The organism is Streptomyces sp. NPDC088915 (assembly GCF_044749825.1).
In the GTDB taxonomy this organism is placed as follows: Bacteria; Actinomycetota; Actinomycetes; order Streptomycetales; family Streptomycetaceae; genus Streptomyces.
Map to the genome: position 1 here is coordinate 1 of NZ_JBIVIR010000017.1, position 113982 is coordinate 113982.

The window sequence follows — 113982 nt, forward strand, 5'->3', positions numbered from 1 at the left end:
CTGCGCACGCGCCTGCCGGCGAAGAAGGGCCGCCCTCCCGGCCGCCCCTCGCACGCCGACGGACTGTCCCCCCGGGAGGCGGAGGTGGCCCAGCTTGCGGCCTCCGGCCTGACCAACCGGGAGATCGCCGCGACCCTGCACCTCTCTCCCCGGACGGTGGAGCAGCACATCGCCCGCGCCATGCGCAAGACGGGGGCGCTCTCCCGCCGCGACCTCGCCCACCGGCTGGGGGACACCGCTTAGAAGGCGCCCCAGCGGGACGCGACGACCCCGTCGGTCCGGAACGTCCCGTCGTGCCCCCAGGCGTCCACGGTCGCGGCCGTCCAGTCGAACACCCAGCCGGGGCGCAGCCCGCGCGCTCCCCAGCCGTCCGGGCGCCGACGGGGTATCGGGAAGCCCGCCCTCTGCGCGGCGGCCGCCGTGTCACAGGTCTCGCGCGCGATGCGCAGGGCGTCCGACCAGGTGTCCGCCGGCCCGGTGAGGACGTGGAGCCCGCACTGCTCGGGCCGCACGGAGTTCTTTATGGGGACATTGACCTGGAAGTAGACCTTGGCCATGGCGCCGTCTCCTCGGTTCTGCGCTTTCCCGCTCAGCGGGCTGCGACTCTTCGGGACCGCTCGACTGCCGATCGGATCCAGCCAGCCTACGAACCGGCCTCGGCCCCGAATATCCGGAAACGGTCAATCACCTATACGTATCCCGGTCGCCGCACGAAGCGCGGGCGATCATTTCCGTTGATCTGTCCGGTACCGCCCGAAGATCGGTGACAACACGCGGATCGACGTCCGGCAGGACGCTTTCCCATTCAACCGGGCAGCCGTGAATTCTGTTAAAAACTCCCCACCGCACGCGTCTTGAAGTTCTTTCGATCGCTACGCAATAGTTCGGACCACGGCGAGTCGGTGACTCTCCGTCAGCCTGGAACCGCCTTTCGTCGATGCGTTGTTGGCGCATTTCGGCGATAAACCCCCCATCGGGTTCCCGGCTGTCGTCCGGAAGGAATCAACGTGCGTAACTCTCGTAAGTACCGCCTGGCCGCGGTGGGCATCGCGCTCTCGGCCTCGGCGGTCCTGGGGACCCAGTTCACGGCCCAGGCGCAGGACACGGCGTCCACCCCCCGCTACCAGCCCGAGATGGTCCGGGCGCTGGCCGCTTCGCTCGGCGTGAGCGAGGAGGCCGCGGTCGACCGCCTGGACCGGCAGGACGCCCAGCAGGCCGTGCTCGCCCGGCTGGAGAAGAGCGGCATAGCCGACGACGGCGCCTTCTTCGACGCCTCCGGCAAGCTCACCGTCAACGCCGGCGACGAGGCCGAGGCGACCAGGATCGAGAAGGCCGGCCTCGCCGCCCGGGTGCCCGCCCGTGGCCGGGCCGCGCTCGACGAGGTCAAGGCCGAGCTGGACGCCCTCGCGGCCAAGAAGGTCCCTTCCGGGGTCGTCGCCTGGTCGGTGGACCTGGCCGCCGACAAGGTGACCGTCAAGGTCAACAACGACCGGGGCGCCGCCGCCAAGGCGTTCCTGGCCAAGGCCGCCAAGCACGGCGCCGCCGTCCGGATCGTGCGGGACCAGGAGAAGCTCGAGGCCAAGGCCGCGATCTACCCCGGCAGCAAGATGACGTTCAACAACACCAGCCAGTGGTGTTCCGTCGGCTACGGCGCCCGCGACAGCTCCGGCAGGCAGTACCTGGTGACCGCCGGGCACTGCGTCACCAACACCCTGCGCTACGACGGAACGGCCTTCGCCCAGGGCTACAAGACCCGCTACGCGCTCGGCACCAACAGCGTCGACATGGGCCTCCTGACCATCAACTCCGGCAACTCGATCCTCACCGCGGTCGGCACCTGGGGCCAGGGCACCACCAGCACGGTCGCCGTCAAGGGCAGCAGCCGCGCCGCGTCCGGCGCCGCGGTCTGCAAGTCCGGCGCCACCACCGGCTGGACCTGCGGCACGGTCGGTTCGTACAACAACACCGTCACCTACATCGACCTCAACGGCGGCCCGGACACGGTCATCAGCGGTCTGGCCACCTCCACCGTCTGTGTCGAGGGCGGCGACAGCGGCGGCGCGTACATCTCCGGCAACCAGGCCCAGGGCATGACCTCCGGCGGCCCGGTCAAGCAGCAGTGCACCGGCGGCGTCAACTCCCGCGGCACCTCGTACTTCCAGCCGCTCGACGACGCCCTGCGCTACTACGGGCTGACGCTCAACACCAACTGAGCACGTCCACAGCAGGACCGGCCGGGGGGCGCTCGCGGACAAGGCGAGCGGCCCCCGGCTGCCTTTTCCCCACAGCCCTGCCCGCAGCTCCCGCCCGCTGGAAGACGCCATGCCGAACACCCCCCACCCCGACGACCCGGACAGGATGTTCGCGGCCGTGTTCAAAGAGGCCCTGCGGCGGCGGGGCCTGCCGCTGGACCGTGTGCGCGACCACCTGGAGTCGTACGGGATCACCCTCAGCCTCGCCACCCTCAGCTACTGGCAGAGCGGGCGCAGCCTGCCGGAGAAGCCCCAGTCCCTGCGGGCCGTCGACGTCCTGGAGCCCTTCCTCGACCTCCCGAGCGGCACCCTGCGCTCGCTGCTGAGACGCCGGCCGCGCGGCTGGGTCCCGCAGCACGACCCGGCCGCCGTCCGCGGCGTCTACGGCGAGGACTCCGTCCTGGAGAAGGTCCTCGGCGACGCCTTCCCGTACTTCAACGCCGGCCTGCGGCGACTGGTCGTCCACGAGACGGTGAGCGTGAACCGGCACCGCCTCATCGACGCGATGCGCGTCACCGTCGCGGTCAGGGCCGTCCGCGACGGCGTGCGGCACCTGACGGTCGTCCACACCCTGGACTCGGCGAAGACCGACGCGGACGCGGTCGACCTCACCGTCCCGCACGGCCCGCCCCCGAGCGTCCGCTCACGGCCGGAGCTCAACTGTGTGATCGCCGAGCTCCCCCTCGGCCGCCGGCTGGCCAGGAACGAGACGGCGGTCGTCGAGTACACGCTCCGCTCCCCCTCCGCCGCGGGAGTCTCCCACCACCACGAACGCCGCGTCACCACGCCCCTGCAGGCCTATCTGCTCCAGGTGCGCTTCCACCCCTCGGCGGTTCCGTCGAAGTGCTGGCACTCCTACCGCAGACAGCTCGGGGCCGAGCCCCGGAGCCGGCAGCTCGCCCCCCTCGACGACTTCCACACGACGCACCTGCTGCCCGTGAAGTGCGCACCGGGCGTGTACGGCGTCGAATGGCGGTGGACGGACTGAGGCCCGGCGGGTCTCCGCGCGGCGCCCGCCGAAGCCGAAGCGGCGCCCGCCGAAGCCGAAGCCGTGCCCGCGACCGTCACCGCAGCGCCCCCGGCGCGATCCCCAGGCAGGCCCGCAGCGCGTCCTCGCCCACCGGGGTCACCTTCACGGCCCGCCCGGACCCGACCCGCACGCACCACCCGGCGTCGAGCGCGTGGCGGCAGAGCGCGGCGCCCGCGGCCCCCGCGAGGTGCGGCCGGCGCTCGGTCCAGTCGAGGCAGCCGCGCGCGACGGGCCGCCGCCCCTTCCGTACGAGGGCGATGCCCTGCTCGCCGAACCACGCCAGGCCCCGGTCCGTGAGCGCGAACCCGGCGTCCTGCCGCAGCAGTCCCCGCGCCGTCAGCGCCTCGGTGAGCGCGGTGCCGAGCCGCCCGGCGAGGTGGTCGTAGCAGGTCCGGCCGCGGGCCATCGCCGCCCCGGCGCTCGCCTCCCGCAGCGAGCGGGGCCGCGCGGGCGCCGGGGGACCCGACCGGGCGGCCAGGTCCTCGACGAGGTGCGCGGTCCCGGCGTCGGCGAGCCGTACGTACCGGTGCCTGCCCTGCCGTTCCTCCGCGAGCAGTCCGCCGCCGACCAGCCTCCCGAGGTGCTCGCTCGCGGTGGACGGCGCCACCCCGGCGTGCCGGGCGAGCTCCCCGGCGGTCCAGGCCCGCCCGTCGAGCAGGGCGAGCAGGAACGCGGCGCGGGTCTCGTCCGCGAAGAGCGCCGCGAGCGCGGCGAGGTCCTTGGCAGTCATGCCCCCAGGCTGCCGCACTCACCCTTCGGCGGCGGCCGAAGCGTCGCGGGGTCCCGAAGCGTCGCGGGGTCCCGAAGCGTCGCGGGGCCCCGAAGCCTCCCGGGACCCCGCCACCCGGGACGCGTACTGCGCGGCGAGGCCGTCGAGGAGCGCCCGCAGACCCGTCTCGAAGGCGCCCTCGTCGACCTGCCGGCGGCGTTCCGCGAGCAGGTGGGCCTGGCCCAGGTGGGGGTACTCGGCGGGGTCGTACGCCGTCTCGTCGTCGACGAAGCCGCGGGCGAAGGAGCCGAGGGCGGAGCCGGTGACGAAGTACCGCATCAGGGCGCCGATGTACGTGGCCTGGGCCGGGGGCCAGCCCGCGCGGACCATCGCGCCGAAGACGGCGTCGGCGACCCGCAGCCCGGCCGGGCGGCGGCCGGGCCCCTGGGCGAGGACCGGGACGATGTGCGGGTGGTCGGCGAGGGCGGCGCGGTAGGAGACCGCCCAGTCGTGCAGCGCCGTCCGCCAGTCGCGGGGGTCGTCCGCCGCGAACATCGACAGGTCGATCTTCGCGCTCACCGCGTCCGCGACGGCGTCGAGGATCTCGTCCTTGGTGCGGAAGTGGTTGTAGAGCGAGGGCCCGCTCACCCCGAGCTCGGCCGCGAGCCGGCGGGTGGAGAGCGCGGCGAGGCCCTCCGCGTCGACCAGTGCGCCCGCCGTCTCGACGATGCGGTCTCGGCTGAGCAGGGGCTTGCGCGGTCGGGCCATGGCGCACATAGTAGGCCTGCGCTTCGAAAACTAGCAGTGGTAATTAAAGTGACGGCCGACGGCCGGGTGAGGTGGCACGGTGGATCTGGCGCTGAGCGAGGAGCAGGAGGCCGTACGGCGGCTCGCCGAGGACTTCGTCGCCCGGGAGGTGACCCCGCACGCCACCGCGTGGGACCGCGCGGAGGAGGTGGACCGGGGGATCGTGAAGAAGCTCGGCGCCGTCGGCTTCCTCGGCCTCACGCTCCCGGAGGAGTACGGCGGCTCGGGCGGCGACCACCTCGCGTACTGCCTCGTGACCGAGGAGCTGGGCCGCGGCGACTCCTCCGTGCGCGGCATCGTCTCCGTCTCCCTCGGCCTGGTCGCCAAGACGATCGCCTCCTGGGGGAACGAGGAGCAGAAGCGGGCGTGGCTGCCCCGGCTCGCCTCCGGCGAGGCGCTCGGCTGCTTCGGCCTCACCGAGCCGGGCACCGGCTCCGACGCCGGGAACCTGGCGACCCGGGCCGTGCGGGACGGCGACGACTACGTCGTCAACGGCGCCAAGATGTTCATCACCAACGGCACCTGGGCCGACGTCGTGCTGCTCTTCGCCCGGACGAACGACGCCCCCGGCCACAAGGGCGTCTCCGCCTTCCTCGTCCCCGCCGACGCCCCCGGCCTCACCCGCCGCCCCGTCCACGGCAAGCTCGGACTGCGCGGCCAGGCCACCGCCGAACTGGTCCTGGAGGACGTCCGCGTCCCGGCCTCCGCGATGCTCGGCCCCGAGGGCAGGGGCTTCGCCGTCGCCATGTCCGCCCTCGCCAAGGGCCGCATGTCGGTCGCCGCCGGCTGCGTCGGCATCGCCCGGGCCGCCCTCGACGCGGCCCTGCGGTACGCGGGGGAGCGCGAGCAGTTCGGCAAGCCGATCGCCTCGTACCAGCTGGTGCAGGAGCTGATCAGCGACATCTCCGTCGACGTGGAGGCCGCCCGGCTGCTCACCTGGCGGGTCGCCGACCTGATCGACCGCGGCCTGGACTTCGCCACCGCCGCCTCCCAGGCGAAGCTGTACGCCTCCGAGGCCGCCGTCCGCGCCGCCAACAACGCCCTCCAGGTCTTCGGCGGCTACGGCTACATCGACGAGTACCCGGTCGGCAAGCTGGTCCGCGACGCGCGCGTCATGACCCTGTACGAGGGCACCAGCCAGATCCAGAAGCTCGTCATCGGCCGGGCGCTGACGGGGATCTCGGCCTTCTGAGTACCCGGCCGCGCGCCCCTGAGTACACGGACGGATGTGGCGGGGACCACATCCGTCCGACGCTGTTCCGCATGAGCGACACACCGGTCAAGCAGCAGAACACCGCCGCCTACTACACGCAGGCCGTCCTCTCCTTCGGGATCGCGCTCACGGCCGTGGCCGTCGGCGTCTACCAGCTCGACGCCAGCGCCTGGGTGCGGGCCTTCCTCGCCGTCTCGGTCCTCTACCTCACGACCTCGGCCTTCACCCTGGCCAAGGTCGTCCGCGACCGCCAGGAGGCCGGCCAGATCGTCAGCCGGGTCGACCAGGCCCGCCTGGAGAAGCTCCTCGCCGAGCACGACCCCTTCCAGAAGCTCTGATCCCGCACCCGGCCCCACCCGTCCCCGCCGACGGATCTAAGCGCTTGCTCACCCTCGTTGGTATGGTGTCCGTGCTGACGGGGACCGAAGAGGAGTGTGGGATGAGCGCGGCGGAGGAGACGCCCGGGGGCGAGGACGTGCCCTGGGGCGAGGTCACGCCCGAGGCGGCACGGCGGCTGCTGGTGGCCGCCGTCGAGGCGTTCGCCGAGCGCGGCTACCACGCCACCACCACCCGGGACATCGCCGGCCGCGCCGGGATGAGCCCGGCCGCGCTCTACATCCACTACAAGACCAAGGAAGAGCTGCTCCACCGGATCAGCCGCATCGGTCACGACAAGGCCCTGGAGATCCTCCGGGCCGCCGCCGACGGCGGGGGCACGGCGGCCGAGCGCCTCGCCGACGCCGTCCGCTCCTTCGTCCGCTGGCACGCCGAGCGCCACACGACCGCCCGCGTCGTCCAGTACGAGCTCGACGCCCTCGGCCCCGAGCACCGCGCCGAGATCGTCGAGCTGCGCCGCGAGTCCGACGCGGCCGTGCGCCGGATCATCAACGAGGGCGTGGCGGCCGGGGAGTTCGACGTCCCCGACGTGGCCGGCACCACGGTCGCCGTGTTGTCCCTCTGCATCGACGTCTCGCGCTGGTTCACCACCCAGGGCCGCCGGACGCCCGACGAGGTCGGCGCGCTCTACGCCGGCCTCGTCCTCAGGATGGTCGGCGCTCAGAAGTAGTAGCGGGAGACCGACTCGGCGACGCAGACCGGCTTCTCGGAGCCCTCGCGCTCCACGGTCACCGCCGCCGTCACCTGCACGCCGCCCGCGACCTCCTCGACCCTCGCCAGGACGGCCGTGGCGCGCAGCCGCGAGCCGACCGGCACGGGGGCCGGGAAACGCACCTTCTCCGTGCCGTAGTTGATGCCCATCCGCACGCCCTCGACCGCCAGGACCTGCGGGACGAACACCGGCAGCAGCGACAGCGTCAGATAGCCGTGCGCGATGGTGGTGCCGAACGGCCCGGCGGCGGCGCGCTCCGGGTCGACGTGGATCCACTGGTGGTCGCCGGTGGCCTCCGCGAAGAGGTCGATCCGCTTCTGGTCGACCTCCAGCCAGTCGCTGTGCCCCAGCTGCTCGCCGACCCCCGCGCGCAGCTCCTCGGCGGAGGTGAAGATCCTCGGCTCGGCCATGTCCCTGCTCCCTCTCGTCACGTTCCCTCCGGGCGCCCCGCACGCTCCGGTCGCACTGTCCAAGCGCTTGCTCAGCTTGTGGTGCGGACGGTCCGCTGTCAACGCCCGGCCGGACGGCGGGGCGGTTCCCGTAGGGTCGCGGAGTGCCGCAGATTCCAGAGAAGATCCACGAGCTCACCGTCGGCCAGCTCTCCGCCCGCAGCGGGGCCGCCGTCTCCGCCCTGCACTTCTACGAGGCCAAGGGGCTCATCAAGAGCCGCCGCACCGGCGGGAACCAGCGCCGCTACGGCCGCGACACCCTCCGCCGGGTCGCCTTCGTCCGTGCCGCGCAGCGGGTCGGGATCCCCCTGGCCACCATCCGCGAGGCGCTCGCCCGGCTCCCCGAGGAGCGCACGCCCACCAACGAGGACTGGGCCCGCCTCTCGGCGGCCTGGCGCGCCGAACTCGACGCGCGCATCCAGCAGCTCGGCCGCCTCCGCGACCACCTGACGGACTGCATCGGCTGCGGCTGTCTCTCCCTGGAGACCTGCGTCCTGTCCAACCCCGACGACGTCTTCGGCGAGCGGATGGCGGGCTCCCGCCTCCTCCCGGTGCGCCGCCCGGCGCCGGAGGAGAACGAGAAGGCCTAGTCTCCCGACCCGGGAGACCGGGACGGGGCCGGAACCCGCGCCCGTCGCGCCCGCGTGGAGCGCGTCAGGGGTTTCCGGCCCCGCCTCCGGCCCCGTCCCCGGCCCCGTCCCCGGCGGCCCGGAGGGTCACGCCGCCGACGCCAGTCGTCGGCCCCGGTCGGCCCGGGCCCTGGCCAGGGCGTTCGAGGTGAGCACCGCCCGGGGGACGCCCACGCCGCAGTCGGCGCACACCGGGCCGTGCCACGGCTCGTACCGGTCGCCGGGCCCCGACCACTCGATCCGGGGCCCCGCGCACACCGGGCACGCCTCGCCCGGGCCGCGCTCCAGGGCCGTGATCAGCCGCCGCAGCACCTCCGGCAGTGGGTCCGACGGGTGCGTCCCGGGATCGCCGCACCGGACCACGCCGTTGCCGCCCCAGACCCGCCGGTGCCAGTCGTCGAGCGCGCCGAGCCGGCGCAGCCCCTCGTGCTTCTCGCGCCGCCGCCGGGCGGCGAACTCCTCCTCGTACGCGAGCCACACGGCCCGCGCCTCCTCCAACTCGTCGAGCGCCGCCACGAGCCGCCCCGGGTCGAGCTCCCGGTCCTCGGGTCCGAACCTGTGCCTGCGGCACAGGTGGTCCCAGGTCGCGCGGTGCCCGTACGGGGCGAACCGCTCCAGACACTTGCGCAGGGAGTACCTGCGCAGTGCCGTGTCGCACCCCGGATCGCGCACCTGTCTCGCGAGACTCCGGAAACCGGCCATCTCCCGCCACCTCCGTCGCTGGTCCTTCCGCGGTATCAGAGGGACGAACGGGAAGCCGCCTGTGTTCCATCGAAATGCGGATGGCAGCCATCAGTGGGGCGGGAGGGGCCCGTGGGGCGGGGCGGAACCACCGCGTCCGGCAGGCCGCCCCGGCTCAGCGGCCCGTCCCCGACGCCGACACCACCACCCGGGCCAGCTCCGGGCGGCAGAGGTCGTCGTGCGAGCGGACCACCTCGGCCGTGTCCACGTTCACGCACCCCGCCCCCGGCACCCCCGCGCGCAGGACCGCCGCCAGGCTCCGCGCCACCGTCCCCGGCACCGCCCGCACCCCGTCGTGCCCGATCGCCCCCCAGCGCGGATCGTCCGCACCGGCGGGGCCCGAGCCGTCCGCGAGCCGGGCCGCCAGCGGGTACAGCGCCCCGAGCGCCGTGTCGTGCCGCGAGTGGCAGACCACCAGCGGCCCCCGGATCCGGTGCTGGAGGTCCCGCAGCGCCCCGGACCGCTCGGGCGCGTGCGGCAGCCGCGCGGCGAACGCGTAGTGCGAGAAGGTGCCCTGAAGGAGCGTCACGGAGGCGACCGGCCGGGCCCCGGCGGGCAGCCCCCGCAGCGCGTGCGCGACGAGCCGGGCGCCCGTGCCGTGCCCGACGAGGTGGATCCGGAGTCCGGGGGCGGTGCGGGCGACCTCGCCGAGCAGCGGCCCGAGCCCGTGCTCCCCAACGTGTCCGGCCCGCCGCCCGAGGACGTGGTACGCGGCCTGCCGCAGCGCCTCCCGGGCCCCCCGCCAACAGCGCTCCGGGCCCTCCGGGAGCTGCGGGCCCAGGGCGTCGGCGAACCGGCCGCACACCTCCACCGGATCCGCCACCAGGAACGCCGGCACCGGCCCCCCGGCGTCCGGCACGTCCGCCAACTCCCGCAGCAGTGCCCCGAAATCCGCGAAGGCCGCCTCCTCCGCCGGTGCCGAGGCGAGGAGGTCGGTGAGCCGCTCCAGGACCGGCTCCTTCCCCGGGAGGACCGTCGCGAGGGCCCGGTAGTCGGGGCCCGGCTCGCCCGTGCACACCGCCGAGGGCCAGACCACCCCCGCGTACCCGGCCTCGGCCCCCGGGGCGAGCAGCCCGGGGAAGGGGGCGAAGAAGTCCGAGCAGAGCCGGGTCGCGCCGGACGGCGAACCGTTTCGCCCGTGCGCGAGGAGGAACAGGTCCGAGACCCCCTGCCGGGCCGGCGCGGCGAGCGCCGACGCCTGCCCCGGGGGACCGTCGCCGTCCTGGTCGAAGGAGATCTCCCGGTACGGCTCCACACTCATCCCGGCCACGGCACGACCGTCCCTCCGCTTCGAGGGGGCCGCGGCACCGAGTGCGCCCCGTGCGCGGGCGGCGGCTCCACGGCCAGCATGCCCGCGCACGGGCCCTTCCAGACCCGTGACGGGGATCCGGCGCGGGGCGTCGGGACGCCCCGGGGACATCCCCGCCCGCCCCTTCCGCGGCCTCCCGCCCGCCCCTTCCGCGGCCTCCCGCCAGCCTCCTCGGGAGCCGGGGGCCACCCCGCTTTCCCGGGGCGGCCCTCAGCGGTAGAGCAGGTACTCCCTCCGCACCGCCCGGAAGGCCGCCAGGTCCTTCTGCCACGCCCCGACGACCTCGTCCGTGTCCGCGCCCGCGTCGATCAGGGTCCGCACCCGGGTCGAACCGGTCAGCTTGTCGATCCAGTCGTCCGGCCGCCAGGCGAAGCCGGACCACGAGCGGCGGGCGGTGACCAGGAGCCCGATCCCCGTCCGTACCGGGTCGAAGGCCTCCCGGTCGTGGACGTGCAGCTGCACCCCGCCCACGGTCTTCCCCTGGAACTTGGAGAAGGTCGGCGCGAACCAGGCCTCGCGGAGGCGGACCCCGGGCAGGCCGAGCGCGTTCGCCGCCTCCGCCCACCGGCGGTCGATCCCCTCGGCGCCGAGGAGTTCGAAGGGGCGGGTGGTGCCCCGGCCCTCGGAGAGGTTCGTGCCCTCGAAGAGGCAGGTGCCGGAGTAGACGAGCGCGGTCTCCGGCGTCGGCATGTTCGGGCTCGGCGGCACCCAGGGCAGCCCCGTGGAGTCGAAGAAGTCCGCCCGCCGCCACCCCGTCATCCGCACGGTCTCCAGGGCGACGGGCGCGGCCAGGAACTCGCCGTTGAAGAGCAGCGCCAGCTCGGCCACCGTCATGCCGTGCGCCTGCGCGATCGGCTCGCGCCCGACGAAGGTGGCGAACGCCCGGTCCAGGACGGGCCCGAGCGCCGCGCGCCCGGTCACCGGGTTCGGCCGGTCCAGGACCACGAACCGCTTCCCGGCGAGGGCGGCGGCCTCCATGCAGTCGTACAGCGTCCAGATGTAGGTGTAGAAGCGCGCGCCGGCGTCCTGGATGTCGAAGACGACCGTGTCCACCCCGGAGGCGGTGAAGACGTCCGCGAGCGGCCGCCCGCTCTTCAGGTACGTGTCGTAGACGGGCAGCCCGGTCGCCGGGTCGTCGTACCGGCCCTCCGAACCGCCCGCCTGGGCGGTGCCCCGGAAGCCGTGCTCGGGGCCGAAGACGGCGATCAGGTCCACCCGCTCGTCGGCGTGCATCACGTCCACGAGGTGGCGGGCGTCGGGGGTCACGCCGGTCGGGTTGGTGACGACGCCGACCCGCTGCCCGTCGAGCAGCGCGTACCCGTCCGCCGCGAGCCGCTCGAAGCCGGTCCGCACCCGGTGCCGCCCGGCCTCCCGGCCCGCAGTCCCGGTCTCCCGGCCCGGAGCCCCCGTCTCTCGGCCCGGCGTCCCGGCGGTGGCGGGGTGCGCGGTCGCCACCGCCGCCCCCAGGGCGCCTCCGGCGGCCAGCAGACCCCGTCGCGACAGACCCATGCGCGAACCTCCTCGATCGCGGCCCCGGCCGGGGCACATGACATGGGCACGCACGCTAGCGCTCCCGGCCGCCCGGGGGAACGAGGCGTGCGGGGAGGCTCCTTCCTTCCGCCGCCCCTTCCTTCCGACGACCCTTCCCTCTCCGCATACCGACCGGTTAGTCTGCCGGGGTCGTCGTCCCGGAGGGCCGGAGGGGGCGGACGGGCCGAACGGGCCGGAGAAGCCGGAGAGTCGCGGAGAGGCGGGTCCAGACATGGGCGCGGATACGGACGCAAGCACCACGAGCACCGGTACGGCCGCCCTCCGGGGCGCCGGAGTCGTCGTCACCGGCGCGGGCGGCGGCATCGGAGCCGCCCTCGCCCGCCGCTTCGCCGCCGAGGGCGCCCGCGTCGTCGTCAACGACCTGGACGCCGGCCGCGCCGAGGCGGTCGCCGCCGAGATCGGCGCCGTCGCCGTCCCCGGCGACGCCTCCGCCGTCGTCGACGAGGCCCGCGAGGCCCTCGGCGGCACCGTCGACGTCTGGTGCGCCAACGCCGGCCTCTCCTCGCCCGGCGACGCCTTCGCCGACGAGGACGTCTGGGCCGCCGCCTGGGACGTCAACGTCATGGCCCACGTCCGCGCGGCCCGCGCCCTCCTCCCGGAGTGGCTGGAGCGCGGCAGCGGCCGCTTCGTCTCCACCGTCTCCGCCGCCGGGCTCCTCACCATGATCGGCGCCGCGCCGTACAGCGTCTCCAAGCACGGCGCGTACGCCTTCGCCGAGTGGCTCTCCCTCACCTACCGGCACCGCGGCCTCTCCGTGCACGCCATCTGCCCGCAGGGCGTCCGCACGGACATGCTCACCGCCGCCGGGAGCGCGGGCGAGCTGGTCCTCGCCCCCACCGCCATCGAGCCCGAGGACGTCGCCGACGCCCTGATCGACGCCGTCGGAGCCGACCGCTTCCTCGTCCTGCCCCACCCCGAGGTCGCCGGCTACTACCGCAACCGGGCCACCGACCCCGAGCGCTGGCTCGGCACCATGAACCACGTCCAGCGGACCTGGGAGACGGGCGCCGGTCGGCCGTAGTCCCCGGCGGATGGGAAGATCTCCTGGCGGGAACACGTTTCCCTGACCGAAAACGATCACCGAGAACGACGACCGAAGAAGTACGAAGGAAGGCGGCGGAGCATGGCCAGGACGACGGAAGGGAGCGGCGCCCCCGTCCCCCAGAGGCTCCTCGCCGCCGCCACCCGGCTCTTCGCGGAGCAGGGCTACGACCGCACCTCCGTCCAGGAGATCGTCGAGGCCGCCGGGGTCACCAAGGGCGCCCTCTACCACTACTTCGGCTCCAAGGAGGACCTCCTCCAGGAGGTCTACTCCCGGGTCCTGCGCCTCCAGCAGGAGCGGCTCGACGCCTTCGCCGACGCCGACGCGCCCGTGGAGGAGCGGCTGCGCGGCGCCGCCGCCGACGTCGTCGTCACCACCATCGAGAACCTCGACGACGCCTCGATCTTCTTCCGCTCCATGCACCACCTGAGCCCGGAGAAGAACAAGCGGGTGCGGGCCGAGCGCCGCCGCTACCACGAGCGGTTCCGGGCCCTGATCGAGGAGGGCCAGAAGACCGGGGTGTTCTCCTCCGCGACCCCCGCCGACCTCGTGGTCGACTACCACTTCGGCTCCGTGCACCACCTGTCCACCTGGTACCGCCCGGACGGCCCCCTCAGCCCCGAGCAGGTCGCCGGCCACCTCGCCGACCTCCTGCTCCGGGCCCTGCGCCCCTGACCGCACCCCGTCCCGGGGTGCGGTCCGCGGGCGTCCCTACAGGTACTTCTTCAGCTCCCGGCGCGCGAGCGACCGCTGGTGCACCTCGTCCGGCCCGTCCGCCAGCTTCAGCGTCCGCGCCGCCGCCCACAGCTCGGCCAGCGGGAAGTCCTGCGACACCCCGCCCGCGCCGTGCGCCTGCACGGCCTTGTCGATGATGTCGACGACCGCGCGCGGGGTCGCGATCTTGATGGCCTGGATCTCGGTGTGCGCGCCCCGGTTGCCGACGGTGTCCATGAGCCACGCCGTCTTGAGGACCAGCAGCCGCAGCTGCTCGATGGTCACCCGGGCGTCCGCGATCCAGTTCTGCACGACGCCCTGCTGGGCGAGCGCCTTGCCGAAGGCGGTACGGGAGACCGCGCGCCGGCACATCAGCTCCACGGCCCGCTCCGCCATGCCGATCAGCCGCATGCAGTGGTGGATGCGGCCGGGGCCGAGCCGGGCCTGCGCGATGGCGAAGCCGCCGCCCTCCTCGCCGACGAGGTTCGCGGCCGGGACGCGCACGCCGTCGAAGAGCACCTCGGCGTGGCCGCCGTGGTAGTGGTCCTCGTACCCGTACACCCGCATCGCGCGCCGCACCTCGACGCCCGGGGTGTCGCGCGGCACCAGGACCATCGACTGCTGGCGGCGGAGGTCGGTGCCGTCGGGGTCGGTCTTGCCCATGACGATGAAGACCTTGCAGTCGGGGTTCATCGCCCCGGAGATGTACCACTTGCGCCCGTCGACCACGTACGCGTCGCCGTCCCGCCGGATCCGGGTCTCGATGTTGGTGGCGTCGGAGGAGGCGACCTCGGGCTCGGTCATCGCGAACGCCGAGCGGATCTCGCCCGTCAGGAGCGGCTCCAGCCACTGCTTCTTCTGCGCCTCGTCGCCGAACTGGGCGAGCAGCTCCATGTTCCCGGTGTCCGGGGCGGCGCAGTTGAGGGCGGTCGGGGCCAGCTGCGGGCTGCGACCGGTGATCTCGGCGAGCGGAGCGTACTGGAGGTTCGTCAGCCCCGCCCCGTACTCCGCGTCGGGCAAGAAGAGGTTCCACAGGCCCTGCCGCTTGGCCTCGGCCTTCAGCTCCTCGACCACCGCCGGGGTGTCCCACGGGGAGGCGAGCAGGGCGCGCTGCTCCTCGGCGACGGCCTCGGCCGGGTAGACGTGCTCGTCCATGAAGGCGAGCAGCTTCGCGCGGAGCTCCTCGGTGCGCGCGTCGTAGGCGAAGTCCATGGGGGTCAGCCCTCCTGAAGGGTGGTCAGGCCGTGTGCGATGAAGACGGGGACGAGTTCGCCGATGCGGTCGAAGCCGGCGCCGACCGTCTGGCCGAGGGTGTAGCGGTAGTGGATGCCCTCCAGGATCACGGCGAGCTTGAACCAGGCGAAGGCCGTGTACCAGGAGAGGGCGGAGGTGTCCCGGCCCGAGCGGGCCGCGTAGCGCTCGACCAGCTCGGCGGCGCTCGGGTGCCCGGGGGCCGTGGCGGTCGTGGAGATCGGGGAGTTCGGCAGGTCCAGCGGGGTGCTGTACATGACGAGGAGGCCGAGGTCGGTGAGCGGGTCGCCGAGGGTGGACATCTCCCAGTCCAGGACGGCCCGGATCCGGTCGTCGGGGCCGACGAGGACGTTGTCGAGCCGGTAGTCGCCGTGGATCACGGTGGGCGGGGGAGAGGCGGGCAGCGCCCGGCCGAGGGCGGCGTGCAGCTCGTCGATCCCGGCCAGCTCCCGGCCCCGCGAGGCGTCGAGCTGCTTGCCCCAGCGCCGGAGCTGCCGGTCGAGGAAGCCGTCGGGGCGCCCGAAGTCGCCGAGCCCGACGGCGGCCGGATCCACGGCGTGCAGGTCGACGAGGGTGTCGACCAGGCCGAGGACGGCGGCGCGGGTGCGCTCGGGGCCCAGCGGGGCGAGCTCGCGGGCCGAGCGGTACGGCGTCCCCTCGACGAACTCCATGACGTAGAACGGCGCGCCGAGCACCGACTCGTCCTCGCAGAGCAGGACCGTCCCGGGGACGGGCACGTCCGTCGCGTGCAGGGCGCTGATCACCCGGTGCTCGCGCCGCATGTCGTGGGCGGTGGCCAGGACGTGGCCGAGCGGGGGCCTGCGGACGACCCAGCGGCCGGCGTCGGTGCCGTCGGTCACCGCGTACGTCAGGTTCGACCGCCCGCCCTCGATCAGCCGGGCTTCGAGGGGGCCGGCCACCAGGCCGGGCCGCTCGCGGTCGAGGAAGCGGCGCAACCGCTCGGGGTCGAGGCCTGGCGGCGGGGCGGAACTCATCGGGCGTACCTCCGGATCGGCTTCGGATCGGCTTCGGACGGCATCGGCTGCGGTCGGCCCTCATGATGACCGACCAGTCGGTATGTCGTCCAGGGGGGTGTCCGCCACACTCCGGCCGGAGGGCCGGACGCGGAGGGCGTGCGCCGGAGGGGGCCGAACGCGAAGGGCGTGTGCCGGAGGGCCGGACGTGAAAGGGCGTGTGCCGGGGGACCAGCCCCCGGCACACGCCCCGGAACCCCTCCGTACGGCTCAGGCGTGGCAGGCCACCGGCACCCCGCCGTTCATCGCCGCCATGTCGCCGAACACCGCCGCCGGGTCCAGTGGGTGCCCCTCGGGCAGGCCCTCCAGCTCCGCGTAGGCACGGTGCAGGTTGGCCACCAGGCGCTCGCTCTCCCGCCACGCGGCGAACTCGCCGAGCTCCGCCCGCCGCGCCGTCTCCAGGGGCGCGTCCCCCCTCGCGTACCCCTCGGCGGCCAGCTCCCGCACCCACAGCAGGTACCGCTCCGTCGCGTCGTACGCGGAGGGGTCGGTCACCCGCCCGTGCCCCGGCACCACCGTCGGCGCGTCGAGCGCGCGCAGCAGGGCGAGCGCGCGCAGCGAACCGGCGAGCGACCCCATCGGCAGGAACGGCGTCCCGCCGTGGAAGACCAGGTCGCCCGTGAAGACCACCCCCTGCTCCGGCAGGTGCACGATCGAGTCGCCCGTGGTGTGCGCGGCGCCCGGGTGGATCACCCGCACCTCGATCCCGCCGACGTGCAGCGTCAGCCGGTCGGTGTACGTGACGGACGGCGGCAGGATCTCGATCCGGCCGAAGTCGGTCCGCGGCCACAGCAGGTGGAGCTGGTGCCCGGCCGCGAGCTGCTCGGCCCGGCAGTTCTCGTGCCCCACGATCCGCGCTTCGGGGACGAACACCCCGTTCCCGTAGGTGTGGTCCCCGTGGTGGTGGGTGGAGACGACGGTCCGGGGCAGCGGGAGCCCGGCGGCGAGGACCGCCCCGCGCAGCAGCAGGGCCCGCCGTTCGGTGGCGGCGGTGTCGACGAGCAGGGACTCGTCCGTGTCGCCGAGGAAACCGGCGTTGTTCAGGCACCAGCCCCCGTCGGGCTGGACGAAGGCGTGGACGCGCGGAGCGAGGGTGACCACGTAGGGGTCGGTGGAAGACAAGGGGTTCCCCCGGATGAGAGCCGGACCTGACAGGGGGGAAGCGTGCCAGTCGGCCCCGGCCCGGGGGAAGGAGGGACCGGGCGGTTCACCGGATCAGTGGTCGTCCCAGTGTCCGTCGTGCGCCGCGTGCCGGTGTCCGTCGTGCACGTAGTCGACGTGGTCGCCGTGCGTCACCGCCTGGTGGCCGCAGTCGGGTCCGTGCTCGTGCGCGTGCGCCTCGTGGGAGACGTGTCCGGCCGGCTCGCACTCGTCCCAGTGGCCCGCGTGCTCGCGGTGCAGGTGCCCGTCGTGCGCGTAGTCGACGTGGTCCCCGTGGTCCACCGCCCGGTGGCCGCAGTCCGGACCGTGGGCGTGGGCGTGCGTGGGGTGTTCGTGGTGGAGAACGGTCATCACATGGCCTCTGTGAGGGAGCTGCTGACCTTTCCAGGCTAGTCCGATGTGTCCGTCTCATCCTGATTTCGGACGTGCGCCGCGTCCGTGTCCCGCGTCCTTCCCGTCCCCGCGTCCTTCCCGTCCCCGCGCCCTTCCCGTTCCCGCGCCACAGGCCCGCCGGGCTCACCAGATCAGTGCCGCCCCGAAGAAGGCCAGCCCGACCGTGCACGCGGCGGCGAGCAGCGCGCCCCGGTGGGTGAGCGGGCGCGGCCGGACCGCGTCCAGGGAGCGGATCCGGCGGTGGGCCACCGCCAGGAAGAGGACCCACGCGAGGGCGGAGAGGGCGAGCGCGGCCTGCCCCCGGGGAGTGGCGTCGTCCTGGACGGCCAGTTTCACGGCGAGCACCGCCACGACCGTGCAGGAGAGCGTGGTGCGCCGCCAGGCGAGCCGGGTCCGCTCCGGCTGGAGCCCGGGGTCCCGGGTCACCACCGCCCCGGTGTCGCCCGCTTCCGGGGATCCCGCCACTACCCGGCCCAGCCGAAGAGCACGACCACCACCATCGCGAGCGCCACCACGGCCACCGCGAGGCTGAGGACCGCCGGGAACCGGGACGCCGGAAGGTCCGCGCCGCGCCGCATCGCCCGCTCGCAGCGCACCCAGTGGTTCACCGCGCGCAGGGCGCACAGGACCCCGGCCGCGAGCAGCGCGAGCGCGAGTCCGACCCGCACCCCCCACCGCAGGTCCGGCAGGAACTGGTCGACGGCGAAGCCGCCGCCGACCAGGGCGAGCGCGGTCCGGATCCAGGCGAGGAAGGTCCGTTCGTTGGCGAGGGAGAAGCGGTAGTCGGGGGTGTCCCCCTCGTCCCGGATCCGCTGCGGCGCGAACCAGAGCCGCAGACTCTGCACGAAATCGCTCACACGTGCACCCTAACGGCCTGATCATCGGTCCGCCCGGCGCACGGAGGCCCCTGTGACCAGGCCCTCAGCCCCGTCCCGCCCCGTGCGCCCGCAGCCGCTCGTACGCGGCGAGCCCGTCCGGCACCCACTCCCACTCGCCGAGCCGCGCGGCCAGCTCGTCCTCCGTCAGGAAGGCGTGCCAGGCGACCTCCTCGGCCTGCGGGTCCACCGGCAGCTCGCAGCGGACCTCGTACACGGCCGACCACCACTTCCCGGCCACGCCCCCGGAGTCGTACAGGAAGCGCAGCACCGGCTCGGGGCGGGGGAGCCCCCGCACCCCCAGCTCCTCCTCGGCCTCGCGCAGCGCGGCCTCGTCGTAGGACTCGCCCGCGCCGACGACACCGCCGACGAACATGTCGTACATCGAGGGGAAGACCAGTTTCGTCGGCGTCCTGCGGTGGACGAAGACCCTGCCGTCGGCGTCCCGGACCCGGATGAAGACGCAGCGGTGGATCAGGCCCCGCGCGTACACCTCACCGCGCGGGGCCCGCCCGATCACCCGGTCCTGCTCGTCGACGACGTCGAGAATCTCTTCGGCGGAACTCATGCCGCCATCCAAGCAAAGCCATCCAAGCAAAGCCGTCCGAGCAAAGCCGTCCGAGCGAAGCAGTCCGGGCGAAGCAGTCCGGTCAAAGCCGCGCGGCCCGGCCTCACTGCCCCATGACGTACTTGACCGTCGGACCGGTCGTCCAGCCGCCGTCCACCGCCAGCTCGGCGCCCGTCACGTACGAGGCGGCGTCCGAGAGCAGGAAGACGACCGCGCCCGCGATCTCACCGGCCTCGCCGACCCGGCCCATCGGGGTGTTCGGGTACTTGCCCTCGCCGCGCTCGATGCCGACGGAGGCGGTCATCGGGGTGTACGTCATGCCGGGGTGGACGGAGTTGACGCGGATCCGCGCCGTGCCGAGCTCCACCGCGCCGATCTTCGTCAGGCCGCGCACGCCCCACTTGGAGGCGCCGTAACCGGCCGTCAGCGCCAGGCCCATCAGACCGGCGGCGGAGGAGATGTTGACGATCGAGCCGCCGCCCGCCTCCCGCATCGCGGGGACCACGGCCTTCATGCCGATGAAGACGCCGGTCAGGTTGATGTCGAGGACCTTGCGGAAGTGCTCGACGGACTCGGTCTCCAGGAGGGTGCCGGTGGATATGCCGGCGTTGTTCACCAGGCCGTGCAGCCCGCCGAACTCCGCCACCGCGTACGCGACGGCCGCCGCCCACTCCTCCTCGGAGGTCACGTCGTGGTGGAGGAACCGGGCCCGCTCGCCGAGCTCCCCGGCGGTCGCCCTCCCCTCCTCGTCCAGGACGTCGGTGATCACGACGTTCGCCCCGGCGGCCACGGCCTGCCGGGCGGCCTCGGCGCCCAGGCCCCGGGCGCCGCCGGTGACGAGGACGGTCCTGCCGGTGAGGTCGTTCATGAGGGGTCCTTCCGGTCGTCCGCCGGCTCCGGCCGGGGGGCGCGCAGCAGGGCGGTGGTGGTCTCGGCGAGGTCCGCGAGGAAGAGCGCCTCGCCGGTGAGGGGTTCGGTGCCGTCGAGGTACTGCCGGGCCCGGTCCGCCAGGGCCGCGCCGACCACGGTCAGCGCCAGGTCGAGGCGTTCCAGGAGCAGCGGCTCGGGCAGCCCGGTGGCGGCGAGGCGGTCCCCGATCCGCTCGATCAGGCGCCAGTAGCCGGTGCCGGCGAGCGTGGGGTGGGGCGTGCGGGCGCGGACCCCGCTCTCGTGGCTGAGCTGCGCGGAGATCCGCAGGCAGCGCCGGCCCCGCTCGGTGCGCAGCTCACCGGCCTCGGCCGTGATCAGGGCCGCGACCAGCCCCTTCAGGTCGCCGTCCGCGCCCTCCAGGAGCGGCGCGAGGACCGCTTCCGTACGGGCCTGGCGCCCGGCCATCACGGCGTCGAGCAGCCCGGCGCGCGAGCCGAAGTGGTACTGCACGGCGGAGGGGTTCGCCTGTCCGGCACGGGCCACGACGTCCCGCAACTGCGCCCCGTGGACGCCTTGGGCGGCGAAGAGCTCCTCCGCCGCGCGGATCAGTTTCTCCCGGGTCTCGGGTCCCGATGTCCTGGCCATGTGACCATATTAATGCCAGGCATTAAAAAAGCGAGAAGGGCCCCCAGCCCGGGGAAAGAGCCCGAACGGTTGACTGGATACACCGGTGTATCCAAGATGCGGTCCATGTCCTACGACGCTGACGTGATCGTCATCGGGGCCGGCCTCGCCGGACTCGTCGCCACCGCCGAGCTGGTCGACGCCGGCCGCACCGTGATCCTCCTCGACCAGGAACCCGAACAGTCCCTCGGCGGCCAGGCCCACTGGTCCTTCGGCGGCCTCTTCCTGGTCGACTCGCCCGAACAGCGCCGGATGCGCGTCAAGGACAGCCACGCCCTGGCCCTCCAGGACTGGTACGGCACCGCCGGCTTCGACCGCACCGAGGACCACTGGCCGAGGAAGTGGGCCGAGGCGTACGTCGACTTCGCGGCCGGCGAGAAGCGCGCCTGGCTCCACGCGCGCGGGGTGCGGTTCTTCCCCGTCGTCGGCTGGGCCGAGCGCGGCGGCTACGACGCCACCGGGCACGGCAACTCCGTCCCCCGCTTCCACATCACCTGGGGCACGGGCCCCGGCCTCGTCGCCCCCTTCGAGCGGAAGGTCCGCGAGGGCGTCGCCCGGGGCCTCGTCCGGTTCCGCTTCCGCCACCGCGTCACCGGCCTCGGCCGCACCGCCGGAGCCGTCGACACCGTCACCGGCGAGGTCCTGGAACCCTCCGCCGCCCCGCGCGGCACCGCCAGCGGCCGCGAGGCCACCGGCTCCTTCGAGCTGCGCGCCCAGGCCGTGATCGTCACCTCCGGCGGCATCGGCGGCAACCACGACCTCGTGCGCGCCCAGTGGCCCGCCCGCCTGGGCACCCCGCCCGCCAAGCTGCTCTCCGGCGTCCCCGCGCACGTCGACGGCCTCATGCTCGGCATCGCCGAGAAGGCCGGCGCCAGCCACATCAACCGCGACCGGATGTGGCACTACACCGAGGGCATCGAGAACTGGAACCCCGTCTGGGCCCGCCACGGCATCCGCATCCTGCCCGGCCCGTCCTCCCTCTGGCTCGACGCCACCGGCAAGCGCCTGCCCGTGCCGCTCTTCCCCGGCTTCGACACCCTCGGCACCCTCGAACACATCGTGCGGACCGGGTACGACCACACCTGGTTCGTCCTCGACAAGAAGATCATCGGCAAGGAGTTCGCCCTCTCGGGCTCCGAGCAGAACCCCGACCTGACCGGCAAGTCGGTCCGCGACGTCATCGGCCGCGCGCGGGCGGACGTCCCCGGCCCCGTCCGGGCCTTCATGGACAAGGGTGTCGACTTCGTCGTGGAGGAGGACCTCTCCGCCCTCGTCCGGGGCATGAACGCGCTCACCGACGAGCCGCTGATCGACGAGGCCGCCCTGCGCCGCGAGATCACCGCCCGCGACCGCGCGATCGCCAACCCCTTCACCAAGGACCTCCAGGTCACGGCGATCCGGGGCGCCCGCAAGTACCTGGGCGACAGGCTCATCCGCACGGCGGCCCCGCACCGCATCCTGGACCCCGGCGCGGGCCCGCTGATCGCCGTGCGCCTCAACATCCTCACCCGCAAGTCCCTCGGCGGCCTGGAGACCGACCTCGACTCCCGCGTCCTGACGGAGGGCGGCGAGCCCCTGGAGGGCGTCTACGCGGCGGGCGAGGCGGCCGGCTTCGGCGGCGGAGGCGTCCACGGCTACCGCTCCCTCGAAGGCACCTTCCTCGGCGGCTGCGTCTTCTCGGGCCGCGCGGCGGGGCGGGCGGCGGCGAGGGCGGTGGGCTGAGGACCGGGGCCGACTCCCTCGACCCTCAACCGTCGAGCCGGAGCACCTCCACCACCCGGAACCACTCCACGACCAGCATCGTGTCCCCGTCCACCACGAACTCCGGGTCCCCCAGCGCCTCCCGCATCTCCTCGCCGTGCCAGAAGTCCTCGTGGCCCGCGCGCCACTCCGCGACCGACCGGTGGCCCTCGCCCTCGGCGAGCGCGAGGCGGAGGTCCGCGTCGCGCAGGGGCAGGACCTGGACCTGCGTGATCTCCACGACCGCCACCTCGCGGCCGTCCGAGTCGACGACCGCCGAGCGTTCGCCGACCTCGGGCAGCTCCTCCTTCTCGGCCTCGTACTCCAGGAGGAGCCCCGTCGTGGCGGTCTTCTCGCCGGAGAGGACCGCCGCGACGAGCCGGTCCCGCAGGGGGCCGGGGAAGGCGAGCAGGAAGGGCTTGAGCGCGTGGGGGCCGGTCATGGCCGACAGTCTGTCAGCCGTGACCGGCCCTCACCCTTCGTTTCCGGCGGCGCTACAGCACCAACGACAGCAGCAGCACGAACACGATGCCCACGACCGAGATGATCGTCTCCATCACCGACCAGGTCTTGATCGTCTGGCCGACGTTCATGCCGAAGTACTCCTTCACCAGCCAGAACCCGGCGTCGTTGACGTGGCTGAAGAAGAGCGAACCGGCGCCGATCGCGAGCACGAGCAGCGCCGTCTCGCCCGTCGACATGCCCTCCGCCAGCGGAGCCACGAGCCCCGCCGCCGAGATCGTCGCCACCGTCGCCGAGCCCGTCGCGAGCCGGATCGCGACCGCGATCAGCCAGGCGAGCAGCAGGGCCGGGATGGACCAGCTCTTGGAGAAGTCCAGGATCATCTGCCCGACGCCGATGTCGATCAGGGTCTGCTTGAAGCCGCCGCCCGCGCCGACGATCATCAGGACGCCCGCGATCGGGGCGAGGGACTTCTCGACGGTCGAGGACAGCCGCTCCTTGGTGAAGCCGGCCGCCCGGCCCAGGGTGAAGAGCGCGACTATGACGGCGGCGAGCAGCGCGATCAGCGGCGAGCCGATGACGTCGGTGACCTTCTGGACGCCGTTCTCGGGGTCGTCCACGACGATGTCGACGAGCGCCTTCACCAGCATCAGGACGACCGGGAGCAGCACGGTCGCGACGGTGACGCCGAAGCCGGGACGCTTCTCCAGGTCCTCGGAGGGGCGCGTCGCCCCGTCAAGAGAACCCAGCATGTTCTCGGGGGCCTTGATGTCCACCCAGCGGGCCGCGTACCGGGAGAAGACCGGGCCGGCGATGATCACGGTCGGGATCGCGACGACGAGGCCCAGGGCGAGGGTGACGCCCAGGTTGGCGCCGACGGCGTCGATCGCGACGAGCGGGCCGGGGTGCGGCGGGATGAGCCCGTGCATCACGGAGAGGCCGGCGAGGGCCGGGATGCCGATCCGCATCAGGGAGTAGTTGCCGCGCTTGGCGACGAGCAGCACGACCGGGATCAGCAGCACGATGCCGACCTCGAAGAAGAGCGGCAGGCCGATCACGGAGGCGATGAGCACCATCGCCCAGGGCATGGCCCGGCCGCTCGCCTTCGCCAGGATCGTGTCGACGATCTGGTCGGCGCCGCCGGAGTCCGCGAGCAGCTTGCCGAGGATGGCGCCGAGGGCGATCAGCACGCCCACGCCGGCGACGGTGGCGCCGAGGCCGGTGGTGAAGGACTTGATGGTGTCCGCGAGCGGCGCGCCCGCGAACGCGCCGAGCGCCAGCGACCCGATGGTCAGCGCCAGGAACGCGTGCAGCTTGAACGTGGTGATGAGCAGGACGATGACGGCGATGCCGGCGAGCACGGCGATTCCGAGCTGGGCGTTGCCTGCCGAGGTGATCGGTTCGGCGGCGTCCGCTGCCAGGATCTCGACGCTGAGACTGGTCACGGTGGTGTCCTTCGTACGGGCAGGAGGAAGAGGGGGCGGAGGGGGTCAGGCGGTCCGGCCGCGCAGGGCGGCGACGGCGCGGGCGGTGATCTCCTCGGGGGTGCCGGACACGTCGACGGCGACGCCGGCCTCGTCGTCCTGGAGCGGCTCCAGGGTGGCGAGCTGGGAGTCGAGCAGCGCCGTCGGCATGAAGTGCCCCTTGCGCGCGGCCATCCGGCCCTCGATGAGCTCCCGGTCACCGGTCAGATGCAGGAAGACGACGCCGGGCGCGGCCGCACGCAGCCGGTCCCGGTACGCCCGCTTCAGTGCGGAACTGCTCACCACGCCGCCGAGCCCGGCACGGCCGTGCGCCCACTCCCCGATGGCGTCGAGCCAGGGGCCCCGGTCCTCGTCGTCCAGCGGAACGCCGGCCGACATCTTGGCGACGTTCGCCGCCGGGTGGAAGTCGTCGCCCTCGGCGTAGGGGAGGCCGAGGGCCTCGGCGACCAGCGGACCGATGGTGGTCTTGCCGGTCCCCGAGACGCCCATCACGACGACGACGGGAGGGGCCTGGGGGGTGCTGCTCATGGGGTGCCTCGCTGTCTTCTTCGACATCGATTCCGTTGTCCGTCGCGTTCATGAAACCCATGAGGTACGACGTATTCAAGGGACTGTGACATAAAAGTAGTACTTTTAGTTCCGGATCTTGCTCCGGATCCTGCTCCGGGAGCCGCTCCGGCCCCCGGTCCCGCTGTGTCCACCCCCGCGTACCCGCATAGGCTGGCCCCCATGACGACACAGGCCCAGGGGCTCCACTCCCACGTCCTGGCCACCCTGGGCCTCGCGATCACCGCGGGGGAGTACCCGCCCGGCACCGTGCTGCGCACCGACGAGCTCGCCCGGCGCTTCGACGTCTCCCGGACCGTGGTCCGCGAGGTCGTCCGGGTCCTGGAGTCCATGTACCTCGTCGAGTCCCGCCGCCGCGTCGGCGTGACCGTGCTCCCCGCCGCGAGCTGGAACGTGTACGACCCCCAGGTCATCCGCTGGCGCCTGGCCGGCGCCGACCGCCCCCGCCAGCTCCGCTCGCTCACCGTGCTGCGCTCCGCCGTCGAGCCCGTCGCCGCCGGCCTGGCGGCCCTGAACGCCACCCCCGAGCAGTGCCGCGAGCTCACCGAGCAGGCCCTCGGCATGGTCGCCACCTCGCGCGGCCGGCGCCTGGAGGAGTACCTCGTCCACGACATCGCCTTCCACCGGGTCGTCCTCGACGCCTCCGGCAACGAGATGTTCGCCCGCCTCGGCGACGTCGTCGCGGAGGTCCTCACCGGCCGCACCCACCATCACGTGATGTTCGAGGACCCCGACCCGGCCGCCGTCACCCTCCACGTCCGGGTCGCCGAGGCCGTACGGGAGCGGGACGCGGCCCGCGCCGAGGAGCTGACCCGGCAGATCGCGGTCGGCGCCCTCCAGGAGCTGGACGTCCTCGCGCCGTGAGAACCGGACGCAAGCTCTGAACTAGCTCAAATATGGGCGTTCAGTGACATGCGCCACAGTCAGTTACCGCCCCGTGCCGTGAGGATGTGCGCTGGTCGTACCGGGGAGACCCCCCACCAGGGACGACCGGGTACCGCACAGCCCCCTCACGAAGGCGAACAACTCCATGAGTGACCGCGTCACCGCGGCCGACCCGCTGTCCGCCGCACCGGCGGCGTCCGGCGGGCCCACGGCCGCCACCCCCCACGTCGACGCCGGCGACGCCGGATACCGCAAGGACCTCAAGCCCCGGCACATCAACATGATCGCCATCGGCGGCGCCATCGGCACCGGGCTCTTCCTGGGCGCCGGCGGCCGCATGTCGCAGGCCGGCCCCTCCCTCTTCATCGCCTACGCCGTCTGCGGCGTCTTCGCCTTCTTCGTGGTCCGGGCCCTCGGCGAGCTGGTGCTCTACCGCCCCTCCTCCGGCGCCTTCGTCTCCTACGCGCGCGAGTTCATGGGCGAGAAGGGCGCCTACACGGCCGGCTGGCTCTACTTCCTCAACTGGTCGACCACCGCCGTCGCCGACATCACCGCGGCCGCCACCTACGCCCACTTCTGGTCGATGTTCAGCGACGTCCCGCAGTGGATCCTCGCCCTGATCGCCCTCGCGGTCGTCCTCGCCGCCAACCTCATCTCCGTGAAGTACTTCGGCGAGATGGAGTTCTGGTTCGCGATCGTCAAGGTCGCCGCCCTCGTCGCCTTCATGCTGGTCGGCATCTTCCTCGTCGTGACCTCCCACGAGGTCGGCGGCCACACCCCGGGCCTCGGCAACGTCACCGACAACGGCGGCGTCTTCCCCGAGGGCACGATGCCGATGCTGCTGCTCATCCAGGGCGTCGTCTTCGCCTACGCCTCCGTCGAGCTGTGTGGCGTCGCCGCCGGCGAGACCGAGAGCCCCGAGAAGATCATGCCGAAGGCGATCAACTCGATCATGTGGCGCGTGGGCCTCTTCTACGTCGGCTCCGTCGTCCTGCTCGCCCTCCTCCTGCCGTACACGGCCTACTCCGGCGACCAGAGCCCCTTCGTCACCGTCTTCGACAAGCTGGGCATCCCCGGCGCCGCCGGCGTGATGAACCTCGTCGTCCTCACCGCCGCCCTCTCCAGCCTCAACTCCGGCCTGTACTCCACCGGCCGCATCCTGCGCTCCATGTCGCTCGCCGGCTCCGCGCCCCGCTTCACCGGCGTCATGAACAAGGGCGGCGTCCCCTACGGCGGCATCCTGCTCACCGCGGGCTTCGGCGTCCTCGGCGTCGCCCTCAACTACGTCATGCCCGGCGAGGCCTTCGAACTGGTCCTCAACTTCGCCTCGATCGGCATCATCGGCACCTGGGCCATGATCATGGTCTGCTCGCTGCTGTTCTGGCGCCGGGCGAAGGAGGGCCGGGTCGTCCGCCCCGGCTACAACCTGCCCTGGGCCCCGTACACCCAGATCGTCACCCTCGGCTTCCTCGCCTCCGTCCTCGTCCTCATGTGGATGGACGGCGGCGTCGGCCGCACCACCGTCGCCTGCCTGCCGCTCATCGCGGCCGCGCTCGTCGGCGGCTGGTTCCTGGTCCGCCGCCGGGTCCGCGCGACCGCCGCGGCCCCGCGCGACTGACGGATCCCCACGGACCGACGTACCGTCGAGGGACCCCCGCGGGTACGGCCTGCGGGGGTCTCGCCTTTTGTCGGGAGATAGTGGTACGCAGGAGCCTTGCAAGATCCGTTCGCAGAGAAGGAAGTTCGCGATGCCGCAGCACGTCCAGGGGGTCATCGCCCCCGGCAGGAACGAACCGGTACGGGTCGAGACGATCGTGATCCCCGATCCCGGCCCCGGCGAGGCCGTCGTGAAGATCCAGGCGTGCGGCGTCTGCCACACCGACCTCCACTACAAGCAGGGCGGCATCAACGACGAGTTCCCCTTCCTCCTCGGCCACGAGGCCGCCGGAACCGTCGAGTCGGTCGGCGAGGGCGTCACCGACGTCGCCCCCGGCGACTTCGTGATCCTCAACTGGCGGGCCGTGTGCGGCACCTGTCGCGCCTGTCTGCGCGGCCGCCCCTGGTACTGCTTCGACACCCACAACGCGAAGCAGAGGATGACCCTGCTCGACGGCACGGAGCTCTCCCCGGCCCTCGGCATCGGTGCCTTCGCCGAGAAGACCCTCGTCGCCTCCGGCCAGTGCACCAAGGTCGACCCCGCCGTCGCCCCCGAGGTCGCGGGTCTCCTCGGCTGCGGCGTCATGGCCGGCATCGGCGCCGCGATCAACACCGGCAACGTCGGCCGCGGCGACACCGTCGCCGTCATCGGCTGCGGCGGCGTCGGCGACGCGGCGGTCGTCGGCTCCCGCCTCGCCGGAGCCGCGAAGATCATCGCCGTCGACATCGACGACCGGAAGCTGGAGACGGCGAGGGCGATGGGCGCCACCCACACCGTCAACTCCCGCTCCACCGACCCCGTCGAGGCGATCCGCGAACTCACCGGCGGCTTCGGCGCCGACGTCGTCATCGAGGCCGTCGGCCGCCCGGAGACGTACCAGCAGGCCTTCTACGCCCGCGACCTCGCCGGCACCGTCGTCCTCGTCGGCGTCCCCACCCCCGAGATGAAGCTCGAACTGCCCCTCCTCGACGTCTTCGGCCGCGGCGGCGCGCTCAAGTCCTCCTGGTACGGCGACTGCCTGCCCTCCCGGGACTTCCCGATGCTCGTCGACCTGCACCAGCAGGGCCGCATCGACCTCGCCGCCTTCGTCACCGAGACCATCGGCCTCGGCGAGGTCGAGAAGGCCTTCGCCCGCATGCACGAGGGCGACGTCCTGCGCTCGGTGGTGGTGCTGTGATGACCGCCCGGATCGACCACCTCGTCACCTCCGGCACCTTCAGCCTCGACGGCGGCACCTGGGACGTCGACAACAACGTCTGGATCGTCGGCGACGACACCGAGGCGATCGTCATCGACGCCGCCCACGACGCCGGAGCCGTCCTCGCCGCGCTCGACGGACGCACCCTGCGCGCCATCGTCTGCACCCACGCCCACGACGACCACGTGAACGTGGCCCCGGCGCTCGCGGCCGCCACCGGCGCCCGCATCCTGCTCCACCCCGCCGACCTGCCGCTGTGGAAGCAGACCCACCCCGACCACAGCCCGGACGGCGACCTCGCCGACGGCCAGGTCCTCACCATCGCCGGCACCGACCTCACGGTCCTGCACACCCCGGGCCACGCCCCCGGGGCGGTCAGCCTGTACGCGCCGGAGCTCGGCACGGTCTTCACCGGCGACACCCTCTTCCAGGGCGGTCCCGGCGCCACCGGCCGGTCCTTCTCGGACTTCCCCACGATCGTCGACTCGATCCGGGACAAGCTCCTCACCCTGCCGCCGGAGACGGTGGTGCGCACCGGCCACGGCGACACCACCACCGTCGGCGCCGAGGCCCCCCACCTCCAGGAGTGGATCAGCCGGGGCCACTGAGCCGCAGCCGGCTCTCGAAACGCACCGCACGGCCCGTGAACGGGTCGGTGAACTCCAGCGTCCGCGCCAGCAGCCCCAGCGGACGCCCGAAGTCCTCCGGCCCGTCCGCACGGACCACCGGATAGACCGGATCGTTCAGGATCGGCAGCCCCAGGGCGTTCATGTGCACCCGCAGCTGGTGCGTCCGCCCGGTCACCGGCTCCAGCCGGTACCGGCCGAGCCCGCCCCCGTGCGCCACAAGGCCGATCCGGCTCTCGGCGTTCGGCTCGCCCGGCACCTCCCGGGCGGCCATCACCCCGCGCTCCTTCTCGATCCGGCTCCGCACCGTCACCGGCAGCCCCACCGCCGGGTCGTACGGCGCCACCGCCTCGTACTCCTTGCGCACGGCCCGGTCCCGGAACAGCGTCTGGTACGCCCCCCGGTCCTCCTCCCGCACGACGAACAGCACGAGCCCCGCCGTCAGCCGGTCGAGCCGGTGCGCGGGCTGCAGCCGGGGCAGCCCCAGGTCCCGCCGCAGCCGCGCCGTCGCGGTCTCCACGACGTGCCGCCCCCGGGGCATCGTCGCCAGGAAGTGCGGCTTGTCGGCCACCACGATCCGCTCGTCCCGGTACACGACCCCGACCCCGAACGGCACCGGCGTCTCCGGCGGGAAGTCCCGGTGGAACCAGATCCACCGCCCCACGGCGTACGGCTCGTCCCCGCCGACCGGCCCGTCGGTCCCGACGAACCGCCCCTCCCGCAGCATCTCCTCGACCCGCCCGGCCCCGACGGCCGCCCCGTACCGGTCCACCAAGTGGTCCCGCACGGTCGTCCAGGCACCGTCCGGGTCCTCCGGCAGCCGCACCCGCACGGGATCGATCCCGTCCCGCTGGGGCAGCGGCGAAGCGGGGGCCCTGGTCCTGCGTCTCACCACTCCGCCTCGTGGCCGTCCGTACTCGTGCGCTCATGCGAAAGTCCCGGTCGAGAAGATCTCGACCGGGACTCCGTGTGGTGTCCGAGGGGGGACTTGAACCCCCACGCCCGATAAAGGGCACTAGCACCTCAAGCTAGCGCGTCTGCCATTCCGCCACCCGGACAAGGTGTCTGTCTTCCTGGCCGCTGGGCCCTTCCGACGAGGAAAACCATAGCAAACATTCGAGGTGGTCGATCACCACCCCCGGCGGCCCGGGACGGCCCCCGGCGTGTGACGGCCGCATGACGGTCGGCGGGCGGCCTTGGGTCGCGAGGGGGCCACGCGGGAGGATGGGGGTGACCACCAGCAATCACGTGGGGCACGTAGTGGGAGGAAGCAGAGTGAGCGAGTCGAACACGGCCGGGAGCGTCCGCGGCGAGGACGAGGTAGTCGACCTCTGTCGCGACCTCATCCGCATCGACACCAGCAACTACGGCGACCACTCGGGCCCGGGGGAGCGGGCGGCGGCGGAGTACGTCGCCGAGAAGCTCGCCGAGGTCGGTCTGGACCCGCAGATCATCGAGTCGCACCGGGGGCGGGCCTCCACGGTCGCCCGGATCGAGGGCGAGGACCCGTCGCGGCCCGCCCTGCTGATCCACGGCCACACCGACGTCGTCCCGGCCAACGCCGAGGACTGGACCCACCACCCCTTCTCCGGGGAGATCGCCGACGGCTGCGTCTGGGGCCGCGGCGCCGTCGACATGAAGGACATGGACGCGATGACCCTCGCGGTCGTGCGGGACCGGCTGCGCAGCGGCCGCAAGCCCCCGCGCGACGTCGTCCTCGCCTTCCTCGCCGACGAGGAGGCCGGCGGCACCTACGGCGCCCGGTACCTGGTCGACAAGCACCGGGACCTCTTCGAGGGGGTCACCGAGGCCATCGGCGAGGTCGGCGGCTTCTCCTTCACCGTCAACGAGAACCTGCGGCTCTATCTGGTCGAGACGGCCCAGAAGGGCATGCACTGGATGCGGCTGACCGTCGAGGGCACCGCGGGCCACGGCTCGATGACCAACGACGACAACGCCATCACGGAACTCTGCGAGGCCGTGGGCCGCCTCGGCCGCCACCAGTGGCCGGTGAGGGTCACCAAGACCGTCCGGTCCTTCCTGGACGAGCTCTCGGACGCCCTGGGCACCCCGCTCGACCCCGAGGACATGGACGCCACCCTCGCCAAGCTCGGCGGCATCGCCAAGATGATCGGCGCCACCCTGCGGAACTCGGCGGCCCCGACCATGCTCGGCGCCGGCTACAAGGTGAACGTGATCCCCGGCCAGGCCACGGCGCACGTCGACGGCCGCTTCCTGCCCGGGTACGAGCAGGAGTTCCTGGCCGACCTCGACCGGATCCTCGGACCCCGCGTGCGGCGCGAGGACGTGCACGGCGACAAAGCCCTGGAGACCAGCTTCGACGGCGCCCTGGTGGACGCCATGCAGCTCGCCCTGCGCGCCGAGGACCCGATCGCCCGCGCCGTGCCGTACATGCTCTCCGGCGGCACCGACGCCAAGTCCTTCGACGACCTCGGCATCCGCTGCTTCGGCTTCGCCCCGCTCCGGCTGCCGCCGGAGCTCGACTTCGCCGGCATGTTCCACGGCGTGGACGAGCGGGTCCCGGTCGACGGTCTCAAGTTCGGCGCCCGCGTCCTGGACCGCTTCCTCGACGCCTGCTGAGCGGGGGCGCCCGTCGAGCGGTCCGCCGGGCGGATCCGCCCGGCGCCCGCCCCGGATTCGCCCGTGCGTTTGCGTGTGCCCGAAAAGAGTGAATGACCCCGGAGGCTCGTAGCCCCCACCCCTCCCCCTCGTTACAGATGTGCGGTCCGCGGCTGGGACCGCATTGCCAACTAGGAGGAATAATGATCAAGAAGGTCGTCGCTGCTGCGGCTGCCACCGGCGGTCTGGTTCTCGCGGGCGCCGGCATGGCGGTCGCCGACGCGGGTGCCCAGGGTGCGGCCATCGGTTCCCCCGGTGTCCTCTCGGGCAACGTCGTCCAGGTGCCGGTTCACGTTCCCGTGAACGTGTGCGGCAACACGGTCTCCGTGATCGGCCTGCTGAACCCCGCCTTCGGCAACGCCTGCGTCAACGACTGACGTCGTCCCTCGCCCCATGAGGGTGTGAGCCGGTCCGGCCCCGGAGTGCGTGCCATGCACTCCGGGGCCGGTGGCCATTTCCGCCCCGGGCTCTTTGCCCGGTGGCACTCTTTCGAAGCCGAGCAGGCAGGGAACAAGCTATGCGACAGGTCACGCGCAAGGGCCTCATCACCGTTGCGGCCGCCGGCGGCGTCTTCGCCGCGATCGGCGGCGGCTATGCGCACGCCGACTCCGGCGCGAACGGTGCGGCCACGAACTCCCCGGGCGTCGCGTCCGGGAACTCCGTCCAGGTCCCGGTGCACGTGCCGGTGAACGCCTGCGGGAACACCGTCAACGTCGTCGGGCTGCTGAACCCGGCGATGGGCAACAAGTGCGCCAACACCTCCCACTCGGGGAAGCCGGGCAAACCCGGCGGCGGCTCCTCCGCCGACGGCCACACGGGCGGCTCGCCCGGCGTGGGCTCCGGCAACAACGTCCAGGTGCCGGTCGACGTGCCGGTGAACGTGTGCGGCAACAGCGTCTCGGTCATCGGGCTCCTCAACCCGGCCGCCGGCAACGACTGCGCCAACGAAGCCGAGCCCACGCGGCCGGGCAACCCGGAGAACCCCGGCAACCCGGGCAACCCCGGGAATCCGGGCACTCCCGAGAACCCCGGCACCCCGGGCACCCCCCAGACCGACGACGGGTCGAACACCCCCGGGGCGCAGACCGTGACGCCGCCGCGGGCCGTCGAGGAGCTCGCCGAGACCGGCGCCGCGCCGCTCGGCGTGATCGTCCCCGCCGGAGCCGGACTGCTGCTCGCCGGTTCGCTGATCTACCGCCGGTCCCGCCGCGCCGCCTGAGACGGCCGCACGGCCCGGCCCGTGTGACGCGCACCACGCACGGGGGCCCCGCACACCGCGGGGCCCCTTCTCGTGGTCCTTCCGACTACCAGGTCGCCCTGACCTGGCGGATGATCCGTCGCTTCAGCCGCACTCTGCGGCTCCCGTCCCGGTGCAGACTCAGACGGTCCAACTCCCAGTGTCCGTACTCGGCATGGTCGGTCAGCAGCCGCGTCGCCTCCTTGCGGGAGACACCGCGCGGCACGTACACGTCGACAAATTCGTATTCCGGCATCGCATCTATTGTGCGGGCACGGCCCCGGTACGGATAGCGTCTGTCCCATGTCTGATGCTGCGCAGCCCACCGCTGCCGAGGTACGTGCCGCCGCCGAGGCGGTCAAAGCCGCACTGGACCGTCACCTCGCGGCGGTCGAACGCCGCACGGGGGACGACGACCCGGCCGTCTACGAGGCCTTCAACGCCCTGGCCTCGGCGGCCGAGACCTACGACGAACTCCTCTACGACCACTACGACGAGGTCACCCCCTTCGAGATCCCCGGCGCGGACGGCTCCCTGCCGCCGTACACCGGACCCGACGAACCCCACGCCCTCAGCCTCCTGATCCGCCGCGACTACGCCGTGGCGGAGCCCCGGCGCCTGCTCGCCCAGGCCCGCCGCGTCGCCGAGACCGGCGGCGAGGACGTCACCGGGGCGGCCGCCAAGGCCGGCGTCTCGCCCCTCGCCGCGCTCGGCGTGCTCTTCGGCGAGTACGAGCCGGACGAGATCGCCTCCCGGCACAAGGACTTCGGCCTGGAGGAGGGCGACTCCACGCTCTGGGTCGTCGCGGCCGACGAACTCCCGGAACCGGGGGAGTGGCTCAACGCCCCCTTCGACCACGCCGATCCCGAGCGGATCGTCTGCCGCTTCGACGTCAGCTCCGTCTTCGACGAGGAGGACGAAGCCGACGCCGACGACGACGGTGAGGGCGACGGCACCGGCGGCGGTGCGGCCTGGAGGGCCCGCGCCTGACCCCGCGCCCGGACACCGGGCCGGCGCGGAGACGCGGGAGGGCCGGGACACCGTACGAGGTGTCCCGGCCCTCCCGTCGTTCCCGCGCGGCCCTACTCCCCGGGAGCGGCGAGCAGCGCCTCCAGGAGCGGCCGCAGCCGCGTCGTGCGCTCCGGGGCCACTCCCTCGGCCACCGCGCGGGCCAGCGCCTGGTCCACGCCGTGCACGACCGACAGATGGCGCTCCGCCCGGCCGAAGGCCGTGTAGACCCACGCCCGGCTCAGGCCCCCCGCCGCGTCCCCGGGCAGCACCGCGACCACCGCGGGCCACCGCGTCCCGGCCGCCTGGTGCGCGGTGAGCGCCCAGCCGTGCCGCAGCGCCGACTCCACCCGCTCCTTCGGTACGAGGACCTCGTCGTCCCCGCACCGCAGCCGCAGGCCCTCGGCGTCGGCCGACAGGACCGTGCCGGTGACCGTCCGCCCCAGGACCGGCGCGTACGCCACCCGGTCGCCGGGGTCGTAGCCGCCGAACCGGCCGGGGCCGGGGTTGAGCCGCTGCTTGAGGGCGGCGTTCAGCGCGCGCGTGCCGGCCGAACCGCCGTGGCCGACCGTGACGACCTGCGTCCGCTCCGGCGGCACCCCGATCGCCCGGGGCACCGAGTCGGCCACCAGCTGGACGGTGCGGTGCACGGCCTCGCCCGCGTCCCGCACCGGGACGATCACGACCTCCTTGCCGGGGGCCTCGACCTGGTTCAGTTCGCCGACGCCGATGCCCGACACCAGCTCGCCGAGCGGCCCCGGGTCGGGGACGCGCGAGGCGATCCGGGGACACACCCGGGCCGCGAGTACGTCGGCGAAGACCCGGCCCGCGCCCGGCGCCCCGAGGACCTCCGGGTCGCCGCTCAGGACCAGGCGGCAGCCGTCCGGCAGCGACTCCACGAGCGTCGCGGCCGTCTCCACGTCCAGCTGCGGCGCGTCGAGCACCACCAGGAGGTCCAGGGCGAGGGCCCCGTCCTCGTCCCGGCCCGGTCCGGCCGCCCCGGACAGCAGGGCGGCGACCGTCACGGCCTCCGTCCCCGCAGCGCCGAGCGCGCGCCGCCCGCCGTCGGAGTGGACCGCGACCAAGGCGCGAAGGTCCCGCTCGCGCGCCGCCGCCGCGAGCGCCACCGGCTCGGCGCGGGCGGCCTCGCCGCCGGTGTGCAGGACGAGACCGTGCGCACCGGCGGCGCGCTCCAGCTCGGAGCCCTCCCAGGCGTCGGCCGTCGCCGTCCTGACCAGACGGGCGAGGCCCTCCGCGAGGCTCTCCTCCGCGAGCGCGTAGCGGTCGAGGCCGAGCAGCGCGGGCGGCTCCTCGCCGCTCTCCCCGCTCTCGTCCGCGCCCCCGCCGGGCTCCTCCGCCTCCCCTTCCGTCTCCTCCGGGGCCTCCCGCTCCTCCTGGAAGAGGTGGACCGCCCCCTCGGAGACCGCCGTGTCGACCGCCTCCTCGGGGTCGGGCACGGAGTGCGCGGCGAGCCCGGCGCGCACGGTCCCGGCCTCCTGGGCGGTGTGCCCCTGGAGCGCGGCCCGCTCCAGGAGCCACACGGTGAGGGCGGTCGTCCGGCGCGGGTCGCCGGGGCCGCAGTCGGGCCCGAGCAGCGCCCGCGCGAAGCCGTCGGCCTGCTCCGGGCGCACCCCCGCCACCGCGAGGAGCTGCCAGGGGTCGTCGAGCAGCACCCCGGCCGCGCCCTCGCCGAGCGCGGCGGCCACCGGCCCGGCCAGCGCCTCCGGGGCACCGCCCCGGGCCAGGACCTCGCGGACGGCGGCCGTGGTGGCGGGTGCCGGGCCGGTCGTCCGCTCCGGTGCGGGGGGCCGGGGGGCCGCCGCCGGGGCCGGCTCGGGGGCGGAGGGCCGGGGCGCCGGCTCGGCCGCCTCGTAGAAGGAAGTGCCCTTGGCCGCGCCGCCCTCCACGGCCCGGACCGCCGCCAGGAGGTCCGCCGCGGTCCCGCTCAGCTTGGTGCCGGCCGCGACCGGGCCGCCCTTCTCGGCCTTCCGCGCCTCGATCCTCGCCCGCAGCTCCCGCTGCGCTGCCAGCTCGGCCTGCGCCTCGCTCAACCCGGGCGCGTCGGAGCCCCCGGCGTCGCCGGCGCCCTCGGCCGGCTTCTCGGAGGCCTCTCCAGCCCCCTCGGCGGCATCGGACTCCCCGGCGGCGTCGGGCTGCTCCCCGGTGGCGTCGGGCTCCCCGGCGGCGTCGGGCTGCTCCCCGGTGGCGTCGGGCTCCCCGGTGGCGTCGGGCTGCTCCCCGGCGGCCGTCCCGGCCCCCTCCCGTACGTCCTCGGCGGGCTCCACGTCCTCGGGTGCCTCGGGCGCGGTCTCCCCGGAAGGCTCGGTCACAAGGTGCTCCAGTCGTGATCCGGATAGCGGTGCACGGGCGCCGACACGTCGTCCAGCGCCCGGCAGATCTCGTCAGGAAGACTAAGGGTCTCCACCGACAACGCGGCCGTGAGCTGGCGCGTCGTGCGCGCGCCGACGATCGGGGCGGTCACCCCGGGCCGGTCGCGGACCCAGGCGAGCGCCACGTGGAGCGGGGTCGTCGCGAGGCCGTCGGCCGCCGTCGTCACCGCGTCCACGATCCGGCTCGCGGCGTCGTCCAGGTACGGCTCCACGAAGGGCGCCATCCTCTCCGAGGCGCCCCGCGAGTCCGCCGGCGTCCCGCTCCGGTACTTCCCGGTCAGGACGCCGCGCCCCAGCGGCGAGGAGGGCAGCAGGCCTATCCCGAGGTCCATGGCGGCCGGCAGCACCTCGCGCTCCACGCCCCGCTGGAGCAGCGAGTACTCCAGCTGCGCGCCCGCCAGCCGGGTCCGGTCCCCGCCGAGCTGCCAGGTGCCCGCCTTGGCGAGCTGCCAGCCGCAGAAGTTCGCCACGCCCGCGTACCGGGCCCGCCCGCTGCGCACGGCGATGTCGAGCGCTTGGAGGGACTCCTCCAGGGGCGTGTGCGGGTCGAAGGCGTGCAGCTGCCACAGGTCCACGTGGTCCGTGCCGAGCCGGGCGAGGGAGGCGTCGAGCGCGGCGAGCAGGTGTCCGCGCGAGCCGTCCGTGCGCCGGTCGGGGTCGGGGACGCTGCCCGCCTTGGTCGACAGGACGAGGTCCTGCCGGGGCACGAGCCGCTCCATGAGGCGCCCGAGCAGGTACTCCGCCTCGCCCCCGCCGTACACGTCGGCGGTGTCCACGAGCGTGCCGCCGGCGTCCCAGAACGCCTTCAGCTGCTCGGCGGCGTCGTGCTCGTCGGTGTCCCGGCCCCAGGTGAGGGTGCCGAGTCCGATGCGCGACACACGCAGGCCCGTACGTCCGAGATGCCTCTGCTCCATGGCCGCGAGATTACTGGCCGGGGCACCACGCGGAGAGAGCCTGTGGACGACCACGTCCTGTCGGCGGCGCCGACCGCGCGCTAGAGTCCGGCCCACAGAGACGTTACCGATGGGTAAGGGGTGCGTGGAATGCGGCTCGGCATCAACCTCGGCTACTGGGGCGCCGGTATGGACGGCGACAACCTCGCCGTCGCGCAGGAGGCGGACCGCCTCGGGTACGACGTCTGCTGGGCCGCCGAGGCCTACGGCTCGGACGCGCCCACCGTCCTCGCCTGGGTCGCGGCGAAGACCGAGCGGATCGACGTCGGCTCCGCGATCATGCAGATCCCGGCCCGGCAGCCCGCCATGACGGCGATGACCGCCGCCACCCTCGACTCGCTCAGCGGCGGCCGCTTCCGCCTCGGCCTCGGCGTCTCCGGACCCCAGGTCTCCGAGGGCTGGTACGGCGTGAAGTTCGACAAGCCGCTGGCCCGGACCCGCGAGTACGTCGAGATCGTCCGCAGGGCCATGACCCGCGAGCGGCTGAGCTACGACGGCGAGCACTGGACCCTGCCGCTCCCGGACGGCCCCGGCAAGCCCCTCAAGCTCACCGTGCACCCGCAGCGCGAGCACATCCCGCTCTACATCGCCGCGATCGGCCCCAAGAACCTGGAGCAGACCGGCGAGATCGCCGACGGCGCCCTGCTGATCTTCCCCTCCGCCGACCACCTGGAGGACACGGCCCTGCGGCACATCCGCGCGGGCCGCGAGAAGGCCGGCCTGACCATGGACGGCTTCGACGTCTGCCCCACCGTGCCGCTCGCCCTCGGCGACGACGTCGACGCGCTCGCCGACGTGTTCCGGCCGTACACCGCCCTCTACGTCGGCGGCATGGGCAGCCGCAAGCAGAACTTCTACAACCAGCTCGCGCGGCGCATGGGGTACGAGAAGGAGGCCGCCGAGGTCCAGGACAAGTACCTGGCCGGCGACAAGACGGGGGCCGCGGCCGCCGTGCCGCACTCGCTGATCGACCGCACCACCCTGCTCGGCTCCGTCGAGCGGATCGCCGACCGGATGGCGGCCTACGCCGCCGCCGGGGTCACCACCCTCACCGTCGCCCCGGCCGGCTTCACCCTCGACGAGCGGGTGGCGGCCCTGCGGGCGGGCGTCGAGGCGCTGGAGCGGGCCGGCCTCGCGTGACGCACCGCCGGATCCGCGCGTGACGCGCCGACGCCCCTGTGCGTGACGCGCCGACGGCTCCGTACGCATGTCCCGTACGGAGCCGTCGGCGAGGCCTGCGGCCGTGGTGGGGGCTCGGGGGTCTTCCCCGCCACGGCCGTCACGCAGCACAACGGCTCCGGCGGGCCCCTGGTTACGCCCTCGGGGCTCACTCTTTCGGCCGAGCCCTTCCCGCCCCCGTGTTGCCCGCCTTTCCGGACCGGACTTGACTCGTTCTTCCCGGACGCGGTGCTCCCCGGACGTACCGGAGTGCGAACGTCCGCACGGAGGTGGCGGCGATGCTCACGGCCAAGGGCCTGTTCCAGGAAATCATCGACGACGACGAGTCCTTCCGGCTCTTCTGCTCCATCGCGGCGAGCGGCGAGGCCCAGGGCGGCTGGGAGAACGCCCGGATCGCGGCCCTCGTCGCCCCCGGGATGCGCGACCTCGCACCCAAGATCACCCGGCACGGCGCCGACGAGGACAAGCACGGCCGGATCTTCAACGCGTTGATGAAGAAGCGCGGTCTCGAACCCGTCCCGGTGCCCCCCGACACCGATTACACGATGCTGCTCGAACAGCGCGGCATCGGCCTCGCGCACGACAAGCTCCGCCGCGACGAGCCGCTGACCGAGCGGGACATCATCGTCTACCTCGCCCACAGCCGGGTCACCGAGCAGCGGGCCGCCGACCAGATGGACATGCTCGTCACGTACTTCGGGGACCACCCCGAGCTCGGCAGGGCCATCCACATGATCGACAACGACGAGGCCAACCACCTCGCCTACTGCCACGAGGAGCTGCTCCGGCTCGCCCGCCAGGGCCACGGCCGGCTGATCCAGCGGACCCTGCGCGAGTCCGCCCTGGTCGAGATCCAGGTCTACCGCGACGTCAGCCTCGCCGTGATGCGCCACATGGGCCGCATCCTGAAGTGGCCCGGGCCCAAGGCACTCGCCCTCGCCGCCGGCATCCACGGCATGTACGCGTACGAGCGCGCCGCCGGATGGCACAAGATGATCGACCTCAGGATGCCCGAACGGCGCGACGCCCTCGGCGGCCCGGCGACCCCCGCCCCCGCCTTCTGAGCCCGCCGGGGCGGGCCCGGCGCGGCGGGAGCGGTCCTACATCCAGCCGCGCCGCTTGAACATCCGGTACAGGACGACGACGATCCCCGTCATCACGAGGATCACCGCCGGGTACCCCATCCCCCAGCTCAGCTCCGGCATGTGCTCGAAGTTCATGCCGTAGATCCCCGCGACCATGGTGGGGACCGCCGCCATGGCCGCCCACGCCGAGATCTTCCGCATGTCGTCGTTCTGCCGCACCCCCATCTGCGCCAGATGGGCCGAGAGCACGTCGGACAGGAGCCGGTCCAGGCCCTCCACCTGGTCGTTGGAGCGCAGCAGGTGGTCGTTGACGTCCCGGAAGAACGGCTGGGAGTGCTCCTCCACGAACGGCACCGAGCCGGTCGTCAGACGGGCCATCGGACCGGCCAGCGGACCGCTGGCGCGCCGGAACTCCAGGACCTGCCGCTTCGCCGTGTAGATCCGCGCCGCCGTGTTGGAGGCCGCCTCCCCGCTGGGCGCGAAGACGTCCGCCTCCAGCTCCTCCAGGTCCACCTGGAGCTCGCCCGCGACCTCCAGGTAGTGGTCCACGATCGCGTCGCTCACCGCGTACAGGACCGCCGTCGGGCCGTGCTTCAGCACCTCCGGATCGGCCTCCAGGCGCCGGCGCACCTGCGCCAGCGGGGCCCCCTCGCCGTGCCGGACCGTGACCACGAACGAGTCGCCCACGAACACCATCAGCTCGCCCGAGGAGACCCGGTCGCTCTCCGGCTCGTACACGACCGGCTTGAGCACCACGAAGAGCGAGTCGTCGTAGACCTCCAGCTTGGGCCGCTGGTGGGCCTTCAGGGCGTCCTCGACGGCCAGGGGGTGCAGCGCGAACTCCGAGGCGACGTGGTCGAACTCCGCCTCGGTGGGTTCGTGCAGGCCCACCCACAGGAACGCGTCGCCCTTCGACCGCGCCGCCTCCAGGGCGTCCGAGAGGTCGGCGGGGCCGTCCGTACGGCGCCCGTCCCGGTAGATGGCAGAGTCCACGATCACGGGGCGCATTCTCCCCCGAACGGCTCCCGCCATGCACGCGTGCGACGCGTGGACCTCCGGCGTTCCCCACGCGTGCGCGTACGGCGGCCGACGGGGACGGGCCCGCTCCGGGCACCGCCTAGGCTGGCCGCCATGGCCACGCTGATCCTCGTCCGGCACGGACGCTCCACCGCCAACACCTCCGGGGTCCTCGCCGGGCGCACGCCCGGGATCGCGCTCGACGAGCGCGGGGCCGCGCAGGCCGCCGCCCTGCCCGGGCGCCTCGCGGACGTCCCGCTCGCCGCCGCCGTCTCCAGCCCCCTCCAGCGCTGCCGGGAGACCCTGCGGCCCCTCCTCGACGCCCGCCCGGACCTCCCGTTCCACGTCGAGGAGCGGATCAACGAGTGCGACTACGGCGACTGGTCGGGCCGCAAGCTCGCCGAGCTCAACGACGAGCCCCTGATGGAGGTCGTCCAGGCGCACGCCTCCGCCGCCGCCTTCCCCGGCGGCGAGTCCATGCGCGCGATGCAGAACCGGGCCGTCGAGGCCGTACGGGACTGGAACGCGCGGATCGAGGCCGAGCACGGCGAGGACGCCTGCTACGTCATGTGCTCGCACGGCGACATCGTCAAGTCGCTCGTGGCGGACGCCCTCGGCCTCCACCTGGACCTCTTCCAGCGCGTCCACGTCGATCCCTGCTCGGTCACCGTCATCCGCTACACGCGCCTGCGTCCCTTCCTCCTCCGGCTCGGCGACACGGGGGACTTCGCCGGATTCGCCCCCCGCGAGCGCCCCGGGGACGGCGGGGCGGCCGAGGTCGGTGGCGGCGCGGGCGCACCGTGATCCCTTCGCGCAGTAGGGTGGACGCGCCGCTGTAGTACGACCGTCGAGACGCAAGGAGCCGGGAACGTGTCCCGTCAGGTGTTCCTCTACGACCCACCGGAGCGTTTCGTGGCCGGTACGGTCGGGCTGCCTGGCCGCCGTACGTTCTTCCTCCAGGCGTCCGCCGGCGGCCGGGTCACCAGCGTCGCCCTGGAGAAGATGCAGGTCGCCGCCCTCGCCGAGCGCATCGACGAACTCCTCGACGAGGTCGTGCGGCGCACCGGCGGCAACGCGCCCGTGCCCGCCGTCGCCCCCGTCGAGATCGCGGACACCGCCCCCCTCGACGCGCCCGTCGAGGAGGAGTTCCGGGTCGGCACCATGGCGCTCGCCTGGGACGGCGAGGAACAGCGCATGATCGTCGAGGCGCAGGCCCTCGTGGAGCTCGACGCGGACTCCGAGGAGGACCTCGCCGAGGCCGAGGAGCGGCTGCTCCAGGACGAGGAGAACGGCCCGCCGATGCTCCGGGTCCGCCTCACCGGCGTCCAGGCCCGGGCCTTCGCCAAGCGGGCCCTGGACGTCGTCAACGCCGGCCGCCCGCCGTGCCCGCTGTGCAGCCTGCCGCTCGACCCCGAGGGGCACGTCTGCCCCCGCCAGAACGGATACCGCCGCGGAGCATGAGCAGCCCCCAGACCCTGCCGGGCGCGGACCTGCTCGCCCGCGGTGAGCTGACCGTGCGCGGCCGGATCCGCGAGGCCTCCAACGCCGTCCTGTACTGCTCCGTCGCGTACGAGGGCCGGGAGGCGGCCTGCGTCTACAAGCCGGTCGCGGGGGAGCGGCCCCTGTGGGACTTCCCCGACGGAAACCTCGCCCGGCGCGAGGTCGCCGCGTACGAGGTCTCCGAGGCCACCGGCTGGAGTCTGGTCCCGCCGACGGTGCTCCGCGACGGCCCGTACGGCGAGGGCATGGTCCAGCTGTGGATCGAGGCCGACCCCGGGGCGCGGCTCCTGGCCCTCACCGAGGACGAGGAGCCGGGGGAGGGCTGGAAGGCCGTCGGGGAGGCCGAGGTCGGCGAGGGCCGCACCGCCCTCCTCGTCCACGCCGACACCCCCGAACTGCGGCGGCTCGCCGTCCTGGACGCCGTGATCAACAACGGCGACCGCAAGGGCGGGCACCTGCTGCCGGCCCCCGGCGGACACCTGTACGGCATCGACCACGGGGTCACCTTCCACGTCGAGGACAAGCTGCGCACCCTGCTGTGGGGATGGGCGGGCGAGGAACTGCCCGCCGAGGCGGTCGAGGTCCTCGACCGTCTCGGCCCGGCCCTGGCGCCCGGAGCGCCGCTCGCCACCCGACTGGCCGAACTGCTCACCGGCGCCGAAGTGGCGGCGATACGCGCCCGCGTGGCGGCCCTGCGGGCGGGCGGACGGCACCCGGAGCCCTCGGGACAGTGGCCCGCCCTCCCCTGGCCGCCCGTCTGAGAACCGCCGTCCCGAGCTGCGTTCCGGGGCCCGTGCGGCTCACCCGCCCCAGGGGTCCGAGCGAAAGGTTTCGGCCAAGCCGGGCCGACCGGAGAAGCGCCCTCCGGGGGGAGGCACGCGCGCATTCGCCCCGCAAGACCGCCTAATCGGTCAAGATCCCGGATCCGGTTCGTATCCGGAACACCTGTCCGGTTACGCTCGGGTCATGCATGCCTGGCCCGCTTCTGAGGTCCCCGCCCTTCCCGGCAAGGGCCGCGACCTCCGGATCCACGACACCGCGACCGGCGGACGAGTCACCCTCGTCCCCGGTCCCGTCGCCCGCATCTACGTCTGCGGCATCACCCCGTACGACGCGACCCACATGGGTCACGCGGCGACCTACAACGCGTTCGACCTCGTGCAGCGCGTGTGGCTCGACACCAAGCGGCAGGTGCACTACGTCCAGAACGTGACGGACGTGGACGACCCCCTCCTGGAGCGCGCCATCCGCGACGGCGTCGACTGGGTCGGCCTCGCCGAGCGCGAGACCGCCCTCTTCCGCGAGGACATGACCGCCCTGCGGATGCTGCCCCCGCGGCACTACATCGGCGCGGTCGAGGCCATACCGGGCATCGTCCCGCTCGTCGAGCGCCTGCGGGACGCCGGCGCCGCCTACGAGCTCGACGGCGACGTCTACTTCTCCGTCGACGCCGAGCCGCACTTCGGCCAGGTCTCGCACTACGACACCGAGCTGATGCGCCACCTCTCCGCCGAGCGCGGCGGCGACCCCGAGCGCCCCGGCAAGAAGAACCCGCTCGACCCGATGCTCTGGATGGCCGCCCGCGAGGGCGAGCCGAGCTGGGACGGCGGCAGCCTCGGCGCGGGCCGCCCCGGCTGGCACATCGAGTGCGTCGCCATCGCCCTCGACCACCTCGGCATGGGCTTCGACGTGCAGGGCGGCGGCTCCGACCTGATCTTCCCGCACCACGAGATGGGCGCCTCGCACGCCCAGGCCCTCACCGGCGAGTTCCCGATGGCCAAGGCGTACGTCCACGCCGGCATGGTCGCCCTCGACGGCGAGAAGATGTCCAAGTCCAAGGGCAACCTGGTCTTCGTCTCGAAGCTGCGCCGCGACGGCGTCGACCCGGCCGCGATCCGGCTCGCGCTCCTCTCCCACCACTACCGCGCCGACTGGGAGTGGACCGACGGGATCCTCCAGGACGCGGTGGAGCGGCTCGGACGCTGGCGCGCCGCGGTCTCCCGCCCCGACGGGCTGCCCGCCGACGCCCTCGTCGAGGAGATCCGCGAGGCCCTCGCCGACGACCTCGACACGCCGGCCGCGCTCGCCGCGGTCGACCGCTGGGCCGAGCGCCAGACGGCCGGGGGCGGCACCGACGAATCCGCTCCCGGACTCGTCTCCCGCGCCGTCGACGCGCTCCTGGGCGTCGCCCTGTAGGGACGCCACCGCACAACTCCCTTCCGGCCAACCGCCCCCGGACTTCCGCGCGAAGTCCGGGGGCGGTTCCCTTTTGCCCTGTCGCGATGCTCGATTCTGCGCTAAAGAAGCTCCATGCAATCATCAATGCGCATGAGAGCTACGGTCGCCGGTGCACTGCTCGGGCTGCTCGCCGCCTTCGCGGGCCCCGGCTCCACCGCCACGGCCGCCCCCACGGAGAAGGCCGCCCCCACCGAGAAGACGGACAGCGCCGAGAAGGCCGACAGCGCCGACACCACCGTCGGCGACGTGACCGGGTTCGCCGCCGACGGAGCCGTCTACCGGCTGACCGCCGGTCAGGCCCGGGCCCGCGTCAGCTTCGTCACCGCCGACACCTTCCGCATCGAACTCGCCCCCGACGGCACGTTCACCGACCCCACCGGCACCGACATCACCCTGCCCCAGGGCCCGCCCCCGGCCACCCGCTGGCGCGACCGCGGCGACCGGTACGAACTGAGCAGCGACCGGGTCACCCTGCGCGCCTACAAGTCCCCGCTCCGCTTCGCCGCCGTGCGCGCCGACGGCACCCCGCTCTGGTCCGAGACCCGCGGCCTCACCTGGAACCAGGACCGCACCGTCCAGACCCTCGCCCGCGGCGCCACGGAGCAGTTCTACGGCGCCGGCATGCAGAACGGCCGCGGCAACACCTCCCACCGCGACAAGACCGTGGAGGTGGGCGTCGACTACAACTGGAACGACGGCGGCCACCCCAACTCCGTCCCGTTCTACCTCTCCTCCACCGGCTACGGCGTCTACCGCAACACCTACGCCCCCAACACCTACGCCTTCACCGCGCCCGTCACCACGAGCGCGAAGGAACGGCGCTTCGACGCCTACTACTTCGCCGGCACCGGCCGCGACGCCGCCAAGGACGTCATCGGCCAGTACACCCGGCTCACCGGAAAACCGTTCCTGCCGCCCGTCTACGGCCTGGAGATCGGCGACGCCGACTGCTACCTGCACAACGCCAACCGCGGCGAGCGCCACACCCTCGACGCCCTGAAGGTCGCCGACGGCTACGTCGAGAACGACATGCCCAACGGCTGGATGCTCGTCAACGACGGCTACGGCTGCGGCTACGAGAACCTCGCGGAGACCGCCACCGGGCTCCAGGAGCGCGACATGCAGCTCGGCCTGTGGACCGAGGACGGCATCGACCGGCTCGGCGAGCAGGTCAGGGCCGGCCAGCGGGTCGCCAAGCTCGACGTCGCCTGGGTCGGCGAGGGCTACAAGTTCGCCCTCGACGGCTGCAAGGACGCCCACGCCGGCATCGAGGCCCACAGCGACGCCCGCGGCTTCACCTGGGCCCCCGAGAGCTGGGCCGGCGCCCAGCGCTGCGGCGTGCAGTGGTCCGGCGACCAGTCCGGCAGCTGGGAGTACGTCCGCTGGCAGATCCCGACCTACGCGGGCGCGTCCATGTCCGGACTCGCCTACACCACCGGCGACGTCGACGGCATCTTCGGCGGCAGCGCCAAGACGTACACCCGCGACCTCCAGTGGAAGACCTTCCTGCCCGTCACCATGACCATGGACGGCTGGGCCGCCAGCGACAAGCAGCCCTTCCGCCACGGCGAGCCCTACACCTCGGTCAACCGCGCCTCCCTCAAGCTCCACGAGGCCCTGCTCCCGTACGTCTACAGCCACGCCCACCGGGCCACGAAGACCGGCGTCGGCCTCGCCCGGCCGCTCGCCCTGGAGTACCCGGACGACCCGAAGGCCGCCACGGAGGCCGCGAAGTACGAGTTCCTCAGCGGCGAGGACTTCCTCGTCGCCCCCGTGTACCAGGACGCGGTGGAACGCGACGGCATCTACCTGCCGAAGGGCACCTGGATCGACTACTGGAGCGGACGCACCTACGAGGGCCCCGTCACCGTCGACGACTACAGCGCCCCGCTCGACACCCTGCCCCTCTTCGTCCGGGCCGGGGCGACCGTCCCCCTGTGGCCCGGCGGCATCCGCTCGTACAAGGACCGCGCCCCCGGCGACCCGATCGCCTGGGACGTCTACCCCAAGGGCAGCTCCTCCTTCGAGCTGTACGAGGACGACGGCGTCACCCGCGAGCACCGCACCGGCCGGTACGCCACCCAGCTCGCCGAGGTCCGCGCCCCGGACGCCGGCCCCGGCGACGTCTCCGTGCGCATCGGCCCCAGCAGGGGCACGTACACCGGCAAGCCGGCCGCCCGGCCGTACGCCTTCACCGTCCACACCGGCGACGCGCCCGGCGCCGTGCGGCTCGACGGGCGCGACCTGCCCGCCCTCGCCTCCCGCGCCGCCTTCGACGCCGCCGCGCAGGGCTGGTGGTACGACCGCGACGAGCGCGGGGGAGTGGTCCGGGTCAAGACGACCGCCCGGCGCACCGACCGCGGCTTCGAGGTGCTCCTGAAGGACACCAGCGCGGTCGGCGGCGCGGTCCGCGGCGCCTCCGCCACCGTCGCCGCGCCCACCGGGCAGGAGCTCGGCGCCGGCGCGCCCGGCACCGTCGCCGTGGACGTCACCGCGGGCAGCGGGGACGCCACCGACGTACGGGTCTCCGTGACCGCCCCGGACGGGTGGCGGGTCGCCCCGGCCGCCCCGATCGCCCGCGTCCCGGCCGGAACCACCCGCCGGGTCGAGGTCGCCGTCACCCCGGCGGCGGACGCGAAGCCCGGCGAGGCCACCCTCACGGCGACGGTCCGCCACCGCGCGGCCGGCACCGACCGCACCGCGCTCCAGCGGTTCGCGGTCGGCGTGATGCCCCCGCCGCCGGCCGGCGACGCCTGGGCGAGCGACCTGGTGTGGCTGCGCTCCACCAACGGCTGGGGGCCGCCCGAGCGCGACCGCTCCAACGGCGAGTCCGGCGCCGCCGACGGCCGGCCGCCGACCCTGGCCGGAAAGACCTACGAGAAGGGGATCGGCGCCCACGCCGACTCCGACGTCGAGGTCTACCTCGGCGGCCGCTGCACCGCCCTCACGGCCGACGTCGGCATCGACGACGAGATCGACGGCTACGGCGAGGTGGCCTTCTCCGTCGAGGCGGACGGCAGGGTCCTGTGGACCTCGCCCCCGCTGACCGGCGCCTCCGCGACCCTGCCCGTGGACGTCGACGTGACCGGGGCCCGGCACGTACGGCTGAGGATCACGGACACCAACGGGTCGAAGAGCGGCGACCACGGGGACTGGGCGGCGGCCCGTTTCACCTGCGCCTGACCCACGACGTGCGGGAGGGGCGCCCGTCCCCGGACGCCCCTCCCGCACCGTCTCTCCACCGCCCGCTACTTCCCGGGGCCGCGCTCCGGGTCCTCGGGCTCCTCACCGGGCGGGTTCCCGTCGGCGGGGCCCTCACCGGTCGGCCCCCCACCGGCGGAGTCCTCCTCCGGAGCCTCCCCGGAAGTCTCCTCGGCGCCCGACTCCGGGACCGGCTCCGACTCCGGGACCGGCTCCGATCCCGGGACCGATTCCGACCCCGGTACCGACTCCGGCCCCGGCTGTTCCGGCTTCGGCGGGCGGGTGCGGCCGCTGCCGGGGTCCAGCAGGAACGGGGAGTCCCCGCCCTCCGTCGCCACCCCGGGGCCGGGCCCCGTGCCCGGCTCGCGCCGCCGCAGGTACCGCTCGAACTCGCGGGCGATCGCCTCGCCGGACGCCTCCGGGAGCTCCGCGGTGTCCCGCGCCTCCTCCAGGGTCTGCACGTACTCGGCGACCTCGCTGTCCTCGGCGGCCAGCTGGTCCACGCCGAGCTGCCAGGCCCGCGCGTCCTCGGGCAGCTCGCCCAGCGGGATGCGCAGCCCGATCAGGTCCTCCAGGCGGTTGAGCAGCGCCAGCGTCGCCTTCGGGTTCGGCGGCTGCGACACGTAGTGCGGCACCGCCGCCCACAGGCTCACCGCCGGCACGCCCGCGTGCGTGCACGCCTCCTGGAGGATGCCCACGATGCCCGTCGGGCCCTCGTACCGGGTCTCCTCCAGGTCCATCGTGCGCGCCAGGTCCGGATCGGAGGTCACCCCGCTGACCGGGACCGGCCGGGTGTGCGGGGTGTCGCCGAGCAGCGCTCCCAGGATCACCACCATCTCCACGCCCAGCTCGTGCGCGAAGCCGAGCAGCTCGTTGCAGAAGGAGCGCCAGCGCATCGAGGGTTCGATCCCGCGCACGAGCACCAGGTCGCGGGGCTTGTCACCGCCCACCCGGACCACGGAGAGCCTGGTCGTCGGCCAGGTGATCTTCCGTACGCCGTTGTCCAGGAAGACCGTGGGCCGGTTCACCTGGAAGTCGTAGTAGTCCTCGGCGTCGAGCGCCGCGAAGACCTCGCCCTTCCACTCCCGGTCCAGATGGCCGACCGCGGTGGAGGCGGCGTCCCCGGCGTCGTTCCAGCCCTCGAACGCGGCCACCATGACCGGGTCGATCAGCTCGGGCACCCCCTCGAGCTCGATCACCCAGCGCCTCCTTCTCGAAGTTCCTGTCGTACGGACCAACCTTACGGCTTTCCGGCGGTCCGTCCGCAGCCCCCGGACATCCCCGAAAACCCGTGCGGCCTTGATCGACTACCCAGGAACTCGCCCCCGCACACGACGGCGTCACTCCTCCCAGAGGGTGCTGGGCGCCTCCCTCCGGACCACCGGCGCGATCTCCTCGGCGAAGCGCTGGAGCGTCTCGGTCTGCTCGGCCGTCGACTGCCCGAAGGCGTCGACCGTGACGGACTGGAGGTCGTGCCCGTAGTGCTCGTGGTGGCCGAGGATCTTGTCGATGATCTGCTGCGGCGAGCCGATCAACTGGGGGCCGTCCGCGACGGCGTCCTCGATCGTGCGGAACGGGGTGTTGTAGCCGGCCTTCCCCGCCAGGTGCGGCCGGAAGCTCTGCCGGACCTTCGCCTCGTACAGGTCCTTGTAGCGGGCGACCGCCTGCTCGGGGGTGTCGGCGATGAGCAGGCCGCCGGAACCGGCCGCCACGCGCGCGTGGGCCGGGTCGTGCCCGTACTCCTCGAACTTCTCGCGGTAGTGGGCGATGAGCCGCGCGTACGCCTCGCGGGGCTGGATCGCGTTGGCGGTGAAGAGCGGATCGCCGTGCTTCGCCGCCAGTTCGGGGGAGTTGAGGCTGGTGGCCGAGCCGTGCCAGACCCGGGGCGGACCGGCGTACGGGCGCGGCACCGTGGTCACGTTCTTCAGGGCGGGCCGGAACTCGCCCTCCCAGTCGACGCCCTCCTCCGTCCAGAGCCGGCGGAGCAGCTCGTACTTCTCCTTCTGGAGGTCCCACTGCCGCTCCTCGTCCAGGCCGAAGAGGTCGAAGTGGCCGGCCTCCGCGCCCTTGCCGACGACGAGTTCGATCCGGCCCCGGGAGAGCTGGTCGAGCGTGGCGTAGTCCTCGGCGACCCGGACCGGGTCGAGGATCGCGACCACGGTCACGCCGGTGAGGAGCCGGATCCGGGTGGTGCGGGCGGCGAGCGCGGCGAGCAGCACGGTCGGGGCCGAGGAGAGGAACGGGCCCGCGTGCCGCTCGCCGACCGCGTACGCGTCGAAGCCCAGCCGCTCGGCGGTCTCGCCGAGCGTGACGACCTGCTCCAACCGGTCCGCGGCGGACAGGAGTTCGCCGGTGAGCGGGTGCGGGGAGTGGTGGACGATCGTGAGCACTTGAAACTTCATGCTTCAACTCTGCGCGCGGAGTGTTGCGGGCGTGTGGACGGGGTGTGGCACGCCGAAGGGGCGGTCCCTCGGAGAGGAACCGCCCCTGGAAGCAGGAGAGTTACTTGCCCAGCATCGACTCGACCCCGGCGCGGACCTCGTCCGTCGCCAGGCCGCGGATGGTCAGCGTCGTGCGCCGGCGCAGCACGTCGTCGGCGGTCTCGGCCCACTCGTGGTCACGGGCGTAGGCGACCTGCGCCCAGATCTCCGGCGCGTCCGGGTGGACGCGCCGGGCCAGTTCCGGGTTCTCGTTCGCCATGCGGGCGATCTCGAAGGAGAGCGAGCCGTAGTGCGTCGCCAGGTGCTTGGCGGTGTCGGCGGCCATGCGCGGGCCGGGCGCCGGACCGTCGACGAGCAGCCGGTGGGCGATCGCGTTCGGATTGGCTATGCCGGGCAGCGGCAGCCGCTTCGGCAGCGCGGACACCGGCTCGTAATCCTCACCGAGCGGGTGACCGGGCAGCTGCTCCAGCTTCTTCATGACCGTGCGGCCGATGTGGCGGAAGGTCGTCCACTTGCCGCCGGCCACCGACAGCATCCCGCCGCGGCCCTCGGTCACGACCGTCTCGCGCTTGGCCTTGGAGGTGTCGCCGGGGCCGCCGGGGAGCACCCGCAGACCGGCGAAGGCGTACGTGATCAGGTCGCGCGACAGCTGCTGGTCGCGGATGGAGAAGGCGGCCTCGTCCAGGATCTGGGCGGTGTCCTTCTCGGTGACCCCGACCTGGCCGGGGTCGCCCTCGTACTCCTCGTCGGTGGTGCCGAGCAGCAGCATGTCCTCCCAGGGGAGGGCGAAGGTGATGCGGTACTTGTCGATCGGGGTGGCGAGCGCGGCCTTCCACGGCGAGGTCCGCTTGAGGACCAGGTGCGCGCCCTTGGAGAGGCGGATGGAGGGGGCCGCGTTCGGGTCCTCCATCTTCCGCAGGTGGTCGACCCACGGGCCGGTCGCGTTGAGGACCAGGCGGGCGTCCACGCCGAACTCGTCGCCGCTGGTGCGGTCCTTCAGCTCGGCGCCGGTGACCCGGCCGCGGGTGAAGCGCAGACCGGTGACCTCGGCGTGGTTGAGGACGGTGGCACCGGCGTCGACCGCGGCGCGGACCGTCATCAGGGCCATCCGGGCGTCGTTCATCTGGTCGTCGCCGTAGACGGCCACGGCCTTCAGGTTGTCCGTCCGCAGCTCCGGCACGTCCTGCGCGGCCTTGGCGGGGGAGAGCAGGTGGCCGACGCCGTCGCCGAACGCCGAGAGGGCGGAGTACGCGAAGACGCCGGCGCCCAGCTTGGCCGCGCCGTGCGGGCCGCCCTTGTAGACGGGCAGGTAGAAGGTGAGCGGGTTGGCGAGGTGCGGGGCCACCTGGCGGGAGACCGCGCGCCGCTCGAAGTGGTTCTCCGCCACCAGCTTCACCGCGCCGGTCTGCAGGTAGCGCAGGCCCCCGTGGAGCAGCTTCGAGGAGGCGGAGGAGGTGGCGCCGGCGAAGTCGCCGGCGTCCACCAGGGCCACCCGCAGGCCCGACTGCGCGGCGTGCCAGGCGGTGGAGATGCCCAGGATGCCGCCGCCGATCACCAGGAGGTCGTACGTCGCCTTGGAGAGCTGCTCCCGGGTCTCGGCGCGGCTCGGCAGGGAACCGGCGGCCGGGCGCGTCCCCAGGGCGGGGACGCTCTGCAGGGTGGTCATGTCGCTCACTCCTCTTACTGCTCGCTCTTACTGCTCGTCGGATTCGTCTTCGAGCCAGCCCATGGAGCGCTCGACGGCCTTCAGCCAGCTCTTGTACTCGCGGTCGCGCTTGTCGGCGTCCATGCGGGGGGTCCATTCGGCGGCTCGGCGCCAGTTGGCGCGCAGCGCGTCGGTGTCGGGCCAGAAGCCGACGGCCAGGCCGGCGGCGTAGGCGGCGCCGAGGCAGGTGGTCTCGGCGACCATGGGGCGCACGACGGGCGCGTCCACGAAGTCCGAGAGGGTCTGCATCAGCAGGTTGTTGGAGGTCATGCCGCCGTCGACCTTGAGCGCGGTCAGCTCGACGCCGGAGTCCTTCGTCATGGCGTCGGCGATCTCGCGGGTCTGCCAGGCGGTGGCCTCCAGGACGGCGCGGGCGATGTGCGCCTTGGTGACGTACCGGGTGAGGCCGGCGATGACACCGCGCGCGTCGGAGCGCCAGTAGGGGGCGAACAGACCGGAGAAGGCCGGGACGAAGTAGGCGCCGCCGTTGTCCTCGACCGAGGAGGCGAGGGTCTCGATCTCGGCGGCGGACTTGATCAGGCCCATCTGGTCGCGCATCCACTGCACCAGGGAGCCGGTGACGGCGATCGAGCCCTCCAGGGCGTAGACCGGCTTCTCGTCGCCGATCCGGTAGCCGACCGTGGTCAGCAGGCCGCTGTAGGAGTTGATCACCTTGTCGCCGGTGTTCATCAGCATGAAGGTGCCGGTGCCGTACGTGGACTTGGCCTCGCCCTCGGCGAAACACGTCTGGCCGAACAGGGCGGCCTGCTGGTCGCCGAGCGCGGAGGCGACCGGGACGCCGTCGAGGACGCCGCCCTTGACCGTGCCGTACACCTCGGCGGAGGAGCGGATCTCCGGCAGCACGGCGGCCGGGACGCCCATGGAGTGCAGGATGCGCTCGTCCCACGCCATCTCGTGGAGGTTCATCAGCATGGTGCGCGAGGCGTTGGTGACGTCGGTGACGTGCACGCCGCCGTCCACGCCGCCGGTCAGGTTCCAGATGACCCAGGAGTCCATGGTGCCGAAGAGGATGTCGCCGCGCTCGGCGCGCTCGCGCAGGCCCTCGACGTGGTCGAGCAGCCAGCGGACCTTGGGGCCGGAGAAGTACGAGGCGAGGGGGAGGCCGGTCTCGCGGCGGAAGCGGTCCTGGCCGACGTTGCGGCCGAGCTCCCGGCAGAGGGTGTCGGTGCGGGTGTCCTGCCAGACGAGGGCGTTGTGGACGGGCTCGCCGGTGTTCTTGTCCCACAGCAGCGTGGTCTCGCGCTGGTTGGTGATGCCGATGGCCTTGACGTCGGCGGCGGTGATCTCCGCCTTCTCCAGGGCGCCGGCGACGACCTCCTGGACGTTGGTCCAGATCTCGGCGGCGTCGTGCTCCACCCAGCCCGGCTTCGGGAAGATCTGCTCGTGCTCCTTCTGGTCGACGGAGACGATCCGGCCGTCCTTGTCGAAGACGATGCAGCGGGAGGAGGTGGTGCCCTGGTCGATGGCGGCGATGAAGGGGCCGGAGGTGTGGGCGTCGGTCACGGTGTGCTCCAAGGGAGGTCTGGAAGAAGGACGGCTCAGGCGAACGCGATGGTGTAGATACCCGCGGCGAGGGCGCCGCCGATCAGCGGACCCACGACCGGGATCCAGGCGTAGCCCCAGTCGGAGCCGCCCTTGTTCGGCAGCGGCAGCAGGGCGTGCACGATGCGCGGACCGAGGTCGCGGGCCGGGTTGATGGCGTAACCGGTCGGACCGCCGAGCGAGAGGCCGATGGAGACCACGACGAAGGCGGTGATCAGGGCGCCCAGGGTGCCGAGGCCCTTGCCGCTGTCGTTGAGGCCCTGGGTGAGCACGGCGAGCACGAGCACGACGGTGCCGATGACCTCGGTGGCCAGGTTCTGCCAGGTGTTGCGGATCTCGGGACCCGTGGAGAAGATCCCGAGCACCGGGCCGGGGCCCTCGATCGGCTTCTCGCCGATGGTCTCCGGGTCCGTGAGGTGGGCCCGGAACTGGCCGTAGTAGGCCACCCAGACCAGCGCCGCGCCGATCATCGCGCCGAGCATCTGGCCGGCGAAGTAGACGGGCACGTCGCCCCAGGCCCCGTCCTTGATCGCGATGCCGACCGTGACGGCGGGGTTCAGGTGGGCGCCCGAGAGGGAAGCCGTCATGTAGACGGCCGTCATGACGGCGAAGCCCCACCCGAAGGTGATCGCGAGCCAGCCCGCGCCGCGGGCCTTGGAGTTCTTGAGCGTGACGGCGGCGCACACGCCACCGCCGAGCAGGATGAGTACGGCGGTACCGATGGTCTCGCCGAGGAAGATGTCGGAGCTGGACACCCGCGACTCCTTTGTCCTTCGTCCAGGGGAAGGCGGACCACGGGTCCCTCCGATGGTCCGCACCCTCGTGTTGAGGGCGTTGCCGGCCCTTGGCACTGCCACACTCTAGCGCGTATTGCCGGTAGGTGTTCGGCAATGCCGACCGATGAACGGAAGTTTTGCCCTCGGGTTAACAGCGCGTCAAGGGTCTGGGAAGTGAAAAACCCGCCGATGACGGGATCGTTACCGGCGGGTCGGAAAGGGGTGCGGGGGAGCCCCGGGAGGCCTCAGAAGCGGCCGGCCCCCAGGTCCCGGGAGACCGCGCGGGCGCAGTCCCGCACCGCCGCCACCAGCTCCGGCCGCAGCTCGCCGTCCGGGCGGATCCGCTCCACCGCGCCCGTCACCGCCACCGCGCCCACCGGCATCCGCCGCCGGTCGTGGATCGGCGCCGCCACCGACGCCACGCCCTCCCAGGTCTCCTCCACGTCCGCCGCCCAGCCCCGGGCCCGCACCGTGTCCAGCAGCGTCTCGAAGTCCCCGAGCGCCGTCGTCGTCCGGGGCGTGAACGCCTCCCGCTCGACCTCCAGGACCTCGCTGTGCGCCACCGGGTCGTACGCCGAGAGGACCTTGCCCAGGGCCGTGGAGTGCAGTGGCTGCATGGCCCCCACCTCCAGGACCTGACGGCTGTCGTCCGGCCGGAAGACGTGGTGCACGATCAGCACGCCCCGCTGGTGCAGGACCCCCAGGTGCACGCTCTCGCCGCTGGACCGGGCCAGGTCGTCCGTCCAGACGAGGGCCCGGGCCCGCAGCTCGTGCACGTCCAGGTAGCTGTTCCCGAGCCGCAGCAGCTCCGCGCCCAGCTGGTAGCGGCCCGAGGCCGCCTCCTGCTCCACGAACCCCTCCGCCTGGAGGGTGCGCAGGATCCCGTGGGCCGTCCCCTTGGCGAGCCCGAGCGACGACGCGATGTCGGACAGGCCGAGCCGGCGCTCGCCGCCCGCGAGCAGTCGCAGCATGGCCGCCGCTCTTTCAAGCGACTGGATGTTCTTAGCCATCGCCCGGCCCCTATCCCTTTCACGCTGTTCGACAATGCTGAACACTATCGGTCGATGCCGACCTTGCGTCACATCCCACAGTGTCGGTCAAGGAGGGGCAGGACCGGGAGTCCCCGGACACAGGATGCCGTCCGGCCCGTGGGACGCCGTGTCCACCCCGGCTCGAGCGCGGTTAGGCTGGCTCCGTGCACCCTCCACCGAGCGTGCAAAGCCGACAGCCGTCGCATCCCAGGGAGATCGCCCATGGCCTCGTTGCCGTCCCCTTCCGCCTCCGCCTCCGGAGGGAGCGCCCCCGCCCCCGGTGACGCCCGGAGCCGCGCCGCCGCCCTCCGCGAGGCACTCGCGACCCGCGTGGTGGTCGCCGACGGAGCCATGGGAACCATGCTCCAGGCCCAGGACCCCACCCTCGAGGACTTCCAGAACCTCGAAGGCTGCAACGAGATCCTCAACGTCACCCGGCCCGACATCGTCCGTTCGGTCCATCAGGAGTACTTCTCCGCCGGCGTCGACTGCGTCGAGACCAACACCTTCGGCGCCAACCACGCCGCCCTGGGCGAGTACGACATCCCCGAGCGCGTCCACGAGCTGTCCGAGGCGGGTGCCCGGATCGCCCGCGAGGTGGCCGACGAGTTCACCGCCTCCACCGGCCGCCAGCGCTGGGTCCTCGGCTCGATCGGCCCCGGCACCAAGCTGCCGACCCTGGGCCACGCCCCGTACACCCTCCTGCGCGACGCCTACCAGCGGAACGCCGAGGGCCTCCTCGCCGGCGGCGCCGACGCGCTGCTCGTGGAGACCACCCAGGACCTCCTGCAGACCAAGGCCTCCGTGATCGGCGCCCGCCGCGCCCTGGACGCCCTGGGCGCCGACGTGCCCCTGATCGTGTCCGTCACCGTCGAGACGACCGGCACCATGCTGCTCGGCTCCGAGATCGGCGCGGCCCTGACGGCCCTGGAGCCGCTCGGCATCGACATGATCGGCCTGAACTGCGCCACCGGCCCGGCCGAGATGAGCGAGCACCTGCGCTACCTCGCCCGCCACTCCCGCATCCCGCTCTCCTGCATGCCGAACGCCGGCCTGCCGGTGCTGACCTCGGACGGCGCCCACTACCCGCTGTCGCCGGCCGAGCTGGCCGACGCGCAGGAGACCTTCGTCCGCGACTACGGCCTCTCCCTGATCGGCGGCTGCTGCGGTACGACCCCGGAGCACCTGCGCCAGGTCGTCGAGCGGGTCCGGGACCTGACCCCCGCCGTCCGCGAGCCGCGTCCGGAGCCGGGCGCCGCCTCCCTCTACCAGACGGTGCCGTTCCGCCAGGACACCTCGTACATGGCGATCGGCGAGCGCACCAACGCCAACGGTTCGAAGAAGTTCCGCGAGGCCATGCTGGAGGCCCGCTGGGACGACTGCGTCGAGATGGCCCGCGACCAGATCCGCGAGGGCGCGCACATGCTCGACCTCTGTGTGGACTACGTCGGCCGCGACGGCGTGGCGGACATGGAGGAGCTGGCGGGACGGTTCGCCACCGCCTCCACCCTCCCGATCGTCCTGGACTCCACCGAGGTCGAGGTCATCCGGGCCGGTCTGGAGAAGCTCGGCGGCCGGGCCGTCATCAACTCGGTGAACTACGAGGACGGCGACGGGCCCGAGTCCCGCTTCGCCAAGGTCACCCGGCTGGCCCAGGAGCACGGCGCCGCCCTCATCGCCCTGACCATCGACGAGGAGGGCCAGGCCCGCACCGTCGAGCACAAGGTCGCCATCGCCGAGCGCCTGATCGAGGACCTGACCGGCAACTGGGGCATCCAGGAGTCGGACATCCTCATCGACACCCTGACCTTCACCATCTGCACCGGTCAGGAGGAGTCCCGCAAGGACGGCATCGCCACCATCGAGGCGATCCGCGAGCTCAAGCGCCGCCACCCCGACGTGCAGACCACCCTGGGCCTGTCGAACATCTCCTTCGGCCTCAACCCGGCCGCCCGCATCCTGCTCAACTCCGTCTTCCTCGACGAGTGCGTGAAGGCGGGCCTGGACTCGGCGATCGTGCACGCCTCCAAGATCCTGCCGATCGCCCGCTTCGACGACGAGCAGGTCACCACCGCGCTCGACCTGATCTACGACCGGCGCGCCGAGGGCTACGACCCGCTGCAGAAGCTGATGGCCCTCTTCGAGGGCGCCACCACCAAGTCCCTCAAGGCCGGCAAGGCCGAGGAGCTGGCCGCGCTGCCGCTGGAGGAGCGCCTGAAGCGGCGGATCATCGACGGCGAGAAGAACGGCCTGGAGGCCGACCTCGACGAGGCCCTGACCACCACCCCGGCCCTGGACATCGTCAACAACATCCTCCTGGACGGCATGAAGGTGGTCGGCGAGCTGTTCGGCTCGGGCCAGATGCAGCTGCCGTTCGTGCTCCAGTCCGCCGAGGTCATGAAGACCGCGGTGGCCCATCTGGAGCCGCACATGGAGAAGTCCGACGCCGAGGGCAAGGGCACCATCGTCCTGGCCACCGTGCGCGGCGACGTCCACGACATCGGCAAGAACCTCGTGGACATCATCCTGTCCAACAACGGCTACAACGTCGTCAACATCGGCATCAAGCAGCCGGTCTCGGCGATCCTGGAGGCCGCCGAGGAGCACAACGCCGACGTGATCGGCATGTCCGGTCTCCTGGTGAAGTCCACCGTGATCATGAAGGAGAACCTGGAGGAGCTCAACCAGCGCGAGCTGGCCGCCAGGTACCCCGTGATCCTGGGCGGCGCCGCCCTGACCCGCGCCTACGTCGAGCAGGACCTCCACGAGATCTACCAGGGCGAGGTCCGCTACGCCCGCGACGCCTTCGAGGGCCTGCGCCTGATGGACGCCCTCATCGCCGTCAAGCGCGGCGTCCCCGGAGCCGCGCTTCCCGAGCTCAAGCAGCGCCGGGTGCCCAAGCGGGACGCGGCCGCGCTCCAGGTCGAGGAGCCGGAGCCCGGCGGCCGTTCCGACGTCGCCGTCGACAACCCGGTGCCCACCCCGCCGTTCTGGGGCACCCGCGTCGTCAAGGGCATCCCGCTGAAGGACTACGCCTCCTGGCTCGACGAGGGCGCCCTCTTCAAGGGCCAGTGGGGCCTCAAGCAGAACCGGGCCGGCGACGGACCGGCGTACGAGGAGCTGGTGGAGACCGAGGGCCGGCCCCGGCTGCGCGGCTGGCTGGAGCGCCTGCACACCGAGAACCTCCTCGAAGCGGCCGTCGTGCACGGCTACTTCCCCTGCGTCTCCAAGGGCGACGACCTGATCGTCCTGGACGAGGACGGCAACGAGCGGACCCGCTTCTCCTTCCCGCGCCAGCGCCGCGGCCGCCGCCTCTGCCTCGCGGACTTCTTCCGCCCGGAGGAGTCCGGCGAGACCGACGTCGTCGGCCTCCAGGTCGTCACCGTCGGCTCGAAGATCGGCGAGGCCACGGCCAAGCTCTTCGAGTCCGACTCCTACCGCGACTACCTGGAGCTCCACGGCCTCTCCGTCCAGCTCGCCGAGGCCCTCGCCGAGTACTGGCACGCCCGCGTCCGCGCCGAGCTGGGCTTCGCCGGCGAGGACCCGGCCGACGTCGAGGACATGTTCGCGCTCAAGTACCGCGGCGCCCGCTTCTCCCTCGGCTACGGCGCCTGCCCCGACCTGGAGGACCGCGCGAAGATCGCGGACCTGCTGCGGCCGGAGCGGATCGGCGTCCACCTCTCGGAGGAGTTCCAGCTCCACCCCGAGCAGTCCACCGACGCCATCGTCATCCACCACCCGGAGGCGAAGTACTTCAACGCACGGTGACCGCGTGTTGACCGCGAGTCGATCGGCGGCGTGTTAAAGGGACGCGTTTCCGCCGACCGGGACGTACACTTGTCCGTCCAGCAGGCCGGTCCTCCTCCCGCACGGCGAGGAGGACCGGCCTTCTCGTCCCTTCATGGAGGTGTGCCGGATGACCAGTACGGTTCCCGCGTCCCTGTTCCGTACGAACGGCAGCTCCGCCCTCCAGGCGGTCTTCCTCGACATGGACGGGACCCTCGTCGACACGGAGGGCTTCTGGTGGGACGCGGAGGTCGAGGTCTTCGCCGACCTCGGGCACCGGCTCGACGAGGCCTGGCGGGACGTGGTGGTCGGCGGGCCGATGACCCGCAGCGCCGGCTACCTCATCGAGTCCACCGGCGCCGACATCACCCTCCCGGAGCTGACCGTCCTCCTCAACGACAAGTTCGAGCAGCGCATCGAGCGGGGCGTCCCGCTCATGCCCGGCGCCGAGCGGCTCCTCTCCGAGCTGGCCCGGCACTCCATCCCCACCGCCCTGGTCTCCGCCTCGCACCGCCGGATCATCGACCGGGTCCTCGCCTCGCTCGGCCGCGACCGCTTCTCCCTCACCGTCGCCGGGGACGAGGTCGTACGGACCAAGCCGCACCCCGAGCCGTACCTCGCGGCCGCCGAGGGGGTGGGGGCCGACCCCACGCTCTGCGCCGTCATCGAGGACACGGCGACCGGCGTCGCGGCGGCCGAGGCGGCGGGCTGCCGGGTCGTCGCCGTGCCCTCCGTCGCCCCGATCGCGCCCTCCCCGGGCCGGGTCGTCGTGCGCTCCCTCGAAGAGGTCGACGTGCCCTTTCTCCGCACATTGATCACGGGAATCTGAGCCTTCACCGAGCTTTCCCGCGGGAAAACGATCAGGCCATTTGCCGAAAAGGCCTCCGCGTGACCTTGGTCACTCAGAGTGCCGGACGGCAGGTGGCCTCTCTCCGTTCATCGCCCGGAATGCACGCTTTTCGGCGCCCCCATGTGCCCCGATTCGCTCGTGCCCGTCCGCATCGTCCGACGCATGACTATCGAACCGCACGCATTCATGATCACTGTGCGATTACCCCGGCCCCCGGCGGTGGTCCGGCAATAGGGGTACGGCCCACTAATCTTTCGCGAGTACTTCGCCGCATAACCGCGTGCACCGGCGCACACCCAAGTCGCCGTGAACACAGGACCGATCGCAACACCCGGCCCGATCGCTCCCGCCCCGACCGGGCGGCAGGCGGCGGAGTGTCACTGACCGCTGTAACCCAGTGCCGGATGAGGAGATCGTCCCCGATGAACCGCAAGACCCTGGTGCTCCCGGCCGTGGCCGGTCTGCTCGCCCCCCTGCTCGCCGCCTGCGGCGGCTCCGAGGGCGACCGGGCCATCGTGGTCGGCACCACGGACCAGTTCGTTGCGACCGAGGACGCCCCCGCTCCGCTCGACCCGGCCTACGCCTACGACACCGGCGCCTGGAACATCCTGCGACAGACCGTCCAGACCCTGCTGCACGTGCCCCGGGAAGGCGGCGAGCCCGTCCCCGAGGCGGCCGAGAGCTGCGGCTTCTCCGACAAGGCCAGCGAGAGCTACCGCTGCACGCTCCGCTCCGGCCTCACCTTCGCCGACGGCACCCCCGTCACCGCCGAGGACGTCAAGTACTCCATCGAGCGCGTCCTGAAGATCAAGTCGGACAACGGAACGGCCGCCCTCCTCGCGAACATCGACACCGTCGAGACCCAGGGCGCCGACGGGATCGTCTTCCACCTCAAGACCCCCGACGCCACCTTCCCGTACAAGCTCTCCACCCCGGTCGCCGGCATCCTCAGCAAGGACAAGTACGCCGCCGGCGAGCTCCGCGACGGCTTCGACGTCGACGGCTCGGGCCCGTACACCGTGAAGGTCGAGCGCGAGGGCGACAAGGCCGGCCGCTTCGTCTTCACCAAGAACCCGAAGTACAAGGGCGACATCACCCCGCGCAACGACAAGGTCGAGCTGCGCCCCTTCGCCGACTCGACCGCCATGGGCAAGGCCCTGGAGAGCGCCGACATCGACATGATGGCCCGCTCCCTGTCGCAGAAGCAGATCAAGGACCTCACCGAGAAGCCCAAGGACGGCATCCAGATGGTCGAGGTCCCCGGCCTGGAGATCCGCTACCTCGGCTTCAACACCAAGGCCCCCTCCGTCGAGCAGAAGGCCGTGCGCCAGGCGATGGCCGCCGTCGTCGACCGGGGCGCCCTGATCAACCTGGTCTACGGCCCCACCGCCCAGCCGCTCTACTCGCTGATCCCCTCCAGCATCACCGGCCACGCCACCCCCTTCTTCGACGCGTACGGCGAGCCCGACCGCGACCGGGCCGCCCAGATCCTCCGGAAGGCGGGCATCAAGACCCCCGTCAAGGTGACCCTGAACTACACCACCGACCACTACGGCGCCGAGACCGCCCAGGAGTTCGAGGCGCTCGGCAAGCAGCTCACCGCCAGCGAGCTCTTCGACGTCACCGTCAGGGGCGCCGAGTGGTCCACCTTCCGCACCGCCCAGAAGCGCGGCGACTACGCCGTCTACGGTCTCGGCTGGTTCCCGGACTACCCGGACCCGGACAACTACATCGCGCCCTTCCTGGACAGCGACAACTTCCTCAACACGCCGTACGTGAACAAGGTCGTCCGCGACCAGCTCATCCCGCGCTCGCGCCGCCAGGCCGACCGCACCGCCGCGGCCCCCGTCTACGCGCAGATCCAGAAGATCGTCGCCGAGGACGTCCCCGTCCTGCCCCTGTGGCAGGGCAAGCAGTACGTTGCCGCCCGCAACGACCTCAGCGGAGTCGAGTACGCGCTCAACACCTCCTCCGACCTGCTGCTCTGGGAACTGGGTCGCGGCACCGCCTGACCCCTTCGTTGTCCCGGCCGCGCGCCCGCGCGGCCGGTCTGGCAAGAGATCAAGAGGCACGACTGTGAAGGCACACAACAAGTGGCTGACGGCCCCGCTCGCCGCCGGCCTGTCCGCCGCCCTCCTCAGCGGCTGCGGCACCGAACAGGGCGGCGGCTCCGGCGGCTCCGGTGACGGCATACGCGTCGGCATGTCCGACGAGATCCTCGCCACCGACCCGGCGGCCGGCTACGACCCCGGCTCCTGGCTGCTGTTCAACAACGTCTTCCAGTCCCTCCTGGCCTTCCCCAAGGGCGGTCTCGAACCCGAGCCCGAGGCCGCCGACGAGTGCGCCTTCTCCGCCGGCAGCAAGGTCTACACCTGCACCCTGCGGGACGGCCTCACCTTCTCCAACGGCAACAAGCTCACCTCGGAGGACGTCAAGTTCTCCTTCGAACGGGCCATCAAGATCGCCGACCCGAACGGTCCGGCGCCCCTGCTCGCCGGCATCGACACCATCGACACCCCCGACGAGAAGACCGTCGTCTTCCGCCTCAAGGTCCCCGACGCCACCTTCCCCAACAAGATCGCCTCCGGCGCCGGCTCCATCGTCGACCACCGGGACTACCCCGCCGACGCGCTGCGCACCGACGGGAAGGCCACCGGCTCCGGCCCCTACAAGCTGGACTCCCTCAGCGAGACCGAGGCCACCTTCTCCGCCAACTCCTCCTACCGCGGCACCGCCAAGCGCAAGAGCGACGCGGTCACCCTCAAGCTCTACAAGGGCGACCGCTCCGCCCTCGCCAAGGCCCTCGCCGACGACCAGATCGACGTGGCCTACCGAGGCCTCTCCGCCGGCGACATCGCCGCCCTCGAGACCTCCGACACCACCGACGACCGGGGCATCGAGGTCGTCCAGGGCAGCAGCGCCGAGGTCCAGCACCTCGTCTTCAACACGAAGGACCCGGTCGTCGGCAAGCTCGGCGTCCGGAAGGCCATCGCCCACCTCGTCGACCGCGAGGCCCTCGTCGAGGACGTCTACAAGTCGACGGCCACCCCGCTCTACTCGATCGTCCCGGCCGGCATCAACGGCCACAACACCGCCTTCTACGACGCCTACGGCGCCCCCGACGCGGCCAAGGCGAAGAAGGCCCTGCGCGCGGCCGGCATCACCGACAAGGTGAAGCTCACCCTCTGGTCCACCCCCAGCCGCTACGGCCCGGCCACCGACCAGGAGCTCAAGGCCATCGCCGGCCAGCTCAACGCCAGCGGCCTCTTCGAGGCCGACGTCAAGTCCGTCGCCTTCGAGCAGTACGAGAAGGACGTCGCGGCCGGCAAGTACGGCGTCTACGTCAAGGGCTGGGTCCCCGACTACCCCGACGCCGACAACTTCACCGCGCCCTTCTTCGGCGAGGGCAACGTCCTCGGCAACCACTACGAGAACACCGAGATCACCGGCCGCCTCCTCCCGAAGACGGCCGCCGCGGCCGACCGCGCCGGCACCGCCGACGAGTACGGCAAGCTCCAGGACATCGTCGCCGAGGAACTGCCCCTGCTGCCGCTCTGGCAGGGCAAGCAGTACGCCGTCTCCCGCACGGGCGTCACCGGCCTCGAATGGACCCTCGACGCCTCGACCGTCTTCCGCTTCTGGGAGCTCCGCAAGAGCTGACGCGGGACCGTCCTCCCCCATGACGAGAGGGCCCGGCGCGGGATGAGCCGGGCCCTCTCGTCGTCCTCCGCGCCGCTACTGGTTGCCGCCGGGCCGCACCAGACCGCTCTCGTACGCGTACACCGCCGCCTGCACCCGGTCCCGCAGCCGCAGCTTCGTCAGCACGTGGCCCACGTGCGTCTTCACCGTCGTCTCGCTGACGAACAGGTCCGCCGCGATCTCCGCGTTCGACAGGCCCCGGGCCACCAGCTTCAGCACCTCCACCTCGCGGTCGGTCAGGGTGCTCAGCGTGTCCGGCACCTGCTCCTCGCCCGTCGGCAGGTGCGCCGAGTACTTGTCGAGCAGCCGGCGCGTGATCGACGGCGCCAGCATCGCCTCGCCCGCGGCCACCACCCGGATCGCCTGCACCAGCTCGTTCGCCGGGGCGTCCTTCAGGAGGAAGCCGCTCGCACCGGCCCGCAGCGCCTCCACCACGTACTCGTCCAGGTCGAAGGTGGTCAGGACAAGGACCTTCGCCGGACCGTCCCGGCCCGGACCGGTGATCTGCCGGGTCGCCTCCACCCCGTCCATCCGCGGCATCCGGATGTCCATGAGCACCACGTCCGGCTGGAGGGCGCGCACCTGCTCCTGCGCCTGGAGGCCGTCCCCGGCCTCGCCCACCACCGCGATGTCCTGCTCCGCCTCCAGAATCATCCGGAAGCCGGTGCGCAGCAGCGGCTGATCGTCGACCAGGAGGACGCGGATCGTCACGGGGGCTCCTTCACGGGGCGGGACGCACGGGGTTCACGGACCGGGCCGGTCCCCGAGGTACGGGCGGGCCCCTACGGTGCGGGCGGGGCCGGGTCCATTCTGCCCTGCCCGGATTCGCCCGACTCCGGCGGCCGCACCGGAACGACCTCCAGCGGATAGACCGGGGGAGTACCGCCGAACTCCGGACAGACCGCCCGGTGGTCGCACCAGCCGCACAGCTTGGTCGGCCGCGGCCGCCAGTCGCCCGTCTCCGTCGCCAGCCGGATCGCCTCCCACAGCGCGAGCAGCTTCCGCTCCACCCGCAGCAGGTCCGCCTCCACCGGGTCGTACGTCAGCACCTCCCCGCTGCCCAGGTACACCAGCTGGAGCCGCCTCGGGAGCACGCCCCTCAGCCGCCGCACCACGAGCGCGTAGAAGGTCATCTGGAACAGCGCGCCGTCCCGGTACTCCGGCCGGGGCGCCTTGCCCGTCTTGTAGTCGACGATCCGCACGTCGCCCGAGGGCGCCACGTCGATCCGGTCGATCACCCCGCGCAGCCGCAGTCCCGAATCCAGCTCCGTCTCCACGAACAGCTCGCGCTCGGCCGGCTCCAGGCGCGTCGGGTCCTCCAGCGTGAACCACCGCTCGACCAGCCCCTCCGCCTCGCCCAGCCAGCCCGCAAGGCGCTCCCCGTCCGGATCCTCCGCGAACAGCTCGCCCAGCTCCGGCTTGGACGCCAGGAGCCGCTCCCACTGCCCCGGCACCATCGCCTTCGCCCGCGGCGCCGTCCGCTCCGCCGCCGGATCGTCGAAGAGCCGCTCGAGCACGGCGTGCACCAGCGTGCCCCGGGTCGCCGCCGGACTCGGCTTCTCCGGAAGCCGGTCGATCACCCGGAACCGGTACAGCAGCGGACACTGCATGAAATCGCTCGCCCGCGAGGGCGACAACGACATGGGCGGCCTCGGCTCCGCCGGCACCCGCTCGCTCGTACTCATGACCCCGACCCTACGACCCGCCACCGACAACCGGCCGCATACCATCGACCCGGGACCCCGTCGCACTGCATGATCGAACCGTGACGCACCGACGCGGGTCACACCGGCGCGACGAAAGGAACCCGTGAACCAGGACGAGCCCAAGCCGCAGCGGACCGAGGAGCCCGGCGGAGGCATCCTCATGGGCCGACCCTTCGGCGTGCCCGTCTACGTCGCCCCCAGCTGGTTCCTGGTCGCCGCCCTCATCACCTGGGTCTTCGGCGACCAGATCGAACGCGTCCTGCCCGACCTCGGCGCCGCCCGCTACCTGGTCTCCCTCTTCTTCGCGGTCGCCTTCTACGCCTCCGTGCTCGTCCACGAGCTGGCCCACACGATCGCCGCGCTCCGCTTCAAGCTGCCCGTGCGCCGCATCCAGCTCCAGTTCTTCGGCGGCGTCTCCGAGATCGAGAAGGAGAGCGAGACCCCCGGCCGCGAGTTCGTCCTCGCCTTCGTCGGCCCCCTCCTCTCCCTCGTCCTCGCCGGCCTGTTCTACCTCTCCCTGTACGCCGTCGAGCCCGGCACCGTCCCCGGCGTCCTCCTCGCCGGCCTGATGATCTCCAACCTGATCGTCGCCGTCTTCAACCTGCTCCCCGGCCTCCCGCTCGACGGCGGCCGGATGCTCCGCGCCGTCGTCTGGAAGATCACCGGCAAGCCCATGAGCGGCACCGTCGCCGCCGCCTGGGTCGGCCGAGCCCTCGCCGTCCTCGTCCTCGTCGGCCTGCCCCTGCTGACCCGCACCGGGTTCCTCGGCAACTCCACCGAGGACATCGGCGGCTTCGAGACCGTCACCGACGCCCTGCTCGCCGCGATCCTCGCCGCCATCATCTGGACCGGCGCCGGCAACAGCCTCCGCATGGCCCGGCTGCGCGAGCACCTGCCCGAGCTCCGGGCCCGCTCCCTCACCCGGCGCGCCATCCCCGTGGAGCCCGTCACCCCGCTCTCCGAGGCCCTCCGCCGGGCCAACGAGTCGGGCGCCCGCGCCCTCGTCGTCGTCGACGCCACCGGCGAGCCCACCGGCATCGTCCGCGAGGCCGCCATCGCCGCCGTGCCCCAGCACCGGCGCCCCTGGGTCGCCGTCAGCACCCTCTCCCAGGACCTCGCCGACGGCATGCGGGTCCCGGCCGAGCTCACCGGGCAGCCCCTCCTCGACCACCTCCGTGCCAGCCCGGCCACCGAGTACCTGGTCGTCGAGGAGACCGGCGAGATCTACGGCGTCCTCTCCACCGCGGACGTCGAGCGGGCCTTCGTCAGGGCCATGGCACGACCGGGTTCCTGACCCCGGTACTCTGGTCACATGTCCGAACCGACCGGTGCCGCCCGCCGACGCGGGCCCTTCAAGGTCGGGGACCAGGTTCAGCTGACCGACCCCAAGGGCCGTCACTACACGTTCACGCTCGAAGAGGGAAAGAACTTCCACACCCACAAGGGTTCTTTCCCGCACGACGAACTGATCGGCGCCCCCGAGGGCAGCGTTGTCCGCACCACCGGAAACGTCGCCTACCTCGCGCTGCGCCCCCTGCTCCCCGACTACGTCCTGTCCATGCCCCGCGGCGCCGCCGTGGTCTACCCCAAGGACGCGGGGCAGATCCTGGCCTTCGCCGACATCTTCCCCGGCGCGCGCGTCGTGGAGGCCGGGGTGGGCTCGGGATCACTGAGCAGCTTCCTCCTGCGCGCCATCGGAGACAGCGGCATGCTGCACTCCTACGAGCGCCGCGAGGACTTCGCCGAGATCGCGAAGGGCAACGTCGAGCGCTACTTCGGCGGCCCCCACCCCGCGTGGCAGCTGACCGTCGGCGACCTCCAGGACAACCTGTCCGACACCGACGTCGACCGCGTCATCCTGGACATGCTGGCCCCCTGGGAGTGCCTGGAGGCCGTCTCCAAGGCCCTCGTCCCCGGTGGCATCCTCTGCTGCTACGTGGCGACCACCACCCAGCTCGCCCGCACCGTGGAGTCCATCCGCGAGTTCGGCTGCTACGCCGAGCCGCAGCCCTGGGAGTCCATGATCCGCAACTGGCACGTGGAGGGCCTCGCCGTCCGCCCCGACCACCGCATGATCGGCCACACCGGCTTCCTCGTCACCGCCCGCCGGCTCGCGGACGGGGTAGAGCCCCCGATGCGCCGCCGCCGTCCCGCCAAGGGCGCCTACGGCGAGGACTACGAGGGCCCCAACAAGGGCTGACGCCCCGACACCCGCGGCACGCCGCCGCCGAGTTCCCGCCCCCGGGAGGAACTCGGCGGCGGCGTCCTCGTGTTCGAGACCTCCGGAAGACGGCCGCCCGCCGTTCACCCCGCGTGTTCCGTCCCCCTGTGACGTGTGGCACGATGCCGGAAACCCTCGCCGCACCACCCCACAGGAGACGTCTCGCGTGCAGCTCCCCGCCGCCCCGGACCTCACCGACCTCGCGCACACCCACGCCGGGCCGATGCACTGGCTGGCCACCGCCACCGCGACCGCCGCGGTCGTCGCCCTCGCGGGACTGTTCCAGCCCGGCCCCGCCGGAACCACCGCCACGGCGGCCCCCGCCCCGCGCCCGGCACCCGCTCCCGAGGCCGCGGCGGCCTCCTACCCCCTGGAGTGCGCGGGAGGCCCCCACACGGTCGCCAAGCGGGTCTCCGGGGACCTGGACGGCGACGGGAACCCCGAGACCGTTGCGGTCGTGCACTGCGAAGCCGGCTCCGGCACCCCGCCGAGCGGCGTCTACGTCCTCACCCGCGGCCGGGGGACGGGCGCACCCGCGCGCGTGGTGGCCACCCTCGTCGCGCCGGACCAGCACCGGAGCGTCACCGAGCTCGCCGTACGCGACGGGGCGGTGGTCGCCACCCTGCTCGGCTACTCGTCCCTCGACGTGCCCCGCTGCTGCCCGGACGAGAAGGAGCAGGTCAGCTGGCGCTGGCGGGCCGGCGCCTTCGTCCGCGCCGGCCGGGACGAGGCGCGGAGCGCCTGACCCGTCACTCCGCGTCGGGGCCGTACACCTCGACCTTGTCCGCGACCCGGCGCACGTGGATGCAGTCGCCCGGGCACTCCTTCGCGGAGTCCACCACGTCCCGGAGCAGCGGGAGCGGCACCGGCGTGGTGGCGCCCGTGTCCTGGAGGAGCTCGTCGTCGGCGCTCTTCACATAAGCGAGCCCGTCGATGTCCAGTTCGAAGACCTCGGGAGCGTACTGCGCGCAGATCCCGTCCCCGGTGCACAGGTCCTGGTCGATCCAGACCTCCAGGGCCTCGTCGGCGCCCGTCGCCGGGGCCTCGTTCTGCACGGTCATATCTCCTGCCGTTTCTGCTTCGCGCGTTAAGTCGGGCCACCCTTGGCGGGTGTTGGCCAATGACGACGATACAACCGCCCGCTTTCAGATGGTGAAGGGTGGGTATTCCCCTGGCGAGAGGGGAAGCGCAAGGGTGAAGATCGGACACACCCCGGAGTCTTTTTGATCTAGGGGTTTCAATCGCCACCCACGCAGGTAGGGTCAGGAAGCGTCCAGCTCCCCTTGGAGGAGGTGAGGACCGTGGCAGCCCACGACGACGACATCAACCGCGGCATCCGGCCGGGGCGGGGGTCTGAAGACCCCGCCGGTCAGGTTGCCTATCTCGAGCAGGAAATCGCCGTCCTGCGCCGCAAGCTCGCCGACTCTCCGCGACACACGAGGATTCTCGAAGAGCGGATCGTCGAGCTGCAGACCAACCTGGCCGGCGTGTCCGCGCAGAACGAACGTCTGGCGAACACGCTCCGTGAGGCCCGCGACCAGATCGTGGCCCTCAAGGAGGAGGTCGACCGGCTCGCGCAGCCGCCGGCCGGCTTCGGTGTCTTCCTGCAGGCCAACGAGGACGGCACGTGCGACATCTTCACGGGTGGTCGCAAGCTCCGGGTGAACGTCAGCCCGAGCATCGAGCTCGAAGAGCTCCGGCGCGGCCAGGAGGTCATGCTCAACGAAGCGCTCAACGTGGTCGAGGCCATGGAGTTCGAGCGCGCCGGCGACATCGTCACCCTCAAGGAGATCCTCGAGGACGGCGAGCGCGCCCTGGTGGTCGGGCACACGGACGAGGAGAGGGTGGTGAGGCTCGCCGAGCCCCTGCTGGACGTCACCATCCGCTCCGGCGACGCCCTGCTGCTCGACCCCCGGTCCGGCTACGTGTACGAGGTGGTCCCCAAGAGCGAGGTCGAGGAGCTCGTCCTCGAAGAGGTCCCGGACGTCGACTACGAGAAGATCGGCGGTCTGGGCAACCAGATCGAGCTGATCCGCGACGCGGTCGAGCTTCCGTACCTCTACCCGGACCTCTTCAAGGAGCACGAACTGCGGCCGCCGAAGGGCATCCTGCTCTACGGCCCGCCCGGCTGCGGCAAGACGCTGATCGCGAAGGCCGTGGCCAACTCCCTGGCCAAGAAGGTCGCCGAGGTGACCGGGCAGCCCGCGGGGAAGTCCTACTTCCTCAACATCAAGGGCCCCGAGCTCCTCAACAAGTACGTCGGCGAGACCGAGCGGCACATCCGCCTCGTCTTCCAGCGTGCGCGGGAGAAGGCGAGCGAGGGCACCCCCGTCATCGTCTTCTTCGACGAGATGGAATCCCTCTTCCGCACCCGCGGATCCGGTGTCAGCTCGGACGTGGAGAACACCATCGTCCCGCAGCTGCTCGCCGAGATCGACGGCGTGGAGGGCCTGGAGAACGTCATCGTCATCGGCGCCTCCAACCGCGAGGACATGATCGACCCCGCGATCCTGCGGCCCGGCCGGCTCGACGTCAAGATCAAGATCGAGCGTCCGGACGCGGAGGCGGCGAAGGACATCTTCGCGAAGTACCTCACGGGCAACCTGCCGCTGCACGAGGACGACGTCTCCGAGCACGCGGGATCGAAGGCCGCCGCCGCCCACGGAATGATCCAGTCCGTCGTCGAGCAGATGTACGCGGAGTCCGAGGAGAACCGCTTCCTCGAAGTCACGTACGCCAACGGCGACAAGGAAGTCCTGTACTTCAAGGACTTCAACTCCGGCGCGATGATCCAGAACATCGTCGACCGGGCCAAGAAGATGGCCATCAAGGCCTTCCTCGACCACAACCAGAAGGGCATCCGGGTCTCCCACCTCCTCCAGGCGTGCGTGGACGAGTTCAAGGAGAACGAGGACCTGCCCAACACCACCAACCCCGACGACTGGGCCCGCATCTCCGGAAAGAAGGGCGAGCGGATCGTCTTCATCCGCACGCTCGTCACCGGAAAGCAGGGCGCGGACACCGGGCGCTCCATCGACACGGTGGCCAATACCGGCCAGTACCTGTAAAACGCCCACCGGCTGCGGATGTCCGGAGACCGGGCATCCGCAGCCGACGCATTCCATCCAGCATTTCCCCCGGCACCACGGGATCAGGGAAATACCGCAAACGATCTCCCCACCAGCGCGGAGCCGCTCTAGGCTCTTCGGTACCGCCGAGTCGCGCACAGTGAGCGACGCCGGGCAAGGAGGGCCGCATGACCGTACGGCGAGTAATGGGCATCGAGACGGAGTACGGGATCTCCGTCCCGGGACACCCGAACGCCAATGCCATGCTCACCTCGTCCCAGATCGTCAACGCCTACGCGGCGGCGATGCACCGGGCGCGCCGCGCCCGCTGGGACTTCGAGGAGGAGAACCCGCTGCGGGACGCCCGCGGCTTCGACCTCGCCCGCGAGGCCGCCGACTCCAGCCAGCTCACCGACGAGGACATCGGCCTCGCCAACGTGATCCTCACCAACGGGGCCCGGCTCTACGTGGACCACGCCCATCCGGAGTACAGCTCCCCCGAGATCACCAACCCCCGCGACGCCGTCCTCTGGGACAAGGCCGGCGAGCGGATCATGGCGGAGGCCGCCGAGCGCGCCGCCCAGCTGCCCGGGGCCCAGCCCATCCACCTGTACAAGAACAACACCGACAACAAGGGCGCGTCCTACGGCACGCACGAGAACTACCTGATGAAGCGGGAGACCCCCTTCTCGGACATCGTGCGCCACCTGACCCCCTTCTTCGTCTCCCGCCAGGTCGTGACCGGCGCGGGGCGGGTCGGCATCGGCCAGGACGGGCGGGAGAACGGCTTCCAGATCAGCCAGCGCGCCGACTACTTCGAGGTCGAGGTGGGCCTGGAGACCACCCTCAAACGGCCCATCATCAACACCCGGGACGAGCCGCACGCCGACGCCGAGCGCTACCGCCGCCTGCACGTGATCATCGGCGACGCGAACCTCTCGGAGATCTCCACCTACCTCAAGCTGGGCACCACCGCGCTGGTCCTGTCGATGATCGAGGACGGCTTCATCACCGTCGACCTCGGCGTCGACCAGCCGGTGCGCACCCTCCACCAGGTCTCGCACGACCCCTCGCTCCAGTACCTGATCACGCTCCGCAGCGGCCGGACGCTCACCGGCGTGCAGCTCCAGATGGAGTACTTCGAGCTGGCCAGGAAGTACGTGGACGAGCGGTACGGCGCGGACGCGGACGAGCAGACCAAGGATGTCCTGACGCGCTGGGAGGACACCCTCAACCGGCTGGAGAACGACCCGATGAGCCTGGCCGGCGAGCTCGACTGGATCGCCAAGCGGGAGCTCATGGAGGGCTACCGGCGCCGCGACGGCCTGGACTGGGACGCCGCCCGGCTGCACCTGGTGGACCTCCAGTACGCGGACGTGCGCCCCGACAAGGGCCTCTACAACCGTCTGGCGGCCCGCGGGCGCATGAAGCGGCTCCTGGACGAGACCGAGGTCGAGCGGGCCGAGACGACGCCTCCCGAGGACACCCGGGCCTATTTCCGGGGCCGCTGTCTGGAGCAGTACGCGGACGACGTCGCCGCGGCCTCCTGGGACTCGGTGATCTTCGACCTGCCGGGCCGGGACTCGCTCCAGCGCGTCCCGACCCTGGAGCCCCTCCGGGGCACCAAGGCACACGTGAAATCGCTCCTGGACCGCTGCCGCACGGCGGAGGAACTGGTGCGCGTGCTCTCGGGCAACTGAACCGGGAGCCCCGGACAAGCCTGAAATGCCCCGGCGCTGGGAATCATGGAACCAGTGCCCGGGCTTGTGGAAACCACGAGGCCGAAGTCGGACCCTGCCTATAGGGTCTGATCTTGCAAGGACTCAACCGAGCGGGCCGATTCGAGCGGGGTGAGGGACATGGCGACCAAGGACACCGGCGGCGGACAGCAGAAGGCGACGCGCTCCACGGAGGAGGTCGAGGAGACCACCACGGAGGCGAGCTCCGACCTCCAGGAGCGCCAGGAGAAGCTGAGCGAGGACGTGGACTCCGTCCTGGACGAGATCGACGACGTCCTGGAGGAGAACGCCGAGGACTTCGTTCGATCGTTCGTGCAGAAGGGCGGCGAGTAGCCGCTTCGCGCACCTGTAGTCCTCCGTCCCCGGAGCCCCGGACGAAGCCGTGGGTCCGGGGACGGATGACAGGCCGTGGCACGGGTAAGGTCCGTGCACAGCAAGCAAGATCGGCCCGCGCTCCGCACGGCGGGCCGATTCTCCCACCCGGAAGGAATCGCGTGGAAGCCAACCCTCGTAGCACCGGGCGTCTGCCGGCGGCCTTCCTGACGCCGGGCTCGTCCTCGTTCATGGACTTCCTGTCCGCGCACTCGCCGGATCTGCTCCCCGGCAACCGGAAGCTTCCGGAGGGCATCGTCGAGGCCCCCCACGGCACGACCATCGTGGCCGCCACGTTCCCCGGCGGGGTCGTCCTCGCCGGCGACCGCCGCGCCACCATGGGCAACATGATCGCGCAGCGGGACATCGAGAAGGTGTTCCCGGCCGACGAGTACTCCGCGGTCGGCATCGCCGGCACCGCCGGCCTCGCGGTGGAGATGGTCAAGCTGTTCCAGCTGGAGCTGGAGCACTTCGAGAAGGTGGAGGGCGCGACGCTCTCCCTGGAGGGCAAGGCGAACCGCCTGTCCACCATGATCCGCGGCAACCTCGGCATGGCCATGCAGGGCCTCGCCGTCGTGCCGCTCTTCGCGGGCTGGGACGAGGGCAAGGAGAAGGGCCGGATCTTCTCCTACGACGTGACCGGCGGTCGCTCCGAGGAGCACGGCTTCGCCGCCACCGGATCGGGTTCGATCTTCGCGCGCGGTTCGATGAAGAAGCTCTACCGCGACGACCTGACCGAGCAGCAGGCCACCACGCTGGTCGTGCAGGCGCTGTACGACGCGGCGGACGACGACTCCGCGACCGGCGGCCCGGACATGGCCCGCCGGATCTTCCCGATCGTCACCGTCATCACCGACGAGGGCTTCCGCAGGCTCACCGAGGCCGAGTCCTCCGAGCTCGCCCGGTCGGTCACCGAGCGACGGCTCGAGCAGCCCGACGGGCCGCGCGCCGCCCTGCTCTGACCACTCGTCGCTCCAGAAGCCCAGAAGAAAGGGACGGACCGCCGGTGTCCACTCCGTTCTACGTCTCACCCCAGCAGGCCATGGCCGACCGGGCCGAGTACGCCCGCAAGGGCATCGCCCGGGGCCGCAGCCTCGTCGTCCTCCAGTACACCGACGGCATCGTCTTCGTCGGTGAGAACCCGTCCCGCGCCCTCCACAAGTTCAGCGAGATCTACGACCGGATCGGCTTCGCGGCCGCCGGCAAGTACAACGAGTACGAGAACCTGCGCATCGGCGGCGTGCGCTACGCCGACCTGCGGGGCTACACCTACGACCGGGACGACGTCACCGCGCGCGGCCTGGCCAACGTCTACGCGCAGACGCTGGGCACCATCTTCTCCAGCGCGGGGGAGAAGCCGTACGAGGTGGAGCTGGTCGTCGCCGAGGTCGGCACCGAGCCGGAGGGCGACCAGATCTACCGGCTGCCGCACGACGGCTCGATCGTCGACGAGCACGGCTCGGTCGCGGTCGGCGGCAACGCCGAGCAGATCAGCTCCTTCCTGGACCAGCGGCACCGGGACGGCATGTCCCTGGCCGAGGCCCTGAAGCTGGCCGTGCAGGCGCTCTCGCGGGACACCAACGGCACCGAGCGGGACATCCCCGCCGAGCGCCTGGAGGTGGCGGTCCTGGACCGCACGCGCCCGCAGCAGCGCAAGTTCAAGCGGATCGTCGGCCGGCAGCTCTCCCGCCTCCTGGAGGCGGACAACGCGGCGGTGACCAAGACGGACGAGCCCTCCGACGAGGCTCCCGAGGAGTAGACGGCACCGCCCGAGGGGCCCCGGCGCGCGCGAGCGGCCGGGGTCCCTCGGCGCGTCTTCCTCCGGGGAAGCCCGGAGGGGCCTCAGGAACCCGGGGCGGGCCCCGAGGAGCCCCGGGGGACCAGGGCGACGGGAAGGGTGTCCGGGCGGGGCGGTCCGCCCGCGAGGACGGCGAGGAGCGCCTCCATGCCCCGCCGGCCGAACTCCTCGGCGGGCAGCCGGACGGTGGTGAGCTCCGGCTCGACCACCGTGGCCAGGGCCATGTCGTCGAAGCCGGTGACCGACAGGTCCTCGGGGACGCGCAGACCGAGCCGGCGCGCGGCCTTGTAGACGCCGGCCGCGAGGATGTCGTCGTCGCAGACCACCGCGGTGGGACGGGGCCCGGGGGCGGCGAGGGCACGGGCCGCCGCCTCCCGCGCGTCCGCGACGTTCAGCGGCGACCGCACGGTGCGGACGTCCGTCCCGCGCAGCGCCAGGGCGAGCGCTTCCGCCCGGGCGTCGAAGGTCCAGGAGGGGGCCGCGGACGCCAAGTGCAGGAAGCGGCGGTGGCCGAGGCCGAGCAGGTGCTCGGTCACCCGGCGCATGCCGTCCGCGACGTCGAGGTTCACATGGGCGGCGGCGCCGGTGCCGGCCGGATCGCTGTCGAGCATGACGAGCGGGAGGTCGATGCCCCGGAAGGCCTCCAGGGCGTCGGTCGCCATGGAGGAGGCGATCACGCCGTCGAGGGCGGCCTGCGCGGAGGCGAAGGGGTCCCGGGCCGGTCCCACGCCGTCGGGGGAGGGGTAGAGGACGACGCCGAAGCCGTGCCGGGCCGCCGCGGCGGCGGCGCCCGTGTAGACGTGGGCGAAGAACTCGTTGGTGAGGGCCGGGACGACGAGCAGGGCCGTCCTGGTGCGGCCGAGCCGGAGGTTGCGGGCGGCCAGGTTGGGCCGGTAGCCGAGCTCCCGGGCGGCCTCCCGCACGGCGCCGGCGGTGCGCTCGGAGACCCGGCCGCGCCACTTGTCGCCGAGCACCAGGGAGACGGTGGCCTGCGAGACGCCCGCGGCCCGGGCGACGTCCCGGCTGGTCGGGCGGGTGCCGCCGAGCGGCTCCGGGGTCTGCACACAAGCCTCCGCATCGGACGGTCCCAGGGGCGCGGGGTGGACCCGCGCACAGCCGACATGGTACGTATGACGTCGCACGTTATACGTAAAACCCCCGGCGGGTCCGGGGCGAGGGGAGACCGACATGGCCACCGAGGCACCGGCACGCGGGGGCTATCTCGACATACTCCGGGCGCCGCACGCGGCCCGGCTGCTCGCCGGAACCCTCGTGGGGCGCCTGCCCAACGGCACCGGCCCCGTCGCCCTCACCCTCTTCGTCCGCGACCAGGGCGGCAGCTACACCCTCGCCGGCGGCCTCATCGCCGCCTACGGCGTCGCCACCGCCCTCGGCCAGCCCCTCCTCGGCCGGGCCGTCGACCTCAAGGGCCAGCCCCGGGTGCAACTGCCCGCCGCCGTCCTCTCCGCCCTCGGTACGACACTGCTCGCCCTCACCGGCATCGGACACCTCGGCCTCGCCTACGCGGCCGTCGTCCTCGCGGGGCTCTTCACCCCGCCCCTGGAGGGCGGGCTGCGAGCCCTGTGGCCGAGCGTCCTCGGCCGCGAGGACCGGGTCCACCGCGCGTACGCCCTCGACGCGGTCGCCCAGGAGGTCATGTTCACCGTCGGGCCCCTGCTGCTCACCCTCCTGGTCTCCCTGTGGTCGCCCGCCGCCGCCCTCCTCGTCATCAACGCCCTGGGCGTCCTCGGGGCCCTCGCCGTCGTCCTCTCCGAGCCCTCCCGCACCTGGCGCTCCGCGGCCCGCGAGGCCCACTGGCTGGGCGCCCTGCGCTCGCCCGGCCTCCTCGCCCTCCTCGGCTCCTTCTTCTTCGTCGGCCTCGCCCTCGGCTCCATCACCGTCGCCGCCGTCGCCTACGCCGACGACCGGAACGCCCCCGCCGTCTACGGCTGGCTGATGGCCGCCCTCGGCCTCGGCGCGCTCCTCGGCGGCGTCGCCTACGGTGCCCGGCAGTGGGCCGGGGCGCCCGAGCGGCGCCTGCGCGTCCTCGTGCTGCTCCTCGCGGTCTGCTACCTGCCGCTGGTCCTCGTCCCGGGCCCCGTCACCATGACGGGCCTCTCGGTCCTCTCGGGCGTCTTCCTGGCCCCCGCCCTCGCCTGCGCCTTCATCGTCGTCGACCGGCACGCGCCGCGCGGCACCGTCACCGAGGCCTTCTCCTGGCTGGTCACCACCTTCGGCGTCGGCTCGGCCCTCGGCTCCGCCGTCGCGGGACCCGCCGTCGAACTCGCCGGAACCGCGTCCGGCTTCGCGGTGGCCGGGGCGGGCGGCCTCGTCGCCTTCGCGGTCCTCCTCGCCACCACCCGGGTCCTGAACGCCCCGACGGTCCCGACGGCCCCGGCCGCCGAAGCGCGACACGCCGTCGGCGCGGACGCTCCCGCCGCCGCGCACGGCGAAAAGAACGCGCCCTGATCGGAAAATGATCCGAACGTGAGTGTCCAACCCGGTTTCAGCACAGGCCGTCAGGCGTAATGTTCAGACATGGACCGCCGCATTTTCGGGCTGGAGAACGAGTACGGCGTCACGTGCACGTTCAGGGGACAGCGCCGACTGTCTCCTGACGAAGTGGCGCGCTACCTCTTCCGCCGTGTCGTGTCATGGGGCCGCAGCAGCAATGTCTTCCTGCGGAACGGCGCCCGCCTGTACCTCGACGTGGGTTCGCATCCGGAATACGCCACACCGGAATGCGACGACGTGACCGAACTGGTCACCCACGACAAGGCCGGCGAGCGCATTCTCGAAGGCCTGCTCGTCGACGCCGAACGCCGCCTGCACGAGGAGGGAATCGCGGGCGACGTCTACCTCTTCAAGAACAACACCGACTCGGCCGGAAACTCCTACGGCTGCCACGAGAACTATCTCGTCGCCCGCCACGGGGAGTTCTCCCGGCTCGCGGACATCCTCATTCCCTTCCTCGTCACCCGGCAGCTCATCTGCGGTGCGGGGAAGGTCCTCCAGACCCCGCGCGGCGCGGTCTACTGCGTCTCCCAGCGCGCCGAGCACATCTGGGAGGGCGTCAGCTCCGCCACCACCCGCTCGCGCCCCATCATCAACACCCGGGACGAGCCCCACGCCGACGCCGAGCGCTACCGCAGGCTCCACGTCATCGTCGGCGACTCGAACATGTCCGAGACGACCATGCTGCTCAAGGTCGGCGCCACCGACCTCGTGCTCCGCATGATCGAGGCCGGCACCGTGATGCGCGACCTGACCCTGGAGAACCCCATCCGGGCGATCCGCGAGGTCAGCCACGACATCACCGGCCAGCGCAAGGTCCGGCTCGCCAGCGGCCGCGAGGCCTCCGCCCTGGAGGTCCAGCGCGAGTACTACGAGAAGGCCGTGGACTTCGTCGACCGCCGCGGCATCCGCAGCGGCACCGTCGCCCAGGTCCTGGAGCTCTGGGGCCGCACGCTCGACGCGATCGAGGCCGAGCAGCTCGACCGCATCGAGACCGAGATCGACTGGGTCATGAAGTACAAGCTCATCGAGCGGTACCGGGCCAAGCACAACATGACCATGTCGAACCCGAGGGTCGCGCAGATAGACCTCGCCTACCACGACATCCACCGCCGCCGCGGCCTGTACTACCTGCTCCAGAAGAACGGGCAGGCGGCCCGGATCTGCAACGACCTGAAGATCTTCGAGGGCAAGTCCGTGCCCCCGCAGACCACCCGGGCCCGTCTGCGCGGCGACTTCATCCGCCGCGCCCAGGAGCAGCGGCGGGACTTCACCGTCGACTGGGTCCACCTCAAGCTCAACGACCAGGCACAGCGCACGGTGTTGTGCAAGGACCCGTTCCGCTCCGTCGACGACCGGGTGGAGAAGCTGATCGCCGGCATGTGACGGGACCACCGCAAGGGTGAAAACACGGCACGCGAGGTCGGGTCCGGCGCACCGGGCCCGACCTCCCGTTCCGAAGGCCGCGCCCCGCCGGGGGCGCGGCCCCGGTTCCGTCCGTCGAGTACGGCGGAACCCCTGCGGGGCAGGGGCCGCACCGTAGAGTGTGGACGTTCCCATGGCCCCGACTCCCAGTTGGACTGATGAACTACAACACGAAGCGACGTATCGCCGCGCTCTTTGCCGTGCCCGTCCTGCTGCTCACCGCCGCGTGCGGTTCGGACTCGGAGAAGGACGGTGCCTCGGACGGCACGGTGGCCGAGGTCAAGGGGAAGTTCGGCGCCCAGCCCGACGTCGTCGTCCCCAAGGACGCCAAGGCCGCCGACAAGACGGTGATCGAGACCGTGACGGAGGGCGGCGGGGCGACGGTCAAGAAGGGCGACTTCGTCAGGCTGGACTGGACGGTCGAGAAGTGGCAGGACGACAAGCCGCTCGGCGGCACGTGGACCCAGCAGACGCCCGCCGCCAAGGGAGCGCACCCGCAGACCGTCGAGCGGCTCGGCCAGCCCAGCCAGCAGATGCCGGAGAAGGTCCTCAACGCGGTGGAGGGCAAGAAGGTCGGCTCCCGCGTCCTCGTCCAGGGCACGGCGGGCGAGCTGGTCGGTGAGAACCTGAACCCGCAGTCGGGCCTCAAGGCCACCGACACCCTGGTCTGGGTCGTCGACGTGGCCGGAGCCGCCGCGGTGGACTCCAAGGCCGAGGCCAAGGGCACCCAGGCGGCGCCCGAGGCCGGCATGCCGGAGGTGAAGGCCCCCTCGCAGGCCGCCGCGACGATCACGATCCCGAAGGGGCAGAAGGCCCCCACCGAGCTGAAGCAGCAGGTGCTCATCAAGGGCACCGGGCCGAAGGTCGAGGCCGGGCAGGGACTCATCGCCCAGTACACGGGTGTGAAGTGGGAGGACGGCAAGAAGTTCGACTCCTCCTGGGACCACGGGGGCGCCACCGCCTTCCAGATCGGCACCGGATCGGTCATCCAGGGCTGGGACAAGGCACTGGTCGGCAAGAACGTCGGTGACCGCGTGCTCCTGGTGATCCCCCCGGCGCTGGGCTACGGGGCCAACCCGAGCAGCGAGCTGGCGAAGAACACGCTGGTCTTCTCCGTCGACATCCTGGGCGTCGCCTGATCACCGATCTGTGAGACTGTTCCGGATCGACGCACCACAAGAAGGAGCACACAGCAGTGAGCATCGAGAAGCCCGAGGTCGACTTCCCGGGCGGCGAGCCGCCGAAGGACCTGGAGATCAAGGACGTCTGGGAGGGTGACGGCGAGGTCGCCGAGGCCGGCGACGCCGTGCAGGTCCACTACGTGGGCGTGGCCTTCTCCACCGGCGAGGAGTTCGACGCCTCCTGGAACCGCGGCACCCCGCTCCAGTTCCAGCTCGGCATCGGCCAGGTCATCGCGGGCTGGGACCAGGGCGTCCAGGGCATGAAGGTCGGCGGCCGCCGCCAGCTGATCATCCCCGCCCACCTCGCCTACGGCGACCGCGGCGCCGGCAGCGCCATCGCCCCGGGCGAGACGCTGATCTTCGTCTGCGACCTCGTGGCCGTCGGCAAGCGCTGACCCGGCCCGACGAGGCATCGAGGGCCCCCGCCGTCCACGGCGGGGGCCCTCGGCTTTGGTTCCCGGGACCCCGGGGCGGTACGGTCGGACGTCCGAGAAGTGCAACCGGCGGGAGAGGTGCGGGGCGTCGATGGCGATTGCCAAGTCCGAGCGGCTGATGAATCTCGCGCTGTGCCTGCTCGGGACGCGCCGCCCGCTCAGCAAGCGCGAACTGCGCGGCTCCATCGAGGCGTACCTCGAAGCGAGCGGCGAGGACGCCTTCAACCGCATGTTCGAGCGTGACAAGGACGACCTCCGCGAGCTCGGCCTCGTCATCGAGACCGTCGAGAACCTGGACGGCGAGACCGGCTACCTGGCCCGCCGCGACTCCAACCGGCTGCCGCCCATCACCCTCGACGCCGAGGAGGCCGCCGCGCTCGGCCTCGCCGCCAAGGTGTGGCAGCAGGCCCGCCTCGCCGGGGCCGCCAGCGGCGCCCTCCAGAAGCTCCGCGCCGCCGGCATGCCCGAGGCGGAGGACTCGTACGACGTCCAGCCCAGCGCCCTCGAACCGCGCATCCCGGTCCGCGAGGCCGCCTTCGAGCCCCTCATGCTGGCCTGCCGCGACCGGCGGCCCGTCGTCTTCGACTACCGCAAGGCCAACGCCGCCCGGCCCGGGACCCGCCACGTCGAGCCCTGGACCCTCGAGTGCTGGCGCGGCCACTGGTACCTCGCCGGCTGGGACCGCGACCGCGGTGCCGAGCGCGTCTTCCGCCTCTCCCGGATCACCGGCAAGGTCCGCTCCCGGGCCGGCGCCTTCACCGCGCCCGTGCCCGACGTCGTCACCGTCCGGGAGACCGTCGAGAGCTGGGCCGGCGAGACCGCCACCCGCTCCGCCCGGATCCGCCTGCGCGCCGGTGCCGGCTACCCGCTGCGGGCCCGCGCCCAGTCCGTGCGGGAGGGCGCCGACGGCTGGGACGAGCTGGAGATCCCGTACGGGCACGGCCTCGACGCCTGGCTCGTCGAGTTCGGCCCCGACGTCGTCGTACTGGAACCGGCCGATCTGCGGGCCGACGTGGTGGACCGGCTGCGCGCCGTGGCCAAGGGCTGAGGGGAAGACGGACGCATGGCTGCCAACGCGATCGACCAGACGAGGCGGATGCTCTCCCTCGTCACCTACCTCCGCGAGCGCCCCGGCGCCCACGTCGCCGACGTGGCGCGCGCCTTCGGCATCACCGAGGACGAGCTGATCTCCGACCTGGACGTGCTGCCCATGTGCGGCACCAGCTTCCGGGGCGGCGACCTCCTCGACATCGACACCGACGGCGACCGGATCTGGTGGCACAACCCCGACGACGTCGCCGCCCCGCTGCGGCTCGCCGCCGACGAGGCGACCGCCCTGCTCGTCGCCGCCCGCGCCGTCGCCACCCTGCCGGGACTCCGCGAGGGCGACCGGGAGGCCCTGCTGCGCGCCACCGCCAAGCTGGAGGCCGCGGCCGGCGAGGCCGCCGGGGCCAGCGCCCGGCTCTCGGTGACCTTCGAGGCCGAGGGCGGGGTCTTCGCCGAGGTCGACCGGGCGATCTCCGAGCGCCGCCGCCTGTGGGTGCGCTACTACTCGCCCGCGCGTGACGAGCTCACCGAGCGCGAGGTCGACCCCATCCGGCTCTTCGCCGTCGGCCACACCTACATGGAGGCGTGGTGCCGCCTCTCCGAGGCGCGCCGCACCTTCCGGCTCGACCGGGTCGCGGAGATCCGCCTCCTGGACGAGCCCGCCGCGCCGCCGGAGCTGGAGCTGCGGGACCTCTCCGAGAACCTGGTCCAGCCCTCCGCCGACGACCCCGAAGTCGTGGTCGAGGTCGGCCCCGGCGGCCGCTGGGTCGCCGAGTACTACCCGCACGACCGGGCCGACGAGCTGCCCGACGGCGGTCTGCGGATCACCCTGCGCACGCCGGACCCCGCCTCGCTGCGTCGGCTCGCGCTCCGCCTCGGCAGCGACGGGCGCATCGTCGCGCCGGCCGAGCTCGCCGACAGCGCCAGGACGGCTGCGGCCGCCGCGCTCACCGCGTACGAGAACGAGTGAGGCACGGCGGGGACGGTCCGGGACGGGCGGCTCGGGGCGGGCGCGGTGAGCGGTCCGGGAAGAAAGAGATGAGAGAAATGTCCGTGATGCACGGTTTTGCGGCGACGGTGGCCCCGGTCCTCTTCAAGGCCGCCTGCCCCGACTGCCGTTCCCGCTTCGAACTCTCGGCGAACGCCCTGCGCCTCGCCATCGGGGCCAGCCGCCGCACCACCTTCTACTCCTTCACCTGCCCCGAGTGCGGAAGCTCCGTCCGCAAACCCGCCGGCGAGCGCATCGTCGAACTCCTCACCGGCGGCGGCGTCCGGACACTGCGCCTCCACACCACCGTCTGACCGGCCCGCCGCCGCCCACCGTCTAGGCTCGCCCCATGTTCTGGCCCATGCTCGCCATCGCCCTCGGCTTCCTCGGCCTCGCCGTCCTCGGCGTCCTCGCCGTCAAGGTCTTCCTGGAGGTCCAGCGCCTCGGCCGTCAAGTGGCCCGCACCAGCGAACGGATCGCCCGCGCCGCCGAAGAGCTCGAAGACGCCGCCACCGACCTCGCCCGAACCGGCGAGACGCTCCGCTGAACCCGTGCCGTACGCTGCGAGAAGCGGCCCCGGCCGGGGCACGCGGGACGCAATCGGGAGTACGCACGGGCATTGCCCCCCGTTTACTCCTGCGGGTTACGATCGCAGACAGCGCGGTGGCCGGACACCTGTCCGACCCGCCGGGCACGCACTCCATGTCGCCTCGGTGAAGAAGGTAAACAGCTATGGGTAGGCTCGGCCCCACCGAGATCATCCTCATCCTCGTCGTCATCATCCTGCTGTTCGGCGCCAAGAAGCTCCCGGACATGGCCCGCTCGCTCGGCAAGTCGGCCCGCATCCTCAAGAGCGAGGCCAAGGCGATGAAGTCCGACGACCAGCAGAGCGCGCCCGCCGACCCGCCGCACCCCGGAACCACGACGGACCCGTCCGTCCCGCGCACCATCCAGGCCGCTCCCGGCGACGTGACCAGCGCGCGTCCCGTGACCGAGCCCACGGACACCACCAAGCGCTGACCCGGTCCGCCGCGGCCGCCGCACCGGGCGACGGCCTGCCGCACGAGATGAGGACGTGGGTTGCTCAAGTCTGCCCGCAAACAGGAGAAGGATCCCGAGGGCCGGATGCCCCTCGTGGAGCACCTCCGCGAACTCCGCAACCGCCTGGCGAAGGGTCTCCTCGCCGTCACAGCGGTGACGATCGTCGCCCTCGTGTACAGCGAGGAGCTGATGCAGTTCCTGGTGAAACCCGTACCCAAATGCCCACCGGGCGTCACCAGTGACGGCGGAAACTGCGCGGTCGTCACCTTCACCACGCTGATGGCCCCGTTCAGCACGACGATCCAGCTGTCGCTCACCGCGGGCCTCGTCGTCGCCAGCCCCGTCTGGCTCTACCAGCTCTGGGCCTTCATCGCGCCCGGGCTGCACAGGAACGAGAAGAAGTACACGTACGCCTTCGTCGGCGCGGCCGTGCCGCTCTTCGCCGCCGGCGCCTACCTCGCGTACCTCATCCTCCCCATCAGCGTGAAGGTCCTCATCAGCCTCACCCCCGAGGGCGCCGCGAACCTCCTCTCGCTCGGTGACGTCCTCGACTTCACCCTGCGCATGGTGCTCGTCTTCGGCCTCGCCTTCGAGCTCCCGCTCGTCCTGGTGATGCTCAACCTCACCGGCGTCCTCTCCGGCCGCCGCATGGCCGGCTGGTGGCGCGGCGTGATCATGGGCGTCTTCGTCTTCGGCGCCGTCGTCACCCCCACTACCGACCCCGTCGGCATGATCGCCCTCGCCGGGCCCATCACCGTCCTGTACTTCGGGGCCGTCGGCTTCTCCCTCCTCAACGACCGGCGGCGCAGGCGCGGCAACCCCGACGCCGAGCTCGACGACGACGAGGCCTCCGTCCTCGACCTCACCCCCGAGACGGTCGGCGCCGTCGAGGCCGTGAGCGCCCCCCGCGCCCTGCCCGAGCAGGCCACCGGGGAGCACGGCGGCGCACGGCGCCTCAACGGGTACGACGACATCACCTGATCCCGCGGGTGTCCCCCCGGCCCCGCCCGGGGGGACACCGCCAGGACGATCCGCTCCCGCCGGTCCACATCGCGCGATAAAGATCGCGTCACTGTCAGAGGTGGCGGGTAGTCTCGACAACAAGATGACAGAGGACCTCACACCAGCCGAGGCGTATGCGGCCGCCCTCGCCCGCAACGCCGAGCGAGCCACCGCGCTGGCCCCCTTCCGCGAGATGTACGACTTCGACCTGGACCCCTTCCAGATCGAGGCGTGCAGGGCCCTCGAAGCCGGCAAGGGGGTACTCGTCGCCGCGCCCACGGGCTCCGGCAAGACCATCGTCGGCGAGTTCGCCGTCCACCTGGCCCTCACCCAGGGCCGCAAGTGCTTCTACACGACCCCCATCAAGGCGCTGTCGAACCAGAAGTACGCCGACCTCGTCAAGCGCTACGGAGCCGACAAGGTCGGCCTGCTCACCGGGGACAACAGCGTCAACGGCGACGCGCCGATCGTCGTCATGACCACCGAAGTCCTCCGCAACATGCTCTACGCGGGCTCCCAGGCCCTCTCCGGCCTCGGCTACGTCGTCATGGACGAGGTGCACTACCTCTCGGACCGCTTCCGCGGCGCCGTCTGGGAGGAAGTGATCATCCACCTCCCCGAATCCGTCACCCTCGTCTCGCTCTCCGCGACCGTCTCCAACGCCGAGGAGTTCGGCGACTGGCTCGACACCGTCCGCGGCGACACCGAGGTCATCGTCTCCGAGAGCCGCCCCGTGCCGCTCTGGCAGCACGTCCTCGCCGGACGCCGGATGTACGACCTCTTCGAGGAGGAGACCGATCACGGCGGCCGCGGCGCCTCCCGGCGCGAGGTCAACCCCGACCTCCTCCGCCTCGCCCGCACCGAGAACACGCGCACGTACAACCCGCGCGACCGGCGGCGCGGCAAGATGGTCCGCGAGGCCGACCGCGAGCGCGAGCGGCGCCAGCGCTCCCGCATCTGGACCCCCGGCCGGCCCGAGGTCATCGACCGCCTCGACGCCGAGGGCCTCCTGCCCGCCATCACCTTCATCTTCAGTCGCGCCGGCTGCGAGGCCGCCGTCCAGCAGTGCCTCCACGCGGGGCTCCGCCTCAACGACGACGAGGCCCGGCAGCGGGTCCGCGAGATCGTCGAGCAGCGCACCGCCTCCATCCCCGGCGAGGACCTCCACGTCCTCGGCTACTACGAGTGGCTCGAAGCCCTGGAGCGGGGCGTCGCCGCCCACCACGCGGGCATGCTCCCCACCTTCAAGGAGGTCGTCGAGGAGCTGTTCGTCCGCGGCCTCGTCAAGGCGGTCTTCGCCACCGAGACCCTCGCCCTCGGCATCAACATGCCCGCGCGGTCCGTCGTCCTCGAAAAGCTGGTCAAGTGGAACGGCGAGCAGCACGCCGACATCACCCCCGGCGAGTACACGCAGCTCACCGGCCGCGCCGGACGCCGCGGCATCGACGTCGAGGGACACGCCGTCGTCCTCTGGCAGCGCGGCCTCGACCCCGGCCACCTCGCCGGACTCGCCGGCACGCGCACGTACCCGCTGCGCTCCAGCTTCAGGCCCTCGTACAACATGGCGGTCAACCTCGTCGACCAGTTCGGCCGACACCGGTCCCGCGAACTCCTCGAAACCTCGTTCGCGCAGTTCCAGGCCGACCGCTCCGTCGTCGGGATCTCCCGCCAGGTCCAGAAGAACGAAGAGGGCCTGGAGGGCTACCGCGAGGGCATGACCTGCCACCTCGGAGACTTCGAGGAGTACGCGCGGCTCCGCCGCGACCTCAAGGACCGCGAGACGGAGCTGGCCAAGCAGGGCGCCGCCCAGCGCCGTGCCCAGGCGGCCGGCTCCCTGGAGAAGCTGAAGCCCGGCGACGTCATCCACGTCCCCACCGGGAAGTTCGCCGGCCTCGCCCTCGTCCTCGACCCCGGCATCCCGGCGGGCCGTACCAACGGACACCGCGGCTTCGAGCACCACGACGGCCCCCGCCCGCTCGTCCTCACCGCCGAGCGGCAGGTCAAGAGGCTCGCCTCCATCGACTTCCCCGTCCCGGTCGAGGCGCTGGAGCGCATGAGGATCCCCAAGTCCTTCAACCCGCGCTCCCCGCAGTCCCGCCGCGACCTCGCCTCCGCGCTGCGCAGCAAGGCCGGTCACATCAACCCCGACCGGCACCGCAAGAACCGCTCCGCAGCCGCCGACGACCGCGAGATCGCCCGGCTGCGCGCCGCGCTCCGCGCCCATCCCTGCCACGGCTGCGACGAGCGCGAGGACCACGCCCGCTGGGCCGAGCGCTACCACCGCCTCCAGCGCGACACCCGACAGCTGGAGCGGCGCATCGAGGGCCGCACCAACACCATCGCCCGCACCTTCGACCGGATCGTCGCGCTCCTCACCGAGCTCGACTACCTGCGCGGCGACGAGGTGACGGACAACGGCAAGCGGCTCGCCCGTCTCTACGGCGAACTCGACCTGCTGGCGAGCGAATGCCTCCGCGACCGGGTCTGGGAAGGCCTCACCCCGCCCGAACTCGCCGCCTGTGTCTCCGCGTTGGTGTACGAGTCCCGTCAGGCCGACGACGCCGTCGCACCCAAGCTGCCCACCGGCGACGCCAAGGCGGCCCTCGGCGAGATGGTCCGGATCTGGGGACGCCTCGACGCCCTCGAAGAGGAGTTCAAGATCAACCAGGCGGAGGGGGTGGGCCAGCGCGAGCCCGACCTCGGGTTCGCCTGGGCGGCCTACCAGTGGGCCTCCGACAAGAGCCTCGACCAGGTGCTCCGCGAGGCGGAGATGCCCGCCGGGGACTTCGTCCGCTGGTGCAAGCAGGTGATCGACGTGCTCGGACAGATCGCCGCCGCCGCGCCCAAGGAGAACAGCACCGTCGCCAAGAACGCCCGCAAGGCCGTCGACTCGCTGCTGCGGGGTGTCGTCGCCTACAGCTCGGTGGGCTGACGTCCCTCACTCCTTCGGGGGAGTTCCGGCCGGGTGCCCATGGCGATCACGCCATGGGCACCCGGCTTTCGTCGTGTTCCCGACGCTGTTGTCCACGTGTTCCCGACGCCGTTGTCCACAGGCCGTTGTCCACAGGGGTGGCGCGGACCCGGGCCCTTCCGCTTGCATGGACTCACATGCAGGGAAGGGTAGTTGGGGAGGGGAAACGGATGACCGCACATGCCGGTCCGGATGCCCGGGCGCGTGACGAAGAGCGGCCGGCGGGGGAACGGGGAGGAAGGGCAGGGGAGTCGGGGACATCGGTGCGGGGAGGAGGCGCGGGAGAGCCGGGGCCGCCGGTGCGGGAGCCGGCGGTCTTCGCGGAAGGGCCGCGAGGCGTGCCCCTCCTCGGCAACCTGCCCGCCTTCGGCAAGGACCCCCTCGCCTTCTTCGAACAGCTCCGGGACCGGGGAGACTTCGTCCGCTGGCGCTTCGGACGCAGCCGCGCCCTCTTCATCGCCCACCCCGACACCATCGGTGAACTCCTCACCGAGATCGAGCGCACCTTCGACCAGCCCGACCTCGGCATCGCCTTCCGCACCCTCCTCGGCAACGGCGTCGTCGTCGCGAAGGGCGCCGACTGGCGGCGCAAGCGCTCCCTCGTCCAGCCCTCCGTCCGCCCCAAGCAGGTCCGCTCCTACGCGGCGACCATGGCCGAGTGCGCCGTCGACCTCGCCGACCGGTGGACCGACGGACAGCGGATCGACATCAAGAAGGAGATGGCCGCCCTCACCCGACTCATCGCCGTCCGCACCATCTTCGGCGTCGACACGGCCGCCGACGCCGAGTCCATCGGCCGGGCGATGGACATCGCGCAGAAGGAGATCGGCGCCGAGTTCAGCGGCATCGGCGCCCTGCTGCCCGACTGGGTCCCCACTCCCGGACGCGCCCGCATCAAGCGGGCCACGGCCGTCATCGACGCCGAGGTCTCCCGGGTCGTCTCCCGCCACCGCGACGGCGACACCGAACGGCCCGACCTGCTCAGCCGGCTCCTCGCCGCCCGGGACGAGACCGGCGCCCGGCTCTCCGACCGGGAGATACGCGACGAGACCGTCACCCTCTACATCGGGGGCCACGAGACCACCAGCTCCACCCTCGTCTGGGCCTGGCACCTGCTCTCCCGCAACCCCCGGGTCCGTGACGCCCTCACCGAGGAACTCGACCGGGTCCTCGCCGACCACGAACCGGGCCACGACGACTACGCCTCCCTCCCCTACACCCAGGCCGTCGTGAAGGAGACCCTCCGGCTCTACCCCACCATCTGGCTCCTCACCGGCCTCGCGAAGGAGGGCGCCACCATCGGCGGCACCCCCGTCCCCGCCGGCACCCGCGTCTGGTCCAGCCAGTGGGCCACCCACCGCGACCCCCGCTGGTACGGCGACCCCGAGGCCTTCCGCCCCGAACGCTGGCTGACCGGGGGCACCGAGAACGGCGACGGCGGTGGAGCGGGCGAGGGGATACCCGAGTACGCCTGGTTCCCGTTCGGCGGCGGACCCCGCGTGTGCCTCGGCACCCGCTTCGCCCTCGTCGAAGCGGTCCTCGTCCTCGCGGTGCTCGCCCGCCGCTTCCACCTGGACGTCACCGCCGACGGGATACGCCCGGTCCCCAGCCTCACCCTCCAGCCGGACCGCGACGTCCTGGCGACGGTCCGCGCCCGGGGCTGAGACCGGGGCCGGGCCCGGGACGGCGGCGGAGCCGTACACCGCGCCCGTGAGCGTGCCGGTCACCGCCGCCACCGTGTCGGTGTCGCCGCCCAGGTCGACCGCCGCGGCGAGGGGGCCTCCTCGAAGGAGCCGGTGGTGCGCAGCGCTCACACCGCCGAGCCGAGGCGTCGAGGCCGCCCCGTTCGAGGAGGTCGGCCACGGCCGGTTCGTGGAGGTCTTCGACGCGTACGCGTACGCGGACGTGGCGGAGCAGGTGGCGCGGGTCGACCTGGAGTACGGGGTGCGGGAGGAGCTCGTGGAGAGTGTGATGGGCGGCACGGTCATCGGCGGCGCCGTCTTTGCCGCCCTGCGTCGACTCGCCCACGTGGACGCGTCGGACCGGGTCTTCGGGGAACGACGGGATGTCGTGGCGGGCTGACGGTGCGTTCGGTGGGGGCCGTAACAATGTCAGAGCCCCGCGAACGGGGCCGGTCGCGCGGACGGGGGCGGCGGGGCGTTCCGCCCCCGCCGCCCCCGTCCGGGAGTCCGCTCAGCTCTCCTGTTCGCGTTCCACCTGGTCGTTCCACTCGCGCTTGATCGCGCGCCAGGCCTCGTCCGTCTTGCCCAGGCGCCAGTAGCCCGAGATCGACAGGCGTTCGCGCGGCACGTCCCGGTCCAGGCGCAGGTGGCGGCGGAGGTCCTTCACGAAGCCCGCCTCGCCGTGGACGAAGGCGTGGACGTCGCCCGCCGGGAAGTCCAGCGTCCGGACCGCCTCGACCAGCGCCTCGCCCACCGGTCGGCCGCCCCGGTGGAGCCACGTGACGTCGAGGTCCGCCGCCGTCTCCAGCTTCTGCTCCTCCGCCGCGTCCTCGATCTCCACGAAGGCGTGCGCCCGCGCCCCGGCGGGCAGCCGCTCCAGGGCCGCCGCGATCGCCGGAAGGGCGCTCTCGTCGCCCACGAGCAGGTGCCAGTCCGCCGCCTCGTCCGGGGCGTAGCCGCCGCCGGGGCCGAGGAAGCGCACGGTGTCGCCCGCCTCGGCGCGCGCCGCCCACGGGCCCGCGAGGCCCTCGTCGCCGTGGACCACGAAGTCGATGGTCAGCTCGCGCCGCTCCGGGTCCCAGGCCCGTACCGTGTAGGTCCGCGTCGTCGGCCACTGCTCCCGGGGGTACTCCTCCCGGATCCGCTCCATGTCGAACGGCTCCGGGTAGGTGACGCCCTCGGGGGCGAAGAGCAGCTTCACGTAGTGGTCGGTGTACTCGCCGACGTCGAAGCCGTCGAGCCCCGGACCCCCGAGGACGAGCCGCACCATGTGCGGAGTGATCCGCTCCGTGTGCACCACGCGCGCTTCGGTGGCCTTCGGTGACCTGCGGGCCGGCTGCTCTGCCACGACGTGCTCCCCTGACTCTGCGTACTTAGGTATGCCTAAGCTAGCACTTCGCCGTGCGGACGGTACGGTTCCGGCCCGGCCGGTTCAGCGCTCCAGGACCGGCAGCAGCCGTCCCACCGCGCCGGTGAGGCCCCAGCGCTTCACCAGCGCGTCCAGGGCCGCCGGGTCGCGGGGCCCCGCGGGGAGGGCCGGGTCGAACTCCGGCAGCGGTACGTCGGTGGCGACCCGTACCACCGTCGGCGCCACGTCCAGGTACGCGGCCGCCTCCACGATCCCGCGCCGCTTGGCCGGGGTCAGCCTCGACGCCGGGTCCTCCGCCGCCGCCCGCACCCCCGCCAGGTCCCCGTACTCCGTGATCAGCTGCGCCGCAGTCTTCTCGCCGACGCCCTTCACGCCCGGCAGCCCGTCGCTGACGTCGCCGCGCAGCGCCGCGAAGTCCGCGTACTGGTCGGGCCGCACCCCGTACTTCGTACGGATCAGCTCGCCGTCCACCAGGTCGCAGTCGCCGACGCCCTTGCGCGGGTACAGCACCCGCACCTCCCGCGCGTCGTCCACCAGCTGGAACAGGTCCCGGTCGCCCGTGACGATGTCCACCGGCCCGGCGGCCCGCCCCGCCAGCGTCCCGATCACGTCGTCCGCCTCGTACCCCGCCGCCCCGATCCGCGCGATGCCGAGCGCCGCCAGGACCTCCTCGATCACCGGCACCTGCGGGGACAGGGTGTCCGGCACCTCCTCCTCGTCCGGGCCCGTCTCCGTCTCCAGGGCCACCCGGTGCGCCTTGTACGACGGGATCAGGTCCACCCGCCACCGCGGCCGCCAGTCCTCGTCCCAGCAGGCCACCAGGTCGTCCGGACGGTGGTCCTGGACGAGCCGGCCGATGAAGTCGAGCAGCCCGCGCACGGCGTTCACCGGCGTGCCGTCGGGGGCCCGGACGGAGTCCGGCACGCCGAAGTACGCGCGGAAGTAGAGGCTGGCGGTGTCGAGGAGCATCAAACGTCGCGTCACCCGGCCGATCCTATGGCGCGGCGCGGCGCACCGGGGGACCACCGGAAACGGGACTTCCGGACCGTTCTCCCGTGACCCCCGTCACCTTTGCGTTTGCGACCTTCGGCCCCGGGCATGCGCGGCCCCGGAGTGAACCCCGGTACGGAATTCGGCGAAAGGATCCCGTGCGCGACGGGGCGCGGGCCGATCCCGCGGGCTCCACGGTCCGGCCTCGCGTGGGTGGCGGGGCCGTTCTTCGTTCCTACCCGTGAGGTGTATGTGTCCAGGCTCCAGGCCGACCACCTGTACAAGGTGTTCGGCAGACGACCCGACGAAGCCGTCCGCAGGCTGGCGGACGGCGCCGATCGCGAGGAGCTGCGCGCCGAGGGGACGACAGCGGCCGTCGTGGACGCCGGCTTCGTCGTCGAGCCCGGCCAGATCTTCGTCGTGATGGGCCTGTCCGGCTCCGGGAAGTCCACGCTCCTGCGCATGCTCAACGGGCTGCTCGAACCGACCGCCGGCCGGGTCCTCTTCGACGGCGACGACCTCACCGCGCTCTCCCCCCGGGACCTGCGCGCGGTCCGCTCCCGCCGGATCAGCATGGTCTTCCAGCACTTCGCGCTCTTCCCGCACCGGAACGTCCTGGAGAACGCCGCCTACGGCCTGGAGGTCCAGGGCGTGCCCCGTGCCGAGCGCGAGGCCCGCGCCGCCGAGGCCCTCGCGCTGTGCGGCCTCGCCGGCTGGGAGAAGTCCTGGCCCGACGAGCTCTCCGGCGGCATGCAGCAGCGCGTCGGCCTGGCCCGGGCGCTCGCCACCGACGCCGACCTGCTCCTCATGGACGAGTCGTTCAGCGCGCTCGACCCGCTGATCCGCCGCGACATGCAGGACCAGCTCCTCGTGCTCCAGAAGCAGTTGAAGAAGACCATCGTCTTCATCACCCACGACCTCAACGAGGCCATGCGCCTCGGCGACCGGATCGCCGTCATGCGCGACGGCAGGATCGTCCAGCTCGGCACCGCCGAGGACATCCTCGTCCGTCCCGCCGACGACTACGTGGCCTCCTTCATCCAGGACGTCGACCGCTCCCGGGTGCTGACCGCCTCCGCCGTCATGACGGAGGGCACCGCCGCGGCCGACTGCCCGGACGACTGCGCCTGCCGGTCCGTCGGGCCCGACACCCTCGTCGCGGACCTGTGCGCCGTCGCCGCCGGCGCCCCGCACCCCGTGACCGTCGAGGACCCCGACGGCACCGTCCTCGGAACCGTGTCCCCGGAGCGCCTCCTCGGCGTGATGGGCGGCCTCGGCACGCACGACGCCACCGTGAACGACGTCACCACGAAGGGCGTCGAGGACAGGCGCGCGGCCATCAAGGGCCTCGGCGCAGAGAACGCAGAGAACGCAGAGAACGCAGAGAACGCGGAGAACGCAGAGAACGCGAAGGACACCGACGCCGAGGACTCCGGCGCGCGGACCCCCCTCACGAAGGGCGCCGCCGCCGAGAACGTCCCCGCGAAGAACGGGCAGGAGGTGACCGCCGGTGCCTAGGCTGCCCCTCGGCCGGTGGGTCGACAGCTCCGTCGACTGGCTCCAGGCCCAGTTCTCCTGGCTCTTCGACGCCGTCACCACCGGCGTCACCGGCCTCTACGACGGCATCGACGCCGTCCTGTCCGCGCCCCAGCCGCTGCTGTTCGCCGGCATCCTCGCCGTCGTCGCCTGGTGGCTGCGCGGCTTCGCCGCCGGCCTCCTCGCCTTCGCGGGCTTCGCGCTCGTCGACTCCGTCCAGCTGTGGGACGAGGCCATGGCGACGCTCTCCCTCGTCCTCGTCGCCACCCTGGTCACCCTGGTGATCGCCGTGCCGCTCGGCATCTGGGCGGCCCGCTCGAAGACCGTCAGCGCCGTCATGCGCCCGGTCCTCGACTTCATGCAGACCATGCCCGCCATGGTCTACCTGATCCCCGGCATCATCTTCTTCGGCGTCGGCGTGGTCCCCGGCATCATCGCCACCATCGTCTTCGCGCTGCCCCCGGGCGTCCGGATGACCGAGCTCGGCATCCGCCAGGTCGACGGCGAACTCGTCGAGGCCGCCGAGGCGTTCGGCACCACCCCGCGCAACACCCTGCTGCGCGTGCAGCTCCCGCTCGCCCTCCCCACGATCATGGCGGGTGTCAACCAGGTCATCATGCTGGGCCTGTCCATGGTCGTCATCGCCGGCATGGTCGGCGGCGGCGGGCTCGGCGGCGCCGTCTACCGCGCCATCGGCAACGTCGACATCGGCCTCGGCTTCGAGGCCGGCGTCTCCATCGTCGTCCTCGCCATGTACCTCGACCGGATGACCGGCGCCCTCGGCCGCCAGGTCTCCCCGCTGGGCCGCCGCGCCGCCGCCAAGGCGCGCGCCGCGACCGCCAAGCGCCCCGGCGCCAAGCTGTGGGCCCACCGCCCGCAGCCCGTCACCGCCCTCGTCGGCGTCGTCGTCCTCGCCCTCGTGGCGGGCGGCACCGGCTTCCTCGGCACCGGCTCCGGCACGGGGAACGCCGGCGGCAACGGCAAGAAGGTCAGCATCGGCTACATCCCCTGGGACGAGGGCATCGCCTCCACGTACCTGTGGAAGGAGCTCCTGGAGCGGCGCGGCTACGAGGTCGACACCAAGCAGCTGGAGGCCGGCGCGCTCTACACCGGCCTGGCCGGCGGACAGCTCGACTTCCAGACCGACTCCTGGCTCCCGGTCACCCACGCCCAGTACTGGGAGAAGTACAAGAACGAGCTGGAGGACCTCGGCTCCTGGTACGGCCCCACGTCCCTGGAGCTCTCCGTCCCCTCGTACGTGAAGGGCGTCGACTCCCTCGCCGACCTCAAGGGCAAGGCGGGGCGGTTCAAGGGCCGGATCGTCGGCATCGAGCCCAGCGCCGGAATGATGGGCATCCTCAAGGACAAGGTCCTCGAGGAGTACGGCCTGGAGGGCGAGTACAAGGTCGTCGACGGCTCCACGCCCGGCATGCTCGCCGAGCTGAAGCGGGCGTACGAGCGGAAGGAGCCCATCGCCGTGACCCTCTGGTCCCCGCACTGGGCCTACTCCGCCCACGACCTGAAGAAGCTGAAGGACCCCAAGGGGAGCTGGGGCAAGGGTGACGGAGTCCACACCCTCGCCCGTAAGGGCTTCACCGAGGAGAACCCCGAGGTCGGCGCCTGGCTGAAGGACTTCGAGCTGTCCGAGAAGCAGCTCACGGACCTCGAAGCCGTCATCCAGGAGACCGGCAAGGGCAAGGAGCAGCAGGCCGTCCGCACCTGGCTCGACCGCAACCCGGGCCTCGCGGAGAAGCTCACCCCGCAGTAGCCGCCCGACGGGACCGGAACGGTTCCCGTCCGAAAAGGGGTGGTCGCCGTACGTGTCCGGCGACCGCCCCTTTTTCGGCACGACGCGAAACCCCGCCCCAAAGCTGCGTAAGGTTCAGGTAACCGACCGGTACGAGGATCGCGACGGGCACGAGGCGAGAGGGAGGGAGCCGACAATGGACGAGAAGGAGTCGCCCCGCGTGGGCGCGGCCGTCAAGAGGCGCCGCAGAGCGCTCCAGCTCACCCTGGCCGTCGTCGCCTCCCGCAGCGGCCTCTCCGTGCCCTTCCTCAGCCAGGTCGAGAACGACCGGGCCCGCCCCAGCCGCCGCTCCCTCGAACTCGTCGCCGGGGCCCTGGAGACCACGACCGGCGAACTCCTCGCCGTCGCCGAGGCCTCCCGCACCGTCGACGTCGTCCGGTCCGGGGAGACCTCCCCCCACCTGCCCGAGGGCGTCCGCTCCCTCGTCCGGGGCCGCCACCAGCTGCACGCCCTGGAGTTCACCGGCGAGCAGGACGCGGGCCGCGAGTTCCAGCACCGCAACGACGAGCTGCTCTACGTGGCCGACGGAGCCGCCGAGGTCGAGGCCGAGGGCCGCGCCTACCGGCTCGACCGGGGGGACACCCTCTACCTCTCCGGCGGGGTGCGCCACCGCTGGCGCGCCACCGAGCCCGGCACCCGGCTCCTGGTCGTGGCCGTGGGGGAGCACGTGGAGGCGGAGGAGGAGTGAGGGGCCGGGGAGCCGGAAGGGCTTCGGAGGCACGGCGATGAGGGTCGTCTCGCTCGTGCCCTCCCTCACCGAGGCCGTCGCCGTCACCCTGCCCGGCGCCCTCGTCGGCGCCACCGACTGGTGCACGCGTCCCGCCGGTCTCGACGTCGTCCGGATCGGCGGCACCAAGAACCCCGGCGTCCCCGCGATCACCGCCCTGCGCCCCGACCTCGTCCTCGCCAACGAGGAGGAGAACCGCGCCCCCGACCTCGACGCCCTGCGGGCCGCCGGGCTCGACGTCCTCGTCACCGAGGTCCGCACCCTCGACCAGGGCCTGCGCGAGCTGGAACGGGTCCTCGCCGCCTGCGGCGCGCCCCGGAGGCCCCGCTGGCTGGCGGAGGCCGAGGAGGCCTGGGCCGCGGTCGCGCCCCTGCGCCCGGAGGCACCGCTCACCGCCGTCGTGCCGATCTGGCGCCGCCCCTGGATGGTCCTGGGCCGCGACACCTTCGCCGGCGACCTGCTCGCCCGCCTCGGGGTCCGCAACGCGTACGCGGACCACCCCGAGCGCTATCCCCGGCTCCCGCTCGACGAGCTCCGCGCCACCGCCCCCGATCTGGTCGTCCTGCCCGACGAGCCCTACCGCTTCACGCGCGACGACGGCCCCGAGGCCTTCCCCGGGACCGCCGCCGCCCTCGTCGACGGGCGGATGCTCACCTGGTACGGGCCGTCGCTGGCCGAGGCTCCGGAGCGACTCGCCCGGGCCCTGCGAGCAGCGCGCCGCTGACGAGCCCGCGCAGGGTGTGGAGAGCGGCCACCAGCCAGGCCGCCACGAGCAACGCGTACAGACCGACCGCCAGCCACCGGAAGGCGGCCAGACCGGTGTGCCCGGCCAGCCCCTCGGTGCCGGTCACGCACGTCCCGACCGGGAAGGTGAACGCCCAGAAGGTCATCGCGAAGCCCATGCCCCGGCGGCGCGCCCGCAGTGTCATCGCCCCGGCGAGCGCCAGCCACAGCAGCGCGAAGCCCATGACGGGCACCCCGTAGAGGACGGCGAAGGCGGCGAAGCCGTGCGCGTACGGCTCGGGAAGCACGCCCGGGGCCGCGTCGGCGAACTTGTTCGCGGCGGTCGTCGACTGGCCGAGGGGGCCGAGGACCAGGAAGAGGGTGGGGGTGAGCGCGAGCGGCGGCGGGCCGCCGGTGACGAGCCGGCCGAAGACCAGGGGCAGCACGAGCAGGGTGGCGAGCAGGCTGAGGCCGAAGAGCGCGTAGCAGGCGATCAGGAGCGTCTGCCGGGCCTGCCCCGGGGGCAGGTGGGGGACGAGCAGCGGACCGAGGGCGGCGGAGACCATGGGGGCGACGACCGGCAGCAGCCACACCGGGGACGCGCCCTCGATCCGGTGGCGCACCACCATGAGGTACGGGACGGCCACGGCCGCCACCAGGCCGACCAGCGTGCCGGCGCCGAACAGGACGGTGTCGAGCGCGACGGCCGCCGGGAGCCCGATCCAGTCCCGGCCCACGACCAGGGCCCCGCCGCCGACCGCGAGCAGCGCCATCGAGAGGCAGCCGTAGAACGGGGCCACGGCCGGGTCCAGGAGGTGGGCGCGGGCCTGGTCGCGGTGGTGGACCCAGTGCAGCGCGCGGGCCGGGAGCAGGACGAGCAGCATCGCGAGCGACAGGGCCCAGACCGCCGCGCAGGCCGTACGGAGACCGGGGACGTGCACCGGGAGGGCGGCGCCCGCGGTGGCGACGATCGCCGTGCCCATCACGGAGGCGTACCAGTGGGGTCCGAGGTGACGGACGGAGGGGATCCGGAGGCCCGGCCCGGCGCCGGGGGTGGTGGCGCGGGGGAGGAGTGCGGGACGGGGAGGTGCGACGCTTGCCATGGCTCCACCGTCGTCCCGTTCCGGCGCCCGGACCAGGGATCATGCGGCTATGACGTCATAAGCTGGGTTTATGAGCAGGGGAACGCGGGGCGGCGGCGCCCACGAGGGCGGGACGGGCGGGAACGGGACGCGGGGCGGTGCGGCTTCGGGCGGCGCGGCTTCGGGCGGCGCCGCGTCGGGGGGTAGCCCGGTGGCTGGAGGCGGTTCGGTGGACGGGGGTGGTTCGGTGGACGGAGGTGGTTCGGTGGGTGGGGACGGTCCGGTGGGCGGGGACGGCCCGATAGCTGGAGGAGATCCGGTGGTCGGAGACGGACCGGTGGCTGGAGGAGATCCGGTGGCCAGGGGCGGTCCGGTGGCCGGAGGCGGTTCGGTGACCAGTGGCGGCCCCCCGCCCGTCGGAGGCCCCGCGAGTCGTGGTGGTCCCGCGGTTTCCGGGGCCCGTAGTGGTCCGGTGGCTTCCGGTGGGGCCGGGGAGCCCCGGCCCCACCTCTCCCACCGCGTCCCCGACCTCGGCGCGCTCGAACTGCTCCTCGCCGTCGCCCGGCACGGCAGCCTCGGCGCCGCCGCCCGCGAGGTCGGGATCACCCAGCCCGCCGCGAGCAGCCGGATCCGCTCCATGGAACGGCAGCTGGGGGTGGCCCTGGTCGACCGTTCGCCGCGCGGCTCCCGGCTCACCGACGCGGGCGCCCTCGTCACGGACTGGGCGCGGCGGATCGTGGAGGCGGCGGAGGCCTTCGACGCCGGAGCGCAGGCCCTGCGCGGACGGCGCGACTCGCGGCTACGGGTGGCCGCGTCCATGACGATCGCCGAGTACCTGCTGCCCGGCTGGCTGATCGCCCTGCGCGCCGAACGCCCCGACACCGCCGTGTCGCTCCAGGCCGGGAACTCGGCGGCCGTCGCGGAACGCCTCTTCGCGGGCGACGCCGACGTCGGCTTCGTGGAGGGCCTCGCCGTGCCGGACGGCCTCGACGGCGTGGTCGTCGCCCGCGACCGGCTCGCGGTCGTCGCCGCCCCCTCGCACCCGTGGGCCCGCCGCCGCGCCCCGCTGGACCCGGCGGAGCTGGCCGCGACCCCGCTGGTGCTGCGGGAGCGCGGCTCGGGCACCCGGCAGGTCCTCGACGCGGCCCTCGCCGCCCACGGCGGCCTCGCGCGACCGCTCCTCGAACTCGCCTCCACGACCGCGGTGAAGGCCGCCGCCGTCAGCGGGGCGGGCCCGGCCGTCCTCAGCGAACTCGCGATCACCGAGGAGCTGGCCTCCCGCCGCCTGGTCGCCGTCCCGGTCGAAGGGGTGCTCCTCCGCCGGGACCTGCGGGCCGTCTGGCCCGCCGGCCACCGCCCCACGGGCCCGGCCCGGGACCTGCTCTCCCTGACCCGCGACCTGCCCGGCGACCTGCCCGGCGACCTGTCCCGGGGGCGCTGAGGGGGCGCTGAGGGGTCGCTGATCAGACGCTCGCCGCCCGGTGGGTGATCCGCCCGTCGAGGACCGTCAGCAGCACCGGCAGGTCCGGCAGGTCCGTCGCGGCCGTGGTCAGCGGGTCGCCGCCGAAGACGGCCAGGTCGGCGCGGTGGCCGAGGGCGATCCGGCCCGCCTCGTGCTCCTCGCCCGCCGCGTACGCCGGGGCCGTCGTCAGGCCCCGCAGCGCCTCCAGCGGCGTCAGGGCCTGCTCGGGGCCGTGCGGCGCCTGCCCGAGGTCGCGGCTCGGGCGCCGGTGCCGGGCCCCGGCCATCACGCCGAGCGGCGGGAACGGCGCGATCGGCCAGTCCGAGCCGAGGACCACGGTCGCCCCGGAGTCCAGCAGGTCCCGGCAGCGCCACGCGCGCGAGGCGCGCTCCTCGCCGAGCCGGCGCGACCAGTTGTCGGTGTGGTCGGCGCGGGTGAAGTCGCAGCAGTGGGTGGGCTGCATGGAGGCGAGGACGCCCAGCTCCGCGAAGCGGCGCAGGGTGTCGTCCGGGACGGTCTCGATGTGCTCGACCCGGTGCCGCACCCCTCCGCCGCCCGAGGCGCGCGCCTTCCCGACGGAGTCGAGGACGTGCCGGACGGCCGCGTCCCCGATGGCGTGCGTCGCGGTGGGCACGCCCGCCCGGTGCAGCTCGCCGACGATCCGGGTGTACGCCTCGGGGTCCGGCCAGAAGGCGTGCGTGGACTCGCCGTGGCAGTCGGGCCGCTCCAGCCACGCGGTGCCGTTGTCGATGGTGCCGTCCATGAAGAGCTTCACGCCGGCGACCCGCCACAGCGCCCCGCCGGTGCCCTGCCGCCCGATCAGCTCGCGCACGCCGTCGGCGTCGGTGCCGGGCTGGCACCAGGGCGCCACCCGCAGCCGCAGCGGCAGCTCACCGGCCGCGTCGAGCTCTCCGTACAGGGCGAGGCTGTCGCCGTTGGCGTCCATGGCGTGGCCGCCGGTCAGGCCCGTGGCGGCCATGGAGCGCAGCGCGGCCGCCAGCCGCTCCCGGCTCTCCTCGCGCGTCGGCTTCGGCGCGACCCGCTCGACCAGCTCGCAGGCGGCGTCCTCCTGGAGGAGGCCGGTGGGGCGTCCGTCGGCGTCGCAGACGACCTCGGCGGAGGCCTGGTCGAAGGTGCGGGGGCCGTCGACCCCGGCGAGTTCGAGGGCCCGGCGGCTGGCGAGGGCCGAGTGGGCGTCGAAGAGCAGCAGGAAGGCGGGCACCCCGTCGAGGACGGATTCGAAGGGGGTGGTGTCCACGGGGTGGCCGCCGAAGACGTTCGGGTCGAGGCCCCAGCCGAACAGCCACGCCCCGCGCTCCAGGGTCCGCACCTCGCGGGCGAGGGCCCCCCGCACGTCGTCGAGGTCGGCGCAGTACGACAGGTCGAGGCCGTGCGTCAGCTCGGCGCCGCTGACGGGGTGCACGTGGCCGTCGACGAGCCCGGGGGTGACGACGGCCCCCCCGAGGTCGGCCACGGTGGTGGCCGGCCCGGCGAGCGCGCGCATCTCGCGGTCGTCGCCCAGGGCCGCGATCCGGCCGTCCTCGGACACGGCGAGCGCGGTCTCCGGCAGGAACGCCCCCGTACCGGGGTCGAGCAGACGGGCGGAGAGCAGGACGAGACGGGTGCGCACGGGTGGCTCCAGGGGGTGCGGGGCAGTTCTTCGGCGGTACGAGTACGAGTACAGACGGGTGCGGGGGACGGGGCGCGTGGGGACGCGACCGGCGGCTCAGTCCGGTACGACCGGCAGCGGCGTCCCCGTCAGCGTCCCGGCCGCCAGGCCGAGGGCGCGTTCCGCCGTGGTGACGGCCATCCGGGTCACCGCCTCCGGCCGGTCGGTCCGGTCGGTGTTGGCGTGGGCGCCGAGGCCGTCGAGGACGACCAGGATCTGGATGGCCGCGGTGCGCGGGTCGTCCGTGCGGAACTCGCCCCGCTCGACGCCCTCGCGGATGAGCCCTTCGAGGCGGTCGTCGGAGGCGCGCTCCTGCTCGGCGACCCGGTCGCGCAGCACGGGCCGGTAGCGGCTGAGGTGCCGGGCGTTGATCCACAGGCGGCTGATGTCGTCGTACGCCTCTCCGGCCGAGAGGGCGAAGTAGCGCGCGAGGTACTGCGCGGGGGTGCCGTGCGGCCGCTCGGCGGGCAGCAGGGAGTCGAGCTCGCCGGTGGAGGCCACGGCGAACGCCTCGGCCACCAGCTCCTCCGCCGAGGGGAAGTAGTGGCTGATCAGGCCCGGCCGCACGGCCAGCTCCTCGGCGATCCGCCGCAGGGTGACGCATTCCAGGCCCTCGGTCAGGGCGACCCGGGCCGCGGTCTCCACGATCTCCGCCCGCCGGGCTTCCGGAGTTTTCCGAACGCGCTTGCGCTCGACGCTTGACGACATACCGGGGATGCTATTGAGTGTGCGACCAATAAGCAACCAGGTGGGCACCACACGCTTCCGGAGGGCCGCATGGCTTCCACGTTCCCCGACCAGAACCCGGCTCCCCGGGCCGCTCAGGTCACCCCTCCGGCCGCCGACCGGCCCGGCCGCATCGAGGCCCACGGCATCGACCACATCCCCGACGAGGAGCGCCACGGACACCCCCGCGAACTCTTCTCGGTGTGGGCCGCGGCGAACGTCAACTACCTGAGCCTGGTCATCGGCGGCGCCCTCGTCCTCATGGGCCTGAGCCTCTGGCAGGCCCTCGGCGTGATCGTCGTGGGCAACCTCTTCTGGGTCCTCACGGGACTGCTCGCCACCTCGGGCCCGGCCGCCGGCGCGCCCAGCGAGGTGATCACCCGGGCCGTCTACGGCGTCCTCGGCAACCGCGTGAACAACGCGATCGGCGGCTGGCTGGTCTCCGTCTGCTACTTCGCCCTCAACCTGGCCGCCGCGGCCACCGCCGCCTTCGCGCTCGTGGAGAGGACCGGCGTCGCGGTCACCGTCCCCGTCGAGGTGGCCGTCGTCGTGGTGATCGCCGCCCTCACGCTGGTCATCAGCGTCTACGGGCACGGCCTGATCATCAAGCTGTACCTGCCGATCACGCTCGTCCTCGCCGCGGCCTTCGCCGTCGTCGCGTTCGCCGTCCTGCGGCACGCCGACTTCTCGTACGCCCCCGCCGCCCGCCTCTCCGGCACCGAGCTGTGGTCGCTGCTCCTGGCGGGCACCACGATGATCGCCTCGGGCCCGCTCTCGTACACCACGAGCGCCGACTTCTCCCGCTACCTGCCCCGCACCGCCTCCAAGGGGGCGATCGTCGGCTGGACCGCCCTCGGCGCCTTCCTGCCCAGCGTCGTCGTCTGTGCGCTCGGCGCCCTCGCGGCCACCGCCGTCGACATGACCGACCCGCAGACCGCGCTCCAGGAGATCCTGCCCAGCTGGTTCGTGCCGGTCTTCCTGCTCGCCCTGGTCCTCGGCACCATCGCCATCAACGCCCTGACCGCCTACAGCGCCGGACTCGCCCTCCAGGCCGTCGGCCTGCGCGTCCGCCGCTCCGTCAGCGTCCTGCTCGACGGCGCCGTGGCCGTCGCCCTGACCCTGTACGGCGTGCTCGTCTCCCACTTCCTGGAGACCGTCAGCAACGCCCTCCAGATGATCACCGTCCTGGTCGGCCCGCTCATGGCCGTGTACGCCACCGACGTCCTGCTGCGCCGCTGCCGCTACGACGGCGTCGCGCTCTCCGACGAGACCCCCGGCGGCCCCTTCTGGTACACCGCCGGCGTCAACCGGGCCGGGGCGCTCGCCCTCGTCGTCGGCGTCGCCGCCGCGTCCCTCTGCGTCGACACCCTCTACACCGGGCCCGTGGCCACCGCCCTCGGCGGCCTCGACCTCTCCCTGCCCGTCGGCATGGGCGTCTCCGCCGCCCTCTACGCCCTCCTGATGCGCGGCGACCGCACGGTGCTCGCCGCCCGCGCGGCCGCCTGATCAGGTACGTCCACGGGCCGCCGCCGCTTTGACCAGTCCCCGCATCACGCGCGTGTCCTCGCCCATCTCCGGGTGCCACTGCACGCCGAGGGCCCAGGCCGGGACGGTCAGCTCCACCGCCTCCACCGTGCCGTCCTCCGCGTGGGCCGAGGCCGCGAGCCCCGCGCCCAGCCGGTCCACGGCCTGGTGGTGGTAGGTCGGGACCTCGGCGGGCTCCGGGACCAGGGAGGCGTAGAGGGTGCCCGGCACCGGCTCGACCTTGTGCCGGCCGATCACCCCGACCGCCTCCGCGTGCCCGTCCAGGTGCTGGACCAGCGTGCCCCCGAGGGCCACGTTGAGCAGCTGCATCCCCCGGCAGATGCCCAGGAGCGGGGTGCCGGAGGCGAGGGCCGCGTCGATCAGGGCCAGCTCCCAGGCGTCCCGCTCCCTGGCCGGGGGGCCGGTACGGGGGTCGGGCTCGGCCCCGTACCGTACGGGCTCCACGTCCGCCCCGCCCGCCACGACCAGGCCGTCGAGCCGGGCCACGACCGCCGCGGCGGCGGCCGGCCCGTCCGGCGGGAGCATCACCGCGAGCCCCCCGCCCTCCCGTACGAGCCGGGGGTACGCGGAGGGGAGCAGCGCCGCCTCCATGTCCCACACGCCCCAGCGGGCCCGGTTCAGATAGGTGGTCACGCCGATGAGCGGCTCGGACACGACAGTTCCTCCAAGGGGGTCGGGACGACGTCAGCCGCGTTCGAGTTCGGCCTCGGCCGCGGCGAGCGCCGCGAACTCCTCCTCGGGCGCCTTCGCCACCAGGTGGTGCCGACTGTAGAACGCGAAGTAGGCGAGGGCGATCACGTACACCCCGAGCGCCATGAGCGCCGCCGTCCGGTCCACCAGGAAGGTCGCCACCAGGGCCGACAGGGCCAGGACGAAGGCGGTCGACGAGGTCGCGATCCCGCCGGGCGTGCGGTACGGCCGGTGCAGGTGCGGCTCGCGGCGGCGCAGCACGATGTGCGAGAGCGCCATCAGGGCGTACGAGATGGTGGCGCCGAAGACCGCGATGTTCAGCATCCGCGCCCCGTTCCCGGTCCCGGCCGCGAGGGCGAAGCCGATCGCGCCCGGGATGAGGAGTCCCAGGTAGGGCGACTTGCGGCGGCTGGTCAGGGAGAGGAAGCGGGGCAGGTAGCCCGCCCGGGAGAGGGCGAAGAGCTGGCGCGAGCCGGCGTAGATGAGCGAGAAGAAGGAGGCGACCAGACCGGCCAGGCCCGCGTAGTTCACGAACCGGCTGAGCGCCGTCGGCTCCCCGTCGCCCTGGAGCGCCACGACCAGCGGGTTCCCCGCCTCCTGGACGGCGGCTGCGCCGCGCGCCCCGGTGGCGGCGAAGAAGGTCATGACGGCGAGCAGCACCAGGACGCCGAGCGAGATCGCCAGCGCCCTCGGCATCGACCGGACCGGGTCCTTCGCCTCCTCGGCGGCCAGCGGCACGCCCTCGACGCCGAGGAAGAACCACATGCCGAAGGGGAACGCGGCCCAGATCCCGAGCAGGCCGAACGGCAGCCAGGAGTTCGAGCCGAACGCCTCGCCGTCCACCGGGATGTCGTTCAGGCCGTCCACGTGGAAGTCGGTGAGCGCGCCGAGCGCGAAGACGACCAGGGCCGCGACCGCGATCGCCGTCACGACCAGGCTGAACCGCAGCGCCTCGCCCACGCCCCACAGGTGGATCCCGATGAAGAGCGCGAAGCAGACCAGATAGACCGGCCAGCCGGACTCCAGGCCGAAGAGCCCGAGCGACTCGACGTAGTCGCCGATGAAGATCGAGATCGCCGCGGGGGCGAGGACGTACTCGATGAGGATCGCGGTGCCGGTGAGGAAGCCGCCCCAGGTGCCGAGCGCCCGGCGGGCGAAGCCGTAGCCGCCGCCCGCGGTGGGCAGGATGGCGGACAGTTCGGCGAGCGCGAAGACCAGACAGGCGTACATCGCGCCCATCAGGACGGTGGCGACGGCGAGTCCGCCGAAGCCGCCCTTCGACAGGCCGATGTTCCAGCCGGAGAAGTCCCCGGAGACGACGTAGGCGACGCCGAGGCCGGTGAGCAGCAGCCAGCCGGCGCTGCCGCGGCGCAGCGTGCGCCGTTCCAGATAGTCGTCTTCCGGGGCGCCGCCCCCGGGTGTCTTCCCGCCCCCGGGTGTCTTCCCGGACGTGCTCCCGGTCGTGTCTTCGAGCGTCATGGCAGCGTCAGCTCCCCGCAACGGGCCCAATGGATTGAGGCCATACCTTTGCGCCGCTCCCGCGGGAACGCAACCCCCGTGCGTTACTTTCGGGTTACGGGGGCCCTTCGTGCGGCCCGGGCGCCGTTCACGTCAGGAAGCCCCGCAGCAGCGCCGCCGTGCCCGCGCAGTGCTCCCGCATCACCTCGCGCGCCGCGTCCGCGTCCCCGTCGAGCACCGCCTCCACGAGCGCGGTGTGCTGGTGCTGGGAGTGCTCCAGGTTCCGCACGAGCAGCGGGATGCAGTCGAGCAGGTCGTTCACCGTCGCCCGGACCGCCGCGTACTGCGCCGTCAGTGTCGGCGAGCCGGACAGCTCCGCGAGCGTGAGGTGGAGCAGGGTGTCCTGGCGCCGATAGTCGCCGAGCGGGGCGTCGTGGGTCGCCGCGAGGGCGGACCGCAGCCGCCCGGCGCCCGCCGCGTCGAGGCCGTGGGCCGCGCACAGCCCGGCGGCCCCCACCTCCAGGACCTCACGGAAGCGCAGGGTGTCCTCCATGTCGACCGAGGCGATCCGGCGGCGCAGCTCGTCCTCGTCGCCCGTCCGGACCCGGGGCAGCACGAACGTCCCGCCGTACCGGCCGCGCCGGCTCTCCACGAGCCCCTGCTCCTGGAGGACCTTGAGGACCTCGCGCAGGGTCACCCGGCTGATCCCCATCCGGTCGGCCAGCTCCCGCTCGGCGGGCAGCCGCTCCCCGTCCGGCACCAGGCCGAGCCGCACCACCTGGAGGATCTGCTCCAGGGCCTCCTCGAACCCGTTGCCCGCCCGCACCGGCCGCAGCACGGGCGTCAGCCGGTCCGCCGGTCCACTCGTACTGGCCACGTTCTCGTTTCCTTTCCGCCGGTACTTCCCAAGCAATGGTCTTCCGCAATACCTTATGGCTCCCGGCAGGCCGAAGGAGGAGCAATCCCGTGGCAGACCGCACACCCCCGCTCGACGTCGAGGAGCTGCGCGCCCTCGTCGCGAGCGGCGAGATCGACACCGTAGTCCTCGCCTTCCCCGACATGCAGGGCAGGCTCCAGGGCAAGAGGTTCGCCGCGCAGTTCTTCCTGGACGACGTCCTCGGCCACGGCACCGAGGGCTGCAACTACCTCCTGGCCGTCGACACCGAGATGAACACCGTCGACGGCTACGAGATGTCCTCCTGGGACCGCGGCTACGGCGACTTCGCCATGCACCCCGACCTCACCACCCTCCGCCGCGTCCCCTGGAACGAGGCCACCGCCATGGTGACGGCCGACCTCGCCTGGGGCGACGGCACCCCCGTCACCGCCGCGCCCCGCCAGATCCTGCGCCGCCAGCTCGAACGCCTCGCGGAGCACGGGCTCACCGCCCACGTCGGCACCGAGCTGGAGTTCATCGTCTTCAAGGACACCTACGAGCAGGCCTGGGACGCCAACTACCGCGGCCTCACCCCCGTCAACCAGTACAACGTCGACTACTCCGTCCTCGGCACCGGACGCGTCGAACCCCTCCTGCGCCGCATCCGCAACGAGATGACCGCCGCCGGACTGACCGTCGAGTCCGCCAAGGGCGAGTGCAACCCCGGACAGCACGAGATCGCCTTCAAGTACGACGAGGCCCTCGTCACCTGCGACCGGCACGCCGTCTACAAGACCGGCGCCAAGGAGATCGCCGCCCAGGAAGGCTGCTCGCTCACCTTCATGGCGAAGTACAACGAGCGCGAGGGCAACTCCTGCCACATCCACCTCTCCCTCCAGAACGCCGACGGGGAGAACGTGATGGCCGGGGACGACGAGCACGGCATGTCCGCGACCATGCGGCACTTCCTCGCCGGACAGCTCGCCGCCCTCCGCGACTTCTCCCTCCTCTACGCCCCCAACATCAACTCCTACAAGCGCTTCCAGCCCGGCTCCTTCGCCCCCACCGCCGTCGCCTGGGGCCACGACAACCGCACCTGCGCCCTCCGGGTCGTCGGCCACGGACGCTCCACCCGCTTCGAGAACCGCCTCCCCGGCGGCGACGTCAACCCCTACCTCGCCGTCGCCGGCCTGGTCGCCGCCGGACTCCACGGCATCGAGCAGCGCCTCGAACTGCCCGAGCCCTGTACGGGGAACGCCTACACCGCCGGGTACGCCCACGTCCCCACCACCCTGCGCGAGGCCGCCGAACTCTGGGAGACCAGCGAGATCGCCAAGGCCGCCTTCGGCCCCGAGGTCGTCGCCCACTACCGCAACATGGCCCGCGTCGAACTCGACGCCTTCGACGCCGCGGTGACCGACTGGGAACTGCGCCGCTCCTTCGAACGCTTGTGAGGAAAGAGTTGCTCCAGGTACTGAACCCGGCGACCGAGGAACACGTCGCCGACGTCCCCGAAGCCACCCCCGCCGACGTCGACGCCGCCGTCGCCCGGGCCGCCGCCGCCCAGCGCGGCTGGGCCGCCGCCGCGCCCGCCGACCGCGCCCGGCTCCTCCGCCGCTTCGCCGCCGCCGTCGACGAACACGTCGAGGAACTGGCCCGGTTGGAGGTCACCGAGGCGGGCCACACCATCGGCAACGCCCGCTGGGAGGCCGGCAACGTCCGCGACCTGCTCGACTTCTCCGCCGGGGGAGTGGAACGCCTCAACGGGCGCCAGATCCCGGTGGCCGGCGGCCTCGACGTCACGATCCTCGAACCCCTCGGGGTCGTCGGCGTCATCGCCCCCTGGAACTTCCCCATGCCGATCGCCGCCTGGGCCACCGCGCCCGCCCTCGCCGCCGGCAACGCCGTGCTCCTCAAGCCGGCCGAGACCACCCCGCTCACCGCGCTCCGCCTCGCCGAACTCGCCCTGGAGGCGGGCCTGCCCGAGGGACTCTTCCAGGTCCTCCCCGGCACCGGCCCGGTCGCCGGGAACGCCCTCGTCGAACACCCCGGCGTCGCCAAGATCGTCTTCACCGGCTCCACGCGGGTCGGCAAGTCCATCATGGCCAAGTGCGCCGAGCGGGTGAAGCGGGTCACCCTCGAACTCGGCGGCAAGAGCCCCAACGTCGTCTTCGCCGACGCGGACCTCGAAGCCGCGGCCGCCGCCGCCCCCATGTCCTTCCTCGACAACAGCGGCCAGGACTGCTGCGCCCGCACCCGCATCCTCGTCCAGCGCAGCGCGTACGACCGCTTCCTGGAGCTGCTCACCCCCGCGATCGAGGAGATCGTCGTCGGCGACCCCTCCGACGAGCGCACCCAGATGGGCCCGCTCATCTCCCGCGCCCAGCTCGACCGCGTCCGCTCCTACGTCCCCGACACCCTCGAAGGGGTCCGGGGCAAGGCACCCGAGGGCCCCGGCTTCTGGTTCCCGCCGACCGTCCTCACCGGCCTTCCCGAGGACGCCCCCTGCGCCGTCGACGAGGTCTTCGGACCCGTCGCCGTCGTCCTCCCCTTCGAGGACGAGGCCGACGCGGTCCGCCTCGCCAACGCCACCGAGTACGGCCTGTCCGGCTCGATCTGGACCCGGGACGTCGGCCGCGCCCTGCGCGTCTCCCGCGCCGTCCGCGCCGGCAACCTCTCCGTCAACTCCCACTCCAGCGTCCGCTACTGGACCCCGTTCGGCGGCTACCAGCAGTCCGGCCTCGGCCGCGAACTCGGCCCCGACGCCCTGACCGCCTTCACCGAAACCAAGAACGTCTTCCTCAGCACGGAGGCCTGAACCGCATGACCACCGAAGAGATCATCTGCCGCCGTCTGGTCGGCCGCACCGCCGTCATCACCGGCGCCGGCAGCGGCATCGGCCTCGCCACCGCCCGCCGCCTCGCCTCCGAGGGCGCGAACGTCGTCTGCGGCGACATCGACGAGACCGCGGGCAAGGCCGCCGCGGAAGAGGTCGGCGGCACCTTCGTACGGGTCGACGTCACCGACCCCGAGCAGGTCGAGGCGCTGTTCAAGACCGCCTACGACACCTACGGCTCCGTCGACGTCGCCTTCAACAACGCCGGCATCTCGCCCCCCGACGACGACTCCATCCTGGAGACCGGCCTGGAGGCCTGGAAGCGCGTCCAGGACGTCAACCTCACCTCCGTCTACCTCTGCTGCAAGGCCGCCCTGCCCTACATGCGCCGCCAGGGCCGCGGTTCCATCATCAACACCGCCTCCTTCGTCGCCATCATGGGCGCCGCCACCAGCCAGATCTCCTACACCGCCTCCAAGGGCGGCGTGCTCGCCATGTCCCGCGAGCTGGGCGTCCAGTTCGCCCGCGAGGGCATCCGCGTCAACGCGCTGTGCCCGGGGCCCGTCAACACCCCGCTCCTCCAAGAGCTGTTCGCCAAGGATCCCGAGCGGGCCGCCCGCCGCCTCGTCCACATCCCCGTCGGCCGCTTCGCCGAGGCCGACGAGATCGCCGCCGCCGTCGCCTTCCTCGCCAGCGACGACTCCTCCTTCGTCAACGCCACCGACTTCCTCGTGGACGGCGGCATCGCGGGCGCGTACGTCACCCCCCTCTAAGCCCCCGCTTTCCCCACCCCCGGCAGCCGGGCGTCGCAAGGCGCCCGGCTGTCCGCGTACCTCCACCGCCCGCGTACCTCCAGGAGCGTGCCCGTGAACCGCCGATCCCGTACGTCCGCCGCCGTCGCCGCGCTCGCCCTCGCCGCGACCACGCTCGTCTCCGCCGCCCCGGCACAGGCGAAGCACCGCCCGTGCCCCACCCTCGGCGTCTCCGCCGGCTGGTACGGCGACAACAAGGCCCGGCTCGACCGCCTGATCGCCGACCACTGCGCCGACGGGAGGACGAAGGGGAAGAAGCCCGTCGCCGTCTTCGACTGGGACAACACCGTCATCAAGAACGACGTCGGCGACGCCACCCTCTACTGGCTCCTGCGCAACGACCGCGTCCGCCCGCCCCGGAACGACGACTGGTCCACCACCAGCCGCCACCTCACCCCCGCCGCCGCGACCGCCCTGCGCGCCGCCTGTCCCACCGGCGTGCGCACCCTGCCCACCGCCACCGACGTCCGCTGCGCCGACGAGATCCGCTCCGTCTACTCCGACGGCGCCACCACCGGCGGCAGGGCCGCCTTCGCCGGTTTCGACCACCGCCGCACGGAACCCCAGTACGCCTGGCTGGCCCAGCTCCTGCGCGGCTGGACCGTCCGCGAGGTCGAGTCCTTCGCGGCCGCCGCCCGCGCCGAGAACCTCGCCGCCCCGCAGGGCGCCACCCAGCGGGTCGGCACCGCCCGGGTCACCGGCTGGGTCCGCCACTACGACCAGCAGCGCGACCTGATTGACACCCTCCGGCGGGCCGGCTTCGACGTCTGGATCGTCTCCGCCTCGCCCGAGCCCGTCGTCGACGTCTGGGCCCGGGGCGCCGGCATCGACCCCTCGCACGCGATCGGCATCCGCAACACCACCGAACACGGCCGGCTCACCGCCCACTTCCAGGGCTGCGGCACCGTCCGGGACGGCGAGGACACGATGATCACCTACATCGACGGCAAGCGCTGCTGGATCAACCGGGAGATCCTCGGCGTCCGGGGCCCCGCCGCCGAACGCGTCCAGCCCGCCTCCCGCCGCCAGGTCCTCGCCGCCGGGGACTCCGACACCGACGTCACCTTCCTGCGGGACGCCACAGGCCTCCGCCTGGTCCTCAACCGCAACAAGAACGAGCTGATGTGCCGGGCGTACGAGAACGGCGACGGGCGCTGGCTCGTGAACCCCGTGTTCATCGAGCCGAAGGCCCGGAAGACCACCCCGTACCCCTGCGCCACCACGGGCTACACGGCGGGCGACGGCACCGCGCGGCCGGTCCGCCGGACCGACGGCAGCGTGATCCCGGACCAGGAGGACACGGTGTACTAGCCGTGGGCTACAGGAAGGTGTGGCCCTCGCCCCGGTACGTCGGCACGGTCGCCGTGATCCGGTCGCCCTCGATCAGGCGCAGGCTCTCGAACCGCTCGCACAGCTCGCCGGCCTTCGCGTGCCGGAACCACACCTTGTCGCCGATCCGCAGGTCGTCGGCCGGCGAGCCGAGCAGCGGGGTCTGCACCTCGCCCGCCCCCTCCTGCGGGTCGTACCGCAGCCCCTCCGGCAGGTACGGCACGGGCAGCCGGTCCCGGCCCGCCACCCCGGAAGCCGGGTAGCCGCCGCCGAGCACGGTCACCACGCCCACGCCCGGCCGCCGGACCACGGGCTGCGCGAAGAGCGCGGCCGGCCGGCCGCTGAAGGACGTGTAGTTGTCGAAGAGGCACGGCACGAAGAGCCCCGAACCGGCGGCGATCTCCGTCACCGCGTCCTCGGCGGCCGTGTGCTGCACGCTGCCGGTGCCGCCGCCGTTCACGAACTCCAGGTCCGGCGCCACCGCCCGCACGGCCCGCACCACGGCCGCCCGGCGCTCCGCCAGCTCCCTGCGGGCGGCGGACTGCATCAGCCGGACCGCCCGTGACCGCAGCGGCCGGCCCGCGACCGCGTCCCCGACCCCCGCGACGTGCCCCTCGTACGCCATGATCCCGACCAGCCGGAACCCCGGCCGCCGCCCCACCGAGCGGGCCAGCTCCGCCAGCTCGGCGGGCTCCCGCAGCGGGGAGCGGCGGGCGCCGATCCGGATCCGGCCGCCGAGCAGGCGGAGCGCCGTGTCCAGCTCCAGGCAGACCCGGACCTCCTCCGTCCCGCCCGCGCGGGAGGCGTCGATCAGATCGAGCTGCGCCACGTCGTCCACCATCACGGTCACGGCGGCGGCGAGCTTCGGGTCCCGCGCCAGCTCCCCGAACCCGGCGCGGTCCGCCGACGGGTACGCGAGCAGGACGTCCTCGAACCCGGCGCGCGCCAGCCACAGCGACTCGTCGAGCGTGAACGACATGATCCCGGCGAAGCCCTCCCGGGCGAGCGCCCGCTCCATGAGCGCCCGGCACCGCACGGACTTGCTCGCCACGCGTACGGGCTTGCCCCCGGCCCGGCGCACGAGGTCCGCCGCGTTGGCGTCGAAGGCTTCGAGGTCGACGATCGCCACGGGCGCGTCGAGGTGAGCGGTGGCCCGGTCGTAACGGGCCCGGTCGCCGGCACGGGGAGTCATGGCCCGAGCTTGCCAGACAGGTTTACGGGTGGGTAGCCCCTGAGTTCCCGTGCGGCGGGGAACAGCCCGTAGAGTGACGGGCATTGTCGACACGAGCGGGAGACGGGGATGACCAGCGAGCACCGTCCCACGCCCTCCCGCATCACCGAACTCCTCCTCCCGCCGCCCCCCGACACGGCAGGAACCCCCACCGAAGCTCCCGGCGCCTCCACCGCCGCCGGCCCGCCGGCCCCCGGGCCCTCGGAAACTGCCGCCGGCCACCCGCCGGCCTCCGGGCCCTCGGGAACTGCCGCCGGCCGCCCTCCGGCCCCCGGCACCTCCGCTCCCACCCGTCCGTCGGCGCCCGAAGCCTCCGGGACCTCCGCTTCCACCGGCTCGTCGGCCCCCGGGGCCTCCGGAGGCGTCACCGCCGACCGCCCGGCGGCCTCGGGGATCCCGGCTCCCACCAGCCCTCCGGCCTCCGGCACCTCCACCCCCGGCCGCCCCCCGGCACCCGGCACTTCCGTTCCCGCCCGTCCGGTGACGGCCGGGGCCTCCGTTCCCGCCCGCCCGGTGACGGCCGGGGCCTCCGCCCCCGCCCGCCCGGCGACCGGCGCCGTCGACCTGCCCGCCGTCGAGACGACGGCCCGTCTCCGCGCGATCCGTCCCACGGGTCCCACACCACCGCCGCCCCCGCCGGGCCCGGCGCGCCCTGCACAGGGCCCGTCCGCCCCGGCACACCCGGCATCCGCGCCGCCGCAGGCGACACCGCCCCGGCCGTCGTCGCCGCCCTCCGCGTCCGGGCCGCTCGCTCCGTCCCGGGCCGCCGCCCCGCCCCCTCGGACGCCCGCGTTCCCCGCCCCGGCGCGTCCGGCGGCCGTACCGGCCCAGCCGTCGGCCACCCGCCCCGCGCCCCCGCCGGGCCCGGTGGTCCGGCCCACGCCCGCGCCCGCCGACTTCGCACCACCGTCGTACGGCCGTGTCCCCGCCCACACCACCGGCCACGTCCTGCCGCCCGAGGCGCCCGTCGAGATCACCACGCGGCTGCGGCCCGTCCGGGACCGGAGGAGCGCCGGGCGGACGGCCGCGGTCGCCGCCTGCGCCGTGCTCGGATTCGGGCTCATCGGCGGCGCCCTCGCCGGGGTGTGGCTGGCGACCTCCGAGCCCGGGAAGCCCGCCGAGCCCGCCGGGTACGCCGAGGCCCGGGAGCTCTGGCACAACGCCCCCGTCGACACCCTCTTCCCCCGCACCCTCGACGGCCCCCACGCCGGCCCCGGCGGAGCCGGACGCACCTGGACCCGGATCGTCGTCGCCCCGGACGCCCCCTGCTCGTCCGCCGTCCTCGCCGAGCGCCTGCTCGCCACCGTCGAGCCGCTCGGCTGCGAACGCGTCCTGCGCGCCACGTACACCGACGCCACCGCCAGCAGCGTGATCACCGTCGGCCTCGTCTTCACCCGCGCCGACGCCGCCGCGCAGCGCGCCCTCGGCCAGGGCCTCACCGCCCGCCTCGGCCAGGACGTCCCCCCGGCCCTCCCCGGCCCCTCCACCGTCGCCGCCCGCTTCGGCGACCGGCAGCGCGCGAGCTGGTGGGCCGCCGCCCCCGCCGACCTCCCCGTCGTCGTCACCGCCGTCTCCGGCTTCGCCGACGGCCGGACCGTCGACGCCCCCCAGCCCGCCGACCGGGCCACGGCCGAGGACCGCACCGACGCCGTCGCCCAGTCCGGCCTCGGCCACGAGGCCAAGGGCATCACCGAACGCCTCGAACGCCTGCTGCGCACGACCGCCACCGCCGCCGCGAAGGAGAAGAGCCGGTGACCCGACCCGCCCGCCGGCACGCGCGCGGCGGCGCGGCCCTCCTGCTCGCCGCCGCCTTCTCCGTCCTGCCCGCCACCACCGCGCCCGCCCACGCCGACACCATCCGGGCCCGGCAGTGGGGCCTCGAAGCCCTCCACACCGCCGAGGCCTGGCGCACCACCAGGGGCGGGGGCGTCACCGTCGCCGTCCTCGACACCGGCGTCGACGCCGAGCACCCCGACCTCGAAGGCTCCGTCCTGCCCGGCCACGACCTCATCGGCTTCGGCGCCTCCCGGGGCGACGGCGCCTGGGCCCGGCACGGCACCGCCATGGCCGGGATCATCGCCGGACACGGCCACGGCCCCGACGGCCGGGACGGTGTGCTCGGCATCGCGCCCGAGGCCGGGATCCTGCCCGTACGGGTCATCCTGGAGTCCCGCGACAAGGCCCGCGACAAGGCCCGCAAGAGCCGCGGCACCGCCCTCGCCCAGGGGATCCGCTGGGCCGCCGACCACGGCGCCGACGTCATCAACCTCTCCCTCGGCGACGACTCCGAGTCCGCCCACCCCGACGCGGGCGAGGACGCCGCCGTCCAGTACGCCCTCGCCAAGGGGGTCGCCGTCGTCGCCTCCGCCGGCAACGGCGGCGAGAAGGGCGACCACATCTCGTACCCCGCGGCCTACCCCGGCGTCATCGCCGTGACCGCCGTCGACCGCTACGGGACCCACGCCTCCTTCTCCACCCGCCGCTGGTACGCCACCGTCAGCGCCCCCGGCGTCGACATCGTCATCGCCGACCCCGACCGCCGCTACTACGAGGGCTGGGGCACCAGCGCCGCCGCCGCGTTCGTCTCCGGGGCCGTCGCCCTCGTCCGGGCCGCCC

Annotated in this window: 103 protein-coding genes, 1 tRNA gene and 2 pseudogenes (1 of these 106 only partly in view); 61 read left to right on the top strand and 45 right to left on the bottom strand. The window is 72.9% G+C overall.

The annotated features are described in order from the left end of the window. Window positions 1-243: helix-turn-helix transcriptional regulator (locus ACIP5O_RS27750; protein ID WP_401297807.1), on the top strand; the 243-nt coding region annotated here is incomplete at its 5' end. Here the strand turns inward: ACIP5O_RS27750 and ACIP5O_RS27755 are convergent. Continuing rightward, the gene (locus ACIP5O_RS27755) at window positions 240-557 is read right to left on the bottom strand and encodes a hypothetical protein (RefSeq protein ID WP_356546142.1); all 318 of its coding nucleotides are present in this window, start codon (window positions 555-557) and stop codon (window positions 240-242) included. The genes ACIP5O_RS27750 and ACIP5O_RS27755 overlap by 4 nt on opposite strands. 450 nt (window positions 558-1007) lie before the next feature. On the opposite strand from ACIP5O_RS27755, the gene ACIP5O_RS27760 reads away from it, so the two are divergent. Continuing rightward, complete coding sequence (locus tag ACIP5O_RS27760) at window positions 1008-2213, top strand: S1 family peptidase (protein WP_401297810.1); 1206 nt, start codon at window positions 1008-1010, stop codon at window positions 2211-2213. Between the two features lie 109 nt (window positions 2214-2322). Next, window positions 2323-3240, top strand: a complete 918-nt coding sequence (locus ACIP5O_RS27765; protein ID WP_401297813.1) for a hypothetical protein — start codon at window positions 2323-2325, stop codon at window positions 3238-3240. Between the two features lie 76 nt (window positions 3241-3316). Here ACIP5O_RS27765 and ACIP5O_RS27770 read toward each other — a convergent pair whose 3' ends face one another. Continuing rightward, window positions 3317-4012 (bottom strand): ArsR/SmtB family transcription factor, encoded by a 696-nt coding sequence (locus tag ACIP5O_RS27770; RefSeq protein WP_401297816.1) that lies wholly within the window; start codon window positions 4010-4012, stop codon window positions 3317-3319. Window positions 4013-4030: 18 nt separating this feature from the next. Then, window positions 4031-4759, bottom strand: coding sequence for a TetR/AcrR family transcriptional regulator (locus ACIP5O_RS27775; RefSeq protein WP_401297819.1), 729 nt, complete (start codon window positions 4757-4759; stop codon window positions 4031-4033). Window positions 4760-4838: 79 nt separating this feature from the next. Here ACIP5O_RS27775 and ACIP5O_RS27780 point away from each other — a divergent pair, with 79 nt between their 5' ends. The 3 genes from ACIP5O_RS27780 to ACIP5O_RS27790 all read left to right on the top strand — a co-directional run bounded on the left by ACIP5O_RS27780 (window position 4839) and on the right by ACIP5O_RS27790 (window position 7077). Further along, window positions 4839-5990 (top strand): acyl-CoA dehydrogenase family protein, encoded by a 1152-nt coding sequence (locus ACIP5O_RS27780; protein WP_401297822.1) that lies wholly within the window; start codon window positions 4839-4841, stop codon window positions 5988-5990. Between the two features lie 71 nt (window positions 5991-6061). Then, window positions 6062-6349, top strand: a complete 288-nt coding sequence (locus ACIP5O_RS27785) for a YiaA/YiaB family inner membrane protein (protein WP_401297825.1) — start codon at window positions 6062-6064, stop codon at window positions 6347-6349. 101 nt (window positions 6350-6450) lie between these two features. Next, window positions 6451-7077, top strand: coding sequence for a TetR/AcrR family transcriptional regulator (locus ACIP5O_RS27790; RefSeq protein ID WP_365540041.1), 627 nt, complete (start codon window positions 6451-6453; stop codon window positions 7075-7077). Here the strand turns inward: ACIP5O_RS27790 and ACIP5O_RS27795 are convergent. Then, entirely contained in the window at window positions 7068-7529 is a 462-nt protein-coding gene (locus ACIP5O_RS27795) for a MaoC family dehydratase (protein WP_356546156.1), read from the bottom strand. The genes ACIP5O_RS27790 and ACIP5O_RS27795 overlap by 10 nt on opposite strands. A gap of 143 nt (window positions 7530-7672) precedes the next feature. On the opposite strand from ACIP5O_RS27795, the gene soxR reads away from it, so the two are divergent. Then, complete coding sequence (gene soxR / locus ACIP5O_RS27800; RefSeq protein WP_401297827.1) at window positions 7673-8158, top strand: redox-sensitive transcriptional activator SoxR; 486 nt, start codon at window positions 7673-7675, stop codon at window positions 8156-8158. A 126-nt stretch (window positions 8159-8284) separates the two neighbouring features. Here soxR and ACIP5O_RS27805 read toward each other — a convergent pair whose 3' ends face one another. From ACIP5O_RS27805 to ACIP5O_RS27815, 3 genes are all read right to left on the bottom strand, one after another. After that, on the bottom strand, window positions 8285-8899 hold the full coding sequence (locus ACIP5O_RS27805; RefSeq protein ID WP_401297830.1) for a hypothetical protein: 615 nt from the start codon (window positions 8897-8899) through the stop codon (window positions 8285-8287). A gap of 154 nt (window positions 8900-9053) precedes the next feature. Beyond that, window positions 9054-10199: a serine-threonine protein kinase gene (locus ACIP5O_RS27810; RefSeq protein WP_401298256.1), complete on the bottom strand. Its 1146-nt coding sequence runs from the start codon at window positions 10197-10199 to the stop codon at window positions 9054-9056. A 258-nt stretch (window positions 10200-10457) separates the two neighbouring features. After that, the gene (locus ACIP5O_RS27815; RefSeq protein ID WP_401297833.1) at window positions 10458-11756 is read right to left on the bottom strand and encodes an exo-beta-N-acetylmuramidase NamZ domain-containing protein; all 1299 of its coding nucleotides are present in this window, start codon (window positions 11754-11756) and stop codon (window positions 10458-10460) included. A 253-nt stretch (window positions 11757-12009) separates the two neighbouring features. Between ACIP5O_RS27815 and ACIP5O_RS27820 the strand changes: the two genes are divergently transcribed. Further along, a complete protein-coding gene (locus ACIP5O_RS27820) occupies window positions 12010-12819 on the top strand; it encodes an SDR family oxidoreductase (protein WP_401297835.1) in 810 nt (269 codons plus the stop codon). A gap of 102 nt (window positions 12820-12921) precedes the next feature. After that, window positions 12922-13515 carry a TetR/AcrR family transcriptional regulator gene (locus tag ACIP5O_RS27825; protein WP_356546168.1) on the top strand — a complete coding sequence of 198 codons (594 nt, stop codon included), beginning with the start codon at window positions 12922-12924 and terminating at the stop codon, window positions 13513-13515. Window positions 13516-13551: 36 nt separating this feature from the next. Here the strand turns inward: ACIP5O_RS27825 and ACIP5O_RS27830 are convergent, their stop codons facing one another. The 9 genes from ACIP5O_RS27830 to ACIP5O_RS27870 form a co-directional block, all read right to left on the bottom strand. Beyond that, window positions 13552-14766 carry an acyl-CoA dehydrogenase family protein gene (locus ACIP5O_RS27830; RefSeq protein WP_401297838.1) on the bottom strand — a complete coding sequence of 405 codons (1215 nt, stop codon included), beginning with the start codon at window positions 14764-14766 and terminating at the stop codon, window positions 13552-13554. Window positions 14767-14771: 5 nt separating this feature from the next. After that, a complete protein-coding gene (locus tag ACIP5O_RS27835; RefSeq protein WP_356546172.1) occupies window positions 14772-15800 on the bottom strand; it encodes a phosphotransferase family protein in 1029 nt (342 codons plus the stop codon). A gap of 249 nt (window positions 15801-16049) precedes the next feature. Next, a complete protein-coding gene (locus tag ACIP5O_RS27840) occupies window positions 16050-16961 on the bottom strand; it encodes an MBL fold metallo-hydrolase (RefSeq protein WP_401297841.1) in 912 nt (303 codons plus the stop codon). A 93-nt stretch (window positions 16962-17054) separates the two neighbouring features. Beyond that, the gene (locus ACIP5O_RS27845; protein WP_401297844.1) at window positions 17055-17351 is read right to left on the bottom strand and encodes a hypothetical protein; all 297 of its coding nucleotides are present in this window, start codon (window positions 17349-17351) and stop codon (window positions 17055-17057) included. 165 nt (window positions 17352-17516) lie between these two features. Beyond that, a complete protein-coding gene (locus tag ACIP5O_RS27850) occupies window positions 17517-17822 on the bottom strand; it encodes a DUF202 domain-containing protein (RefSeq protein ID WP_401297847.1) in 306 nt (101 codons plus the stop codon). A gap of 35 nt (window positions 17823-17857) precedes the next feature. Then, window positions 17858-18250: a YidH family protein gene (locus tag ACIP5O_RS27855; protein ID WP_401297849.1), complete on the bottom strand. Its 393-nt coding sequence runs from the start codon at window positions 18248-18250 to the stop codon at window positions 17858-17860. A gap of 64 nt (window positions 18251-18314) precedes the next feature. Then, on the bottom strand, window positions 18315-18836 hold the full coding sequence (locus tag ACIP5O_RS27860; protein ID WP_401297851.1) for an NUDIX domain-containing protein: 522 nt from the start codon (window positions 18834-18836) through the stop codon (window positions 18315-18317). A 103-nt stretch (window positions 18837-18939) separates the two neighbouring features. After that, window positions 18940-19704 (bottom strand): glucose 1-dehydrogenase, encoded by a 765-nt coding sequence (locus ACIP5O_RS27865; RefSeq protein ID WP_401297854.1) that lies wholly within the window; start codon window positions 19702-19704, stop codon window positions 18940-18942. Further along, entirely contained in the window at window positions 19701-20351 is a 651-nt protein-coding gene (locus ACIP5O_RS27870) for a TetR/AcrR family transcriptional regulator (RefSeq protein ID WP_401297857.1), read from the bottom strand. The genes ACIP5O_RS27865 and ACIP5O_RS27870 overlap by 4 nt, the downstream gene beginning before the upstream one ends. Window positions 20352-20456: 105 nt before the next feature. On the opposite strand from ACIP5O_RS27870, the gene ACIP5O_RS27875 reads away from it, so the two are divergent. Beyond that, window positions 20457-22112: an FAD-binding dehydrogenase gene (locus ACIP5O_RS27875; protein WP_401297859.1), complete on the top strand. Its 1656-nt coding sequence runs from the start codon at window positions 20457-20459 to the stop codon at window positions 22110-22112. A gap of 25 nt (window positions 22113-22137) precedes the next feature. On the opposite strand, the gene ACIP5O_RS27880 is transcribed toward ACIP5O_RS27875, so the two are convergent. From ACIP5O_RS27880 to ACIP5O_RS27890, 3 genes are read right to left on the bottom strand one after another with little or no spacing between them, the layout of a single operon-like run. Further along, a complete protein-coding gene (locus ACIP5O_RS27880; protein WP_401297862.1) occupies window positions 22138-22572 on the bottom strand; it encodes an ASCH domain-containing protein in 435 nt (144 codons plus the stop codon). Window positions 22573-22624: 52 nt separating this feature from the next. Continuing rightward, window positions 22625-24037 (bottom strand): GntP family permease, encoded by a 1413-nt coding sequence (locus ACIP5O_RS27885; RefSeq protein WP_401297865.1) that lies wholly within the window; start codon window positions 24035-24037, stop codon window positions 22625-22627. Between the two features lie 45 nt (window positions 24038-24082). Then, a complete protein-coding gene (locus ACIP5O_RS27890) occupies window positions 24083-24604 on the bottom strand; it encodes a gluconokinase (protein WP_401297867.1) in 522 nt (173 codons plus the stop codon). A gap of 201 nt (window positions 24605-24805) precedes the next feature. On the opposite strand from ACIP5O_RS27890, the gene ACIP5O_RS27895 reads away from it, so the two are divergent. From ACIP5O_RS27895 to ACIP5O_RS27910, 4 genes are all read left to right on the top strand, one after another. Beyond that, a complete protein-coding gene (locus ACIP5O_RS27895) occupies window positions 24806-25507 on the top strand; it encodes a FadR/GntR family transcriptional regulator (protein ID WP_125667177.1) in 702 nt (233 codons plus the stop codon). 166 nt (window positions 25508-25673) lie between these two features. Beyond that, a complete protein-coding gene (locus ACIP5O_RS27900) occupies window positions 25674-27146 on the top strand; it encodes an amino acid permease (protein WP_401297870.1) in 1473 nt (490 codons plus the stop codon). 130 nt (window positions 27147-27276) lie between these two features. Then, the gene (locus ACIP5O_RS27905; protein WP_401297873.1) at window positions 27277-28362 is read left to right on the top strand and encodes an S-(hydroxymethyl)mycothiol dehydrogenase; all 1086 of its coding nucleotides are present in this window, start codon (window positions 27277-27279) and stop codon (window positions 28360-28362) included. Next, on the top strand, window positions 28362-28991 hold the full coding sequence (locus ACIP5O_RS27910; RefSeq protein WP_401297876.1) for an MBL fold metallo-hydrolase: 630 nt from the start codon (window positions 28362-28364) through the stop codon (window positions 28989-28991). Before ACIP5O_RS27905 ends, ACIP5O_RS27910 begins: the two co-directional genes overlap by 1 nt. Here the strand turns inward: ACIP5O_RS27910 and ACIP5O_RS27915 are convergent. Continuing rightward, window positions 28975-29901, bottom strand: coding sequence for a pseudouridine synthase (locus ACIP5O_RS27915; protein ID WP_401297879.1), 927 nt, complete (start codon window positions 29899-29901; stop codon window positions 28975-28977). The two genes, ACIP5O_RS27910 and ACIP5O_RS27915, sit on opposite strands and share 17 nt — an antisense overlap. A 78-nt stretch (window positions 29902-29979) precedes the next feature. Next, window positions 29980-30067, bottom strand: a tRNA-Leu gene (locus tag ACIP5O_RS27920). A 217-nt stretch (window positions 30068-30284) separates the two neighbouring features. On the opposite strand from ACIP5O_RS27920, the gene ACIP5O_RS27925 reads away from it, so the two are divergent. From ACIP5O_RS27925 to ACIP5O_RS27935, 3 genes are all read left to right on the top strand, one after another. Next, complete coding sequence (locus ACIP5O_RS27925; RefSeq protein ID WP_401297881.1) at window positions 30285-31610, top strand: M20/M25/M40 family metallo-hydrolase; 1326 nt, start codon at window positions 30285-30287, stop codon at window positions 31608-31610. Between the two features lie 182 nt (window positions 31611-31792). Further along, window positions 31793-32026, top strand: coding sequence for a chaplin ChpH (gene chpH, locus ACIP5O_RS27930; RefSeq protein WP_030213014.1), 234 nt, complete (start codon window positions 31793-31795; stop codon window positions 32024-32026). Window positions 32027-32166: 140 nt separating this feature from the next. Beyond that, on the top strand, window positions 32167-32868 hold the full coding sequence (locus ACIP5O_RS27935; RefSeq protein ID WP_401297884.1) for a chaplin: 702 nt from the start codon (window positions 32167-32169) through the stop codon (window positions 32866-32868). Window positions 32869-32953: 85 nt separating this feature from the next. Here ACIP5O_RS27935 and ACIP5O_RS27940 read toward each other — a convergent pair whose 3' ends face one another. Next, window positions 32954-33142, bottom strand: coding sequence for a DUF5703 family protein (locus ACIP5O_RS27940; RefSeq protein WP_015032473.1), 189 nt, complete (start codon window positions 33140-33142; stop codon window positions 32954-32956). Window positions 33143-33189: 47 nt separating this feature from the next. Here ACIP5O_RS27940 and ACIP5O_RS27945 point away from each other — a divergent pair, with 47 nt between their 5' ends. Continuing rightward, window positions 33190-33876 (top strand): hypothetical protein, encoded by a 687-nt coding sequence (locus ACIP5O_RS27945; protein ID WP_401297887.1) that lies wholly within the window; start codon window positions 33190-33192, stop codon window positions 33874-33876. Between the two features lie 92 nt (window positions 33877-33968). On the opposite strand, the gene ACIP5O_RS27950 is transcribed toward ACIP5O_RS27945, so the two are convergent. Continuing rightward, complete coding sequence (locus tag ACIP5O_RS27950) at window positions 33969-36224, bottom strand: helix-hairpin-helix domain-containing protein (RefSeq protein WP_401297890.1); 2256 nt, start codon at window positions 36222-36224, stop codon at window positions 33969-33971. Continuing rightward, window positions 36221-37198, bottom strand: coding sequence for an aldo/keto reductase (locus ACIP5O_RS27955; protein ID WP_401297892.1), 978 nt, complete (start codon window positions 37196-37198; stop codon window positions 36221-36223). The genes ACIP5O_RS27950 and ACIP5O_RS27955 overlap by 4 nt, the downstream gene beginning before the upstream one ends. Window positions 37199-37327: 129 nt before the next feature. Here ACIP5O_RS27955 and ACIP5O_RS27960 point away from each other — a divergent pair, with 129 nt between their 5' ends. Together ACIP5O_RS27960 and ACIP5O_RS27965 are read left to right on the top strand one after the other, a co-directional pair. Next, a complete protein-coding gene (locus ACIP5O_RS27960; protein WP_062758847.1) occupies window positions 37328-38377 on the top strand; it encodes an LLM class F420-dependent oxidoreductase in 1050 nt (349 codons plus the stop codon). Window positions 38378-38694: 317 nt separating this feature from the next. After that, window positions 38695-39480: a ferritin-like domain-containing protein gene (locus ACIP5O_RS27965; protein ID WP_401297895.1), complete on the top strand. Its 786-nt coding sequence runs from the start codon at window positions 38695-38697 to the stop codon at window positions 39478-39480. 36 nt (window positions 39481-39516) lie between these two features. Here the strand turns inward: ACIP5O_RS27965 and ACIP5O_RS27970 are convergent, their stop codons facing one another. After that, window positions 39517-40509, bottom strand: a complete 993-nt coding sequence (locus ACIP5O_RS27970; protein ID WP_401297899.1) for a magnesium and cobalt transport protein CorA — start codon at window positions 40507-40509, stop codon at window positions 39517-39519. Window positions 40510-40632: 123 nt separating this feature from the next. On the opposite strand from ACIP5O_RS27970, the gene ACIP5O_RS27975 reads away from it, so the two are divergent. The 5 genes from ACIP5O_RS27975 (at window position 40633) to ACIP5O_RS27995 (ending at window position 47439) form a co-directional block, all read left to right on the top strand. Next, a complete protein-coding gene (locus ACIP5O_RS27975; RefSeq protein ID WP_125661128.1) occupies window positions 40633-41322 on the top strand; it encodes a histidine phosphatase family protein in 690 nt (229 codons plus the stop codon). A gap of 66 nt (window positions 41323-41388) precedes the next feature. Beyond that, on the top strand, window positions 41389-41979 hold the full coding sequence (locus tag ACIP5O_RS27980) for a DUF3090 domain-containing protein (RefSeq protein ID WP_401297902.1): 591 nt from the start codon (window positions 41389-41391) through the stop codon (window positions 41977-41979). Next, complete coding sequence (locus ACIP5O_RS27985; protein WP_401298258.1) at window positions 41943-42779, top strand: SCO1664 family protein; 837 nt, start codon at window positions 41943-41945, stop codon at window positions 42777-42779. The genes ACIP5O_RS27980 and ACIP5O_RS27985 overlap by 37 nt, the downstream gene beginning before the upstream one ends. A 205-nt stretch (window positions 42780-42984) precedes the next feature. Next, window positions 42985-44214: a cysteine--1-D-myo-inosityl 2-amino-2-deoxy-alpha-D-glucopyranoside ligase gene (mshC, locus tag ACIP5O_RS27990; protein ID WP_401297904.1), complete on the top strand. Its 1230-nt coding sequence runs from the start codon at window positions 42985-42987 to the stop codon at window positions 44212-44214. 114 nt (window positions 44215-44328) lie between these two features. Next, window positions 44329-47439 (top strand): NPCBM/NEW2 domain-containing protein, encoded by a 3111-nt coding sequence (locus tag ACIP5O_RS27995; RefSeq protein WP_401297907.1) that lies wholly within the window; start codon window positions 44329-44331, stop codon window positions 47437-47439. Between the two features lie 65 nt (window positions 47440-47504). Here ACIP5O_RS27995 and ACIP5O_RS28000 read toward each other — a convergent pair whose 3' ends face one another. The 6 genes from ACIP5O_RS28000 to ACIP5O_RS28025 form a co-directional block, all read right to left on the bottom strand. After that, window positions 47505-48656 carry a PAC2 family protein gene (locus tag ACIP5O_RS28000; protein WP_401297910.1) on the bottom strand — a complete coding sequence of 384 codons (1152 nt, stop codon included), beginning with the start codon at window positions 48654-48656 and terminating at the stop codon, window positions 47505-47507. Window positions 48657-48797: 141 nt separating this feature from the next. Then, window positions 48798-49859: an LLM class flavin-dependent oxidoreductase gene (locus ACIP5O_RS28005; RefSeq protein WP_401297913.1), complete on the bottom strand. Its 1062-nt coding sequence runs from the start codon at window positions 49857-49859 to the stop codon at window positions 48798-48800. 100 nt (window positions 49860-49959) lie between these two features. After that, a complete protein-coding gene (locus ACIP5O_RS28010) occupies window positions 49960-51564 on the bottom strand; it encodes an FAD-dependent oxidoreductase (RefSeq protein ID WP_401297916.1) in 1605 nt (534 codons plus the stop codon). Window positions 51565-51591: 27 nt separating this feature from the next. Continuing rightward, the gene (gene glpK / locus ACIP5O_RS28015; RefSeq protein WP_401297919.1) at window positions 51592-53127 is read right to left on the bottom strand and encodes a glycerol kinase GlpK; all 1536 of its coding nucleotides are present in this window, start codon (window positions 53125-53127) and stop codon (window positions 51592-51594) included. 35 nt (window positions 53128-53162) lie between these two features. Continuing rightward, window positions 53163-53921, bottom strand: coding sequence for an MIP/aquaporin family protein (locus tag ACIP5O_RS28020; RefSeq protein WP_401297922.1), 759 nt, complete (start codon window positions 53919-53921; stop codon window positions 53163-53165). A gap of 266 nt (window positions 53922-54187) precedes the next feature. Further along, a complete protein-coding gene (locus tag ACIP5O_RS28025) occupies window positions 54188-54952 on the bottom strand; it encodes an IclR family transcriptional regulator (RefSeq protein ID WP_356546237.1) in 765 nt (254 codons plus the stop codon). Between the two features lie 243 nt (window positions 54953-55195). On the opposite strand from ACIP5O_RS28025, the gene metH reads away from it, so the two are divergent. The 4 genes from metH to ACIP5O_RS28045 all read left to right on the top strand — a co-directional run bounded on the left by metH (window position 55196) and on the right by ACIP5O_RS28045 (window position 63269). Continuing rightward, complete coding sequence (gene metH / locus ACIP5O_RS28030) at window positions 55196-58741, top strand: methionine synthase (protein ID WP_401297925.1); 3546 nt, start codon at window positions 55196-55198, stop codon at window positions 58739-58741. Window positions 58742-58889: 148 nt separating this feature from the next. Next, window positions 58890-59588, top strand: a complete 699-nt coding sequence (locus ACIP5O_RS28035) for an HAD family hydrolase (protein WP_401297928.1) — start codon at window positions 58890-58892, stop codon at window positions 59586-59588. Window positions 59589-60031: 443 nt separating this feature from the next. Then, complete coding sequence (locus ACIP5O_RS28040; protein ID WP_401297931.1) at window positions 60032-61621, top strand: ABC transporter substrate-binding protein; 1590 nt, start codon at window positions 60032-60034, stop codon at window positions 61619-61621. A 64-nt stretch (window positions 61622-61685) separates the two neighbouring features. After that, window positions 61686-63269, top strand: coding sequence for an ABC transporter substrate-binding protein (locus ACIP5O_RS28045; RefSeq protein ID WP_401297934.1), 1584 nt, complete (start codon window positions 61686-61688; stop codon window positions 63267-63269). A 75-nt stretch (window positions 63270-63344) separates the two neighbouring features. Here the strand turns inward: ACIP5O_RS28045 and ACIP5O_RS28050 are convergent, their stop codons facing one another. Next, on the bottom strand, window positions 63345-64019 hold the full coding sequence (locus tag ACIP5O_RS28050; RefSeq protein WP_356546247.1) for a response regulator transcription factor: 675 nt from the start codon (window positions 64017-64019) through the stop codon (window positions 63345-63347). Window positions 64020-64090: 71 nt separating this feature from the next. Then, window positions 64091-64993, bottom strand: a complete 903-nt coding sequence (locus ACIP5O_RS28055) for a PD-(D/E)XK nuclease family protein (protein WP_356546249.1) — start codon at window positions 64991-64993, stop codon at window positions 64091-64093. A 181-nt stretch (window positions 64994-65174) separates the two neighbouring features. Between ACIP5O_RS28055 and ACIP5O_RS28060 the strand changes: the two genes are divergently transcribed. The 3 genes from ACIP5O_RS28060 (at window position 65175) to ACIP5O_RS28070 (ending at window position 67980) form a co-directional block, all read left to right on the top strand. Next, on the top strand, window positions 65175-66308 hold the full coding sequence (locus ACIP5O_RS28060) for a site-2 protease family protein (protein WP_356546289.1): 1134 nt from the start codon (window positions 65175-65177) through the stop codon (window positions 66306-66308). Window positions 66309-66326: 18 nt separating this feature from the next. Next, window positions 66327-67214 carry a tRNA (adenine-N1)-methyltransferase gene (locus tag ACIP5O_RS28065; protein WP_015032448.1) on the top strand — a complete coding sequence of 296 codons (888 nt, stop codon included), beginning with the start codon at window positions 66327-66329 and terminating at the stop codon, window positions 67212-67214. Window positions 67215-67401: 187 nt separating this feature from the next. Beyond that, window positions 67402-67980 (top strand): hypothetical protein, encoded by a 579-nt coding sequence (locus ACIP5O_RS28070; protein ID WP_401297938.1) that lies wholly within the window; start codon window positions 67402-67404, stop codon window positions 67978-67980. Between the two features lie 4 nt (window positions 67981-67984). On the opposite strand, the gene ACIP5O_RS28075 is transcribed toward ACIP5O_RS28070, so the two are convergent. Beyond that, entirely contained in the window at window positions 67985-68296 is a 312-nt protein-coding gene (locus ACIP5O_RS28075; RefSeq protein WP_401297941.1) for a ferredoxin, read from the bottom strand. A gap of 240 nt (window positions 68297-68536) precedes the next feature. On the opposite strand from ACIP5O_RS28075, the gene arc reads away from it, so the two are divergent. The 5 genes from arc (at window position 68537) to prcA (ending at window position 74173) form a co-directional block, all read left to right on the top strand. Further along, complete coding sequence (gene arc / locus ACIP5O_RS28080; protein ID WP_121828662.1) at window positions 68537-70303, top strand: proteasome ATPase; 1767 nt, start codon at window positions 68537-68539, stop codon at window positions 70301-70303. A 188-nt stretch (window positions 70304-70491) separates the two neighbouring features. Continuing rightward, a complete protein-coding gene (gene dop, locus ACIP5O_RS28085; protein WP_401297945.1) occupies window positions 70492-72003 on the top strand; it encodes a depupylase/deamidase Dop in 1512 nt (503 codons plus the stop codon). A 159-nt stretch (window positions 72004-72162) separates the two neighbouring features. After that, entirely contained in the window at window positions 72163-72375 is a 213-nt protein-coding gene (locus ACIP5O_RS28090) for a ubiquitin-like protein Pup (RefSeq protein WP_030213091.1), read from the top strand. Window positions 72376-72536: 161 nt separating this feature from the next. Continuing rightward, complete coding sequence (prcB, locus tag ACIP5O_RS28095) at window positions 72537-73376, top strand: proteasome subunit beta (protein ID WP_356546258.1); 840 nt, start codon at window positions 72537-72539, stop codon at window positions 73374-73376. A 44-nt stretch (window positions 73377-73420) separates the two neighbouring features. Further along, on the top strand, window positions 73421-74173 hold the full coding sequence (gene prcA, locus ACIP5O_RS28100) for a proteasome subunit alpha (protein ID WP_401297949.1): 753 nt from the start codon (window positions 73421-73423) through the stop codon (window positions 74171-74173). A gap of 83 nt (window positions 74174-74256) precedes the next feature. Here prcA and ACIP5O_RS28105 read toward each other — a convergent pair whose 3' ends face one another. Then, window positions 74257-75276: a LacI family DNA-binding transcriptional regulator gene (locus ACIP5O_RS28105; protein ID WP_401297952.1), complete on the bottom strand. Its 1020-nt coding sequence runs from the start codon at window positions 75274-75276 to the stop codon at window positions 74257-74259. Between the two features lie 124 nt (window positions 75277-75400). On the opposite strand from ACIP5O_RS28105, the gene ACIP5O_RS28110 reads away from it, so the two are divergent. The 12 genes from ACIP5O_RS28110 (at window position 75401) to ACIP5O_RS28165 (ending at window position 88479) form a co-directional block, all read left to right on the top strand. Further along, window positions 75401-76681, top strand: a complete 1281-nt coding sequence (locus ACIP5O_RS28110) for an MFS transporter (RefSeq protein ID WP_401297955.1) — start codon at window positions 75401-75403, stop codon at window positions 76679-76681. A 69-nt stretch (window positions 76682-76750) separates the two neighbouring features. Beyond that, entirely contained in the window at window positions 76751-78112 is a 1362-nt protein-coding gene (gene pafA, locus ACIP5O_RS28115; protein ID WP_365539998.1) for a Pup--protein ligase, read from the top strand. A gap of 197 nt (window positions 78113-78309) precedes the next feature. Next, window positions 78310-79290: an FKBP-type peptidyl-prolyl cis-trans isomerase gene (locus tag ACIP5O_RS28120; protein WP_401297959.1), complete on the top strand. Its 981-nt coding sequence runs from the start codon at window positions 78310-78312 to the stop codon at window positions 79288-79290. 56 nt (window positions 79291-79346) lie between these two features. Continuing rightward, window positions 79347-79727, top strand: coding sequence for an FKBP-type peptidyl-prolyl cis-trans isomerase (locus ACIP5O_RS28125; protein ID WP_356546270.1), 381 nt, complete (start codon window positions 79347-79349; stop codon window positions 79725-79727). Between the two features lie 130 nt (window positions 79728-79857). After that, on the top strand, window positions 79858-80814 hold the full coding sequence (locus tag ACIP5O_RS28130) for a YafY family protein (protein ID WP_125659049.1): 957 nt from the start codon (window positions 79858-79860) through the stop codon (window positions 80812-80814). Window positions 80815-80829: 15 nt separating this feature from the next. Further along, the gene (locus tag ACIP5O_RS28135; protein ID WP_401297964.1) at window positions 80830-81783 is read left to right on the top strand and encodes a helix-turn-helix transcriptional regulator; all 954 of its coding nucleotides are present in this window, start codon (window positions 80830-80832) and stop codon (window positions 81781-81783) included. A 68-nt stretch (window positions 81784-81851) separates the two neighbouring features. Further along, window positions 81852-82115, top strand: coding sequence for a hypothetical protein (locus ACIP5O_RS28140; protein ID WP_125659056.1), 264 nt, complete (start codon window positions 81852-81854; stop codon window positions 82113-82115). Window positions 82116-82150: 35 nt separating this feature from the next. Further along, complete coding sequence (locus ACIP5O_RS28145) at window positions 82151-82348, top strand: hypothetical protein (protein WP_356546274.1); 198 nt, start codon at window positions 82151-82153, stop codon at window positions 82346-82348. Window positions 82349-82533: 185 nt separating this feature from the next. After that, window positions 82534-82821, top strand: coding sequence for a Sec-independent protein translocase subunit TatA (gene tatA, locus ACIP5O_RS28150; RefSeq protein WP_401297968.1), 288 nt, complete (start codon window positions 82534-82536; stop codon window positions 82819-82821). A 105-nt stretch (window positions 82822-82926) separates the two neighbouring features. Beyond that, a complete protein-coding gene (gene tatC / locus ACIP5O_RS28155) occupies window positions 82927-83823 on the top strand; it encodes a twin-arginine translocase subunit TatC (protein ID WP_401298262.1) in 897 nt (298 codons plus the stop codon). Window positions 83824-83947: 124 nt separating this feature from the next. Next, window positions 83948-86776 (top strand): DEAD/DEAH box helicase, encoded by a 2829-nt coding sequence (locus ACIP5O_RS28160; protein ID WP_401297971.1) that lies wholly within the window; start codon window positions 83948-83950, stop codon window positions 86774-86776. 338 nt (window positions 86777-87114) lie between these two features. Further along, on the top strand, window positions 87115-88479 hold the full coding sequence (locus tag ACIP5O_RS28165) for a cytochrome P450 (protein ID WP_401297974.1): 1365 nt from the start codon (window positions 87115-87117) through the stop codon (window positions 88477-88479). A 57-nt stretch (window positions 88480-88536) separates the two neighbouring features. Here the strand turns inward: ACIP5O_RS28165 and ACIP5O_RS28170 are convergent. The 3 genes and pseudogenes from ACIP5O_RS28170 to ACIP5O_RS28180 form a co-directional block, all read right to left on the bottom strand. Beyond that, window positions 88537-88803 (bottom strand): annotated as a pseudogene (locus tag ACIP5O_RS28170) (hypothetical protein); the annotation flags it as partial. 205 nt (window positions 88804-89008) lie between these two features. Continuing rightward, the gene (locus ACIP5O_RS28175) at window positions 89009-89845 is read right to left on the bottom strand and encodes a siderophore-interacting protein (RefSeq protein WP_401297976.1); all 837 of its coding nucleotides are present in this window, start codon (window positions 89843-89845) and stop codon (window positions 89009-89011) included. Window positions 89846-89929: 84 nt separating this feature from the next. After that, complete coding sequence (locus ACIP5O_RS28180; RefSeq protein WP_401298265.1) at window positions 89930-90835, bottom strand: 5'-3' exonuclease H3TH domain-containing protein; 906 nt, start codon at window positions 90833-90835, stop codon at window positions 89930-89932. A gap of 273 nt (window positions 90836-91108) precedes the next feature. Between ACIP5O_RS28180 and ACIP5O_RS28185 the strand changes: the two are divergent. The 4 genes and pseudogenes from ACIP5O_RS28185 to ACIP5O_RS28200 all read left to right on the top strand — a co-directional run. Further along, a pseudogene (locus ACIP5O_RS28185) lies at window positions 91109-92125 on the top strand (glycine betaine/L-proline ABC transporter ATP-binding protein); the annotation flags it as partial. 241 nt (window positions 92126-92366) lie between these two features. Continuing rightward, a complete protein-coding gene (locus ACIP5O_RS28190; protein WP_401297979.1) occupies window positions 92367-94160 on the top strand; it encodes an ABC transporter permease/substrate binding protein in 1794 nt (597 codons plus the stop codon). A gap of 175 nt (window positions 94161-94335) precedes the next feature. Then, window positions 94336-94887, top strand: coding sequence for a helix-turn-helix domain-containing protein (locus ACIP5O_RS28195; RefSeq protein WP_401297982.1), 552 nt, complete (start codon window positions 94336-94338; stop codon window positions 94885-94887). Window positions 94888-94924: 37 nt separating this feature from the next. Beyond that, window positions 94925-95650, top strand: coding sequence for a helical backbone metal receptor (locus ACIP5O_RS28200; protein ID WP_401297984.1), 726 nt, complete (start codon window positions 94925-94927; stop codon window positions 95648-95650). On the opposite strand, the gene ACIP5O_RS28205 is transcribed toward ACIP5O_RS28200, so the two are convergent. Next, a complete protein-coding gene (locus tag ACIP5O_RS28205) occupies window positions 95577-96752 on the bottom strand; it encodes a TDT family transporter (protein WP_401297987.1) in 1176 nt (391 codons plus the stop codon). The two genes, ACIP5O_RS28200 and ACIP5O_RS28205, sit on opposite strands and share 74 nt — an antisense overlap. A 451-nt stretch (window positions 96753-97203) precedes the next feature. Here ACIP5O_RS28205 and ACIP5O_RS28210 point away from each other — a divergent pair, with 451 nt between their 5' ends. Then, window positions 97204-98172 carry a LysR family transcriptional regulator gene (locus tag ACIP5O_RS28210; protein ID WP_401297989.1) on the top strand — a complete coding sequence of 323 codons (969 nt, stop codon included), beginning with the start codon at window positions 97204-97206 and terminating at the stop codon, window positions 98170-98172. Window positions 98173-98194: 22 nt separating this feature from the next. Here ACIP5O_RS28210 and ACIP5O_RS28215 read toward each other — a convergent pair whose 3' ends face one another. Further along, window positions 98195-99823: an amidohydrolase gene (locus tag ACIP5O_RS28215; protein ID WP_401297992.1), complete on the bottom strand. Its 1629-nt coding sequence runs from the start codon at window positions 99821-99823 to the stop codon at window positions 98195-98197. Window positions 99824-99919: 96 nt separating this feature from the next. Further along, on the bottom strand, window positions 99920-100570 hold the full coding sequence (locus ACIP5O_RS28220; protein WP_356548471.1) for a TetR family transcriptional regulator: 651 nt from the start codon (window positions 100568-100570) through the stop codon (window positions 99920-99922). Between the two features lie 69 nt (window positions 100571-100639). Between ACIP5O_RS28220 and ACIP5O_RS28225 the strand changes: the two genes are divergently transcribed. Then, window positions 100640-102094: a purine-cytosine permease family protein gene (locus tag ACIP5O_RS28225; protein WP_401297995.1), complete on the top strand. Its 1455-nt coding sequence runs from the start codon at window positions 100640-100642 to the stop codon at window positions 102092-102094. Here the strand turns inward: ACIP5O_RS28225 and ACIP5O_RS28230 are convergent, their stop codons facing one another. The 3 genes from ACIP5O_RS28230 to ACIP5O_RS28240 all read right to left on the bottom strand — a co-directional run bounded on the left by ACIP5O_RS28230 (window position 102095) and on the right by ACIP5O_RS28240 (window position 105158). Then, window positions 102095-102787: a gamma-glutamyl-gamma-aminobutyrate hydrolase family protein gene (locus ACIP5O_RS28230; protein ID WP_401297998.1), complete on the bottom strand. Its 693-nt coding sequence runs from the start codon at window positions 102785-102787 to the stop codon at window positions 102095-102097. It lies immediately after the preceding gene. A 30-nt stretch (window positions 102788-102817) separates the two neighbouring features. Further along, on the bottom strand, window positions 102818-104302 hold the full coding sequence (gene eat / locus ACIP5O_RS28235; protein WP_401298001.1) for an ethanolamine permease: 1485 nt from the start codon (window positions 104300-104302) through the stop codon (window positions 102818-102820). A gap of 127 nt (window positions 104303-104429) precedes the next feature. Then, on the bottom strand, window positions 104430-105158 hold the full coding sequence (locus ACIP5O_RS28240) for an FCD domain-containing protein (protein ID WP_365539976.1): 729 nt from the start codon (window positions 105156-105158) through the stop codon (window positions 104430-104432). 89 nt (window positions 105159-105247) lie between these two features. On the opposite strand from ACIP5O_RS28240, the gene ACIP5O_RS28245 reads away from it, so the two are divergent. The 4 genes from ACIP5O_RS28245 to ACIP5O_RS28260 all read left to right on the top strand — a co-directional run bounded on the left by ACIP5O_RS28245 (window position 105248) and on the right by ACIP5O_RS28260 (window position 110117). Further along, window positions 105248-106612, top strand: a complete 1365-nt coding sequence (locus tag ACIP5O_RS28245) for a glutamine synthetase family protein (protein ID WP_401298004.1) — start codon at window positions 105248-105250, stop codon at window positions 106610-106612. A gap of 8 nt (window positions 106613-106620) precedes the next feature. Continuing rightward, entirely contained in the window at window positions 106621-107976 is a 1356-nt protein-coding gene (locus tag ACIP5O_RS28250) for an aldehyde dehydrogenase family protein (protein WP_401298007.1), read from the top strand. A 5-nt stretch (window positions 107977-107981) separates the two neighbouring features. Then, window positions 107982-108767: a 3-oxoacyl-ACP reductase gene (locus ACIP5O_RS28255; protein WP_401298010.1), complete on the top strand. Its 786-nt coding sequence runs from the start codon at window positions 107982-107984 to the stop codon at window positions 108765-108767. A gap of 93 nt (window positions 108768-108860) precedes the next feature. Continuing rightward, window positions 108861-110117 carry an HAD family hydrolase gene (locus ACIP5O_RS28260; RefSeq protein WP_401298013.1) on the top strand — a complete coding sequence of 419 codons (1257 nt, stop codon included), beginning with the start codon at window positions 108861-108863 and terminating at the stop codon, window positions 110115-110117. Between the two features lie 7 nt (window positions 110118-110124). On the opposite strand, the gene ACIP5O_RS28265 is transcribed toward ACIP5O_RS28260, so the two are convergent. Further along, window positions 110125-111327: an amino acid deaminase/aldolase gene (locus ACIP5O_RS28265; protein WP_401298015.1), complete on the bottom strand. Its 1203-nt coding sequence runs from the start codon at window positions 111325-111327 to the stop codon at window positions 110125-110127. A 906-nt stretch (window positions 111328-112233) separates the two neighbouring features. On the opposite strand from ACIP5O_RS28265, the gene ACIP5O_RS28270 reads away from it, so the two are divergent. Together ACIP5O_RS28270 and mycP are read left to right on the top strand one after the other, a co-directional pair. Beyond that, on the top strand, window positions 112234-113121 hold the full coding sequence (locus tag ACIP5O_RS28270) for a hypothetical protein (RefSeq protein WP_401298018.1): 888 nt from the start codon (window positions 112234-112236) through the stop codon (window positions 113119-113121). Beyond that, window positions 113118-113982, top strand: the 5' portion of a protein-coding gene (gene mycP / locus ACIP5O_RS28275; protein ID WP_401298021.1) for a type VII secretion-associated serine protease mycosin. It continues 317 nt past the right edge of the window; 865 of the gene's 1182 nt are visible here — the first part of the coding sequence; it begins with the start codon at window positions 113118-113120; its stop codon lies off the right edge, out of view. The genes ACIP5O_RS28270 and mycP overlap by 4 nt, the downstream gene beginning before the upstream one ends.

Excerpts from the sequence above, each read along its gene's own strand:
- ACIP5O_RS28120 (WP_401297959.1), top strand. The coding sequence starts at position 78,310 with ATGAACTACAACACGAAGCGACGTATCGCCGCGCTCTTTGCCGTGCCC.
- ACIP5O_RS28060 (WP_356546289.1), top strand. The coding sequence starts at position 65,175 with ATGGGCCGACCCTTCGGCGTGCCCGTCTACGTCGCCCCCAGCTGGTTC.
- ACIP5O_RS28140 (WP_125659056.1), top strand. The coding sequence starts at position 81,852 with ATGAGAGAAATGTCCGTGATGCACGGTTTTGCGGCGACGGTGGCCCCG.
- ACIP5O_RS28040 (WP_401297931.1), top strand. The coding sequence starts at position 60,032 with ATGAACCGCAAGACCCTGGTGCTCCCGGCCGTGGCCGGTCTGCTCGCC.
- ACIP5O_RS27865 (WP_401297854.1), bottom strand. The coding sequence starts at position 19,704 with ATGAACGACCTCACCGGCAGGACCGTCCTCGTCACCGGCGGCGCCCGG.
- ACIP5O_RS27880 (WP_401297862.1), bottom strand. The coding sequence starts at position 22,572 with ATGACCGGCCCCCACGCGCTCAAGCCCTTCCTGCTCGCCTTCCCCGGC.
- ACIP5O_RS27875 (WP_401297859.1), top strand. The coding sequence starts at position 20,457 with ATGTCCTACGACGCTGACGTGATCGTCATCGGGGCCGGCCTCGCCGGA.
- ACIP5O_RS27890 (WP_401297867.1), bottom strand. The coding sequence starts at position 24,604 with ATGAGCAGCACCCCCCAGGCCCCTCCCGTCGTCGTCGTGATGGGCGTC.
- ACIP5O_RS28195 (WP_401297982.1), top strand. The coding sequence starts at position 94,336 with ATGGACGAGAAGGAGTCGCCCCGCGTGGGCGCGGCCGTCAAGAGGCGC.
- ACIP5O_RS28205 (WP_401297987.1), bottom strand. The coding sequence starts at position 96,752 with ATGGCAAGCGTCGCACCTCCCCGTCCCGCACTCCTCCCCCGCGCCACC.
- ACIP5O_RS27895 (WP_125667177.1), top strand. The coding sequence starts at position 24,806 with ATGACGACACAGGCCCAGGGGCTCCACTCCCACGTCCTGGCCACCCTG.
- dop (WP_401297945.1), top strand. The coding sequence starts at position 70,492 with ATGACCGTACGGCGAGTAATGGGCATCGAGACGGAGTACGGGATCTCC.
- ACIP5O_RS27765 (WP_401297813.1), top strand. The coding sequence starts at position 2,323 with ATGCCGAACACCCCCCACCCCGACGACCCGGACAGGATGTTCGCGGCC.
- ACIP5O_RS27965 (WP_401297895.1), top strand. The coding sequence starts at position 38,695 with ATGCTCACGGCCAAGGGCCTGTTCCAGGAAATCATCGACGACGACGAG.
- mshC (WP_401297904.1), top strand. The coding sequence starts at position 42,985 with ATGCATGCCTGGCCCGCTTCTGAGGTCCCCGCCCTTCCCGGCAAGGGC.
- ACIP5O_RS27785 (WP_401297825.1), top strand. The coding sequence starts at position 6,062 with ATGAGCGACACACCGGTCAAGCAGCAGAACACCGCCGCCTACTACACG.
- ACIP5O_RS28025 (WP_356546237.1), bottom strand. The coding sequence starts at position 54,952 with ATGGCTAAGAACATCCAGTCGCTTGAAAGAGCGGCGGCCATGCTGCGA.
- ACIP5O_RS27935 (WP_401297884.1), top strand. The coding sequence starts at position 32,167 with ATGCGACAGGTCACGCGCAAGGGCCTCATCACCGTTGCGGCCGCCGGC.
- ACIP5O_RS27860 (WP_401297851.1), bottom strand. The coding sequence starts at position 18,836 with ATGAGTTCCGCCGAAGAGATTCTCGACGTCGTCGACGAGCAGGACCGG.
- ACIP5O_RS27995 (WP_401297907.1), top strand. The coding sequence starts at position 44,329 with ATGCAATCATCAATGCGCATGAGAGCTACGGTCGCCGGTGCACTGCTC.
- tatC (WP_401298262.1), top strand. The coding sequence starts at position 82,927 with ATGCCCCTCGTGGAGCACCTCCGCGAACTCCGCAACCGCCTGGCGAAG.
- ACIP5O_RS27870 (WP_401297857.1), bottom strand. The coding sequence starts at position 20,351 with ATGGCCAGGACATCGGGACCCGAGACCCGGGAGAAACTGATCCGCGCG.
- tatA (WP_401297968.1), top strand. The coding sequence starts at position 82,534 with ATGGGTAGGCTCGGCCCCACCGAGATCATCCTCATCCTCGTCGTCATC.
- ACIP5O_RS28255 (WP_401298010.1), top strand. The coding sequence starts at position 107,982 with ATGACCACCGAAGAGATCATCTGCCGCCGTCTGGTCGGCCGCACCGCC.
- ACIP5O_RS28145 (WP_356546274.1), top strand. The coding sequence starts at position 82,151 with ATGTTCTGGCCCATGCTCGCCATCGCCCTCGGCTTCCTCGGCCTCGCC.
- ACIP5O_RS28090 (WP_030213091.1), top strand. The coding sequence starts at position 72,163 with ATGGCGACCAAGGACACCGGCGGCGGACAGCAGAAGGCGACGCGCTCC.
- ACIP5O_RS27955 (WP_401297892.1), bottom strand. The coding sequence starts at position 37,198 with ATGGAGCAGAGGCATCTCGGACGTACGGGCCTGCGTGTGTCGCGCATC.
- ACIP5O_RS28160 (WP_401297971.1), top strand. The coding sequence starts at position 83,948 with ATGACAGAGGACCTCACACCAGCCGAGGCGTATGCGGCCGCCCTCGCC.
- ACIP5O_RS27830 (WP_401297838.1), bottom strand. The coding sequence starts at position 14,766 with ATGGACTTCGCCTACGACGCGCGCACCGAGGAGCTCCGCGCGAAGCTG.
- ACIP5O_RS27755 (WP_356546142.1), bottom strand. The coding sequence starts at position 557 with ATGGCCAAGGTCTACTTCCAGGTCAATGTCCCCATAAAGAACTCCGTG.
- ACIP5O_RS27910 (WP_401297876.1), top strand. The coding sequence starts at position 28,362 with ATGACCGCCCGGATCGACCACCTCGTCACCTCCGGCACCTTCAGCCTC.
- ACIP5O_RS28055 (WP_356546249.1), bottom strand. The coding sequence starts at position 64,993 with ATGAGTACGAGCGAGCGGGTGCCGGCGGAGCCGAGGCCGCCCATGTCG.
- ACIP5O_RS28135 (WP_401297964.1), top strand. The coding sequence starts at position 80,830 with ATGGCTGCCAACGCGATCGACCAGACGAGGCGGATGCTCTCCCTCGTC.
- ACIP5O_RS27940 (WP_015032473.1), bottom strand. The coding sequence starts at position 33,142 with ATGCCGGAATACGAATTTGTCGACGTGTACGTGCCGCGCGGTGTCTCC.
- chpH (WP_030213014.1), top strand. The coding sequence starts at position 31,793 with ATGATCAAGAAGGTCGTCGCTGCTGCGGCTGCCACCGGCGGTCTGGTT.
- ACIP5O_RS27975 (WP_125661128.1), top strand. The coding sequence starts at position 40,633 with ATGGCCACGCTGATCCTCGTCCGGCACGGACGCTCCACCGCCAACACC.
- eat (WP_401298001.1), bottom strand. The coding sequence starts at position 104,302 with ATGACGCTCGAAGACACGACCGGGAGCACGTCCGGGAAGACACCCGGG.
- ACIP5O_RS27945 (WP_401297887.1), top strand. The coding sequence starts at position 33,190 with ATGTCTGATGCTGCGCAGCCCACCGCTGCCGAGGTACGTGCCGCCGCC.
- ACIP5O_RS27825 (WP_356546168.1), top strand. The coding sequence starts at position 12,922 with ATGGCCAGGACGACGGAAGGGAGCGGCGCCCCCGTCCCCCAGAGGCTC.
- ACIP5O_RS28130 (WP_125659049.1), top strand. The coding sequence starts at position 79,858 with ATGGCGATTGCCAAGTCCGAGCGGCTGATGAATCTCGCGCTGTGCCTG.
- ACIP5O_RS27905 (WP_401297873.1), top strand. The coding sequence starts at position 27,277 with ATGCCGCAGCACGTCCAGGGGGTCATCGCCCCCGGCAGGAACGAACCG.
- ACIP5O_RS28110 (WP_401297955.1), top strand. The coding sequence starts at position 75,401 with ATGGCCACCGAGGCACCGGCACGCGGGGGCTATCTCGACATACTCCGG.
- ACIP5O_RS28200 (WP_401297984.1), top strand. The coding sequence starts at position 94,925 with ATGAGGGTCGTCTCGCTCGTGCCCTCCCTCACCGAGGCCGTCGCCGTC.
- ACIP5O_RS28010 (WP_401297916.1), bottom strand. The coding sequence starts at position 51,564 with ATGACCACCCTGCAGAGCGTCCCCGCCCTGGGGACGCGCCCGGCCGCC.
- ACIP5O_RS27795 (WP_356546156.1), bottom strand. The coding sequence starts at position 7,529 with ATGGCCGAGCCGAGGATCTTCACCTCCGCCGAGGAGCTGCGCGCGGGG.
- ACIP5O_RS27835 (WP_356546172.1), bottom strand. The coding sequence starts at position 15,800 with ATGAGTTCCGCCCCGCCGCCAGGCCTCGACCCCGAGCGGTTGCGCCGC.
- ACIP5O_RS28035 (WP_401297928.1), top strand. The coding sequence starts at position 58,890 with ATGACCAGTACGGTTCCCGCGTCCCTGTTCCGTACGAACGGCAGCTCC.
- ACIP5O_RS27845 (WP_401297844.1), bottom strand. The coding sequence starts at position 17,351 with ATGACCGTTCTCCACCACGAACACCCCACGCACGCCCACGCCCACGGT.
- ACIP5O_RS27775 (WP_401297819.1), bottom strand. The coding sequence starts at position 4,759 with ATGGCCCGACCGCGCAAGCCCCTGCTCAGCCGAGACCGCATCGTCGAG.
- ACIP5O_RS28225 (WP_401297995.1), top strand. The coding sequence starts at position 100,640 with ATGGCTTCCACGTTCCCCGACCAGAACCCGGCTCCCCGGGCCGCTCAG.
- ACIP5O_RS28005 (WP_401297913.1), bottom strand. The coding sequence starts at position 49,859 with ATGAAGTTTCAAGTGCTCACGATCGTCCACCACTCCCCGCACCCGCTC.
- ACIP5O_RS27970 (WP_401297899.1), bottom strand. The coding sequence starts at position 40,509 with ATGCGCCCCGTGATCGTGGACTCTGCCATCTACCGGGACGGGCGCCGT.
- ACIP5O_RS28265 (WP_401298015.1), bottom strand. The coding sequence starts at position 111,327 with ATGACTCCCCGTGCCGGCGACCGGGCCCGTTACGACCGGGCCACCGCT.
- ACIP5O_RS27770 (WP_401297816.1), bottom strand. The coding sequence starts at position 4,012 with ATGACTGCCAAGGACCTCGCCGCGCTCGCGGCGCTCTTCGCGGACGAG.
- ACIP5O_RS28075 (WP_401297941.1), bottom strand. The coding sequence starts at position 68,296 with ATGACCGTGCAGAACGAGGCCCCGGCGACGGGCGCCGACGAGGCCCTG.
- pafA (WP_365539998.1), top strand. The coding sequence starts at position 76,751 with ATGGACCGCCGCATTTTCGGGCTGGAGAACGAGTACGGCGTCACGTGC.
- ACIP5O_RS27900 (WP_401297870.1), top strand. The coding sequence starts at position 25,674 with ATGAGTGACCGCGTCACCGCGGCCGACCCGCTGTCCGCCGCACCGGCG.
- ACIP5O_RS27790 (WP_365540041.1), top strand. The coding sequence starts at position 6,451 with ATGAGCGCGGCGGAGGAGACGCCCGGGGGCGAGGACGTGCCCTGGGGC.
- ACIP5O_RS27810 (WP_401298256.1), bottom strand. The coding sequence starts at position 10,199 with ATGAGTGTGGAGCCGTACCGGGAGATCTCCTTCGACCAGGACGGCGAC.
- ACIP5O_RS28065 (WP_015032448.1), top strand. The coding sequence starts at position 66,327 with ATGTCCGAACCGACCGGTGCCGCCCGCCGACGCGGGCCCTTCAAGGTC.
- ACIP5O_RS28180 (WP_401298265.1), bottom strand. The coding sequence starts at position 90,835 with ATGCTCCTCGACACCGCCAGCCTCTACTTCCGCGCGTACTTCGGCGTG.
- ACIP5O_RS27960 (WP_062758847.1), top strand. The coding sequence starts at position 37,328 with ATGCGGCTCGGCATCAACCTCGGCTACTGGGGCGCCGGTATGGACGGC.
- ACIP5O_RS27815 (WP_401297833.1), bottom strand. The coding sequence starts at position 11,756 with ATGGGTCTGTCGCGACGGGGTCTGCTGGCCGCCGGAGGCGCCCTGGGG.
- metH (WP_401297925.1), top strand. The coding sequence starts at position 55,196 with ATGGCCTCGTTGCCGTCCCCTTCCGCCTCCGCCTCCGGAGGGAGCGCC.
- ACIP5O_RS27820 (WP_401297835.1), top strand. The coding sequence starts at position 12,010 with ATGGGCGCGGATACGGACGCAAGCACCACGAGCACCGGTACGGCCGCC.
- ACIP5O_RS28220 (WP_356548471.1), bottom strand. The coding sequence starts at position 100,570 with ATGTCGTCAAGCGTCGAGCGCAAGCGCGTTCGGAAAACTCCGGAAGCC.
- ACIP5O_RS27805 (WP_401297830.1), bottom strand. The coding sequence starts at position 8,899 with ATGGCCGGTTTCCGGAGTCTCGCGAGACAGGTGCGCGATCCGGGGTGC.